This is a genomic window from Pantoea rwandensis (assembly GCF_000759475.1).
Lineage (GTDB): Bacteria > Pseudomonadota > Gammaproteobacteria > Enterobacterales > Enterobacteriaceae > Pantoea > Pantoea rwandensis_B.
Genome location: NZ_CP009454.1, coordinates 3,791,465 through 3,906,807 on the forward strand (window position 1 = coordinate 3,791,465; position 115,343 = coordinate 3,906,807).

103 protein-coding genes, 3 tRNA genes and 3 rRNA genes (2 of these 109 running past the window's edge) are annotated in these 115,343 nt (G+C 53.9%); 37 read left to right on the forward strand and 72 right to left on the reverse strand.

Annotated features, from left to right (window positions below; translation table 11 throughout):
• From lldR to LH22_RS17460, 3 genes are all read right to left on the reverse strand, one after another.
• A protein-coding gene (gene lldR / locus LH22_RS17450; RefSeq protein ID WP_038648717.1) for a transcriptional regulator LldR crosses the window boundary here: on the reverse strand, positions 1–663 show its 5' portion. Its footprint begins 123 nt before the window's first position; 663 of the gene's 786 nt are visible here — the first part of the coding sequence; its start codon is at positions 661–663; its stop codon lies beyond the left edge, outside the window.
• The gene (gene lldP, locus LH22_RS17455) at positions 660–2,309 is read right to left on the reverse strand and encodes an L-lactate permease (RefSeq protein WP_038648719.1); all 1,650 of its coding nucleotides are present in this window, start codon (positions 2,307–2,309) and stop codon (positions 660–662) included. Before lldP ends, lldR begins: the two co-directional genes overlap by 4 nt.
• Positions 2,310–2,537: 228 nt before the next feature.
• Positions 2,538–3,707 carry a cyanate transporter gene (locus tag LH22_RS17460; protein ID WP_038648720.1) on the reverse strand — a complete coding sequence of 390 codons (1,170 nt, stop codon included), beginning with the start codon at positions 3,705–3,707 and terminating at the stop codon, positions 2,538–2,540.
• A gap of 87 nt (positions 3,708–3,794) precedes the next feature.
• Here LH22_RS17460 and LH22_RS17465 point away from each other — a divergent pair, with 87 nt between their 5' ends.
• Together LH22_RS17465 and LH22_RS17470 are read left to right on the forward strand one after the other, a co-directional pair.
• On the forward strand, positions 3,795–4,655 hold the full coding sequence (locus LH22_RS17465; RefSeq protein ID WP_038648721.1) for a LysR substrate-binding domain-containing protein: 861 nt from the start codon (positions 3,795–3,797) through the stop codon (positions 4,653–4,655).
• Between the two features lie 89 nt (positions 4,656–4,744).
• Positions 4,745–6,112 (forward strand): amidohydrolase family protein, encoded by a 1,368-nt coding sequence (locus LH22_RS17470; RefSeq protein WP_038648722.1) that lies wholly within the window; start codon positions 4,745–4,747, stop codon positions 6,110–6,112.
• 78 nt (positions 6,113–6,190) lie between these two features.
• On the opposite strand, the gene LH22_RS17475 is transcribed toward LH22_RS17470, so the two are convergent.
• Positions 6,191–6,388 carry a hypothetical protein gene (locus LH22_RS17475; protein WP_038648725.1) on the reverse strand — a complete coding sequence of 66 codons (198 nt, stop codon included), beginning with the start codon at positions 6,386–6,388 and terminating at the stop codon, positions 6,191–6,193.
• Between the two features lie 388 nt (positions 6,389–6,776).
• On the opposite strand from LH22_RS17475, the gene dbpA reads away from it, so the two are divergent.
• From dbpA to LH22_RS17490, 3 genes are all read left to right on the forward strand, one after another.
• Complete coding sequence (gene dbpA, locus LH22_RS17480) at positions 6,777–8,156, forward strand: ATP-dependent RNA helicase DbpA (RefSeq protein ID WP_038648727.1); 1,380 nt, start codon at positions 6,777–6,779, stop codon at positions 8,154–8,156.
• Between the two features lie 125 nt (positions 8,157–8,281).
• On the forward strand, positions 8,282–9,244 hold the full coding sequence (locus LH22_RS17485; RefSeq protein ID WP_034825306.1) for a chemotaxis protein: 963 nt from the start codon (positions 8,282–8,284) through the stop codon (positions 9,242–9,244).
• Positions 9,245–9,545: 301 nt separating this feature from the next.
• Entirely contained in the window at positions 9,546–11,102 is a 1,557-nt protein-coding gene (locus LH22_RS17490; protein ID WP_038648729.1) for a methyl-accepting chemotaxis protein, read from the forward strand.
• A gap of 37 nt (positions 11,103–11,139) precedes the next feature.
• On the opposite strand, the gene LH22_RS17495 is transcribed toward LH22_RS17490, so the two are convergent.
• The 11 genes from LH22_RS17495 to proB form a co-directional block, all read right to left on the reverse strand.
• A complete protein-coding gene (locus LH22_RS17495; RefSeq protein ID WP_038648731.1) occupies positions 11,140–12,429 on the reverse strand; it encodes an HAAAP family serine/threonine permease in 1,290 nt (429 codons plus the stop codon).
• 500 nt (positions 12,430–12,929) lie between these two features.
• Positions 12,930–13,925: a glycosyltransferase family 2 protein gene (locus LH22_RS17500; protein ID WP_038648733.1), complete on the reverse strand. Its 996-nt coding sequence runs from the start codon at positions 13,923–13,925 to the stop codon at positions 12,930–12,932.
• Positions 13,922–15,229 carry an oligosaccharide flippase family protein gene (locus tag LH22_RS17505; RefSeq protein ID WP_038648735.1) on the reverse strand — a complete coding sequence of 436 codons (1,308 nt, stop codon included), beginning with the start codon at positions 15,227–15,229 and terminating at the stop codon, positions 13,922–13,924. Before LH22_RS17505 ends, LH22_RS17500 begins: the two co-directional genes overlap by 4 nt.
• Positions 15,230–16,403: 1,174 nt before the next feature.
• A complete protein-coding gene (locus LH22_RS17510; RefSeq protein WP_038648738.1) occupies positions 16,404–18,149 on the reverse strand; it encodes an amylovoran biosynthesis protein AmsF in 1,746 nt (581 codons plus the stop codon).
• Positions 18,150–18,350: 201 nt separating this feature from the next.
• Positions 18,351–18,644 carry a hypothetical protein gene (locus LH22_RS17515; protein ID WP_038648740.1) on the reverse strand — a complete coding sequence of 98 codons (294 nt, stop codon included), beginning with the start codon at positions 18,642–18,644 and terminating at the stop codon, positions 18,351–18,353.
• Positions 18,641–18,985 (reverse strand): hypothetical protein, encoded by a 345-nt coding sequence (locus LH22_RS17520; RefSeq protein WP_200538298.1) that lies wholly within the window; start codon positions 18,983–18,985, stop codon positions 18,641–18,643. Before LH22_RS17520 ends, LH22_RS17515 begins: the two co-directional genes overlap by 4 nt.
• Positions 18,986–18,987: 2 nt before the next feature.
• Positions 18,988–19,455: a glycoside hydrolase family protein gene (locus LH22_RS17525; RefSeq protein ID WP_038648745.1), complete on the reverse strand. Its 468-nt coding sequence runs from the start codon at positions 19,453–19,455 to the stop codon at positions 18,988–18,990.
• Between the two features lie 181 nt (positions 19,456–19,636).
• Entirely contained in the window at positions 19,637–19,915 is a 279-nt protein-coding gene (locus tag LH22_RS20365; RefSeq protein WP_071845630.1) for a hypothetical protein, read from the reverse strand.
• Between the two features lie 413 nt (positions 19,916–20,328).
• On the reverse strand, positions 20,329–21,060 hold the full coding sequence (locus LH22_RS17530; protein WP_038648747.1) for a S24 family peptidase: 732 nt from the start codon (positions 21,058–21,060) through the stop codon (positions 20,329–20,331).
• A 352-nt stretch (positions 21,061–21,412) separates the two neighbouring features.
• The gene (proA, locus tag LH22_RS17535; protein WP_038648750.1) at positions 21,413–22,666 is read right to left on the reverse strand and encodes a glutamate-5-semialdehyde dehydrogenase; all 1,254 of its coding nucleotides are present in this window, start codon (positions 22,664–22,666) and stop codon (positions 21,413–21,415) included.
• Between the two features lie 10 nt (positions 22,667–22,676).
• Complete coding sequence (gene proB, locus LH22_RS17540; protein ID WP_038648752.1) at positions 22,677–23,780, reverse strand: glutamate 5-kinase; 1,104 nt, start codon at positions 23,778–23,780, stop codon at positions 22,677–22,679.
• Positions 23,781–24,025: 245 nt separating this feature from the next.
• Between proB and ompC the strand changes: the two genes are divergently transcribed.
• On the forward strand, positions 24,026–25,144 hold the full coding sequence (gene ompC, locus LH22_RS17545) for a porin OmpC (protein WP_038648755.1): 1,119 nt from the start codon (positions 24,026–24,028) through the stop codon (positions 25,142–25,144).
• A 112-nt stretch (positions 25,145–25,256) separates the two neighbouring features.
• Here ompC and crl read toward each other — a convergent pair whose 3' ends face one another.
• From crl to gpt, 3 genes are all read right to left on the reverse strand, one after another.
• Positions 25,257–25,658 (reverse strand): sigma factor-binding protein Crl, encoded by a 402-nt coding sequence (gene crl, locus LH22_RS17550; protein ID WP_038648758.1) that lies wholly within the window; start codon positions 25,656–25,658, stop codon positions 25,257–25,259.
• 109 nt (positions 25,659–25,767) lie between these two features.
• Positions 25,768–27,015 carry an esterase FrsA gene (gene frsA / locus LH22_RS17555; RefSeq protein ID WP_038648760.1) on the reverse strand — a complete coding sequence of 416 codons (1,248 nt, stop codon included), beginning with the start codon at positions 27,013–27,015 and terminating at the stop codon, positions 25,768–25,770.
• Between the two features lie 121 nt (positions 27,016–27,136).
• On the reverse strand, positions 27,137–27,595 hold the full coding sequence (gene gpt / locus LH22_RS17560; protein WP_007887137.1) for a xanthine phosphoribosyltransferase: 459 nt from the start codon (positions 27,593–27,595) through the stop codon (positions 27,137–27,139).
• A gap of 254 nt (positions 27,596–27,849) precedes the next feature.
• Here gpt and pepD point away from each other — a divergent pair, with 254 nt between their 5' ends.
• The 4 genes from pepD (at position 27,850) to LH22_RS17580 (ending at position 33,239) form a co-directional block, all read left to right on the forward strand.
• Entirely contained in the window at positions 27,850–29,310 is a 1,461-nt protein-coding gene (pepD, locus tag LH22_RS17565) for a beta-Ala-His dipeptidase (protein WP_038648764.1), read from the forward strand.
• A gap of 330 nt (positions 29,311–29,640) precedes the next feature.
• On the forward strand, positions 29,641–31,146 hold the full coding sequence (locus LH22_RS17570) for a sugar ABC transporter ATP-binding protein (RefSeq protein ID WP_038648767.1): 1,506 nt from the start codon (positions 29,641–29,643) through the stop codon (positions 31,144–31,146).
• Complete coding sequence (locus LH22_RS17575) at positions 31,143–32,141, forward strand: ABC transporter permease (RefSeq protein WP_038648770.1); 999 nt, start codon at positions 31,143–31,145, stop codon at positions 32,139–32,141. The genes LH22_RS17570 and LH22_RS17575 overlap by 4 nt, the downstream gene beginning before the upstream one ends.
• Before the next feature lie 27 nt (positions 32,142–32,168).
• Complete coding sequence (locus LH22_RS17580) at positions 32,169–33,239, forward strand: sugar ABC transporter substrate-binding protein (RefSeq protein ID WP_038648773.1); 1,071 nt, start codon at positions 32,169–32,171, stop codon at positions 33,237–33,239.
• Positions 33,240–33,414: 175 nt separating this feature from the next.
• Here the strand turns inward: LH22_RS17580 and dinB are convergent, their stop codons facing one another.
• Positions 33,415–34,470: a DNA polymerase IV gene (dinB, locus tag LH22_RS17585; RefSeq protein ID WP_038648775.1), complete on the reverse strand. Its 1,056-nt coding sequence runs from the start codon at positions 34,468–34,470 to the stop codon at positions 33,415–33,417.
• A gap of 243 nt (positions 34,471–34,713) precedes the next feature.
• Here dinB and dpaA point away from each other — a divergent pair, with 243 nt between their 5' ends.
• A complete protein-coding gene (gene dpaA / locus LH22_RS17590; RefSeq protein WP_038648778.1) occupies positions 34,714–35,457 on the forward strand; it encodes a peptidoglycan meso-diaminopimelic acid protein amidase in 744 nt (247 codons plus the stop codon).
• Here dpaA and LH22_RS17595 read toward each other — a convergent pair.
• Entirely contained in the window at positions 35,428–36,195 is a 768-nt protein-coding gene (locus LH22_RS17595) for a class II glutamine amidotransferase (protein ID WP_038648781.1), read from the reverse strand. The two genes, dpaA and LH22_RS17595, sit on opposite strands and share 30 nt — an antisense overlap.
• A gap of 49 nt (positions 36,196–36,244) precedes the next feature.
• On the reverse strand, positions 36,245–36,823 hold the full coding sequence (gene lpcA / locus LH22_RS17600; RefSeq protein WP_034825351.1) for a D-sedoheptulose 7-phosphate isomerase: 579 nt from the start codon (positions 36,821–36,823) through the stop codon (positions 36,245–36,247).
• Positions 36,824–37,066: 243 nt separating this feature from the next.
• Here lpcA and fadE point away from each other — a divergent pair, with 243 nt between their 5' ends.
• The gene (fadE, locus tag LH22_RS17605; protein ID WP_038648783.1) at positions 37,067–39,511 is read left to right on the forward strand and encodes an acyl-CoA dehydrogenase FadE; all 2,445 of its coding nucleotides are present in this window, start codon (positions 37,067–37,069) and stop codon (positions 39,509–39,511) included.
• 124 nt (positions 39,512–39,635) lie between these two features.
• Here fadE and mtnK read toward each other — a convergent pair whose 3' ends face one another.
• On the reverse strand, positions 39,636–40,835 hold the full coding sequence (mtnK, locus tag LH22_RS17610) for an S-methyl-5-thioribose kinase (RefSeq protein WP_038648786.1): 1,200 nt from the start codon (positions 40,833–40,835) through the stop codon (positions 39,636–39,638).
• A 105-nt stretch (positions 40,836–40,940) separates the two neighbouring features.
• Between mtnK and mtnA the strand changes: the two genes are divergently transcribed.
• Positions 40,941–41,960, forward strand: a complete 1,020-nt coding sequence (gene mtnA / locus LH22_RS17615; RefSeq protein ID WP_038648788.1) for an S-methyl-5-thioribose-1-phosphate isomerase — start codon at positions 40,941–40,943, stop codon at positions 41,958–41,960.
• Positions 41,961–42,098: 138 nt separating this feature from the next.
• Here the strand turns inward: mtnA and LH22_RS17620 are convergent, their stop codons facing one another.
• The 3 genes from LH22_RS17620 to LH22_RS17630 are packed head-to-tail and all read right to left on the reverse strand — an operon-like array spanning position 42,099 to position 43,937.
• Complete coding sequence (locus tag LH22_RS17620) at positions 42,099–42,641, reverse strand: 1,2-dihydroxy-3-keto-5-methylthiopentene dioxygenase (RefSeq protein WP_038648791.1); 543 nt, start codon at positions 42,639–42,641, stop codon at positions 42,099–42,101.
• A gap of 1 nt (position 42,642) precedes the next feature.
• A complete protein-coding gene (gene mtnC, locus LH22_RS17625) occupies positions 42,643–43,326 on the reverse strand; it encodes an acireductone synthase (protein ID WP_038648794.1) in 684 nt (227 codons plus the stop codon).
• Positions 43,323–43,937, reverse strand: coding sequence for a methylthioribulose 1-phosphate dehydratase (locus LH22_RS17630; protein ID WP_038648797.1), 615 nt, complete (start codon positions 43,935–43,937; stop codon positions 43,323–43,325). Before LH22_RS17630 ends, mtnC begins: the two co-directional genes overlap by 4 nt.
• Positions 43,938–44,068: 131 nt before the next feature.
• Here LH22_RS17630 and LH22_RS17635 point away from each other — a divergent pair, with 131 nt between their 5' ends.
• The 4 genes from LH22_RS17635 (at position 44,069) to LH22_RS17650 (ending at position 46,828) form a co-directional block, all read left to right on the forward strand.
• Positions 44,069–45,229, forward strand: a complete 1,161-nt coding sequence (locus LH22_RS17635; protein ID WP_038648799.1) for a pyridoxal phosphate-dependent aminotransferase — start codon at positions 44,069–44,071, stop codon at positions 45,227–45,229.
• Positions 45,217–45,987 carry an amidohydrolase gene (locus LH22_RS17640; RefSeq protein ID WP_038648801.1) on the forward strand — a complete coding sequence of 257 codons (771 nt, stop codon included), beginning with the start codon at positions 45,217–45,219 and terminating at the stop codon, positions 45,985–45,987. The genes LH22_RS17635 and LH22_RS17640 overlap by 13 nt, the downstream gene beginning before the upstream one ends.
• Before the next feature lie 116 nt (positions 45,988–46,103).
• Positions 46,104–46,415 (forward strand): type II toxin-antitoxin system HigB family toxin, encoded by a 312-nt coding sequence (locus tag LH22_RS17645; RefSeq protein WP_038650259.1) that lies wholly within the window; start codon positions 46,104–46,106, stop codon positions 46,413–46,415.
• On the forward strand, positions 46,412–46,828 hold the full coding sequence (locus LH22_RS17650; protein WP_038648804.1) for a helix-turn-helix domain-containing protein: 417 nt from the start codon (positions 46,412–46,414) through the stop codon (positions 46,826–46,828). Before LH22_RS17645 ends, LH22_RS17650 begins: the two co-directional genes overlap by 4 nt.
• A 43-nt stretch (positions 46,829–46,871) precedes the next feature.
• Here the strand turns inward: LH22_RS17650 and katG are convergent, their stop codons facing one another.
• The 10 genes from katG to hpxU all read right to left on the reverse strand — a co-directional run bounded on the left by katG (position 46,872) and on the right by hpxU (position 56,671).
• Positions 46,872–49,070 (reverse strand): catalase/peroxidase HPI, encoded by a 2,199-nt coding sequence (gene katG, locus LH22_RS17655; protein WP_038648806.1) that lies wholly within the window; start codon positions 49,068–49,070, stop codon positions 46,872–46,874.
• 393 nt (positions 49,071–49,463) lie between these two features.
• Positions 49,464–49,799 (reverse strand): hydroxyisourate hydrolase, encoded by a 336-nt coding sequence (uraH, locus tag LH22_RS17660; RefSeq protein WP_038648808.1) that lies wholly within the window; start codon positions 49,797–49,799, stop codon positions 49,464–49,466.
• Complete coding sequence (uraD, locus tag LH22_RS17665; protein WP_038648810.1) at positions 49,796–50,290, reverse strand: 2-oxo-4-hydroxy-4-carboxy-5-ureidoimidazoline decarboxylase; 495 nt, start codon at positions 50,288–50,290, stop codon at positions 49,796–49,798. The genes uraH and uraD overlap by 4 nt, the downstream gene beginning before the upstream one ends.
• Before the next feature lie 11 nt (positions 50,291–50,301).
• Positions 50,302–51,561, reverse strand: coding sequence for an allantoate amidohydrolase (gene hpxK / locus LH22_RS17670; protein WP_038648815.1), 1,260 nt, complete (start codon positions 51,559–51,561; stop codon positions 50,302–50,304).
• Entirely contained in the window at positions 51,558–52,793 is a 1,236-nt protein-coding gene (locus LH22_RS17675) for a pyridoxal-phosphate-dependent aminotransferase family protein (protein ID WP_038648818.1), read from the reverse strand. Before LH22_RS17675 ends, hpxK begins: the two co-directional genes overlap by 4 nt.
• 20 nt (positions 52,794–52,813) lie before the next feature.
• A complete protein-coding gene (locus LH22_RS17680) occupies positions 52,814–53,545 on the reverse strand; it encodes an amino acid ABC transporter ATP-binding protein (RefSeq protein ID WP_038648820.1) in 732 nt (243 codons plus the stop codon).
• On the reverse strand, positions 53,526–54,182 hold the full coding sequence (locus LH22_RS17685) for an amino acid ABC transporter permease (RefSeq protein WP_038648823.1): 657 nt from the start codon (positions 54,180–54,182) through the stop codon (positions 53,526–53,528). The genes LH22_RS17680 and LH22_RS17685 overlap by 20 nt, the downstream gene beginning before the upstream one ends.
• Positions 54,179–54,847: an amino acid ABC transporter permease gene (locus LH22_RS17690; RefSeq protein WP_038648825.1), complete on the reverse strand. Its 669-nt coding sequence runs from the start codon at positions 54,845–54,847 to the stop codon at positions 54,179–54,181. Before LH22_RS17690 ends, LH22_RS17685 begins: the two co-directional genes overlap by 4 nt.
• Before the next feature lie 4 nt (positions 54,848–54,851).
• Positions 54,852–55,637 (reverse strand): transporter substrate-binding domain-containing protein, encoded by a 786-nt coding sequence (locus LH22_RS17695; RefSeq protein WP_038648830.1) that lies wholly within the window; start codon positions 55,635–55,637, stop codon positions 54,852–54,854.
• 194 nt (positions 55,638–55,831) lie between these two features.
• Positions 55,832–56,671 (reverse strand): MurR/RpiR family transcriptional regulator HpxU, encoded by an 840-nt coding sequence (gene hpxU, locus LH22_RS17700; protein ID WP_038648833.1) that lies wholly within the window; start codon positions 56,669–56,671, stop codon positions 55,832–55,834.
• Positions 56,672–56,847: 176 nt separating this feature from the next.
• Between hpxU and LH22_RS17705 the strand changes: the two genes are divergently transcribed.
• The 4 genes from LH22_RS17705 to hpxZ are packed head-to-tail and all read left to right on the forward strand — an operon-like array spanning position 56,848 to position 60,411.
• The gene (locus LH22_RS17705; protein ID WP_038648835.1) at positions 56,848–58,434 is read left to right on the forward strand and encodes a gamma-glutamyltransferase family protein; all 1,587 of its coding nucleotides are present in this window, start codon (positions 56,848–56,850) and stop codon (positions 58,432–58,434) included.
• A gap of 11 nt (positions 58,435–58,445) precedes the next feature.
• Entirely contained in the window at positions 58,446–58,631 is a 186-nt protein-coding gene (gene hpxX, locus LH22_RS17710) for an oxalurate catabolism protein HpxX (RefSeq protein ID WP_034825399.1), read from the forward strand.
• Complete coding sequence (locus tag LH22_RS17715) at positions 58,628–60,025, forward strand: AtzE family amidohydrolase (protein ID WP_038648837.1); 1,398 nt, start codon at positions 58,628–58,630, stop codon at positions 60,023–60,025. The genes hpxX and LH22_RS17715 overlap by 4 nt, the downstream gene beginning before the upstream one ends.
• Before the next feature lie 2 nt (positions 60,026–60,027).
• Positions 60,028–60,411: an oxalurate catabolism protein HpxZ gene (gene hpxZ / locus LH22_RS17720; protein ID WP_038648839.1), complete on the forward strand. Its 384-nt coding sequence runs from the start codon at positions 60,028–60,030 to the stop codon at positions 60,409–60,411.
• A 107-nt stretch (positions 60,412–60,518) separates the two neighbouring features.
• Here hpxZ and puuE read toward each other — a convergent pair whose 3' ends face one another.
• The 3 genes from puuE to LH22_RS17735 are packed head-to-tail and all read right to left on the reverse strand — an operon-like array spanning position 60,519 to position 62,963.
• Positions 60,519–61,478 (reverse strand): allantoinase PuuE, encoded by a 960-nt coding sequence (puuE, locus tag LH22_RS17725; protein WP_038648841.1) that lies wholly within the window; start codon positions 61,476–61,478, stop codon positions 60,519–60,521.
• A gap of 34 nt (positions 61,479–61,512) precedes the next feature.
• Complete coding sequence (gene hpxA / locus LH22_RS17730) at positions 61,513–62,244, reverse strand: allantoin racemase (RefSeq protein ID WP_038648844.1); 732 nt, start codon at positions 62,242–62,244, stop codon at positions 61,513–61,515.
• A complete protein-coding gene (locus LH22_RS17735; RefSeq protein ID WP_038648847.1) occupies positions 62,241–62,963 on the reverse strand; it encodes a GntR family transcriptional regulator in 723 nt (240 codons plus the stop codon). The genes hpxA and LH22_RS17735 overlap by 4 nt, the downstream gene beginning before the upstream one ends.
• 146 nt (positions 62,964–63,109) lie before the next feature.
• On the opposite strand from LH22_RS17735, the gene LH22_RS17740 reads away from it, so the two are divergent.
• A complete protein-coding gene (locus LH22_RS17740) occupies positions 63,110–64,603 on the forward strand; it encodes an NCS1 family nucleobase:cation symporter-1 (protein ID WP_034825407.1) in 1,494 nt (497 codons plus the stop codon).
• A 79-nt stretch (positions 64,604–64,682) separates the two neighbouring features.
• Here the strand turns inward: LH22_RS17740 and LH22_RS17745 are convergent.
• A tRNA-Asp gene (locus LH22_RS17745) sits at positions 64,683–64,759 on the reverse strand.
• Positions 64,760–64,893: 134 nt separating this feature from the next.
• The gene (gene dnaQ, locus LH22_RS17750; protein WP_038648850.1) at positions 64,894–65,625 is read right to left on the reverse strand and encodes a DNA polymerase III subunit epsilon; all 732 of its coding nucleotides are present in this window, start codon (positions 65,623–65,625) and stop codon (positions 64,894–64,896) included.
• Positions 65,626–65,678: 53 nt separating this feature from the next.
• Here dnaQ and rnhA point away from each other — a divergent pair, with 53 nt between their 5' ends.
• Positions 65,679–66,146, forward strand: coding sequence for a ribonuclease HI (gene rnhA, locus LH22_RS17755; protein WP_038648852.1), 468 nt, complete (start codon positions 65,679–65,681; stop codon positions 66,144–66,146).
• On the opposite strand, the gene LH22_RS17760 is transcribed toward rnhA, so the two are convergent.
• Positions 66,131–66,865 (reverse strand): class I SAM-dependent methyltransferase, encoded by a 735-nt coding sequence (locus LH22_RS17760; protein WP_038648855.1) that lies wholly within the window; start codon positions 66,863–66,865, stop codon positions 66,131–66,133. The genes rnhA and LH22_RS17760 overlap by 16 nt on opposite strands.
• A 40-nt stretch (positions 66,866–66,905) precedes the next feature.
• Between LH22_RS17760 and gloB the strand changes: the two genes are divergently transcribed.
• Positions 66,906–67,661 carry a hydroxyacylglutathione hydrolase gene (gloB, locus tag LH22_RS17765; protein ID WP_038648858.1) on the forward strand — a complete coding sequence of 252 codons (756 nt, stop codon included), beginning with the start codon at positions 66,906–66,908 and terminating at the stop codon, positions 67,659–67,661.
• Between the two features lie 71 nt (positions 67,662–67,732).
• Positions 67,733–69,103: a murein transglycosylase D gene (gene mltD, locus LH22_RS17770; protein WP_034825415.1), complete on the forward strand. Its 1,371-nt coding sequence runs from the start codon at positions 67,733–67,735 to the stop codon at positions 69,101–69,103.
• 113 nt (positions 69,104–69,216) lie between these two features.
• Here the strand turns inward: mltD and LH22_RS17775 are convergent, their stop codons facing one another.
• Together LH22_RS17775 and LH22_RS17780 are read right to left on the reverse strand one after the other, a co-directional pair.
• Entirely contained in the window at positions 69,217–70,020 is an 804-nt protein-coding gene (locus LH22_RS17775; protein ID WP_038648861.1) for an endonuclease/exonuclease/phosphatase family protein, read from the reverse strand.
• Positions 70,021–70,200: 180 nt separating this feature from the next.
• A complete protein-coding gene (locus LH22_RS17780; protein ID WP_038648863.1) occupies positions 70,201–71,379 on the reverse strand; it encodes an MFS transporter in 1,179 nt (392 codons plus the stop codon).
• Between the two features lie 100 nt (positions 71,380–71,479).
• On the opposite strand from LH22_RS17780, the gene yafC reads away from it, so the two are divergent.
• Positions 71,480–72,388 (forward strand): DNA-binding transcriptional regulator YafC, encoded by a 909-nt coding sequence (gene yafC / locus LH22_RS17785; protein ID WP_038648866.1) that lies wholly within the window; start codon positions 71,480–71,482, stop codon positions 72,386–72,388.
• A gap of 12 nt (positions 72,389–72,400) precedes the next feature.
• Here yafC and dkgB read toward each other — a convergent pair whose 3' ends face one another.
• The 7 genes from dkgB to gmhB all read right to left on the reverse strand — a co-directional run bounded on the left by dkgB (position 72,401) and on the right by gmhB (position 79,692).
• Positions 72,401–73,204: a 2,5-didehydrogluconate reductase DkgB gene (dkgB, locus tag LH22_RS17790; protein WP_038648869.1), complete on the reverse strand. Its 804-nt coding sequence runs from the start codon at positions 73,202–73,204 to the stop codon at positions 72,401–72,403.
• Positions 73,205–73,374: 170 nt separating this feature from the next.
• A tRNA-Asp gene (locus LH22_RS17795) sits at positions 73,375–73,451 on the reverse strand.
• Between the two features lie 102 nt (positions 73,452–73,553).
• Positions 73,554–73,669, reverse strand: a 5S ribosomal RNA gene (gene rrf, locus LH22_RS17800).
• Between the two features lie 229 nt (positions 73,670–73,898).
• Positions 73,899–76,805: ribosomal RNA gene (locus tag LH22_RS17805) — 23S ribosomal RNA — on the reverse strand.
• Between the two features lie 214 nt (positions 76,806–77,019).
• Positions 77,020–77,094 (reverse strand) — tRNA-Glu (locus tag LH22_RS17810).
• 89 nt (positions 77,095–77,183) lie between these two features.
• A 16S ribosomal RNA gene (locus LH22_RS17815) occupies positions 77,184–78,723 on the reverse strand.
• Together the 16S, 23S and 5S rRNA genes with 2 tRNA genes alongside form the textbook arrangement of a ribosomal RNA operon.
• A gap of 408 nt (positions 78,724–79,131) precedes the next feature.
• Positions 79,132–79,692 carry a D-glycero-beta-D-manno-heptose 1,7-bisphosphate 7-phosphatase gene (gene gmhB, locus LH22_RS17820; protein ID WP_038648872.1) on the reverse strand — a complete coding sequence of 187 codons (561 nt, stop codon included), beginning with the start codon at positions 79,690–79,692 and terminating at the stop codon, positions 79,132–79,134.
• A 188-nt stretch (positions 79,693–79,880) separates the two neighbouring features.
• Between gmhB and metN the strand changes: the two genes are divergently transcribed.
• The 6 genes from metN (at position 79,881) to proS (ending at position 85,438) form a co-directional block, all read left to right on the forward strand.
• Positions 79,881–80,912 carry a methionine ABC transporter ATP-binding protein MetN gene (gene metN, locus LH22_RS17825; RefSeq protein ID WP_038648875.1) on the forward strand — a complete coding sequence of 344 codons (1,032 nt, stop codon included), beginning with the start codon at positions 79,881–79,883 and terminating at the stop codon, positions 80,910–80,912.
• On the forward strand, positions 80,905–81,558 hold the full coding sequence (locus tag LH22_RS17830; RefSeq protein ID WP_034829428.1) for a methionine ABC transporter permease MetI: 654 nt from the start codon (positions 80,905–80,907) through the stop codon (positions 81,556–81,558). The genes metN and LH22_RS17830 overlap by 8 nt, the downstream gene beginning before the upstream one ends.
• Before the next feature lie 37 nt (positions 81,559–81,595).
• On the forward strand, positions 81,596–82,411 hold the full coding sequence (locus LH22_RS17835; protein ID WP_034829430.1) for a MetQ/NlpA family lipoprotein: 816 nt from the start codon (positions 81,596–81,598) through the stop codon (positions 82,409–82,411).
• A 115-nt stretch (positions 82,412–82,526) separates the two neighbouring features.
• Complete coding sequence (gene rcsF, locus LH22_RS17840) at positions 82,527–82,928, forward strand: Rcs stress response system protein RcsF (protein WP_038648878.1); 402 nt, start codon at positions 82,527–82,529, stop codon at positions 82,926–82,928.
• Positions 82,925–83,629: a tRNA (N6-threonylcarbamoyladenosine(37)-N6)-methyltransferase TrmO gene (gene tsaA, locus LH22_RS17845; protein ID WP_038648880.1), complete on the forward strand. Its 705-nt coding sequence runs from the start codon at positions 82,925–82,927 to the stop codon at positions 83,627–83,629. Before rcsF ends, tsaA begins: the two co-directional genes overlap by 4 nt.
• A gap of 90 nt (positions 83,630–83,719) precedes the next feature.
• A complete protein-coding gene (gene proS, locus LH22_RS17850; protein WP_038648883.1) occupies positions 83,720–85,438 on the forward strand; it encodes a proline--tRNA ligase in 1,719 nt (572 codons plus the stop codon).
• Between the two features lie 30 nt (positions 85,439–85,468).
• Here proS and arfB read toward each other — a convergent pair whose 3' ends face one another.
• Entirely contained in the window at positions 85,469–85,879 is a 411-nt protein-coding gene (arfB, locus tag LH22_RS17855; RefSeq protein WP_038648886.1) for an alternative ribosome rescue aminoacyl-tRNA hydrolase ArfB, read from the reverse strand.
• 216 nt (positions 85,880–86,095) lie between these two features.
• On the opposite strand from arfB, the gene LH22_RS20370 reads away from it, so the two are divergent.
• Both LH22_RS20370 and rof read left to right on the forward strand, forming a co-directional pair.
• Positions 86,096–86,296, forward strand: a complete 201-nt coding sequence (locus LH22_RS20370) for a YaeP family protein (protein WP_013507964.1) — start codon at positions 86,096–86,098, stop codon at positions 86,294–86,296.
• A complete protein-coding gene (gene rof, locus LH22_RS17860) occupies positions 86,283–86,546 on the forward strand; it encodes a Rho-binding antiterminator (RefSeq protein ID WP_038648888.1) in 264 nt (87 codons plus the stop codon). The genes LH22_RS20370 and rof overlap by 14 nt, the downstream gene beginning before the upstream one ends.
• Before the next feature lie 40 nt (positions 86,547–86,586).
• On the opposite strand, the gene LH22_RS17865 is transcribed toward rof, so the two are convergent.
• The 21 genes from LH22_RS17865 to rpsB form a co-directional block, all read right to left on the reverse strand.
• Positions 86,587–86,895 carry a c-type cytochrome gene (locus tag LH22_RS17865; protein WP_038648891.1) on the reverse strand — a complete coding sequence of 103 codons (309 nt, stop codon included), beginning with the start codon at positions 86,893–86,895 and terminating at the stop codon, positions 86,587–86,589.
• A 14-nt stretch (positions 86,896–86,909) separates the two neighbouring features.
• Complete coding sequence (gene tilS, locus LH22_RS17870; RefSeq protein ID WP_038648894.1) at positions 86,910–88,211, reverse strand: tRNA lysidine(34) synthetase TilS; 1,302 nt, start codon at positions 88,209–88,211, stop codon at positions 86,910–86,912.
• Between the two features lie 53 nt (positions 88,212–88,264).
• Positions 88,265–88,654: a VOC family protein gene (locus LH22_RS17875; RefSeq protein ID WP_038648896.1), complete on the reverse strand. Its 390-nt coding sequence runs from the start codon at positions 88,652–88,654 to the stop codon at positions 88,265–88,267.
• A gap of 72 nt (positions 88,655–88,726) precedes the next feature.
• Complete coding sequence (locus tag LH22_RS17880) at positions 88,727–90,877, reverse strand: lysine decarboxylase LdcC (RefSeq protein ID WP_038648899.1); 2,151 nt, start codon at positions 90,875–90,877, stop codon at positions 88,727–88,729.
• A 346-nt stretch (positions 90,878–91,223) separates the two neighbouring features.
• A complete protein-coding gene (gene accA / locus LH22_RS17885; protein ID WP_034829454.1) occupies positions 91,224–92,183 on the reverse strand; it encodes an acetyl-CoA carboxylase carboxyl transferase subunit alpha in 960 nt (319 codons plus the stop codon).
• A 12-nt stretch (positions 92,184–92,195) separates the two neighbouring features.
• Positions 92,196–95,678 carry a DNA polymerase III subunit alpha gene (gene dnaE / locus LH22_RS17890; protein ID WP_038648903.1) on the reverse strand — a complete coding sequence of 1,161 codons (3,483 nt, stop codon included), beginning with the start codon at positions 95,676–95,678 and terminating at the stop codon, positions 92,196–92,198.
• Between the two features lie 31 nt (positions 95,679–95,709).
• Complete coding sequence (rnhB, locus tag LH22_RS17895) at positions 95,710–96,336, reverse strand: ribonuclease HII (RefSeq protein WP_038648905.1); 627 nt, start codon at positions 96,334–96,336, stop codon at positions 95,710–95,712.
• Complete coding sequence (gene lpxB, locus LH22_RS17900; RefSeq protein ID WP_038648907.1) at positions 96,329–97,477, reverse strand: lipid-A-disaccharide synthase; 1,149 nt, start codon at positions 97,475–97,477, stop codon at positions 96,329–96,331. Before lpxB ends, rnhB begins: the two co-directional genes overlap by 8 nt.
• 3 nt (positions 97,478–97,480) lie before the next feature.
• Entirely contained in the window at positions 97,481–98,269 is a 789-nt protein-coding gene (gene lpxA, locus LH22_RS17905; RefSeq protein ID WP_038648910.1) for an acyl-ACP--UDP-N-acetylglucosamine O-acyltransferase, read from the reverse strand.
• 3 nt (positions 98,270–98,272) lie between these two features.
• Entirely contained in the window at positions 98,273–98,728 is a 456-nt protein-coding gene (gene fabZ / locus LH22_RS17910) for a 3-hydroxyacyl-ACP dehydratase FabZ (RefSeq protein ID WP_013507953.1), read from the reverse strand.
• A 194-nt stretch (positions 98,729–98,922) separates the two neighbouring features.
• Positions 98,923–99,948 (reverse strand): UDP-3-O-(3-hydroxymyristoyl)glucosamine N-acyltransferase, encoded by a 1,026-nt coding sequence (lpxD, locus tag LH22_RS17915; RefSeq protein WP_038648913.1) that lies wholly within the window; start codon positions 99,946–99,948, stop codon positions 98,923–98,925.
• A 3-nt stretch (positions 99,949–99,951) separates the two neighbouring features.
• Positions 99,952–100,452 (reverse strand): OmpH family outer membrane protein, encoded by a 501-nt coding sequence (locus tag LH22_RS17920; protein ID WP_038648916.1) that lies wholly within the window; start codon positions 100,450–100,452, stop codon positions 99,952–99,954.
• A gap of 95 nt (positions 100,453–100,547) precedes the next feature.
• Positions 100,548–102,959 (reverse strand): outer membrane protein assembly factor BamA, encoded by a 2,412-nt coding sequence (bamA, locus tag LH22_RS17925; RefSeq protein WP_038648919.1) that lies wholly within the window; start codon positions 102,957–102,959, stop codon positions 100,548–100,550.
• 51 nt (positions 102,960–103,010) lie between these two features.
• Positions 103,011–104,360, reverse strand: coding sequence for a sigma E protease regulator RseP (gene rseP / locus LH22_RS17930; RefSeq protein ID WP_038648921.1), 1,350 nt, complete (start codon positions 104,358–104,360; stop codon positions 103,011–103,013).
• Positions 104,361–104,372: 12 nt separating this feature from the next.
• Positions 104,373–105,230 carry a phosphatidate cytidylyltransferase gene (gene cdsA / locus LH22_RS17935; RefSeq protein ID WP_038648924.1) on the reverse strand — a complete coding sequence of 286 codons (858 nt, stop codon included), beginning with the start codon at positions 105,228–105,230 and terminating at the stop codon, positions 104,373–104,375.
• A gap of 18 nt (positions 105,231–105,248) precedes the next feature.
• The gene (gene ispU / locus LH22_RS17940) at positions 105,249–106,001 is read right to left on the reverse strand and encodes a (2E,6E)-farnesyl-diphosphate-specific ditrans,polycis-undecaprenyl-diphosphate synthase (protein WP_034829480.1); all 753 of its coding nucleotides are present in this window, start codon (positions 105,999–106,001) and stop codon (positions 105,249–105,251) included.
• A gap of 166 nt (positions 106,002–106,167) precedes the next feature.
• Positions 106,168–107,370: a 1-deoxy-D-xylulose-5-phosphate reductoisomerase gene (gene ispC / locus LH22_RS17945; protein ID WP_205625005.1), complete on the reverse strand. Its 1,203-nt coding sequence runs from the start codon at positions 107,368–107,370 to the stop codon at positions 106,168–106,170.
• 237 nt (positions 107,371–107,607) lie between these two features.
• Positions 107,608–108,165 (reverse strand): ribosome recycling factor, encoded by a 558-nt coding sequence (gene frr / locus LH22_RS17950; RefSeq protein ID WP_038648929.1) that lies wholly within the window; start codon positions 108,163–108,165, stop codon positions 107,608–107,610.
• A gap of 142 nt (positions 108,166–108,307) precedes the next feature.
• Positions 108,308–109,033 carry a UMP kinase gene (gene pyrH, locus LH22_RS17955; protein WP_034829488.1) on the reverse strand — a complete coding sequence of 242 codons (726 nt, stop codon included), beginning with the start codon at positions 109,031–109,033 and terminating at the stop codon, positions 108,308–108,310.
• 154 nt (positions 109,034–109,187) lie between these two features.
• Positions 109,188–110,039 carry a translation elongation factor Ts gene (gene tsf, locus LH22_RS17960; RefSeq protein ID WP_038648932.1) on the reverse strand — a complete coding sequence of 284 codons (852 nt, stop codon included), beginning with the start codon at positions 110,037–110,039 and terminating at the stop codon, positions 109,188–109,190.
• Between the two features lie 181 nt (positions 110,040–110,220).
• Positions 110,221–110,940 carry a 30S ribosomal protein S2 gene (rpsB, locus tag LH22_RS17965; protein ID WP_038648935.1) on the reverse strand — a complete coding sequence of 240 codons (720 nt, stop codon included), beginning with the start codon at positions 110,938–110,940 and terminating at the stop codon, positions 110,221–110,223.
• A 320-nt stretch (positions 110,941–111,260) separates the two neighbouring features.
• Between rpsB and map the strand changes: the two genes are divergently transcribed.
• The 3 genes from map to dapD form a co-directional block, all read left to right on the forward strand.
• A complete protein-coding gene (gene map / locus LH22_RS17970) occupies positions 111,261–112,055 on the forward strand; it encodes a type I methionyl aminopeptidase (RefSeq protein ID WP_038648936.1) in 795 nt (264 codons plus the stop codon).
• A 69-nt stretch (positions 112,056–112,124) separates the two neighbouring features.
• A complete protein-coding gene (glnD, locus tag LH22_RS17975; RefSeq protein ID WP_038648939.1) occupies positions 112,125–114,779 on the forward strand; it encodes a bifunctional uridylyltransferase/uridylyl-removing protein GlnD in 2,655 nt (884 codons plus the stop codon).
• 202 nt (positions 114,780–114,981) lie between these two features.
• Positions 114,982–115,343, forward strand: the start of a protein-coding gene (gene dapD, locus LH22_RS17980; protein ID WP_038648942.1) for a 2,3,4,5-tetrahydropyridine-2,6-dicarboxylate N-succinyltransferase. Its footprint extends 463 nt past the window's final position; only the first 362 of its 825 coding nucleotides appear in the window; its start codon is at positions 114,982–114,984; its stop codon lies beyond the right edge, outside the window.

Below are 115,343 nucleotides of genomic sequence, written 5' to 3' on the forward strand. Positions count from 1 at the left end.
CGCCTGGCGTGCCGACTCGGCATCACCGGACATCACCGCATCGAACATCGCCTGGTGCTGTTCATTCAGGCGATTAAAAATCACCGGCTGGGTGTACATGCGCTGGCGGCTGTGCAGTACCGAAGACTGCAGCAAATCGAAGAAACCGCGCATGGTTTGCAGTAGCACCACATTGTGCGAGGCCTCAGCAATGGCGAGATGGAAGCGCAGATCGGCCTGCGCCGCGATATCAGGATCGTCACAGTCGTGCATCTTCAGCAGAGCATCAAAGGCAAGACGCAACTTCTCTTTATCCGCTTCCGTGGCACGCAGGGCGGCGTGCCAGGCGGTACTGGCTTCGATGGCGTGGCGCGCTTCCAGGATATCCCAGCGATAATCCGGATCATCCGCCAGCAGTTGGCGAATCGGCTCGACAATCCGCTGTTCCGACCAAGGTTCCTGCGGCTCACATAGCCAGGTACCGCCGCCGCGTTTACTGATTAACACGCCGCTACTGATCAGCTGCTGAATCGCCTCACGCAATGATGAGCGTGACACACCGAACTCAGCGGCCAACTGACGCTCGGCCGGTAAGCGCATACCCGGCTCCAGCTGATGTTCCTCAATCCAGGCGAGCAATCGCGCCCGTAGCGTTTCCGCTAATCGCGGCGTGTTTTCTGTCATGGAATCATCCAGGTTAAGACATAAGCTTGCAGTGTCGTGATCACCCCCACCATACAGGTGAAGATCAGACTGTGTTTAACGGTAAAGCGGAACAGATCCGACTCTTTACCCACCAGCCCCACGGCGGCGCAGGCGATGGCGATCGACTGAGGTGAAATCATCTTACCCGTCACGCCCCCCGTGGTGTTGGCGGCCACCAGCAGCACATCCGACACACCAATCTGCTGCGCGGTGGTGGCCTGCAACGCCGCGAACAGCGCATTAGAAGAGGTATCGGATCCTGTCAGAAACACACCCAGCCAGCCAAGGAACGGCGAGAAGTAAGTAAAGGCATTGCCGGTGTGCGCCAGCGCTAAGGCCAGTGTGGCAGACAATCCGGAGTAGTTGGAGATAAAGGCGAAGGCCAGCACCATACCGATTGAGTAGATGGGCAATGCCAACTCTTTCAGCGTCTCACCGAAGGTCTGGATCGCCGCAGCGGGCTTCATACGCAGCCAAATAACTGACAGCACCGCCGCCACGATAATCGCTGTGCCGGTGGCTGACAGCACATCAAACTTGAAGATGGCCGCATAAGGCGTTGCCGCACTCACCACCGGCGGCATACGTGCCACCAGCTCATGCAGCAGCGGCACCGGAACGCTGAACACCCAGTCATACATCACGCCACCTTTAGCAAACAGCGCCTTGAACGGCGGAATACTCCACAGGGTGACGGTGGCAGTGAGGAACAGGAATGGCATCCACGCGCGCACAATCTGGCCCAACGTATAGCGCTGAGAGGTTTGCGTCGGGTCAACGGCGGTTTTCTCATCGAAACGGAAAATACGTACTGGCTTCCAGCGGCGCAGGAACAGCGTGAGGCAGATGAGAGAGGCCAGTGACGAGATAATGTCTGGCAGCTCGGGGCCAAGGAAGTTGGAGCTGAGGAACTGCGCAATGGCGAACGATCCGCCCGCCACGATCACCGCTGGCCATGTTTCCTTGATACCGCGCCAGCCATCCATAATCGCCATGATCCAGAACAGTACAATGATGGTCAGGAACGGCAATTGACGCCCGGCCATCTGCCCGATCTGGAAGCTGTCGAGTCCGGTGACTTGCCCGGCGACAATAATCGGAATCCCCATCGCACCAAAGGCCACTGGCGCGGTGTTGACGATCAAGCATAAGCCAGCCGCGTACAGCGGATTAAAGCCTAATCCCACCAGCAGGGCTGCGGTGATCGCCACCGGTGCGCCAAAACCCGCCGCCCCTTCGAGAAACGCGCCGAAGGAGAAACCGACGATCAGCATCTGTAAGCGCTGATCGGGAGTAATCGAGAGGATCGAAGCGCGGATAATGTCGAATTGCCCGGTTTTCACCGAGATTTTATACACAAATACCGCCGCGACGATGATCCAGGCGATTGGCCACAGGCCGTACAGGAAGCCATACACCACGGAAGCCAGCGCCTGGCCCAACGGCATACCATACAGGAACAGCGCCACCAGCAGTGCAATCACCACCGTGGCGGTGCCCGCCTGATAGCCTTTCAGCTTGAGCTTCAGCAGCGCGAAGAAGAAGAACACAATCGGAATCACCGCCACCAGGCTGGAGAGCCACAGATTGTTGAGAGGATCGTAGTTTTGTTGCCACACCGGCATGCCGTTATCTCCAGAGGTTACCAGATGAGTGCAGCGCAACGGCAATGCAGGTTTGCGCCGCAGGTCTTGCCCTTCTGCTCACTGAAATTGGTAGGACCAAAATGCAGTGCGGGGCTTTCTGGCTCCAGATAGTTAATGCATTGTTAATCTAAAGCAACGACGCTGGGGTGATTTTTCGTGTTATGTGACGATGTGGCAACATTTAAATCGTTTTGGTAGGACCAATACTCACTCTGTCTGACCAAAGGCCCGACGATAGCTGTGGGGATGGAAGCGAAGATTCAGTACGATCAATCCCACCGTCACGCCGCCCTGCATCATCCACACGCTGGTAAAACTGTGCGTCAGCGCCTGCAACTGACCGGCGATAAACGGCATACACCCGGCGATGATGAAACCTGCGCCCTGCATAAACGCCACCAGGCGTGCACCCGCCTGCGGATGTGGCAGGTGATCGAGCGCCAGCACCATCGCCAGCGGGAACGCAGCCCCTAAACCAAATCCGGCAATCGCCGCCCACAACCATGGCGCTAACAGGGGGGAAAACAGGAAACCGCACATACCGACCAGCTGGCAAACCAGACTGATGATCAGCTGTGGACGGCGATCCGCCTTGCGCGCCAGCAAGGGCATCAACAACGCGCCTGCCACCTGGCAAAGGATCATCACGCCCAGCAATGAGCCGCCCGCCTGTGCTGACCAGCCAAGATGGTGATAAGCATCCGGAAGCCAGGCGACGCAGGTCGCATAGCCGCCATTGACCAGGCCAAAACTGAGTGCCAGCGACCAGGCGCGCGGTTTGCGCCAAAGCGAGGGCATAGAGACCGACTCTGCGCTTTGCATCACCGGCACACTCACGATCCACCACAGCACAATCGCCAGCAATACGGGCAGTGCCCAACCGGTGAGCGCCAGTGACCAGCCGAAATGCGCGCTGAGCCACGGCGAGAGTGCTGCCCCCAATCCGCCGCCGCCCATTAACGCGCCCGCCCACAACCCGGTAACCGGGGCGCTGCGCTGAGCAAAGCGCTGACGAATCAACCCTGGCATCGCCATCTGCACCACGCCAACCCCCAGCCCGGCAAAAAGCGCGCTGACCACCAGCCATTGCCCGTCGTGAATCACACCGCGTGCGGCCAGCGCCAGCAGCAGCAGGATCAGCCCGGCGATCAACAAACGTTGCAGCGGAACACGTTGCATCAGGGAGGCACTGAGTAGCGCCACCGCGCCCATCATCACCATCGGCACGGCGGGTAACAACGAAGCGGCAATCGAAGAAAGGCTCATGGCCTGGCGAAGTTCGCCCAGCAAGGGGCTAACAGAGGTCAGTAACGGACGCATATTGAGCCCGGCCAGCACCAAAGCGGCGAGCGTCAATCCGTCGGAATGTCGGTTCATACACAATCCTGCAGTAGAAAGGTTGTCAGGGTCGCAGCAATGGTTACTATTTGGAAATGAAATAACGCCATAGCGATCAGTGGAAAAATGAATCGTCAGCCGATGTTTACGCCGCAGCAGTTACTCAGTTTTGTCGCGGTATGTGAAACCGCCAGCTTCACACGCGCCGCTGAGCGCGTGCACCTCTCGCAATCCACCGTCAGCCAGCAGGTTCGCCGCCTGGAAGAGATGATTGGTAAAGCGCTGCTGGAACGCACCTCGCATCAGGTGGTGTTAACTGAGGAGGGAGAGAAATTACTTGGCTATGCCCGCCGGATCATTGCGCTCAACGGCGAGGCTCACGATGTACTGAGCGACAAGTGGCGCGATGGCGTCCTGCGCCTTGGCGTGCCAGAGGATTTTGCAGCCCCCACCGCAGCACTGCTGGCACAGTTTAGTCGTGAACATCCTCAGCTGCGCCTCGACGTGATGAGCGGCATGAATGTCGACTTGCATCGTGCGTGGCAGCGAGAAGAGCTGGATATCATGCTGATCAAGCAACCCGGCGGTGAACGTCCGCTGGCAGCGCGACCGGAACCCCTGCTGTGGCTGGACAGCGCCGAACACCCCTGCTTTGAGCAGACGCCAGTGCCGCTGGTGGTATTTCCCCAGCAGGGATTGTATCGCGAGGAGATGTGTCAGACGCTGGATGCGCTGGGCCGCAGCTGGCGCATCAGTTATAGCAGTGCCAGTCTGGTGGCGCTCGCCAGTGCCAGCGCGGCGGGGTTAGGCCTGACCTTGCTGCCTGCCAGCTGTCGTTTGCCGGGGCATCGCGTGCTGGATGAAACTCAGGGTTTACCGCCGATCAGCCACTTTGAGCTGGCGCTGTTTTGCCGTTCCCCACAGGACGATTTGCAGCAGGCGCTGGCCGAGGCGTTAGTCGAATTTTGCCAGTTGAAGTGGCAGTGATTTTTCCACTGCTCAGCAGTGGGAAATATCGCAGCGCCGCGCCCCGGGTTTTGCCAGATTAACGTTTTCCTTGTTGACTGGAGCCTCTGATGCACCTCACTTCACCTAGCCGTCGCGATTTCATTAGCCAGGGCGTCCGCCTCACCGCCGCCGGAAGCCTGCTGGCCGCCGGTATGAGCGCCGCCGCTCCCTCGCCCTCTTCCGCCGTATCGCCAATCTCTGCGCCGCCACCGCGCGTGGACCATTACCAATTGCTCAACGTACGCCTCGAAGAAGGCTTTGAGCGTGACGGCAACGACATCATCGCGACGCGGACAGCGCTTTACGATATCACTGTCAAAGACGGCAAATTTGCCGCCATCGAAGCCGCCGGTACAGCGCGCAACGCCGACATTGCGCAGTGGGATGCCCAAGGCTCGCTGCTGTTGCCGCGCACCCGTGACATGCACATCCACCTGGACAAAACATTTTACAGCGGCCCCTGGCAAGCCCCGCGTCCGCGCCAGGGCAAAACCATCATGGATATGATTGCTCGTGAGCAGGTACTGATCCCGCAGTTGCTCCCAACATCGCAGGCGCGTGCTGAAGCGTTGATCGGCTTATTGCACAGTAAAGGCACCACAGAAGCACGCAGCCATTGCAACATCGATCCGGTGAGTGGCCTGAAAAGCCTGGAGCATCTGAAGCTGGCGCTGGCGAACCACCCCGAATTTCCCTGTGAAATTGTCGCCTTCCCGCAGCACGGTTTACTGCATTCAAAAGTGGATGGCCTGATGCGCGAAGCGATGCAGATGGGCGTACAGTACGTTGGTGGACTGGATCCCACCAATGTGGATAGCGCTATGCAGGCCTCGCTGGATGCCATGTTCCAGATTGCGCTGGATTTTGATCGTGGCGTCGATATCCATCTGCACGAAACCGCGCCATCTGGCGTGGCAGCCATTCAGTATATGGTGGACACCATCGCAAAGAACCCGCCGCTCAAAGGCAGAGTGACGCTGAGCCATGGCTTTGCGCTGGCCACGCTGGAAGGCAAAACGCTCGATAAGATGATTGCAGGCATGGCTGAACAACAGATGAGCGTGGCGTCTACTATCCCCATCGGCAAACTCACTATGCCGTTACCGCAATTGCAGGCCGCGGGCATCACGGTGATGACCGGCACCGACAGCGTGATCGATCACTGGTCACCGTTTGGCACCGGCAGCATGCTGGAGAAAGCCAACCTGTATGCGCAACTCTATCGCGGTTCGGATGAGTTTGGTTTGAGCCGGGCACTGCACATTGCCACCGGCGGCATCCTGCCGCTGTCGAATCAGGGCGAGCGCCAGTGGCCGAAAGTGCAGGATGATGCCAACATGATGCTGGTTGAGGCGAGCTGCTCCGCCGAAGCGGTGGCACGGATTGCCCCGGTGCGTGCCACCTTCCAGCGTGGTACCGCAGTGTTCAGTGCCTGAGATCAAAAAAGCCTCCGTGAGGAGGCTTGATGAACGGTAAATGCAGGGGCGGCATGCGCCCACTGCAGATGGCTGGATTTACGATAACATCTGAATCGCCAGCGCATACAAACGCTGGTTTTCATCGTCGCTAACTGGCTCTTCTTCCGCGTAACAGGCAATCATGGAGCTGACTTTATCCGAAGATAAGGTCTCTCCGTGCAGATGCAGGGTTAACACGGCGCGGCCGACGATTTTCAGAATGTCTTCGTTTTGTCCCTGGACGTAAAGACTCAAAGTGGACCTCTGAATATATTATTGTTTGCCAAATGGCGCGCCAAATATAAAGCAAAACGGCAGGTTATTTTAATCGGAATTTTACCCATCTTAAGTGACACGTAAGCGTAACATAGACAAAAACAGGTCTAAAAGACGCTATATAGTCCCTTTATCAACGCTAATTACACCTTTTCATTCAAGAAAGACGTTTCACACCATTTAAAGCAACCAGGCACGCAGACAAAAATGATTAGAATTTTACATCTATAAAAGGTGAATAATTAACCAAACGATCACCACGCTAATCGATTTCACTATGTTATCAATTACGCGATTTGCATTGCCGATAGCAGCCCTTTCTGCGAGACTGACCGCCGCAATCCTGACCGCTATTTGAGACATTCCCGTGACCGCTTTTTCTACCCTGACGCAACTTCCTGCCAGCCAACTCGACAACCTGCGCGAGATGGGCTTCGACGCCATGACACCTATTCAGGCGGCTTCATTGCCCGCTATTCTTGAAGGGCGCGATGTGCGTGCGCAGGCGAAAACCGGCAGCGGTAAAACGGCAGCCTTTGGTATTGGCTTGCTGCAACGCATCGATATCAGCCGCTTCCAGACCCAGGCTTTGGTGTTATGCCCTACCCGCGAATTGGCGGATCAGGTGAGTAACGTGCTGCGCCAACTCGCGCGCTTCACGCGCAACATTAAAATTTTGACGTTGTGTGGCGGCCAGCCGATGAGCGCGCAGCGCGATTCGCTGGTGCATGCCCCGCATATTGTGGTCGGCACGCCGGGCCGTATCCTTGATCATCTCAAGCGTGACAACCTCGACCTCAACGCACTGCAGACGCTGGTGCTAGATGAAGCCGATCGCATGCTGGAGATGGGGTTCCGCGACGACATGGAAGCCATCATCGGGTTCACGCCGGAAGCACGTCAGACACTGCTGTTTTCTGCCACCTGGCCAGACACTATTGCCAGCCTCAGCCAGCGCTTCCAGCGTGATGCATTGGCCGTGGCCACGGAAGACAAAGCCGAACTGCCTGCTATTGAGCAACAGTTTATTGAAGCCAGCGCCCATGAGCGCGGCAACCTGCTGAGTGCATTACTTAGCCAGCAGCAGCCGTCTTCCTGCGTGGTGTTCTGTAATACCAAACGTGAATGTGATGATATCGCCGCCGCGTTGAACGATCGTCAGATCAGCGCGTTGGCGCTGCATGGCGATCTGGAACAGCGCGACCGTGAGCGCGTCCTGATCCGATTCGCCAATGGCAGCATCCGCGTGTTGATTGCCACCGATGTGGCCGCGCGCGGGCTGGATATCAAATCGCTGGCGTTAGTGGTGAACTTCCAGTTGGCCTGGGATCCTGAGGTGCATATCCACCGCATCGGCCGCACCGGTCGCGCGGGTGAGAAAGGGTTAGCCGTGAGCTTTGTCGCGCCCGATGAAATGGTGCGTGCTAATGCACTGGAAGAGTATCTGAGCCAGAAACTCAACTGGGTTTCCTCCGCCACCTTGAAGGGCAAAGCGGCGCAAGCTCTGCCTGCCACTAAAATGACGCTGTGCATTGATGGTGGGCGCAAAGCCAAAATCCGCCCGGGCGATATTCTCGGTGCTCTCACCGGTGAAGCCGGATTTAGCGGCGATCAGATCGGCAAGATCGACCTGACGCAGACGCATGCTTATGTCGCGATCGATGCGGCACAGGCGAAGAAAGCGCTGATCAAGCTGAAAGAAGGCAAGATCAAAGGCAAAAGCGTCCGCGCCATCCTGCTGAAGTAATCCCCTTTTGCGCGAGGGCATCCGCTCTCGCGCTAAAATTTCTGCCCACCCCTTCATTTTTTTCCCGCGCTGCCGATAAGTTAATCATTGCCCCTTTACCTGCCCAGATTCCGCTTGAGGCCATGATGGATAATTTTCAGAAAGAGATCGATGAACGCGCTAACCTTGCGCTTTCCAATAAATTCGAACTGCTGCTGTTCCGCCTGGGTTCCGATCAGCTGAAAGGCAAATCTGAGCTCTACGGCATCAACGTATTCAAACTGCGTGAAATCGTGCCAATGCCGACCATTACCCGTGCGGCGGGTATGCAATCACCGCTGCTCGGTATGGCCAGTATTCGCGGTCAGTTTATCCCGGTCATCGACCTGCCCGCGGTGACCGGTTGCAAACCGGAAACCGGCCTCAATCTGCTGCTGGTCACCGAATATGCGCGCAGCACGCAGGCCTTTGCTGTGGAGTCGGTGGAAAATATTGTGCGCCTGGACTGGAATCAGGTGCACACCGCTGAAGCCGGCATTGGTAGCCGCAATATCACCAGTATCGCCTGCCTCGACACCGACGGTCAGAGTAACAACCTGGCGATGGTGCTGGACGTTGAGCAAATTCTGTATGACATCATCCCTTCCGTGCGCGGCGTTGAGCCGAGTGCTGAAACGGCGAAAGACTTCAACCTCAAGCCCGGCCAGGTGGCGATTGTCGCGGAGGACTCCAAAGTCGCGCGCCAGCTACTGGAGCAGGGCCTGAAAAGCATGGGCATTCCAGCCATCATGCATAACACCGGTCTGGAAGCCTGGATCAAAATTAACGAGATGCAGAAAGAAGCCGCAGCGGCAGGCGAGTCGATCCACGACAAGATCGCGCTGGTGTTGACCGATCTCGAAATGCCAGAGATGGATGGTTTTACGCTCACGCGCAATATCAAACGCGACGACGCATTACGCCAGATTCCGGTGGTGATCCACTCCTCGCTCTCCGGCAGTGCCAACGAAGACCACGTGCGTAAAGTCGGCGCCGATGGCTATGTGGCGAAATTTGAGATTAACGAACTGTCGAGCGTCATTCATCGCGTACTGGAGAAGAAACGCTAATCCTTTTTTTTCCTCCCCCTTTTTTAATCAGGCGCGATTTTCGCGCCTTTTTTACGCCCTGCCTGCGCTCACACACACCGATCCACTCATTAATCACGTTAACGATTTTGTGACGCACTTCTAAAAAATTAAAGTTAAAACATTAACAACCGATAACTGATAGCGCTTGAACCGGTGCTGCCATACCCGATTAATTACGGCCGGTAAGTATCTTTACCTTATAAAACATCAGCCTGATGCAGGCCAACTGCCTGCTTTTCCGTCTTGAAAACAACACTATTTAGCATTACGGGGAGAACCAATGTTGAGCTTAAAGAATATGAAAGTGGGCGCCCGTTTAGGGATAGCCTTCGCGCTTGTCGTGGCCCTACTGGGCGTAGTCGGTGTGACGTCGATTATGAAAATTAACAACATCAAAAATGGCATCACCTCAATTGTGGAAGACCGCTATGTCAAAGTCCGTTTGGGTTTTGACGTGCGCGATGGCGTGAACGATCAGATCAAATACCTGCGCGGCATGGTGATTGACACGCTGCGTCCGGAAAATAACGTGCAACGTTATAAGCAGTTGGATGAGGCAACCGAGCGCACCAACAGCGCCATGAAAAAGATTGAAGCCATTCAGGTTACCGAAATCGGTAAAAAGAAAATCGCCGGCCTGCTGGCCGCCAGCCAACTGTTTGAGCAGCAAAAGAATGAAGTGCTGGATCTGGTTCGTGCAGGCAAGCTCGAGGAAGCCAGCACTTATGTGCTGAAGAAAATCACCAGCACCCAGAACGCCTACCTTGATAGCGCGGTGGCTTTTGCCAACTCACAGTCAGATCAACTGCGCAAAGAGGGCTCTGGCATTATTGATGACGGCTCTACCGCCATCGAAATCACGCTGATCTTCTCGGCGATCGCGATTGCCGCCTCCGTGCTGCTTGGCTTTATGCTGACGCGCTCAATTGTGCGTCCGCTGAATGAAGCGGTGGGCATTGCCGAGAAAGTCGCGGCGGGCGACCTCAGTTCACACATTGAAGTTAGCGGTAAAGACGAAACCGCCGTGCTGATGCAGGCACTGCAGGCGATGAACGATAACCTGCTGACGATTGTGTCAAACGTACGCGCCGGTTCTGACACAATTGCCGTCGCGTCGAATCAGATCTCCAGCGGTAACATCGATCTCTCATCCCGTACCGAACAGCAGGCCAGCTCGCTGGAAGAGACCGCCTCTGCCATGGAGCAGATGACCGCGACCGTGAAGCACAATGCGGATAACGCGCGTGAAGCTAATCAGCTGGTGGCCACCACCTCAACCGTCGCCAAAGAGGGTGGCGTGGTGATGGAACAGGTCATCGAGAAGATGGAAGCGATCACCCTCTCTTCTAAGAAGATCGTCGATATCATCAGCGTGATCGATTCCATTGCCTTCCAGACCAACATTCTCTCACTCAACGCTGCGGTTGAAGCCGCTCGCGCGGGTGAACAAGGCCGTGGATTTGCCGTGGTGGCGACAGAAGTGCGCAATCTGGCACAGCGCTCCGCCTCTGCCGCGAAAGAGATCAAAGTCCTGATTGAAGATTCAGTCTCGAAAGTGGATGAAGGCAGCCGTCTGGTGACACATGCGGGAACCACCATTGGTGAAGTGGTGAACAGCGTGAAGAGCGTGGCGGATATCATGAGTGAAATCACCATTGCCAGCAGCGAACAAAGCAGCGGTATCAGTGAGATCAATCTGGCTATTACCCAGATGGAAGCGGTCACTCAGCAGAATGCCGCGTTGGTGCAGGAAGCCTCTGCCGCTTCACAAGCGTTGCAGGAGCAGGCCGATCGACTGGCGCAGTCAATGAGCGTCTTCAAGACAGCGGCAGTGTAAGACAGAGCGGCGCGAGGAATCGCGCCGCCCTTTTGCATTAATTCATCAGCGAATACGCAATCGACGAAATCGCTAACAGGCCAACAATGACCACAAACACATTGCTGATTTTGCCACTGTACTGACGCATCGCCGGGACTTTCTGAATCGCGTACATCGGCATCAGGAACAGAATCATCGCAATGATCGGTCCGCCCAGAGTTTCAATCATCCCGAGAATGCTCGGATTCCAGGTGGCAACCAGCCAGGTGGTCAGCAGCATAAAGCCGGTTGTCACGCGGTTCAGACGCTGAGGCGATACGTTTTTTCCCCGGCTGCGCAGCGATTTCACCACAATTCCATTGAAGCCTTCACGCGCGCCCAGATAGTGGCCGAGGAACGATTTGGTGATGGCGACCATCGCCACAATCGGTCCCATCCAGGCAATCATCGGCACATTAAAATGGTTCGCCAGATAGGAAAGAATGGTGATGTTTTGATCTTTCGCCGCCTGCAAATCCGCGGGTGACAGGCTCAGCACGCAGCTGAAGACGAAGAACATCACCGTCACCACCATCATCAGGTGTGCGCTGGCGAGAATGCGTGAGCATTTCTTTTCCGCGCCTGCGCCATATTCATTGCGCTTCGCCACCGCAAACGACGAGATAATCGGCGAGTGGTTGAAGGAGAACACCATCACCGGAATCGCCAGCCACAGCGTCATCCAGATGCTGCTATCGCCCGTTCCCTGGCTGAACGACAGCGTTTCCAGGGCTGCGCCGTGCCAGTGTGGTACCAGATAAGCCGCCAGCAACATCAGCACCGCGACAAACGGGAACACCAGCACGCTCATCGCTTTCACGATCATCTGCTCGCCAAAGCGCACCACGGTCATCATGCCAATGATCAGGACCAATGACAGCACCACGCGCGGCGGCGACACCATACCAAGTTGGTGCTCGATGAAGCTGTCGACGGTGTTGGTGATTGCCACGCTGTACATCAGCAGGATCGGGAAAATAGCGAAGAAATAAAGCAAGGTGATGATTTTGCCGGCGCCCACCCCGAAATGCTCTTCCACCACTTCAGTAATATCTTCACCGGGATTTCTACCCGACAGCACAAAGCGCGTCAGAGCACGGTGTGCATAGTAGGTCATGGGGAACGCGAGGATTGTCATAATAATCAGGGGGATTAGACCACCTGCACCTGCATTGATAGGCAGGAACAAAACGCCTGCGCCTATCGCTGTACCGTAGAGGCCCAGCATCCACACGGTATCACTTTTACGCCAGCCTGTTGAATGGGCCTCAACCGTGCCCTGCGCAACGGTTTGTGAGTTGTCCATCTGTCTCTCCAGAATTTAAAGCTCTTTAAACAATGCAGCCGAAATCACGGCGGCTAAACATGCCATTGGTGCGACGGGGCACATGCTACGCGTTTTTGACGGCTTAAGGTTGCCTGAACGCAAGACATGCATCACAAAGCCGTCATAAATGCGTGAATCGGTCATTAAACCAACAAAATTGCATGACTCGCGCACGCAAACGTTTGCATGGGGCGCTATTTGACCTGAGAGCATGCTGGAGTGCAAGGATTTGTCGGGCTCGAATGGCAGACTGCCCAGGGTATTAGCAGGAGAATCATGCGCGAGACAGCGAGGAGTGAAAGGCGGGTCGTGCTGGCAGGGAAAATGTGGCAACGGCGAACCGTTGCCACAGGGACTGCAGTAGAGAAAGGTGAAACTCCCCCGGCAACTGCTCTCTGGCGAAGCCATCGTTCCACTCGGTATTCTGAGGAATATCCGCAGCAGACAATGACAGAGAATAATCCCGGGGGAATTTCAAATCAGAATGCGCGCATTCTGTAGAGTGCATAAAGGAAATAGTACGCTGTGATAGTATTCAAATTCATAATCATGTACTTCAGTTTTTCATTTTTATTCAGCAGAATGAAAATCCCTTTCGAGTATTTCCCCCGCTTTATTTCATTAATTTCCTGCGCAATATCCGCAGGTGAAAACGACGAATGATACATCGCTGTGACAATTTGCATGTCTAACGCCAGCACGCGTTTTGAAATGCCTTTTAACAGGTAATCGAGATTGCTTCCCTGATATTTCTCAACGATAGAATCATACAGCGTGGTCAGAAACTGTTTCCTGACTTTAAGCTCGCTGTAATGAACCTTTTGCTTGGATAATGAACCGGCAACATCTTCATAATGGTAGGGCGTTCCCTGAGTGACCAGAAAATTGCTAATACAGCTGAAGAATTTGAGGTTAAATAACAGGTCCTCACTCATCGAGATCCCCTCGATAAAGCGCAGGTTCAGCTCACTCAGTATCTGACGGCGATAACACTTGTTATGCAAATAACCAATGTTGTCGCTCATCTCCAGCTCACCGAGCACATAAGGAATATCCTCATTGCTGAAGAAGCCAGCCCGAGAGACCTTGCCCACGCGACCGTCGTTGAGGTTGCCTACCATCAGATCTATCGACTCCGTTGGCCATGCCTCCAGATTCTGTTTGAAGATCATCAGGAAATCATCATCCACCCAATCATCTGCATCGAGGAACAGAACATATTCCCCACTGGCCTGCTGCAACCCGCTATTGCGAGCCGCGCTGACACCGGCGTTCCTTTGGTTGATCACCGTGACCTGAGAATAACGTGAAAACTCCTCCAGTACGTTTAGGGTTGAATCAGTGCTACCATCATTGACCACCACAATTTCATAATTACTGAATGTCTGATTAAGCACACTCAGCAATGTCCGCTTGATGGTTTTTTGTGAGTTATAGACGGGAATAATAATACTGAAAAGTGGTTTTTCATTCATGATAAACTCTCTTTACTGTCTGAGGTTTTGTAATTGACAAATAACTGCCATAGTTTCCTGGGGTTGAAAAAAATCTGATGAATACGCATCACCGGTTGCGCAGTGAAGAAATAATTAAGCAGCGAGAAAGAGAGGAATTCGGTTAATACCACGCTGAGGGCAGCGCCGGTTAAACCCAAAAGTGGCACCAATAAAATGGACGATGCCAGGCAGATAATTAATACCGCAAAGGTCTTTTTCACTAAAAAGCGATAACCGTTGTACTTAATAATAAAACGGTCCATTAAGCTGCTGAGCACACCACACATCGCACCCACACTGAGCAACAGCGTCGGCGCGATGGCATCGAGATACGCCTCGCCGTAAAAATCACGGATAAACCAGCCCGAGAGTTGCCATATCGCCATGATCACGATGGCGGATACTCCCAGCACCAGCAGATGCAGTTTTTGCGCTTTGATAATTGACTGCTCATCATCACGCTCGGCAAAGAACGCCGGAAAAAATGAGGCCAACAAGGCGTTGGGTAAAAACACCCATGAGGTTGCCAGCGTCATGGCGACAGCAAATATCCCCGCCTCTTTTACGCCAAGGAAATACGAAACGCTGAGTTGGTTGACGCGGGTATAAATCGCGATGGCGATTACCGAGAACACCAGCGAAATGCCGGAAGCCACCATGTAGCGCGAATACTTTTTGATGTGGCGCAGCGCGGGGATCGGCCCCTGGCGATGATAGCGCCAGAAGATCGCCAGCTTGATGCTGAACGGCAGCAATGTGGCCAGCACAATGGGGATCGCCAGAAACTGAGGATCCAGCTGCAGATATGAAATAATGAAGCGCACTGACAGACTGATTGCGAGGCCAATCACATTGGCGATCACATTGAGTCGGGCGTTGAGCATGGCCTCGTTGTAGATATTGACCAGATCAATCGACGAGAACAGACAGGCAATCGCCGCTGCGCAGATAAATACCAGCGCTTCACTGCTCCACGCCTCTCCCATGATCACCATGCCGCTGAGCGCTAAACCGCAGTAAATCAGCATCACCAGCAGAAAGGTCGCCATCATCAGGCGAATACCTGAATGACGATTTTGCGAAATACGCTTCAGCAAAATCACATCGCTGCCCATAACGGCGATCGACTGAATAAACTGAAACACCAGCATGGAGAGTGAGATAATGCCGAAGGTGGTCGGTCCAACATATTTCGCGACATAGGACGTCACAAAAATCAGACCAAACACCGCGATGAGTTTTTCAGCAATCATCCACATCGAATTTTTTAATTTATCTTTCACAGATCAACCTCAGTGAGATTCATGGCTAAGCCAAACTTCACGTCACTTTCGTCCGGCTTAACATTAACTTTGATTTATTTAGGAGTTTCCTCAGGCAGGAATTACCGGCCTTTAAACGCTCATAAAACGGTGGGCTAAATAAGATTATCGCTAATCAAATCGTGCAATTTTATTATTCATTCATTTAACGAAAAGCGCAGGCTACCGCCCCTGGCTTACAGCTACCAGTGTACTGACTACCTGATACGGGCTATTTTTGACGCAAAGAAACCACACTGCACTCAGACGAGTTCAGTGAAATATCAAGCAGTTACATTAAATCTTATTTTGAAGACAAGATGACGCTTAGTGCAATCACCGTGACATCAATAAGAAACGCCAATTATCAACATGCCATTCATATGATTAAAACGGGTGCAGCCTACTGAATTTTTTTGCACCACAAGAAATGCCGACCGGGATTGAAAAGGTGCATCTAAAGACGGCCTTCTCAACGAACGTGACGACATTAACGATTTTGCTGTATGCCCTGCCATTTTATTATCTCGATGCGTCTTTCGCCGTTCGATAATGGCAAGTGGCGTTAATTCAACATGACTCTCGCAGCCGTGTTGCAATGGGCTCAGGGCCCTAATTTTGCGATCTGATTCAAACTTTTAATCGCATTCTCACCAGACAAGGCGATGAGGTCAATGGCCTGTAGGCCAATACGGAATTTACTTAGCTGGAAATGAGATATCGTTGAAGGGGAAAGATTAGCGCGGATGAATCGGTTTTCAGAAAACTGATTAAGGCGGCAGTCAAATACTGTTAGGAATAATAAGATAGAAATGGACTGACAAGGCCATACTTCGCTAACACCTTGTTCTATAAGTTAACCTGCTAATTAACTGAGTAAATTAAACTGTAATGAATCTTGAGATAAGAACGGATCTGATAAATTGAGCCATCTTTTACCTTGTGCCGTACTAAAAACCACACACCTGTCAAATTCACGTTTTTTGTGCGCATTAACTAAAATAAAAAGAGAGTTAACACCTTCCATATGAGCAAATCGCTATCCTGTGCGGCTGACAGGCTCGTTTTTTTAAATAGACGACGCAACGGAACTGCACAGTGTGCATTTTGATCAAAAAAAAAGGCGAGGCCGCAGCCTCGCCAGATAGGTTGGATTTCAGTCGTAGTAGGGCAGTTTACGGTCAACACCGTTGATATTTACCAGCACAAAGCCGGTTGGCGTGGTTTTATTGGTTGGCGTTCCGGCAGCGGTGGCTACCGTCAGCACGCCCTTCTCATTAGCACCAATCCCCGCCAGCCCATTGTGCATGCCAAAGCGTGCGGCTGGCTTCAATGTGCCCATGGTGGTGGTATCGGTAACGACCGACAGATCAGACTGGAACAGCGAGCAGGAACCGCTATCGAATCGCGTCGGACCGGTATTTTTCAGGTTCAGCATCGTGTCGCCACTGTTGGCTTTCAGCTTCACCCACACCACGGCATAAGTGGTGCCGACACGGCCGTAACGCATATCCAGGATGGCGGGCTGCCCCATATGAAAGGCATCCGCCCACACCGTATCCAGCCGTTGCAAATTGATCCAGGTTTTGCCGCTACTGGCCACGTTAACCGGGGTGCCGGCGGTACCGGTGGGCTGGGTGGCATCGGCTTTACCAATAAACTCCATCACCCACTGCTGGTTCGCATTGGGGAAGAACAACTGCCCCAGGCGATACCAGTTGTCGGTTGAAGTGTTATTGGTGATTTTGTAGCCGCTATAATAGCCGGCACGTAACGATCCGGTCAGGAAACTGCCGTAACTCTCGTCACGGCGATAGCCATATTCGAAGGTGGAGAGCCATCTGCCGGCAACCAGATCGTTCGACACTTTCGCGCCGGATTGCAGGTTGATTTGACGCATCACCACGCGCGCATTATTGAGATTGAAAGGATTGCCGCAATCCTCGATATTGAGCGTGTCAATGGTCCAGCCACCATCCGACAAGTCCCCTGGATTACGCGTGTGCTCGATCCACACATTGCGCAAAATCCCCTGTGTACAGCGCGGCATATACAACGTGGCGTCACCATAACCCGTCTGGAAGTTACAGTTACAAATCTCAATCGCGGTAGAGTGATCCCATACACCGTTGGGTGAATTTGACCAGCCCACATCGAAGACGCGCGCATAGGTGTAGAGGGTATAAATCTGGTCAAATTTGCTGTCTAGCGTGTCCAGCACTTTAATCACCGTGCCGCCGTTATTCTGTGCGCGGAAACAGTAGATGTTTACCGTGGTGCCTTCGATACAGGTATTTTCGAAGAACGGCTGGACGTTGCTGCACATATCGGCAGTGATGGTGCCTTTGTTGGTGGTGATATCGGCCGAGGCCTGACCATTCCAGGCAATGCCGCGAATCGAGGTGCGGCGCGCCTTCACCTTGAATACCGGGTTGGCACTCTTATCCGAGATAATCGTGGTACGCGGCAGTGACCCCAGCTCAACATCATCACCCTGCAGGCCAAAGAAGGCGTTATCGGTGCCGCTGATATCAATTGGACTGATCAAAAACTTCCCGCCGGGAAAACGAATCGGCAGGTCCTTAACATTACCGCTGTAATTCTGCGTCCAGGTTAGCATGCGATTAACCGCGTCCGTGTCATTGGCATAACCGTCCCCTTTGGCACCAAAGTGATAGACGTTCACGTCAGAAGGATCGTTAATCACGCGTTTCCAGTAGAAGCCATTACCAATGGCTAAGGTACCACCATCGTCTGCCGCGGTGGTGGTGCCAATAAAACCGGTAAAGTCACCGCCTCCATGGAAGGTGGAGTCCACGTTGTAGCGGCGCAAAAACGCCAGATCGCCATTTTTAGTCGGCGTGGTGGTGCGCAGTTCTGCAAATGAATTAACTTCGATCATCATAGCCTCCTCGGCCTTTTCAGGTTTGCAATGCAAGTGTGGGAACGGCGTTACTGCGCCAATTGGCCGCAGTGCTGATCCCAGAGATCGTTGTGGTTGTTGATGGCGCGCACGGTGCGAACATCCATACGCTCGGCATCATTGCCGTGGGTGTAAATCGGGGAGAAAAGCGTGCAAGCAGAGTCGATAACGACGGGGGATTCAGGGCTGGTTGTATTTCGAGTGCTGCAGCTTGTCGCGAGCAGCAGCGTCATCAAGGTTAAGATTGCTGGCTTCCACACGTTTAGCCTCCTCGCGCAACTGTTGTTGCTGCTGGTTAACCGCGACAGCCTGCACGGCCGCTTTGTTCGCGGATTCCACCTCTGATTTGGCTTGTTGCTGCACCTTGCCAATCTTTCTGCCACCGAAGTAGCTGGCAATCAGTGCCGCAACAATGCCCGCCAGCGCAGCCAGCCAGTGCCAGCTGCCGCCAAGCAGTGAAGTGATAAGCGTCATGGTTTCTCCTCCAGCGTTTTGCGCTGTTCGATCAGGTTTTTCTGCCGAACAAACTGCGCCAGAACCCCCATCGCCACCATGAAGGCACCAATCAACCCGAGGTAGTTGTGAGGAAGAATGTCTTTGATGTCCTGAGGCAGTGCATTCCAGGCATCCAGCGCGGATGAAGGAAAGGATTGCGCCCAGGCGCTGAGCATCGAACCCAATGAAGCCAGCCACACTGACCAGGTTTTGAACAATAATCGTGCATGCTTGACGAACTCCAGCGTGGTAAAACGCTGGAGCAACAACAGCACAATCACTGCCGCCAGCACCGCGATGACAAACACCGTCCATCTCATGTTCATAACAGCCCCCGATAAATGTCGTAGCTGCCGCTGCGCATCACCTCTGCGTGGCGCCGTGCGCGCCCGGGCGTTTGCCGTGCCCACAAGCTGTCGAGCATGGCATTGGCAGCGCCGTTAAAGTCCCCCTGCGTGATGGCACTCAGCATGCCGCGAAACAGGGACAATCCATCGACGCCCAATTGGTATGCCATGCTGATCAGCACATCACAGCGCGCCTCACTGCACTTGCTTAGCGCTTGCTGCACCAGAGCACGCTGGTTCATCTCCTGCACTTTGTTTTCCACAATGCACTGCTTCCACACATCCCCCACTCGTCGCGGGACCTGGAAGATGTAGTTGCTGAGTGAGGCTCCTTTTGGTCCGATGCGGATACCGCCGGCCACGGTAGGAAACCCTTGCGTATCAAGGTAGGGCGCCTCACGGTAGCCCTCTTCAAAATTCAAAATGGCAATAATCTGGCTCATAGCGATTCCTCTTTGACGGGCGCAACGATGGAAAAATGACTGCGCAAAGACTCCAAAACATAAATCTCACTGATCTATTGCCCGTTGTGATACCGCGCGTTATCCGCGCTACGCTCAAGCGAGGCTAAACAGTGAGCAATAACGAAACGTTCCGCTTAAAGCTGGGAAATACGACAAGGATTTAGCGCACGGCGTACAAATGGACGTGGGGAAGACAGCAGTTATCGAAGCTGGCACTCTCTGCCTGACTTCGTGTAGGTGCCATTACCGCACAGTCGACTCGCGATTGCGTCTGGCGCTGGCAGATGCGTTCTGCGCTACGCAGGGTTGGGTTATCGGGCTCAAGGCCTAAGGCACAGTCGATACTGTGCTTCAGGCGGCTAAGTGACTGGCGGCGTCGGTGACGACGGGTGCGCGCGTTCCCGGTGAAGACTGACTTGCCATACTGGATAATCGCCATAACTCCTCCTGTGAATGAGTTTTTGGCGATGGGGTGGCAGGCGCGGCGTGTCGGCTGAAGCCGAAGCGTCCGCTATTCCACTGCAAACACTCGACATCGACCCGCCCGGCTGCGTTCGCGGCCAGGGAAAAGCAGAGGAGAGTGAAGTCAGAAGAGAGCTGACGACGCTGCATAATGCGCATCCACCCCATCCCAAAATTCACTGACTTTGGGTGGTGGGTATCGCGCTTGTGCAGCGCCTCAATTGTTTAAGAGCGGGCTCATCCGGGAGCAGTGATGTCGTCCTTCCATGGTCAAATTATTAACAGGTTCTAATGCATTGGCAAACACCAACAGTTAATTTTTTATTTACCGTCAGTTAAATTTATGATTTCAGCCAGATTATTTTTTTACCCACTCAATACGTTTTGTGATCAACCTAAAATCTGATAATCGCGGGCCTGGCTCATGATGACACGCGCTACCACCTGCAATGAGGCCGCCTCATCCAGCGTCAGGTACCAGGTCTCATAGCGCTTGTTGTCAGAGATCACCGCGACCTTTCTGTGCTGCAGCTGCAGACGTTTGAGATAAAGTTGATCGTCTAGCGTGAACAGGTAAATCCCGTCGCCGTCAAAGCGGTGCACGCTGATATCCACAAACAGCTGATCGCGCGGCGCAAAGGTACCAGCCATGGAATCATTGTTCAGCGCGATGAGTCGGATGTTCTCTGCCGGACGACCGCTAAACAGCACGCGCGCCTCATCCAGCCCATACTCGATCGCCTGAATGGTTTCGACCAGATCATCACGCGCAGCAATGCCCTGAGCGCTACGCTGCCCAATATCCAGACTTTCAACGCGGAACAGATGTTGTGGGTCCATCAACGTCTGCTGGCCGATCGTGGCAGCGGGTTTTTCCATGCCAAACTGCAGCCATTCTACGCGCACGTCCAGTAACTGGCTGAGCGCCAGTAAATTGCTGTCATCTGGAATCGATTGCGCGTTGAACCATTTCCAGACCCCCGGTGTTGAGATCCTGCATCCCCTTTCCTGCAGTGCCTGTGCAACCTGTTTGTTCCGTCCATGTCCGACAATTCCCGCGCTGTCACACGCGGCAATCAGCCTGGCAGTAAAAGCTTGTCTGTTACTCTCTTTTTTAACCATCAGTTAATAATCTGCCATCAGTTAAAGACTGAATGTTATTTTCATTTTTGCTACCAGTTCATTTTATATTACCGTCAGTTTACTACCCAACAGCTTTTATCAATGAAGCTGGATGATCATTATCCCCTTCGGCGAGGTGGAAACCAGTAATGAATGCCCGACAGCTTGTTCTGACAGGGGTTTTCAGGATTGTTCTGTGACGCTGATACCAGCCGTTAAAACCAAAAATGGGCGAAAAGGCGCGGCGGCGCCATAGATGACAGAAATAAATCAAAAAGCTCTGGGAATAATTGGATCTGAAGCAAAAAAAATGGGCACCCTTGCGGTGCCCATTGGGTTGCAGAAGTGAAAATTAGCCGCGCAGCGTATCGTCGCCCCAGCCAATCCACTTGTAAGTGGTGAGTGCTTCCAGCCCCATTGGACCACGCGCATGCAGCTTCTGCGTACTGACCGCCACTTCCGCGCCCAGACCGAACTGCCCCCCATCGGTGAAGCGCGTGCTGGCATTCACATAGACGGCGGAGGAATCAACCTGATTCACAAAGCGATTGGCATTGCCAATGCTGCGCGTCAGGATGCCATCCGAGTGTTGGGTACCGTGCTCGCGAATATGGGCAACCGCATCGTCGAGATCCGCCACCAGCTTGACGTTGAGATCGTTGGATAACCACTCATCATCATACTGTTCGGCTTGCACTGCCACTACGCTGGCCGGACCGTTTTGCAGCAGCGGCAGGACATTTGCATCGCCGTGCAGCGGGATATTTTCCTGCGCCATCCGCTGTAAAAATGCAGGAATAAAGCGTTCAGCCTGATCGCGGTGAATCAGCAAGGTTTCCAATGAATTACAGGCACTCGGACGCTGTTTTTTCGCATTAACAATCACCTCCAGCGCGGGCTCAATATCCATGGTTTCATCGAGATAGAGATGACACACGCCAATACCGCCAGTGATCACCGGAATGGTCGAGTTTTCACGACACAGCTTGTGCAACCCTGCGCCGCCACGTGGAATCAACATATCGACATAGCGATCGAGTTTCAGCAGTTGGTTAACCAACTCGCGATCCGGGTTTTCAATCGCCTGCACAGCCCCTTTGGGCAGGCCATGCTCGCTCAGCGCGTTTTGGATCACGCGAACGGTGGCCGCGTTGGTGCGATAGGTCTCTTTACCGCCGCGCAGAATCGCCGCATTGCCGGTTTTCAGGCACAGAGAAGCCACATCCACGGTGACGTTAGGACGCGCTTCATAAATCACCCCAATCACGCCCAATGGCACGCGGCGACGTTCAATACGTAAACCGCTGTCCAGCACGCCGCCATCGATCAACTGCCCGACCGGATCGGCCAAACGGCACACCTGACGCACATCGTCAGCGATACCTTTCAGACGCTGCGGATTGAGCGTCAGGCGATCCAGCAATGCCGCGCTCATGCCATTCTGCCGCGCATCGGCCAAATCCTGCTCGTTAGCCGCCAGAATGTCGGCGCTTTCCGCTTCCAGACGATCGGCAATCGTCAGTAGCACCTGATTTTTTTGTTCGGTGGAGAGTTCTGCCAGTTTGTACGAGGCTGCACGCGCCGCTTTACCCATTTCTTCTAACATCATCTGCTCCTTAACTGACGATCATATCGTCACGATGCACCGCAACCGGGCCATATTCGTAACCGAGGATATCGCCAATTTCCTGACTGTGATGACCGGCAATCATGCGCATGGCATCGCTGTTGTAACGCGTCACGCCATGGGCGATATCACGACCTTGCAGGTTGCGAATGCGGATCACTTCACCCCGAGAGAAGTTGCCCTGCACTTCACGTACGCCTTTCGGCAGCAGTGAACTGCCGCGCTCTAATACCGCAGCCAGTGCACCATCATCAATGGTGATTTCACCGGCAGGTGGGGCACCGAAGATCCAGCGCTTGCGGTTTTCCAGCGGTGATTGCTGTGCGTGGAAGCGGGTGCCGACCGGCTTGCCATACAGTACATCGCTAATCACATCCGGGCGGCTGCCTGCCGCGATGATCACGTCGATACCGGCACGGCAGGCCACATCAGCCGCCTGCAGTTTAGTCGCCATGCCGCCGGTGCCGAGGCCTGAAACACTGCCTCCGGCTAACGTGCGCAATGCGTCATCAATCTGGTGCACATCGCTGATCAGCTCGGCTTCAGGATTGGTGCGCGGATCGGCGGTGAACAGACCCTGTTGATCGGTCAGCAGCAGCAGTTTATCCGCACCGCCGAGCATCGCCGCCAGCGCAGACAGGTTATCGTTATCGCCCACTTTAATTTCTGCGGTAGCAACAGCATCGTTCTCGTTAATCACCGGCACGATATGGTTGTCGAGCAGCGCACGCAGCATGTCACGTGCGTAGAGGAAGCGTTCACGATCTTCCATATCCGCACGGGTCAGCAACATCTGCCCGATATGAATGCCGTAAATCGAGAACAGTTGCTCCCACAGCTGAATCAGACGGCTCTGCCCCACCGCAGCCAGCAGCTGCTTTGAGGCGATGGTAGGCGGCAGTTCGGGGTAACCCAGGTGTTCGCGTCCAGCGGCAATCGCGCCGGAAGTGACGATAACGATACGATGACCCGCCGCATGCAGTTGTGCACACTGACGAACCAACTCCACCATGTGCGCACGATTCAGCCGACGTGAACCGCCGGTGAGGACGCTGGTACCCAACTTGACCACAAGGGTCTGACTGCCACTCATGTTTTTCCTGCCATATAAGAAAAAATTCTGCGAAGGGACGTTTTATCAGGAGTGAGCGAGGAAGCCAATAACAGCAAGGGGAAAAGCACAAAAAACCCCTGACAATGCGGTAGACCAAAAGTTCGCGATTAACAAGAAATCAGAAAAACTGTCATAAAACTTTCATCACCAGTCGGTAAAAAGTTCCCTGTTTTACAAACCCTTTCAAGGGTACAACAAATTTTACTCATTGGGATTGATAGCAAATGAAGAAGAGCACACTGGCATTAGTCGTATCAGCGCTGGCACTGGCTTCCACCGCCCAAGCCGCAGAAGTTTATAACAAAGACGGCAACAAACTGGACTTCTACGGCCGCGTTAAAGCTGAGCATTACTTTAGTGATGCCGCTTCAAACGACGGTGACAAATCTTACGTCCGTATCGGCTTCAAAGGTCAGACTCAAATCAACGATCTGATGACCGGTTACGGCCAGTGGGAATATCAGTACAACGTCAACAACTCTGAAGGTTCTGACGCTAACTCAGGCAACAAAACCCGTCTGGGCTTTGCGGGTCTGAAATTCGGTCAGTACGGTTCATTCGACTACGGTCGTAACTACGGCGTACTGTACGACGTTGAGGCATGGACTGACGTATTCCCTGAATTCGGTGGTGACGGTACTGCGCGTACTGATAACTTCATGACCGCTCGTGCTACCGGTGTTGCGACTTACCGCAACAGCAACTTCTTCGGTCTGGTTGATGGCCTGCGCTTCGCGCTGCAATACCAGGGTAAAAACGACTCTACCAGCGCCAACGCACGTGGTAGCGCCACCGATACTTCTCGCCAGAATGGCGACGGTTACGGTGCATCATTGGGTTACACCATTGGCGATACCGGCATCAGCCTGATGTCTGCAATCACCTCTTCTGACCGTACTAACCAGCAGCAAGCTCGTGCTTACGGTTCTGGTGATAAAGCGGATTCATGGGGCGCAGGTATCAAGTATGACGCTAACAGCGTTTACCTGGCAGCGATCTACACCGAAACCCGTAACATGACACCAATCAGCGGCACCAACTCAGTGACAGGTGCTTCTGTATCGGGTGCGGCTAACAAAGCACAGAACATTGAATTGGTTGCACAGTACCAGTTCGACTTCGGCCTGCGTCCGTCCATTGGTTATGTACAGACTAAAGGGAAAGATATCGAAGGTATCGGCGATGCTGACCTGGTTAAATACATCGACGTTGGCGCGACTTACTACTTCAACAAAAACATGTCTACCTTTGTTGATTACAAAATCAACCAGCTGAACGACGACAACCGTCTGTCACTGAACAACGACGACATCGTTGCTGTTGGTCTGACTTACCAGTTCTAAGCAGTTAGCTTTACCCTCAATGTGTCTATAAAAAAAGAGCCGGCTCATCACCGGCTCTTTCTTCTTTATCTCTACCAGACTGGCTTAAAAGCCACGCTCTGGGAATGCAGGGCTAAGCACTGAGCTTCACCGGCTCCTCTTTAAATCCCGATGCTGGTTTGAGATCCAGCTTGAGGTCATGCAGCACGGCTTTCAAACGCTCGTGGAAATTACGCAAGGTACTCTCCACTTTCTCGTTGTTCTCTTTGCCTTTGATCGTCGCCACACCCCAGTCACCGTCTTTATCAAACAAACCAAAGTGGTATTCATAGGTGAAATGGTCTTCGTGCGCTTCCAGCGTCATCCACCAGCCCCAAAACTCACGGAGTTCGGGTGCGGGTTTAACGTTGACACACGCCGCCAGGCAATCAAAGAAGAAACGCTGCTCTTCACATTTTCCTTCACGGATGTACGGCCCCAATTCGGTGAAGCGCTTCAGCAGGCGACTACGGGGATGACCACTCGGTAACGTCATGCTAATTCTCCCTCAAATAACCGTAAAATTGTTTCTCGTTACGCGAATCACGCGCGCAACGCAAAATATCCCGGATATAAGTAGTAGCAGAGCGTCGAATTTTTGCCAGTCATACACCCAATTGTTTTGCTAACCAGTCACAGATTTGATTTAACGCTTTCTCAAAACTGGAGAACACCGGCGTGGCGGGTATCGCCAATACTTTGCCCTGTGCGGAAGAGTTGGCAATCAATTGTGCCTCCTCTTCTGGGCTGAACAAATCGCCCGGCCAGTAAGCCGCCAGCATCGGCGTCGGCGTGCGACGCCCCAGTAAGCCCTGCACCTTCAATGAATAGCGATTAAGCTCAATGCGCAGGTTGCTGTCAGACGCGGAAGGCATTCCCAGACGACTGGCCAGCATATCCATGTACATGTCTGGCAGTTGTTGCTGGCGTTGCTCATCGACAAACACGTTATGCACCATCGCGCCCAGTGTCGCGACCGCACGCAGGCGCGGCACTTCCAGATAAGCCAGTCGCGTGGCGACATTGGCGCCAAAGCGATAGCCAAACAGCGCAACGCGCGTGTGATCAATCCACGGCACATTACTCAGCTCACGCAAAACCTGCTGGTGAAGCTGGCTGGTGTCCTGATTCAACGTCCATTTGCTACTAAAGCCCACTGAAGGCATATCCAGCGTCAACATGGCGATACCACGCGGCGCCAGATAATCGTGGAACAGGCGATAATGATCGCTTTGCAGCGAATCCAGGCCACCGCACAGCAGCACGGTCGGGTATGGGGCTTTGGCCCCGGCAGGCATATGCAGGAAACCGGTGACCGGGCTGCCACCGCTGATTTGAAAAGTCAGCGCTTTCAGCTCACCGGGTAATCGCTGCGTCGCTTCTTCATACGCCCGATTCGCCAGTACCTGAGCCTGATCGGCCAAATCATCGCCTTTTATATACGGATAGGCAGCAATACTGTAGAGGTTCGATGCCCGCATCCATTGATGCCCGGCTTCTTCGTGATCTTCATTCTGCATCGCCCGCTGTTGCCACAAGGCGGCCTGCTTCGACCACTCATAGTTCCAGTTCCCCCCGCGATAGCCAATCACCGTATCGAGTTGAGTGTCATCAGTATGCTCGTATTCACTGATGGCGATGCGCGCCAGCACTTCGCTGATCTCCTGCGGAGACAGGCCGCGCCACGTCCACAGCAGTTTGTTGAGCATGCGATACCAGCAAGGTTGGGTATCCCCTTCCAGGGTGTTGTGCACCTGTACCGGATGGTGATGCTGGCGATGCACCAGAGAGGAGGTTTCCGGGTGTTTAAAGCGGGGCTTAAAAAGCTCTTCGCTGAGGTTTTTATCCGACATCTTAGACGTTCTCCCGCGATAGTCGCATAGATGCCTAAGAGTGTACTGCACCCACATGTTGGGTGCGAGGCGTAGAATGCACAACGCCCGGCATAACCGGACGTTGTTTGCGTTGCATCAATCAGCTTTTGACGATTGGCGGGATGTAAACCACGCCCATGTCCCACGGCTGTTCGATCCAGGTGTTCTGCGGAATATCGACAATGTAGTCGTCCACCAGCGCACGGCCAGCTGGCTTAGCGAAGATGGTGCAGAAACGCGCTTTTGGATACATATCGCGGATCGCTTGCGCGGTGCCACCGGTATCCACCAGGTCATCAATCACGATGAAACCTTCACCGTCGCCTTCCGCACGCTTCAGCACTTTCATTTCGCGCTGATGATCGTGGTCATAGCTTGAGATGCAGACGGTATCGACATAGCGAATACCCAATTCACGCGCCAGCAACGATGCCGGAACCAGACCACCGCGGCTTACCGCAATGATACCTTTCCACTGTTCCACAGGAAGCAGGCGCTGGGCCAGTTTGCGGGCATGGATCTGCAACATGTCCCAGGTGACGACGTATTTTTCGCTCATAAAAGAAATCCCGACCAACAATGTTGGTTTAAAAATAGGCAAGGGGGAAAAGGTTGCGCGAGATTATAAGGATCTGACGCGTTAAAAACCAGCATCTGTCGCATTGGATGCAGGATTTTAGCGCGCCTGAGTACGCACCCGGTGAAAAACAGTGATATTCTCAGCCACATCACGTCAGATGTGCTGACGGCGATCTTTCACTGGAACCCGGCGTGCGAGCGGTATGTCCGCCGCGCTGACACAGGAGATGCATTGTGTCTGAATTGTCGCAACTTTCCCCCCAACCGCTGTGGGATATTTTCGCTAAAATCTGCTCCATTCCGCACCCTTCTTACCATGAAGAAGCGCTGGCCGAACACGTGGTGAGCTGGGCCAAAGAGCAGGGCTTTTGGGTTGAGCGCGATCAGGTCGGCAATATCCTGATTCGTAAACCGGCCACTGCGGGCATGGAAAAACGTACCCCTGTCGCACTTCAGGCGCACCTCGATATGGTGCCGCAGAAGAACAACGATACGGTGCACGACTTCACTAAAGATCCGATTCAACCTTACGTTGATGGCGAGTGGGTCAAAGCACGTGGCACCACGTTGGGCGCTGACAACGGTATTGGCATGGCTTCTGCGCTGGCGGTGCTGGCTGATAGCAGCCTGACCCACGGCCCACTGGAAGTGCTGCTGACCATGACCGAAGAATCGGGCATGGATGGCGCATTTGGTCTCCAGCCAAACTGGCTGCAAGCCGATATCCTGATCAACACCGACTCCGAAGAAGAGGGTGAGATCTACATGGGTTGCGCAGGCGGTATTGATTTCATCACCACCCTGCCATTAAACCGTGAAGCCGTACCTGCGGGCTTTGAAACCCTGAAGCTCACGCTGAAAGGCCTGAAAGGCGGCCACTCCGGTGCCGATATTCATCATGGTCTGGGCAACGCCAACAAGCTGCTGGCGCGTTTCTTTGCGGTCTACGCGCAGGAACTGGATGTGCGTCTGATTGAGTTCACTGGCGGCACGCTGCGTAATGCGATTCCGCGCGAAGCTTTTGCCACGCTGGCGATCGACAGCCATAAAGTGGATGCACTGAAATCGGCTGCGGCCCATTTCCAGGCTACGCTGCTGAACGAGCTGGGCATTAAAGAGAAGAACATTGCGTTAACCACCGAGCCGCTGGCACATCAAGGCCAGGCGCTGACCACCGACAGCCGCGATCGCTTCATCAACCTGCTGAACAGCACCCCGAACGGCGTGATCCGCAACTCTGACGTGGCCAAAGGCGTGGTGGAAACCTCGCTGAACGTCGGCGTGGTGACCATGGATCAGGACAATGCCGAAATCATCTGCCTGATTCGTTCACTGATCGACACCGGCAAAGATTGGGTGGTTGAAACCCTGACTTCACTGGGCCAGTTGGCTGGCGCGAAAACGGCACCGAAAGGCGGTTATCCTGGCTGGCAGCCTGATGCCGATTCGCCAGTGATGGCGCTGACGCGGAAAACCTACGAAGCGCTGTTTGGCAAAACGCCAAACATTCAGGTGATTCACGCGGGTCTGGAGTGTGGTCTGTTCAAGAAGCCGTATCCGAACATGGATATGGTGTCGATTGGGCCAACCATTACCGGTCCACACTCACCGGATGAGCAGGTGCACATTGAGAGCGTCGGTCTGTACTGGAAACTGCTGACTGCGCTGCTGAACGTGGTGCCAGAGAAAGCGTAAGTCTTTGCGATGCTCAAGGAACCAGGCTAAGGCCTGGTTTTTTTATGCCTGCCATTCTGAAGTTAAGGATCCTCTAGCTATTAAAGTCGCAATATTTGCCGGATCCCCTTTTCAGACCGACTGCAAAGTGCAGCATATTTCACTATAAATCCTGCTTATCACCCCAGCATTCTACCACTCCACACTGCCTCACCAGTTTTAGACGCCGTTACGCCCAGATGTCTGGATGGCTAATAAGATTTCGTGCTAGCTTATGCGCTTTCATTTGTTGCCCAGCGTTATGGGTTCAGAAAAAATGCCACCCACTCTTTTAATGAAAGGCCTGACCCCATGAGTGCGATTAACCGCCTGGAGATGCGTAATATCTCCATCGCTTTTGGCGGTTTTGCCGCGCTGACCCAGGTCGACTTCCTTACCGAAGGCGGGTCGGTGCATGCGTTGACCGGGGCCAATGGCGCGGGAAAGTCCACATTGATGGCGGTGCTATCAGGCGCGCACCGTGATTACAGTGGCGAGATCCTGCTGGACGATGTGCCGGTCTCCATTCGTTCACCGCGCGATGCCAAAAAACTCGGTATTCATCTGGTGCAGCAGGAAGTGGATGTGGCGCTGGTGCCGCAGCTCAGCGTGGCGGAAAACATTCTGCTCGATCAGCTGGCAGAACCCGGCCATGCCTATAGCTGGCGTGAAATCCGTCGCCAGGCGCGTGCCCTGCTCAATCAGCTGGAAGTGAACATCGATGTTAATCGTCTGGTGGAACGCTGCTCGCTGGCGGAGAAGCAGCAAATATTGCTAGCGCGCGCCCTCTCCCACCATTGCCGTTTTCTGATTCTGGATGAACCGACGGCGCCGCTGGATCAGCATGAAAGCGAGCGTCTGTTTACCGTCGTGCGCCGTTTACAGCTCAACGGCATTGGCGTGGTGTTTATCTCCCACCGCATTCACGAACTCAAAGCAATTTGCGATCGCTTAACCGTGTTGCGTGATGGCCGCTTGATTGAGAGCTGCCCAATGGCCGCACTGAGCGGGGAGCAGATCGTTGAGAAGATGCTGGGACACCAGTTGACCGATGTCTATCCACCACGACGCGAACGTAGCGAACAACCGCTGCTGCTGTCGGTGGAGGGTTTGCACGATGACCAGCTGCTGGCAGATATTTCACTGCATCTGCGCAAAGGTGAAATTCTCGGCATCGCTGGCCTGGCGGGCGCGGGGAAAACCGAGCTGTGTAAGGCGCTGTTTGGCGCCAGCAAAAGCCGCGTCGAAAAAGGCGAGCTGCACGGCAAACCGTGGCGGCCGCGTTCTCCTCATGATTCGGTGGAAAACCGCATGGCTCTGGTGCCGGAAGAGCGTCGCAAGGAAGGTATTTTTATCGATGAGCCGGTGAGCATGAACCTGAGCGTCAGCGCCGACAACAGTTTTTCCCGCTGGAGTCTGTTCGGCCATCGTCAGGCCTGGCGCTGGGCTGAAGAGGTGATTCAGCGCCTCAACGTGCGCACCACTGGCCCGGCGCAGATTCTGCGTCGTCTATCGGGCGGTAATCAGCAAAAAGTGGCAATTGGGAAATGGCTACGCAACAACGCCGATGTATTGATTTTTGATGAGCCGACCAAAGGCGTTGATATCAAAGCTAAGACCGATCTGTTCAGCCTGATTGATGGCCTGGCGCGCGAAGGCAAAGGCATCATTTACGCTTCGGGCGAGTTTTCCGAACTTGTCGGCTTATGTGATCGTATTTGTGTGCTCTGGGATGGGCGCATTGTGGCAGAGATGGAAGGTCGTGAGGCCACTGAAGAGATGCTATTGCTTTATTCCACCGGAGGAACCCCTGCGTGAGCAGCAAAGAACTATCCCTGAATCCGCAGCCTTCTCTGCGTCATAAATTATTCGATTTTCTCTATAAATGGGGCATGTTGCTGACCGTGGTGATCCTGATCGCCGGGTTTGGTCTGGCATCGGACAGCTTCCTCGAGCCCACCAACATCATCAACATTCTGCGTTCGATTGCGATCGTCACGGTGATTGCGATTGGCGTGTCGATTTCGCTGACCATCGGCGGCTTCGATTTGTCGGTGGGCTCAACGGCCTCACTGGCCAATGCGCTGGTGATTTCGCTGTTTGTCTGGCACGGCTTTGGCACTACCGAAGCGATCATCATTACGCTCCTGCTGTGCACCCTGGTGGGGCTGCTCAACAGCTTCCTGATCGTGATTCTGCGCATTCCCGACATGCTGGCCACGCTGGCAACCCTGTTTGTGATTCAGGGCGTGGCGATGACTTACAGCTTCGGCGGTTCGATTACCGAGAATATGGTGATGCCCAGCGGCGATATGGCGGAAGGCACCATCCCCGCAGCGTTCGGTCTGTTGGGTCAGGTGCCGACCATTGTGATCATCATGCTGGTGGTGACGATTGTGGCGCAATTGGCACTGTCGTTAACCAAACATGGCCGTCGCATGTACGCGCTGGGGGGCAATCCAGAAGCCGCACGCCTTTCCGGCATTCGCACCACGCGCTATCGCGTTTTGGCCTATGTACTCGCATCCCTGCTGGCCGGGCTGGGCGGTATTTTGCTGGCATCACGTATTGGTTCTTCCCAGGTGAATGCCGGCAGCGGTTATTTGATGGATGCCGTTGCCGCGGCATGGATCGGCTTCTCGCTGGCCGGTTCCGGCAAACCTAACGCGCTCGGTACGCTGGTGGGCGCGGTGATTCTTGGTGTGTTGCAGAACGGGCTGGTGATGTTGTCCGTGCCTTATTACGCCATGGACATTATCAAAGGCCTGGTGCTGGCTCTGGCCCTGGCGATTACCTATATTCAGCGCCGCTAAGGCGCGTTTACTGAGAAAGAGATCCTAATGAAAAAAATGACCCTTTCGCTGCTGGCATTAAGCCTGCTGAATGCCAGCGCTGCCTTTGCCGATACGGTTACCCCGGTCCCTGCTGCGATTGCGAATCACGAAGGCCCGGTGCGCATCGCCATCATCCGTAACCTGGGCTCAGACGATAACACCACGCAGTTTATTGCCGGTGCCATTCAGCAAGGTCGTCAACTGGGCTTTAAAGTCAGTACTTTCCTGAGTAATGGCGATGATGCGCGTTTCCAGGACTTCGTTAATCAGGCGATCAGCCAGAAATACGATGGCATCATTCTCTCTCACGGCAAAGAACCCTACTCCACCGCGCTGGTGCAACACATTGTCGATGCAGGTATCAAACTGTCCGTCTTTGATACCCCGGTGAATACGCCGATCAATGGCGTGACCGTCACTGCGCAAGATGATGCCTCACTGGCGCAGGCGTCACTGGGTCAGCTGATCAGTGATTTCCATGGTAAAGCCAACATCATCAAACTGTGGGTCGCAGGCTTCCCGCCGCAGGAACGTCGCCAGGTGGTGTATGAGAAATTGCTGAAAGAGAATCCAGGCATTCATCAGCTGGAATCCATTGGCGCAGTTTCTACCGATGTACAGGGCGACACCGCCAACAAAGTGGGTGCGATCCTGGCAAAATATCCAAAAGGCAAAATAGATGCGATTTGGGCATCGTGGGACGCATTCAGTCAGGGTGCTTACAAAGCGCTGCAGGAGAATGGTCGTACTGAAATCAAAATCTACAGTATTGACGTATCCAACCAGGACTTGCAGTTGATGCATGAGAAGAACAGTCCATGGGTGCAGACGGTCGCGGTCGATCCAAAAACCATCGGTGCGGTCAATATGCGCTTAGTAGCCAATAAAATCGCGGGTGAAGCCACTCCGGCAAGCTACGAGTTTAAAGCGTCTTCCATTTCGCAGCAGTTGCTGAACAGCCAACAAGGGGCGATTAACGTGGCAACCCTGAACAAGATCATTCCGGGCTGGGGTGTGAACAACGATTTTGTTGCGCCGTGGTTTGCCACACTGGAAGCGAAGTACGCTAAGAAGTGATTTAGTGGCTGAATATGGCGGCGCTTAAGCCGGCATGCTGGTTAACTAAGACCATACTCAAGGAGAGCTGCCGTTTTAAATGGCAGCTTTTTTTATGCGTATCAGAAATGGCCTGTGCGGCGGTCGGGCTGACCTATCGCTGCTAACCAGCATCACGCTGATGAGATCGCCGTTTTTACCAACCCAACACCAACTGCCGCTCCAATTGCGGATCCACCAGCGTCACATGCAATCCCACCAAGCGCACGCCGCGTCCGGCACGCCGTTCATCCCATGCCTGCCGCGCCACCGCGATCATGTCATCCTTGTTCAGCACCGGCCAGACATGCTCCTGCGTGGTCTGCTGGAAATCATTAAATTTGAGCTTCACGCCCTGACGCGCAATTTGCTTGTCGGGCCGGATATTTGTCAGGCGTCGATCCAGCTCAGCATAGAGATAGTCAATGATGGCCAGACATTGCTCCCAGTTGTGGATGTCTTCCATCAGCGTGCGTTCGACACCGAGCGATTTGCGTTCGCGCTCCACCACCACATCGCGCTCATCAATGCCGTTGCTGCGCTCCCAGAGCACGCGGCCGAATTTACCAAATCTCTTCAGCAGCAAGGCGAGATCGGCTCTCTGCACATCGGCGCAGGTTCGCAGTCCCATCTCTTCCAGTTTTTTGGTCGCCACTTTTCCTACGCCTGGAATTTTGCTCAACGGCAGCGTCAGTAAAAAATCCGGCATCACTTGCGGTGTAATGACGTATTGCCCGTTGGGCTTATTCAAATCGGAGGCGATCTTGGCGAGGAATTTGATCGGCGCAATGCCCGCCGAGGCGGTTAAACCGGTTTCGCGCAGGATATCGGCACGTATCGCCTGCGCCATTAGCGTCGCTGAGCCCTGACAATGCTCGCTATCGGTGACATCAAGATACGCTTCATCCAGTGATAAGGGCTCAATCAATGGGGTGTAGCGTGCGAAAATATCGCGGATCTGGCGTGACGCCTCTTTGTAGGCATCGAAGCGTCCAGGCAGTAATTTCAGATGCGGGCAGAGCTTGAGCGCCATTGCCGTCGGCATTGCGCTGCGCACGCCATATTTGCGCGCGGGATAGTTGGCGGTACTGATAACGCCACGCTGCACCCGGCTGCCGCCAATGGCGATTGGGATATCCGTTAATGAAGGATCGTCGCGCATTTCAACGGCCGCGAAAAAGCAGTCCATATCGACATGAATGATTTTGCGCATACGCCCTCCGAATACTGGATAAGTATACAGCAGGAAAAAACTTCGGCAATATTTGTTGAGCGACGAATTAAAGTTTACAAAATTCTGGTCGTAATCCCCTTAGGATTGCACCATTTTCTCGGAGACTGTCTTGATTAAACCTCAGACAATGTTAATGTTGCGCTGCGGTAGCGGATATTTCCGATAATGCAATACCAAGACGCTCAGCGTCATCGTCTCTCTTCACTTCAAGGTACACACAGAATGGGCAGAATCGCATTGTGGCTTGCGATGATTCTTATGCCAGTCCTTAGCTGGGCCATTTCGCCAGAGCCAACGCAACTGTCGGCACCGGTGAGCAAAGAGTTAAAGAAACAATTACTTGGCACCCCTGTTTTTATTCAGATCTTCAAGGAAGAGCGTACGCTGGAACTGTACGGCAAAATCGGTAATGAATATCGTCTGCTGGACAGCTATCGCATTTGTAATTTCTCTGGCGGTTTAGGGCCTAAGCGTCGTCAGGGCGATTTTAAAAGTCCGGAAGGGTTTTATAACGTTAAGCTGAACCAGTTAAAACCGGACAGCCGTTTCTACCGCGCGATTAATACCGGCTTCCCGAATCAATACGATCGTGATAAAGGCTATGACGGTAACTATTTGATGATTCACGGTGATTGCGTCTCAATTGGCTGTTACGCCATGACCAACGCATCAATGGATGAGATCTTTACCTACGTCAACGCTGCGCTGCGCAACGGTCAGCAGGATGTACAGATCAATATCTATCCGTTCCATATGACCGATAGCAACATGCAGCGTCATCGCTACTCAACGTACATCAACTTCTGGCGTGAACTGCAGCCAGGTTATGCGTACTTTGAGAAGTACCACATACCGCCAACGGTTAACGTGACGACGACGGGTCAATATGCGGTGAACAGCACGCCGGTGATTGCTACACCGGATGCTGCCTCGAAGTCATTCCTGGCGCTCACCCAGGCAAAATAATGCCCACTCGCCTGGCACTATCCGGTGCCAGGTTTCATTTCCTGTCAGCGGCTGTGTCGCAATCACCGTCACAACGTCCTTCGGCGTTGTTTGCTGCATAAAATCAATTTCTACATCCTGATCGAGCAACTTGGCTTTGCCAAATGGCGCACGCCGAGTGATCCAATACAGATTGGTCGAGCAGAACGCCATCAGATAACGACCGTCCGACAGCAGCATGTTAAACACGCCCTTCTCACGCATGTCAGCCGCCAGCTCAGCAATGTAGCGAAATACCGCCGGCCAGTTGCCCGGAGTGCGCGGATAACGCTCAGACAGCTTATGCAGGATCCAGCAAAACGCTTTCTCACTGTCCGTTTCGCCAACGGGTCGGAAAGTCCCGGTCTCCAGCTGTTTGTAGCCTTTCAGCTGCCCGTTGTGCGCGTAGGTCCAGTTACGTCCCCACAGCTCGCGGGTAAACGGATGGGTGTTTTCCAGCGACACTTCACCACGATTCGCCTGGCGGATATGAGCGACCACGGAATGTGATTTGATCGGGTATTCCTGCACCAGGCGGGCGATCGGTGAGTTAAAGCTGGGCTGAGGATCTTTAAATGTGCGGCACCCTTTTCCTTCATAGAAAGTGATGCCCCAGCCATCTTTATGTGGCCCGGTTCCGCCGCCACGCTGCACCAGACCGGTAAAACTGAAACAGATGTCCGTGGGGACATTGGCGCTCATCCCGAGCAATTCGCACATAGCAACCGCCTTAAGTCAGCACTCCCGCGTGAGCAGGAGTGACGCGTCATTACTTAACCATCTCTTTTTCGATCAGCAGCATCAGGATATGAATCACTTTAATGTGAATCTCCTGAATGCGGTCAGCGTAGCCAAAATGCGGTACGCGAATTTCGATATCCGCTGTGCCTGCCATTTTGCCGCCATCTTTACCGGTCAGGGTAATCACTTTCATCCCTTTCGCGCGTGCCGCTTCGACCGCTTTGATGATGTTCGCCGAGTTGCCTGAAGTGGACAGGCCCAGCAGCACATCACCTTCACGGCCTACGGCTTCGATATAGCGCGAGAACACATGGTCATAACCAAAATCGTTGCTGACGCAGGAAAGGTGGCTTACATCAGAGATGGCAATCGCCGGGTAGCCAGGACGATTTTCACGGTAGCGCCCCGTCAGCTCTTCAGCAAAGTGCATCGCATCACAGTGAGAACCACCGTTGCCACAGGAAAGCACTTTGCCCCCGGCTTTGAAGCTGTCTGCCAGCAAGACTGCCGCGCGCTGAATCGCGTGAATGTTCGCTTCGTCACTCAGGAACTTATTAAGCGTATCGGCTGCTTCATTAAGTTCTGAGCGAATAATGTCCTGATACATAGGGATGTCCTTTAGAGGAAAGATTTACCCTGCAAGTTTAACGGAATGGGACAAAGCCGCAAAGCGCCTGCATCGGGGAAAAATGCTCAGGCTTTGCCGTTCCTGCTCTGTTGGTCTCCAGAGAGTGCGATTTTGTGAGTTCCGTTGTAATTGCGATGTAAACAGATTGCTAAAAAGCAGCCACTGCTCTAAACCTTACCTTATAACAGGTCAGACCTCTTACAACTTACGGAGCGGTTCATTATGTTGCTTGCCTCGATTGTCGCGACGCTGATTGTCATTAGCGCCCTCTTCTACCATCAAGTTTCGCTGCGGCTCAGCAGCGTAGTCCTGTTGCTATGGACTGCCGGGCTGGCTGCTGCAGGCCTGTGGACGCCGTGGCTGCTGCTGCCACTGGCGATTATCCTGCTGCCCTTCAACCTGCCTGCCATGCGTCGCAGTATGTTCTCCAAACCTGCGCTGCACAGCTTCCAGAAAGTGATGCCGCCGATGTCGCGTACGGAAAAGGAAGCGATTGATGCCGGTACGACCTGGTGGGAAGGCGATCTGTTTCGTGGCAAGCCAGACTGGCAGAAACTGCACAACTATCCGCAGCCACGTCTGACGGAAGAGGAACAAGCCTTCCTCGAGGGGCCGGTCGAAGAAGCCTGTCGTATGGCGAATGATTTCCAGATCACTCACGAACTGGCCGATCTTCCGCCGGAACTGTGGGCGTATCTCAAGCAGCATCGCTTCTTCGCCATGATCATTAAGAAAGAGTATGGCGGCCTCGAATTCTCTGCCTATGCTCAGGCGCGCGTCTTGCAAAAACTGGCGGGCGTTTCCGGTATCCTGGCGATCACCGTGGGTGTACCTAATTCACTCGGCCCAGGCGAGCTGTTGCAGCATTACGGCACCGATGAGCAGAAAGATCACTATTTACCGCGTCTGGCACGCGGCGATGAAATTCCGTGTTTCGCGCTGACCAGCCCGGAAGCGGGTTCTGACGCGGGTGCCATTCCGGATACTGGCGTGGTGTGCATGGGCGAATGGCAAGGTCAGCAGGTGCTGGGCATGCGCCTGACATGGAACAAGCGTTACATTACGCTGGCACCGATTGCTACCGTGCTCGGTCTGGCCTTTAAACTCTCCGATCCCGATCATCTGCTGGGTGAGACTGAAGAGCTGGGCATTACCTGTGCCCTGATCCCGACGCAAACGCCGGGCGTAGAGATTGGCCATCGCCACTTCCCGCTTAACGTGCCGTTCCAGAACGGTCCAACACGCGGTAAAGATATTTTCGTGCCGATCGATTTCATCATCGGTGGCCCGTCGATGGCCGGTCAGGGCTGGCGTATGCTGGTTGAATGCCTGTCAGTCGGTCGCGGCATCACCCTGCCTTCCAACTCAACAGGCAGCCTGAAGAGCATTGCGCTGGCAACCGGTGCTTATGCGCATATCCGTCGTCAGTTCAAAGTCTCTATCGGTAAAATGGAAGGGATCGAAGAACCGCTGGCACGCATTGCCGGTAACGCCTACGTGATGGATGCGGCGGCTACGCTTATCACCAGCGGCATTATGCTGGGTGAAAAACCGGCGGTGCTGTCCGCTATCGTGAAGTATCACTGCACCCACCGCGGCCAGCGCGCCATTATCGATGCGATGGATATCGCCGGCGGTAAAGGCATTATGTTGGGCGACAACAACTTCCTGGCGCGAGCTTATCAGGGCGCACCGATTGCGATTACCGTGGAAGGCGCCAATATCCTGACGCGCAGCATGATCATCTTTGGCCAGGGCGCGATTCGCTGCCATCCATGGGTGCTGGAAGAGATGAACGCGGCGGCTAAAAACGATCTGGTGGCCTTTGACCGTGCCTTGTTCAGCCATATTGGCCATGTCGGTAGCAACAAAGTGCGCAGCCTGTGGCTCGGTTTAACCGGCGGCCGCACCAGCGCGTCGCCAACTCGCGACGTTACCCGCCGCTACTATCAGCAGCTCAACCGTCTGAGCGCCAACCTGGCGCTGCTGTCAGATGTGTCGATGGCGGTGTTAGGCGGCAGCCTGAAACGTCGTGAACGTATCTCAGCACGTCTGGGGGATGTGCTGAGCCAGATGTACCTCGCCTCTGCTACCCTGAAACGCTTTGACGATGAAGGCCGCAATGAAGCCGATCTGCCGCTGGTGCACTGGGGCGTGCAGGATGCGCTGCATCAGGCTGAGGTGGCGATGGATGACCTGCTGCGTAACTTCCCTAATCGTCTGGTGGCAGGCGCGCTGCGCATGGTGATCTTCGCCGGTGGCAAGCACTGTCCGGCACCGTCTGACAAACTGGATCATAAACTGGCGAAGCTGTTGCAACTGCCATCAGCCACCCGTACACGTCTGGGCCGTGGCATGTACCTGACGCCAAGCGAACACAATCCAGCAGGCCAACTGGAGCAGGCACTGCAGGATGTGATGGCAGCAGAAGTGATTCATGAACGTCTTTGCCAGCAGCAGAAAAAACATCTGTCGTTTACCCGTCTGGATGCGCTGGCACAGCGTGCGTTGAAAGAGGGCTGGATTGATGAGAGCGAAGCCAAAGTACTGACGCGCGCTGAAGCCAGCCGTCTCAAAGCCATCAACGTCGATGAGTTTGTGCCGGAGGCACTGGCCTCACCGAAGCCGCAGGATAAAGGCGCCACGCGCGCCAGTGAAGCCGCGTAACACGAAAAAGCCTCCTGACGGAGGCTTTTTTGATGGGGCCAGGCATAACTTATCCCGCATACACATAGCGGTTTCACGGCCAAAGCGCGCAGTGAATGGCACGGTTATAAGATTGAAGCCTGACTTACCCCGCCTGACGAATGCGCGCAATCAGCGCGTCGACATCCGCAATATGATCTGCCGCGAGAATCAACGTACGGCCCAGCGTGATGCAACTGCGAATGCATTCTGTCCGCATGGTCTCATCGGCGATCTGTTTGAAGTCGGCCACATGAGACATGCCCACGGTGCGACGAATCAGTTCCGTGCCGCAATAACCAATGGCGTCGCTCCATACTTTGCGCAGGAAGGCTTCCGCATAGCCCGGATACGCCAGCGCCACATCAGAAGTGTTGGCGTGTGCCAGTTCAAGGAAGCGAGTGGAGAACTGCGTCCAGACGTCATGCACATCGCTCAGACGACGCTCGCGCCCTTCTGCCGCTTCACGCGGGGCCAGCAAGCCAGGCAGGCAGCAGTAGTTAATCAGCAAATTGCCAATCGCGCTGCCGACATCAAAGCCAATCGGACCGAAATAGCCAAACTCCGCATCGATCACCTTCAGGCTACCATCGGCCACAAAGATTGAGCCGCTGTGCACATCGCCGTGCAGCAGCGCTTCGGCATCCGCAAAGAAGCGGTGCTTCAGCCCGGCCACCGCGATTTTCAGCGCATCGTCAGTGCGCAGGCTGACCACCAGCGGCTCCAGTGCCGCCGGGTATTTATTACGCTCGTGATCGATAAAGGGATCGTTGAAGAACAGGTCTTCGGTGATTTCGCACATTTCCGGGTTGATGAAACGCGCAACTTCGGCCTTTTTCTTGTGCGGATGCAGGAAAAAATCAGAAGTATGGAACAGCGTCTGCGCCAGATATTCGCCCAGCTGACGCCCCGCTTCAGGGTAGTAAGCCCCTTTCACCAGCTCGCCGCGCCAGATGCGATGGCTGGAGAGATCTTCCATCACCATCACCGCCAGTTCGGCATCGTAATGGGTGACATTAACCGTGTGCTCAGGGCAATGTTTATAGTGCTCAACCAGCGTCTGCGCTTCGAGGCGCGCGCGATCCAGAGTTAACGGCCAGGACTCACCCACGCAACGCACATAGGGCAGTGCCTGTTTCACCACCACGCGGCTCTGTCCTTGGTTATCGAAAATCTTGAACACCAGGTTGAGATTGCCATCGCCGATCTCTTCTGCGCTGACCAGCGCTGACGGATCGTCCACACCGCCAAATTTTTTAGCATATTCCACCGCATCAGCAGCGGTGAAGGTACGGTATTGCGACATTGCCTGTTCCTCGACATTCGATAGTAATAAGCCGTTTGGACGTCTATACATCCGTCACGCATGTTGGCACAATAGCCGCTATTAACGCAACAGGGATTTCACACCATGCAAACACTTCGTACCACCAGTCTTGAGGTCCGCGATAATCAACTGTGGATCCTCGACCAGCAAGCGCTGCCACAACAACAAAACTGGCTGCCTGCGCACACTGTGACGCAGTTGGTTGATCACATCCATGCGCTGCGCGTGCGCGGTGCCCCGCTGATTGGCCTTTCAGCCAGCTTGCTGCTGGCGCTGCTGGGCGAGCAAGGTGTCACCCGCGCGGCATTGGCGGAAGCGCTGGAGGTGTTGCGTGCATCGCGCCCGACTGCCGTCAACCTGATGAACAATCTGGATCGTATGAAGATTGCGCTGGCGGAGAGCGATCACGTCAACGCCCTGAGCGCCGAAGCGCTGCGCCTGGTGGCAGAAGATAAGCAGCTGTGTGACAACATTGCCCGCGCCGGCAGCGCTCTGGTCAAGCCGGGCAGCCAGCTGCTGACGCACTGTAATACCGGCGGTCTCGCCACCGCAGGCGTGGGTACAGCACTGGGCGTGATTGCGCATGCCCATCAGCAAGGATTAGTGAAAAGCGTCTGGGTGGATGAGACGCGACCACTGCTGCAGGGCGGTCGTTTAACCGCGTGGGAACTGGGCGAGCTGCACATTCCCTACCAGCTGATCACCGATTCGATGGCTGCAAGTTTAATGGCGCGCGGCGTGGTCGATGCGATTTGGGTCGGCGCGGACCGCATTGCCGCTAACGGCGACGTGGCGAACAAAATCGGCACCTACAGCCTGGCGGTACTGGCGCACTATCACGGCATTCCGTTCTATGTGGCGGCGCCGCACACCACGCTGGATCGTCAATGCCCGAACGGCGATGCCATCCCGATTGAGCAGCGTGCCGCCAGCGAAGTCACCGGCGTATCCGGCAGTTTTGGTAGTGTGCAGTGGGCACCGGATAACGCGGTGGTCTTCAATCCGGCATTTGATGTCACCCCAGCTGCACTGATCAGCGGTTGGGTGTTGGATACCGGCGTCGTGACGCCAGAGCAGGTTCAGGAAGGGATTTTTCAGCCTTAAGGGTGCGCCAGAAATGAAAAGGTCGCCATCAATGGCGACCTTATGAGGACGAGCCCTGGGTTGTCAGATGCACCCTGAAGCGTGACCTTTCAATGGCTTAATCCATTTTGTCGTGTGCGGGTTTACGCGCACAGCGCGTTATGCCAGACGGGGATAAGCATCCGCAATCTTGTCGCCGGTAAAGTTGGCGATCCAGCCTTCCTGATTATCGAAAATACGAATCGCAGTAAAGTGCGGTTCAGAGCCCATATCAAACCAGTGTGCCGTGCCTTCAGGTACTGAAATCAGATCATTCTTCTCGCACAGAATCTGGTAAACCTCATTGCCAATATGCAGGCAAAACAGACCAGACCCTTCGACGAAGAAACGCACTTCATCTTCGCTGTGCGTGTGTTCATTCAGGAACTTCTCGCGCAACACCTGCTTGTTAGGATTGTCAGCACGCATGCTCAGCACATCCCAACTCTGATAGCCTTTCTCTGCCACCAGACGATCGATCGCGTGCTGATAGGCTTTGATCACCGTTTCAGCATCAGGGTCGTTACCCAGATCGCGATCCGCTTCCCAACGCTCAAAGCGGACGTTTTTGGCGTTCAGGCGCTCGCGAATCGCCTCGGCATCGGTACTGTGCCACAGTGGCTGGCTGGATTCGGTATCGCTAAAAATTGTCAGTGCACTCATGTTAAATCGACTCCGGATTAATCTGCGAAAAATCGTTTACCTGGTGATGGCGACTGGCGTTATCGGCCTCGCCACGAATTAACTGCAATGTGTGCCAGCCTGCTTGTGCCGCGGCATCCAGTTCCTGATGGATATCTGACAGGAACAGCAACGAAGAGGGTGCCAGGCCAATGTGTTCGGCGATGTTGTGATACGACTGGGTTTCACGCTTGGCGCCCACCGCTGTGTCAAAATAGCCGCTAAACAGCGAGGTTAAATCACCTTCATCGCTGTAGCCAAATAACAGTTTCTGCGCAGGCACCGATCCCGAGGAATAAACATACAGGGCAATCCCCTGTTGCTTCCAGCGTTCAAAAGCAGGCAGCACATCGGGATAAAGATGGCCGGTGAACTGACCTTCAACGTAACCCGCACGCCAGATCATCCCCTGCAGCGCTTTTAAACCGGGCGATTTGCGATCTTCATCGATAAAACCGATCAGCGTGGCGATGAGGTCATCCAACGATGCTTGTGGCGCCGCTGACTCTTCACGCACTGCGTTTAGCGCCGCAACCACCTTCTCATCCGTTTGGTTATCCCGCACGAAGGCTGCCAGATGCTGACGTGCATAAGGAAACAGGACATTGTGCACAAACTGAATATCACTGGTGGTGCCTTCAATATCAGTAACTATCGCGCGAATCATTGGGTCTCCAGCAGTCGACGTTGCAGTTCACATTCAAACAGGAATTCCAGCCCTTCCAGGTGGCGGCGCGCTTCGTTGACGTCTTTGCCCCAGCAGGTTAAGCCATGACCACGTAGCAGGAAGCCATACTGCAACGGAGTCTCGGCAGCAAACGCTTCAATGCGCTGCGCCAGTGCATCAATATCCTGGTCGTTATCAAACAGGGGAATCGCAACGGTATTGAGATGCGTCTCCTGACCCGCGAGGGTTTTCTGCATCTCATAACCGCTCAGCAGTAATGCGCTTCCACGCTCCACGCGCGACAGCACAGTGGAGTTCACCGTATGAGTATGCAGCACGGCACCCGCTTGCGGAAACAGACGATAAATTAAGGTATGCAGCCCGGTTTCCGCCGACGGTTTGCGCCCGGAAGGCACGCTGTTGGTGGCGATCTCAACCTGAATGAAGTCATCACGTGTCAGGCTACCTTTATCTTTACCCGATGCGCTCAGCAGGCAGTATTCCGCGTTCTGACGCACCGACATGTTTCCGCCGGTAGCGGGTGCCCAGCCTTTTTCGCCAATCCAGTGGCAGGCGGCCACTAAATGTTCCAGTGGGAGAAAATCCGTCATAGTGAAGGTGAGGCTCCGCTGATAGGTTTAGACGTCTAAGCGTCTCGATTGCCAAATATTAGCATCCTGTGTAGAGTGGCAGCAACACAGGGTTTCTCCGCATCGACATTCGCGCTTAAGGCCACTAAATAATGACGCAGCTCAACCTGACTCCCGAGAGCAAATTACCGGCACTCGGCACCACGATTTTCACGCAAATGAGCGCCCTTGCCGCGCAGTTCAACGCCATCAATTTATCACAGGGTTTTCCGGATTTTGACGGCCCGCAATATTTACAGGATCGTCTGGCCTATCATGTGAGCCAGGGCGCAAACCAATATGCGCCGATGATCGGTGTGTTACCCCTGCGTGAAGCGATTGCCGATAAAACCGCTGAGCTTTACGGTCACACGCCCGATGTTAACAACGATATTACCGTGACCGCGGGCGCGACCGAAGCGCTGTATGCCGCCATTACGGCGCTGGTGCGTCCGGGCGATGAAGTGATCTGCTTCGATCCCAGCTACGACAGTTACGCGCCTGCTGTTCAACTGGCCGGCGGCGTGCTGAAACGCATTGCATTGCAGCCACCGGGATTCCGCGTGGACTGGAGCGAATTCCGCAGCCTGCTGAGCGCGAAAACCCGTTTAGTGATTCTGAATACGCCGCACAACCCTTCTGCGACCGTGTGGCGTAAAAGCGATTATGCCGAGTTATGGCAGGCGATCGCTGAGCAGGAAATCTATGTGCTAAGCGATGAAGTCTACGAGCACATCTGTTTTGATGCAGAGGGCCACGCCAGCGTGTTAGCGCATGCCGAGTTACGCCAGCGTGCCATTGCCGTCTCTTCGTTTGGCAAAACCTTCCATATGACCGGATGGAAAGTGGGCTACTGTGTTGCACCAGCAGCGATCAGCGCCGAAATCCGTAAAGTACATCAGTATCTGACGTTTTCGGTCAATACCCCGGCGCAGCTGGCAATTGCCGATATGCTGCGTCAGGAGCCAGAACATTATCGTGACCTGCCCGCCTTCTATCGCGCACGCCGCGATTGCCTGGTTGATGCATTGTCGGGTAGCCGCTTCAGGGTGTTGCCGTGTGAAGGCACTTACTTTGTGCTGCTGGATTACAGCGCCATTTCCGATCTGGATGACGTCAGTTTCTGCCAGTGGCTGACCAAAGAAATTGGCGTGGCAGCCATTCCGCTGTCGGTATTCTGCGCCGATCCGTTCCCGCACAAGCTGATTCGCCTGTGTTTTGCCAAACAACCCGCGACACTTATCGCCGCTGCGGAGCGCTTATGTCAGCTTTAAAAATTACCGTTCTGCAGGAAACCCTGAGTTGGATGGATGGCGAAGCCAACCTGCATCACTTCGATGGCGTATTGAAAGGCATTGAAGGTCGCGATCTGATTCTGCTGCCTGAAATGTTCACCACGGGTTTTGCCATGGAAGCAGCGGAGAGTTCGCTGCCGCAGCAACAGGTCATTGAATGGCTGCACGGCCATGCGAAAACCAGTAATGCGCTGGTCGGTGGCAGCGCAGCCATCCAGACCGAAAAAGGTGCCGTGAACCGTTTTCTGCTGGTTGAGCCGAATGGCACTGTTCATCAGTATGACAAACGCCATCTGTTCCGCATGGCGAATGAGCATGAACACTATGTTGCAGGCGATACGCGAGAAGTGTTTACCTGGCGCGGCTGGCGTATTCTGCCGCAGATTTGTTACGACCTGCGTTTCCCGGTGTTCTCACGCAATCACAATGATTACGATCTGGCGCTCTATGTTGCCAACTGGCCAGCACCACGTGCACTGCACTGGCAGTCTTTGCTGATGGCCCGTGCGATTGAAAATCAGGCGTATGTCGCCGGTTGTAACCGTGTCGGCAGCGACGGCAATAGCCATCAATACAGCGGAGACAGCCGGATTATTTCGCCGCTCGGTGAGATACTCGCCGCTGGCGAACCTTTTGCCCGCGCCCGGCTGGATGCGGAGCTGTCACTGGACGATCTGCAAGCCTACCGCGATCGCTTCCCGGCATGGCGCGATGCCGATGGGTATACGTTGAAGTAAATGTCTTGCCGCGTCTCTCTGACGCGGCTTTATCACTCTATTTATTTTGTTTCCACATTGGAAACACGACAATCTTCGGCTACAATGTTTCCATGTTGGAACATGGCGAGGGAATGATGCACGTTATTTCAAGGAAGATGTTTGCTGAAGCGGCATTACGCTTTCCCAATGATGCAGCAGCACTGGATGCCACTTATCGGACTCTACATGGCAGAGATTTTGCCGACCCTGAAGCACTTAAACACTTTTTTCCAAGCCTGGATCGAATGAAGTATCGGGTGAAATGGTGGGTGATCAATATTGGTGGCAACAATCTTAGGTTGATGTTTTTTGCCGACTTCATCGCTGGATGTATTTTCATTAAGCACATCAGTACTCATGCTGAATACGATAAATGGGTTAAGTTCTATCGGGAGAACAAAGAATGATCGCCGAAGCTATTCAGGCCTCAGATAACCTCATCAAAGCCGTCCCCCTGCTTGGCGGTAGTCAATCGAAAGCAGATTATGAGCAAGCGTTAGAGCTGGTTGAGTATTTGGTTGAGCATCAGCCCTCTCATCCATTGATTGATATGCTGGCTGATAAAGTCGCGAAATATGAAGAGCATGCGCCGGAGTTTGCAGCCTTCAATGCACGCGTTAACACCCTGCCGGGCGGAATCGCGCTGCTGCGTGTATTGATGGATCAACACGATTTAAACCAATCATCATTCATTCAGGAAATTGGTCAGCGTTCTTATGTTAGCCGTATTTTGAGAGGTGAACGTAAGCTAACGGATAAGCATAAAGCGGCGCTGGCAAAACGTTTTAAACTACCCTTCGAAGCCTTTCGCGAAGATTAAACAGAAAAAGCCGCAACGTGTGAACGCTGCGGCTTGAGTTTGATTACAGCTCGAAGCGATCCAAATTCATCACCTTGGTCCAGGCTGCCACGAAGTCATTGACGAACTTCTGTTTGGCATCGCTGCTGGCATAGACTTCGGCCAGTGCACGCAGGATGGCGTTGGAACCAAACACCAGGTCGGCGCGCGTGGCGCTGTATTTCACTTCACCACTGGCACGATCGCGGCCTTCGAACAGTTCGGCGCTCTCATCGGTAGCGCGCCATGCGGTGCGCATATCCAGCAGATTGACGAAGAAGTCATTGCTCAGTACGCCGACACGATCGGTGAACACACCGTGCTGACTACCATCGAAGTTGGTGCCCAGCACGCGCAGACCACCCAGCAGCACGGTTAATTCCGGCGCGCTTAGCGTCAGTTGCTGTGCTTTATCCAGCAACAAGGTTTCGGTGGATGAGCCACCTGCGATACGACGATAGTTACGGAAACCATCCGCCAGCGGTTGCAGCACATCGAACGACTCAACCTCAGTCTGGTCCTGACGTGCATCGACGCGGCCCGGAATAAACGGCACTTGTACCGCCACACCTGCCGCTGCGGCAGCCAGTTCGATGCCGACGCTGCCGGCCAGCACAATCACATCCGCCAGCGACGCTTTACCAGACTCCTGCTGAATTTTCTGCAGGGTTGGCAACACATCGTGAATCACGCTGGCATTCACTGCCCAACCGTTTTGCGGTGCCAGTGCCAGACGTGCACCGTTGGCGCCGCCACGTTTGTCACCGCCACGGAAAGTGGAAGCAGATGCCCAGGCAGCAGAGACCAGTTGGCTAGCACTTAAGCCTGAAGCAGCAATTTTTGCTTTCAGATCAGTGATGTCATCAGCGCCTGGCTGATGTGTTGCCGCTGGCAACGGATCCTGCCAAATCAAATCTTCCTTCGGCACTTCAGGGCCGATGTAACGCGCTTTTGGCCCCATATCACGATGGGTCAGTTTGAACCAGGCGCGGGCAAAGGCTTCATTGAACGCCTGCGGATCGTTGAGGAAACGGCGGGAGATCTTGCCAAACTCTTCGTCAAACCGCAGCGTCAGATCGGTCACCAGCATGGTGGGCTTGCGCTTTTTCTCGGGATCGAACGGGTCTGGAATGATCGCTTCCGCATCCACCGCTTCGAACTGGATCGCGCCTGCTGGGCTGTGTGTCTGTACCCATTCGTATTTGAACAGGTTCTCGAAGAAGTAGTTGCTCCACTGGGTAGGTGTCTGTGTCCATACCACTTCCAGGCCGGAAGTAATGGCATCCGCACCTGCGCCACTGCCATAGCTACTGTTCCAGCCGAGGCCCTGCGCTTCCAGAGGCGAGGCTTCTGGATCAACACCTACATGGCTGGCGGCAGCCGCACCGTGCGTTTTACCCAATGTATGACCACCGGCAATCAGCGCGACGATCTCTTCATCGTTCATGCCCATATTGCCAAAGGTGGCACGAATGGCTGGCGCAGCTGATTTTGGATCGCCGCTGGCTTCCGGGCCTTCCGGGTTGACGTAAATCAGACCCATTTCGGTGGCACCCACCGGCGCATTGGCAAGACTTTCTGGGTGGCGATGCGCCAGCCATTCAGTTTCGTTACCCCAATCCACATCCATATCCGGTTCCCACACATCTTCACGTCCGGCACCAAAGCCGAAGGTGCGGAAACCGGCGTTCTCCAGCGATACGTTGCCCGCCAGAATGTAGAGATCGGCCCAGGAAATTTTCTGCCCGTACTTCTGCTTCACCGGCCACAGCAGGCGACGCGCTTTATCGAGGCTGACGTTATCCGGCCAGGAGTTCAGCGGTGCGAAACGCTGCTGACCACGGCCGGAACCGCCACGACCATCCACGGTGCGGTAAGTACCGGCACTGTGCCACGCCATGCGAATGAACAGCCCAATATAGCTGCCCCAGTCGGCTGGCCACCAGGATTGAGAGTCGATCAGAATAGCGCGGATATCCGCTTTTAACGCCGGGTAATCCAGCTTGCTGAACTCGTCGCGGTAGTTGAAGTTTTCACTGAGGGGATTGGAACGGCTGGAGTGCTGGTTTAACAGGTCGACACGTAACATATTTGGCCACCAGTCGCGGTTGGTTGTTCCGCTCCCCGCTCCACGTGCCAGTACGCTTTTTTCTTCAGACGCCCCGTGATGAAAGGGGCACTTACCTGACGCTGCTGCATTATCGTTATTGTCGTGCGTGCTCATTTTTCGGCTCCGTTTGCTTCACATTGTCCGGTAAAGATAACCGCACATCGTGAAAGAATATATTTGGATGAACCGAAGGTTTTGATAGTTACTGTCTTTCAAGCGCAGCGTGTGACATGGCGCACAGAAAGTAGGGGCTTATCGCCAATTGCGCATAATTTCGTCACTAAGACAGTGTCATTCGCGGCCAGCTACGCATAAATGCGTCATCTAAACGGGTGTCGTTTACAGCCGGGTGTGCATGAATGCGTCATTAAAACAGGTGTCGTTTACAGCCGGGTGAGCATAAATGCGTCATTAAACAGGTATCGTTTACAGCCAGGTGTACCGAAATGCGCGCCCTGCAGTCATTGGAGTGTTGCAGAGCCGCCGTTTCGGGTGGCCGTGACAAAATTAGCTGCCGCGATAGGTTGACCACGACCACGGTGAGATCAGGAACGGCAGATGATAATGGCTGCCCGCTGAACTAATCACAAAATCAATCTGTGCACTGACGTACAGCGCATCGCGTCCGTCAGCAGCGAAATAGTCACCGATCTCTGCGGTCAATCGATAATGGCCTGGCGCTAACGGCTCAGGCGTTAAATCCTTGATACGGCCGTCGCTATCGGTTTCACCCTCCGCGATCGGCAACCAGCCTTCCGGGCTGTTCTGCTCCAGGGATATGGCCACGCCGATGGCGGGTTTACCCAGCGCGGTATCCAGAATGTGAGTAGTAATGGTGCTCATACAATGCTCTCCTTAAGCCGTAACAGGGTGATTTCACGCAGTTGCGTCAGCGCTTCCTGCTGCTCTGTCTCTGCATCATTGTTGAGCCTGCGCTGCAATTCCGCCAGCATCTCCTCGCCACTGCGTCCTTTGGCGCGAATCAAAAACACCCGGCTGAAGCGCTGTTCATAGGATTGATTGCCCGCCAGCATGGCAAATTGCAGCGCGCCATCGGCCTGCTGCATCGCCGACTGCTCATTGCGTGACAATACTGCCTCTTTGCCCGCGCCCGCGGCTTTTTCACCAATACGTGGGTGCGCGCGTAATGCCTGTTCCAGTTCGGCACCTTGCCAGCGCTTTGCCAGCGTTTCAGCGGTCTTATAGAGCGCTGAAACATCGGCGAAAGGCCGTGCGGCCACCAGCGCCTGCTGCCAGTCAGGAATCGCCACGCAGTGGGCTATCGCTGTGTGTGCCTCATTGGGCGTGGCATCGTTAAACACCGCTAACTCCATGCAACGGCTCCTTAAGCCTGTGCCAGATCGTTGACCGCTTGCAGATAAGCCTGCACGCCCAGCGCCACATCCGCTACCTGCACGGACTCGGCTGGATGATGGCTAATACCGCGATGGTTGCGCACGAACAGCATACCCACAGGCCAGCGATCGGCGATCGCAATCGCGTCGTGCCCTGCGCCGCTTGGCAAAGAAACGCTGCGGCCCTGCACTGTTTCCACCGCGTGGCTTAGCGCCTGTTGCAAACGTGCATCGCAGGCGGTTGCCGCAATACGGTAATACTCGCTGGCGGTAAAAGTCAGTCCACGCCGCAAGGCAATCGCTTCGGCTTGTGTCAGCAGCGCGGACAACAGGCGCTCCAGCGGCTCATCCTGCGGCCCACGCACATCCAGTGAAAACTGCACTTCACCGGGGATAACATTCACTGCGCCCGGCAAACAGCTCAGGGTGCCGACCGTGGCCACCAGTTGGGGATCTTGCTCGGCGGTGGTGTGCTCAACAAACACCATCCACTCGGCGGCGGCGGCCAGTGCGTCTTTACGATGGGTCATCGGCACCGTGCCAGCGTGGCCCGCTTCACCGATAAAGCTGCAATTCAAACGGCGCGCGCCGTTAATCGCGGTCACCACGCCAAGCGCCAGATCTTCCTGTTCCAGACACGGCCCTTGTTCAATGTGCAGCTCGAGGTAAGCCGCAATGTCGTTGACGTCGCGTGCCGCCTGCAAAATGTTGGCAGCGTCCAGACCGAGATCCTGCATCGCTTCCGCCACAGTTATACCGTTGCCATCCGGATGCGTTACCCAACTCTCGGGCCATGTGCCGGTAATGCCCCGGCTGCCCAACAGCGTGATGCCAAAGCGCGTGCCCTCTTCATCGCCGAATCCGACAATCTCAATCGCCAGCGGTAAGCGCTGCTGCCGATCGTGCAGCCACTGCACGGTTTCAATGGCACTCAGCACACCCAGCATGCCGTCATAACGTCCGGCATTGCGCACCGTATCCAGATGAGAGCCCAGCAGCAGCGCCTGCGCGCCGGGTTCAGCAGACTCATAACGACCGCAGATATTGCCCACCGCATCTTGCCAGGTGGTCATGCCGGCCGCCTGCATCCATTCTGCCACGCGGGCGTTGGCGCGGACCTGTTCAGGCGAGAGATAGACACGCGTCAGGCCATCCTCACTTTCACTGATTTCAGCCAGGGCATCGCAGCGTGCCATGACGCGGGCAGCGGCGGACTGCGCCTCGCTGGCGGTCATCAGGCTGTTGCTCATGCGTGGCTCCCGTAATGATCCCACGCCGCCTGCATGGCCGCGCCTTGTGTCGAACGGTAACCCACATGGTTCAATACCGCTTCCAGCGCGCTCAGGGTTTGCATCACGCAATCTTTGCGCGCGTTGTAGCCCATGGTGCCGATGCGCCACACTTTGCCGTGCAGCGGGCCAAACGAGGTGCCGATCTCAATACCAAAATCTTCCAGCACCAATTTGCGCACCTGATCGCCATTCACGCCCTGCGGGATCACCACGCCGAGGACGTTGTTCATCTTGTGTTTCAGGTCACCAAAGGTTTCGAGGCCCATGCCCTGAATACCTTTCAGCATCGCCTCGCCATGCAACTTATGACGTGCAATGCCTTTATCCAGCCCTTCCTGCATCATCAAACGCGCGCACTCACGTGCACCAAACAGCGCGGTGGTGGCTTCGGTATGGTGGTTCAGACGCTCCGGCCCCCAGTAATCCATGATCATGCCGAGATCGAAATAGTTGGAGTAGATCATCTCCTCATCGCCATCCTGATGATCCGCGGTACGGATGCCCTCTTCCACACACTTACGTTTGCGGATCACCGCTTCCATCTGCGGGCTGAGGGTAATCGGCGAAGTGCCCGACGGACCGCCAAGGCACTTCTGCATACCGGCAGAGACCGCATCCAGCCCCCAGGCATCGGTTTCCAGCACGTTACCGCCGAGTGAAGCGGTGGCATCGGTATAGAACAGCACGCCATATTTCTGGCAGATGGCACCGAGTTGTTCCAGCGGTTGCAGCATGGTGGTGGAGGTATCGCCCTGCACCGTCAGCAGCAGGCGTGGCTGCACTTTTTTGATCGCGTCTTCAATTTGATCGGGGGTGAACACTTCGCCCCACGGCACTTCAATAGTGTGCACTTCGGCGCGGCAGCGGCGGGCAATCTCACACAGCAGATGACCAAAGCGGCCAAACACCGGTACCAGCACTTTGTCGCCCGGACGGATAGCCGAGAGCAGAATCGCTTCGATACCGGCGCGCGAGGTGCCGTCAATCAATATGGTCCAGCGGTTTTCGGTACGAAATACACCACGATACAGCGCCATCACTTCATTCATGTAGTGCGTCATCGCCGGATCGTACTGACCCAGCAACTGGCTCGACATGGCGCGCAGGACACGCGGATCGGCGTTGATAGGACCAGGCCCCATCAGCAGGCGTTGTGGTGGATTAATTTGCGAAAACTGACTGATATCCATGTGCTATTCCTTTTGAAGACTTAAAGACGGACGGTGGAGATAAACTGTTTAAGCTCGGCGGTCTGCGGATTGGCAAACAGCGTTTTGCTGTCGCCCTGCTCCCAGACGCGGCCCTGATGCATAAACACCACGCGATCGCCCACATCACGGGCGAAGTTCATTTCATGGGTAACGAGGATCAAGGTCATGCCTTCGGCAGCTAGCTGTTCCAGCACCTTCAGCACTTCGCCCACCAGTTCAGGATCGAGCGCTGAGGTGATCTCGTCACAGAGTAATACTTTCGGCTGCATCGCCAGCGCACGGGCAATCGCCACGCGCTGTTGTTGTCCACCGGATAAATTGGCCGGGTAGTAGTTAATGCGTTCGCCAAGGCCGACTTTCTCCAGCATCTGCGTCGCCAGCTCGCGGCATTCAGTTTCGCTTTTCTTCAGTACCCGGCGCGGCGCCAGCATCACGTTTTCCAGCGCGGTCATGTGCGGGAACAGGTTGAAGTTCTGGAACACCATGCCCACCGAGCGGCTGATTTCACGCGCCTGTGATTCACGGTCGGTGATCGTCATACCGCCGAGTTTGATGCTGCCTTCCTGGTAGCCTTCCAGTCCGTTCATGCAGCGCAGCAAGGTACTTTTTCCCGAGCCGCTGCGGCCGATGATCGAAATCACCTCGCCGTTGTCGATATCCAGATCGACACCTTTCAGAACGTGGTTGTCGCCGTAGTACTTCTGGACCTGATTAATGGTGATGAGCGGCATTGAATTTTTTCTCCAGGTACTGGCTGTAACGCGACAGCGGATAACACATCAGGAAGTAACCCAGCGCCACCAGGCCAAATACCTTAAAGGGCTGATACGTCACATTGTTCAAAATAGTGCCGGCTTTAGTCAGCTCGACGAAACCGATAATCGATGCCAGCGCGGTGCCTTTGATCACCTGAACGGCAAAGCCCACGGTCGGCGCGATGGCGATGCGAATCGCCTGTGGTGCCACCACGCGAAACAGCGTTTGACCAAAAGTCAGGCCGAGGCAGCGCGATGCTTCCCACTGGCCTTTCGGCAGCGCACGAATACTGCCGTGCCAGATATCCACCAAAAATGCGCTGGTGTAGAAGGTCAATGCCAGCGAAGCGGCGGTCCAGGGTGCCACATCAATGCCAAACAGCCCGACGCCAAAGAAGGCGAGGAACAGCTGCATCAACAACGGCGTACCTTGAAACAGTTCGGTGTAGCAGCGAATCAGGCGCGTCAGCCATGGGCGATTCAGCAGGCGCAAAAACAGCAGCGGTAAGGTCACCAGCGTGCCGCCGAAAAAAGCCACCAGCGACAGTAAAATCGTCCAGCGCGCCGCCAGCAGCAGGTTGCGCAGGATGTCCCAGTCAGTAAAGGTTGTCATGCGGGCTGCGCTCCAAACCATTTACGCCCCAGCGCCAGCAGCAGCTGTCGCATGGCAATCGACAACGCCAGATAGATCAGCGTGGTCACCAGATAGACTTCAAAACTCAAGAATGTACGCGACTGAATCAGGTTGGCGGCGAAGGTCAGCTCTTCGTACGACACCTGCGACACCACCGATGAACCCAGCATCACAATGATGCACTGGCTGACCAGCGCCGGATAAATTCGTTGCAGCGACGGCGGCAGTACCACGCGGATAAAGGTCTGCGTGCGGGTCAACCCCAGCACACGGCCCGCTTCCCACTGCCCTTTCGGCGTCACCTGAATCCCGGCACGGATAATTTCAGTGCTATACGCGCCAAGGTTAATCAACATCGCCAGCAGCGCTGCTTCGCCCGCCGTCAGTTTCAGACCAAGATTGGGCAAACCAAAGACGATAAAAAACAGCTGTACCACGAATGGCGTGTTACGGATCAGCTCGACATAAACGCCCCAGATGCGACTCGCCCAGCTCGGTTTGCCACTGCGCAGCGCCGCGCCGAGAATCCCCAGACTCACCCCGCCCACCGTGGCGAGAACCGTTATCTGAATCGTGACCCACAGCCCTGCCAGTAACTCTGGCCAGTGCGGCCAGAGATCTGCAAAATTGAGTTGCCCAATCATTGCGTTATGCGCCGAGGTTGGCTGGCAGTGGGGCTTTCAGCCACTCTTCTGACAGCTTGTTCAGCGTACCGTCTTTGATGCCCTGCTCAATCAACGCATTCACTTTGTCTTTCAGCGCCGGTTCATCTTTCTTCAGACCGATAAAGCACGGTGAATCTTTCAGCATGAACTGCGGCACCGGTGCTTTTTCTGCGTTCTGGCGCGCAATGGCCGCTACCACGAGGTTACCGGTCGCGACGTACTGCACTTGACCAGAAAGATAGGCTGACAGCGTGGTGTTGTTATCTTCATAACGCTTTACCTGAGCATCTTTTGGCGCCACATCGCTCAACACCATGTCTTCCACTGCACCGCGCGTCACACCAATTGATTTGCCGCTCAATGCCGCCGCATCTTTCAGTGGCTCGCCTTTTGGACCAAATACGCCGAGGAAGAACGGCGCATAGGCACGGCTGAAATCGATCACTTTCTCGCGTTCGGCGTTTTTGCCCATGCTGGAGATCACCAGATCCACTTTATCGGTTTGCAGATACGGCACGCGGTTGGCGCTGGAAACAGGGACCAGCTGCAACTTCAGTTTCATCTCCTTTGCCAGGTACTTGGCCATGTCGATGTCATAGCCCTGCGGCTGCAAATCCGTGCCAACTGAACCAAACGGCGGGAAGTCCTGCGGCACCGCAATGCGGATGACGCCACGCTTCTGAATGTCTTGTAGCTGATCGGCCATCGCACTGCCGACCTGAGCCATCAGCAATGCTGCGCCTGCGACTGCCAGTAAAACTTTTTTCATTATGCACCCCGGTGAGTTTATCGTGAAACAAAAGATTCTTGATAAAACGATTTGCAACTAATGTGCCAACCACAGGGTGCGAGGAGTAAAGGGAAGAAAAACGAATAAACACGGAGTTTGGGGCGATAAAAACGGGCTTTAAGCCCGCATAAAAACCCGATCCAAAAAGGTGCAAAGCACCAAAGTGGTGCCCACTATCGGTGTTCCAGTTCATCCAGATGCTGATAAAGATCGGCAATTTGATGAATACGCTGACGACCTTGCGACAGCATTTCATGCAGCAGTGCATTCGCCAGCAGGTTGATCAGACTCATCGCCGAGGCATAGCTATCAAAGGCGGAGACGCTGTCGAGCGGCGCACACAGCTGCCAGTGTGCCAGGGTGATAATGCCTTGCGCCTGCGGCTCGCACAGCGCCAGCACCGGGATGTTGCTCTGCTGTAGCTGCTGCATCAGGGGGCGGATGATGCGTGGACGGCGACGGAAGGCCATCACCACCACGATATCTTCGGATGTGATATCCACCAACTCCTCGCCCAGCGTCTGGCCGGGTTGCGGGAGCACATGTACCTGCGGACGCGCCTGCATTAACTGCTGGCGCAGGTGCAATGCCACCGGATAGGCGTTACGCATGCCGATAATAAACACCCGCTTTGCGTCACCCATCGCCTGAATCACTTCGCCAAACTGCTGCGGGTCGATGCTGTTCACCCACTGCGTCAGGTTCGCCATCTCCTGCTTGTAATGACGCGACAGTAAGGTATTGCCCTGCACCGCATCGCGGTTGTCGGTGAGGGGCATGCCGCTCTGACGCAGCGTACGCAGCTCATCACGCATGTCCTTGTATTTCTCATAGCCCAGACGTTTAAACAGGCGGCTGACTGTCGCCTTCGATACCCCGCTCAGCCGCGCCAGCTCTGCGCTGTTGTAGCTGATCAGGTCATCAAAATGGTCAAACACAAAATCAGCAATACGCTGCTCCTGCGGCGACAGCTGCGGATAGTGACTGCGAAGGCGTTCATCAAGCTGTTTCATCATGGGTCCTGTAACTTTCGTTTCATCACAAGCTAGCACAAATCGATCCACATTGATGTCCAACCAAAACTGGAACAGCTCTTGCTTAGATCTCCTCACGGATTTGTAGGGGCTCCCATTATGGCGACCACTAACCTAATCCCCCCTACAAAAGAATCAATGATGAAGAGTTCACTATGATACAGAGCAACATGGCTCCGCTCGGCATGGCCGTCACCCCACATCATCTCGCCAGTGAAAGCGCACTGGCGGTTTTACGCGAAGGCGGCAACGCGATTGAAGCGATGGTGGCGGCCGCGGCCACTATCGCGGTTGTCTATCCGCACATGAACGGCTTGGGCGGCGATGGCTTTTGGTTGGTCGTGCCGCCCAATGGCGATCCTATCGCTATCGATGCCAGTGGCGCAGCAGGCTCGCTGGCGCACCTCGACTTCTATCACGGCGAAAGCCACATTCCGCATCGCGGTCCTAAAGCCGCGCTAACCGTAGCGGGCACGGTGAGTGGCTGGCAGGAGGCGTTAACGCTGGCTGAAGAGCTAGGTTCTGCGCCGTTGCCGTTAGCCCGTTTACTGCGTGACGCCATTCGCTATGCTGCCGATGGCATTCCTGTTACTGCATCGCAGGCTGCGGCCACTGCCGCAAAGCAACATGAATTACTTGATCAGCCTGGCTTCGCTGCGACCTTCTTGCCTGACGGCACCGTGCCTGGCGCCGGTAGCCGTTTTACCCAGCCCGCGCTTGCCAATACGCTTAGCGTGTTGAGTGAACAGGGTCTGGAGAGTTTCTATCGCGGCGAGCTGGCCCACCATCTGGCACGTGAAATGACCGCGCTGGGTATGCCGATCACCCTGGAAGATCTTCAGAAACAGCACGCGCGCCGCTGCACGCCGTTACATCTGGCACACAGCGAGGGCGACATCTGGAATATGACGCCACCGACGCAAGGTTTGGTATCGCTGGCAATTCTGGGCATCACCGACCGGTTGAACATGGCAGAGGCGGATGAGGCACAAACCGTGCACCGCATTGTTGAGGCCACCAAAAAAGCCTTTGCCTTGCGCGACAAACACATCACCGATCCACGTCACATCGACTTCAATGTGCAAGAGCTGCTCGATGCCGATCACCTTGCCACACTGGCGGCGCAAATTAACCACCAGCAAGCCGCACCGTGGGGAACCGGACGAGGTCCTGGCGATACCGTGTGGATGGGCGTGATGGACAGCAGCGGCTTAGCCGTCTCCTTTATCCAAAGTATCTATCACGAATTTGGCAGCGGCGTCGTACTGCCGGGCACAGGCATTACCTGGCAAAACCGTGGTGCCGCCTTTAGCCTGCAACCGGGCCATCTGCTGGCGCTGGAACCTGGTAAACAACCGTTCCATACCTTAAATCCAGCGGCTGCGCGCCTGAAAGATGGTCGCACGATGGTTTACGGATCAATGGGGGGCGATGGCCAACCACAAACGCAGGCGGCGATTTTTACCCGCCACGTCATTCAGGGACAGCCACTGCAACAGGCGGTCAGTGCACCGCGCTGGTTGCTGGGGCGAACCTGGGGACAATCCTCTGACTCTCTCAAACTCGAAGCGCGCATGTCAGCAGAAACGGTGCAGCAGTTGCGCGAACTCGGCCATGACGTTGAGCTGTTGCCTGATTTCAGCGAAGTAGTCGGCCACGCTGGCGCCATCGTCAGACACAATAACGGCATGCTGGAAGGTGCCTTCGATCCACGTAGCAACGGCAGCGCAGCCGGCTTTTAAAGGAAACCATCATGCATTCGCAACCGGACTGGGCGGCTTATATCGCTCAAATGGAACAGATTCTGGCTCTGGAGCTGGACGAAGCACGTCGCGCTGAATTGCTGGTGCAGTTCAATCGCATCGCCGCCATGGCTGAACCGCTCATGGCTTTCCCGCTGGATGACCGGCTGGAAGTGGCAGGAGTGTTCCATCCATGAAACTGGCATCGTTATCCATCAAAGCGCTCAATCATGCGCTGAATCAAGGTGATATTAGCGCCCGTGAAGTGGCGCAACAGACGTTGAACGCCATTGAACAGCACAATCCAGCGCTCAATGCGTGGACCGGAATCACCGGTCAGCGCATGTTGCGCGAGGCGGATCAGGTCGATTTGCAACGCCAGCGCGGTGAAGTATTGCCTGTGCTGGCGGGTATTCCTTATGCGGTTAAAAACCTGTTTGATGTTGCCGGTCACAGCACCCTTGCTGGTGCCAGCTTGTTCAGTGAACGTGCAGCGGCCTGCGAAGATGCGTGGGCGGTGAGTCAACTGCGTCAGTCCGGTGCACTGCTCTCCGGCATGCTGAATATGGATGCCTATGCTTACGGCTTTACCACCGAAAACACCCATTATGGCCCGACCCATAACCCGCGCGATTTGAGCCGCGTGGCCGGTGGTTCCTCGGGCGGCTCGGCGGCGGCCGTCGCGTCGGGCTTGGTGCACTTCTCACTGGGTACCGATACCAATGGCTCGATCCGCGTGCCGGCCTCGTTGTGCGGTATCTATGGACTCAAACCGACCTTTGGTCGCTTATCGCGCAGTGGCAGTCATCCTTTTGTTGCCAGCCTCGATCATATCGGTCCGTTTGCTCGCTCGGTGGAAGATTTGAGTCTGGTGTACGATGCGCTGCAAGGTCACGATGCCAGCGATGCTTTCCAGGCAGCGCAGGCGAAGGAACCGGCCAGTGACGGATTAGTCAAAGGCGCAGAAGGCATACGTAGCGCAGTGCTGGGCGGTTTCTTTTCGACCTGGTGCAGCGAGGAAGCACGCGCTGCCTTGCAAGTGGTGGCACAAGCGCTGGATGCCAGCGAAGAAGTCACGTTAGCCAACGCGGAAATTGCCCGCTCAGCAGCCTTTATCCTCACCGCCTCAGAAGGCGGCAATCACTATCTGCCCGCTTTGCGCAATATGCCCGAGCAATTCGAACCGAACTCTCGCGAGCGTCTGCTGGCCGGTGCGATGCTGCCTTCCGCGTGGTATGTGCAGGCGCAGCGCTTCCGCCGTCATTTCCAACAGCAGGTGTTACCCCTGTTTGAACAATTCGATGTCCTGATTGCACCGGCGACCCCTTGCACCGCGACCACCATTGGGCAAGAGACGATTCACATTAACGGCCTGGATTTGCCGACGCGCGCCAGTATGGGCATGCTGACACAGCCGATTTCCTTCCTCGGCTTGCCGGTCTGTACCGTGCCTTTGCAAACTGCCAGCGGATTACCGATTGGCTTACAGTTAATCGCTGCACCGTTTAAAGAACATCTTGCACTGCGCGCCGCCTGGGCACTGCAGCAGCAAGGGTTGACCCTGCCACAAACCACCCTGATGGATGCGTAACCATGACACCTGAACATATTGATCGTCCTGCTGTGCTGGCTGAGGTAACCGCTGCGTTTTATCGCTATGAAGAAGCGCTGGTTAGCAACAATGTTGATGTGCTGGATGAGTTGTTCTGGCACGACGATCGCACCGTGCGTTTGGGCGCCGGGGAAAATCTGTATGGCATTGATGAGATCCGTGCATTTCGCGCTGCCCGTCCATCGAAGGGATTGGATCGCACGCTACGTAATACGGTGATCACCACCTTTGGAGATGACTACGCGGTGTGCAGCACTGAGTTCACGCGTGAAGGCGTGGAGAAGATGGGTCGCCAGCAACAAACATGGGTGCGCATGCCTTACGGCTGGCGGATTGTCGCGGCGCAGGTGAGTTTAATGAGCTAGCGTGATAAACCGATGCTCGTCAGTATGACTAAACTGGCGTGGTCAGGCCCGGTACGACAGTTCATGTCGTACCGGCCCAATGTGTCGGCGCGGAGTATCGCAGGTCGCTAAACAGCAGGAGCCGGGTGCGTCTCCATCCAGTGTTCAGCGATTTGCTGGCGCGTACAAATCCACACATTCTCATGCTGCTGGATATGGTCGAGGAAACGCTGCAAGGCGCGGAATTTGCCCGGGCGGCCCAGCAGTCGACAGTGCATGCCAATCGACATCATCTTCGGCGCGGTGTCGCCCTCTTCATACAACACATCAAAGGTGTCACGCAGATAGACAAAGAACTGCTCGGCGGTATTAAAACCCTGCGGCGAGGCGAAGCGCATATCGTTACATTCCAGCGTGTAAGGAATGATCAGATGGGGTTTCACCGTGCCATCCTGGCACGTTACCTGCGTCCAGAACGGAAGATCGTCGCCGTAGTAATCGCTGTCATAACTGAAGCCACCGTTCTCCACCACTAAGCGGCGGGTGTTGGGGCTGTCGCGACCGGTATACCAACCGGTGGGCGCTTTACCAAACAGATCGCGCAGTACATCCACCGCCTGCTGCATGTGCTGACGTTCGGTTTTGGCATCCATCGACTGATAATGGATCCAGCGCCAGCCATGACTGACTACGTCGTAATCCGCAGCTTTGATTGCGTCCACAATCTCCGGATGACGCGCCAGCGCCATCGCCACGCCGAAAACCGTTAATGGCAATCCGCGCTTCTGAAACTCGTTGTGAATGCGCCAAAAGCCTGCACGCGAACCGTATTCATAGAGAGAATCCATCGACATATGGCGGTCGGCGTAGCTGGCGGCGCCAATGATATCGGACAGGAATTGCTCAGAACCTGCATCGCCGTGCAGCACGTTGTTTTCTGCCCCCTCTTCATAGTTGAGGACAAACTGCACCGCCACTTTCGCGTTGCCCGGCCACTGTGCGTGCGGCGGATGGTTAGCATAGCCAATCAGGTCACGCGGGTAGTTTTTGTTGAAGCTGTACTCTTTCTTTTCAGATACATCACTCATTCTGTAAATTCCTTAGTCAGTCCCCAACCAGCCCTTAGTTTAGGTGCTGAAATGCCCCGCTGAGCGCTTTTTCAATCGGGTAATCTAAATCCCCGTGTTTGCTGGTGCCAAAGCCGAGCGCCACCAGCGATTCCACCATTTTTACTGAAGCGCTGACACCATCTATTACCGGCAAGCCCAACTCTTTCGTCAACTCTTGCGCCAGTGAGGCCATACCGCCACAGCCCAGCACTATCGCGCCACTGCCATCTTCTCGCTTCGCCTGAATGCAACGCTGGCGCACTTTTTCCTGCGCCACACCGCTGCCATCTTCCAGCGCCAGCACCGGAAGATCGATAGCGTGCAACGCCGCACAATGATGGGTAAAGCCATATTGCTGCAGCAGATGGCGGGCAATCACCAGGGTGCGCGGTAGCGTTGTGACGATTGAAAAACGTGTCGCCACCAGCGTTGCCGTGTGCATCGCGGCTTCCGCAATACCGATCACCGGACCGCTGGCCAGTTCACGCGCGGCCAGCAACCCCGGATCGCCGAAGCAGGCAATAATGTGGCCACTCACGCCCTGTGCTTTGCCTAGCTTGACCTGTTCCAGTACGCCGATTGCCGCAATGGCTTCATCGAAATGCCCTTCAATTGAAGGCACCCCCTCGCTCGGGCACACGGCCAGGATTTCAGTACCTGGTGCCGCTACCGCTCGCGCGGCTGCACCGATTGTTTCTGTCATCGCCAGGCTGGTGTTGGGGTTGATCACTTGAATCAGGCTCATGATGCAGCTCCATTGTGACCGGAAAATAACCGGGTGAAATCGGGTAACGTTTCGCCGCTGCGCTCAAAATGCAGGCTCGCCACGATATGTTCGAAATGATGCTGTAAGGCTGCGGTAAGCGCGGGAAGATCTTTCTGTCGCAGTAGATCCACCAGCCGATCATGATGATCGCAACGACATCCGCGCTGCCAGGGCGCACCATAGGCGGCAATCACTAATGATGAGCGCTGTGTCAGGCGCGTCACCATATCCGTCAGCACCTGATTACCGGAAATCGCCTGTAGCTGAATATGAAAAGCCGCAGAGAGCCGAATTGCCGCTGCGCCATCGTGCTGTCCGTGTGCCTGCTGCTCTTCCTCAATGAGTGTGCTCAGGGCAGCAAGGTGCGGTGGCTGCACGTGAGCCAGCACCGCGGGCAAATTGGCGCACTCGAGTAAGCTGCGTGTGGCAAAGATATCGCGCGCCTCATCAACGCCCGGCGTGGCCACTTGTGCACCACGCCTGGGCGACAGGGTGATCATTTGCACCGCGGCGAGGCGCTGCAGCACCTTGCGAATGCCGGTTCGGCTCACACCAAACACTTCTGATAGTGCCTCTTCTGGCAATTTACTGCCCGGTGGCAGCTGATGTTCCACAATAGCGGTGAGTAACGCCTGATAGATGGGTTCGTCGCGATCATTCAGATCGGCCGCCGTTTTCTGGCCTGTTTCGCTCTTCATTACCTGCTCCGGTCAGTGACTGTGCACAGTCATATCGTATACGTGAAATTAATTTTTTGTATACAAGAAATCAATTCTGGCCTGGATCCTGCAATACCGTTTCACGTTGTGATTAATTTTCCCATGTTGTGAGAGGAGCAGGTTTCATGCCAAATCATTCTGAAGTGACCTCCGGGGTGGCCTCTGGAGCCAACGCCCACTACAGTCCACGCCTGTGTAACGAGGATCTGGCGCCGACGCGCGACCAGAATTGGTCGTGGTATAACATTTTCTCTTTCTGGATGTCGGATGTGCACAGCATGGGCGGCTATGTGGTCGCCGCCAGCTTCTTTACCCTGGGACTGGCGAGCTGGCAGGTACTGCTTTGTCTGTTAGTGGGTATCTGCATCGTGCAGCTGTGTGCCAATCTCGTCGCCAAACCGAGTCAGATGGCAGGCGTACCTTACGCGGTGATTTCACGGCAGGCATTCGGCGTGTTTGGTGCCAATATCCCCGCGGTGATTCGCGGCCTGATCGCCTTCGCCTGGTATGGCATTCAAACCTACTTAGCTGCCAACGCACTAATGCTGGTGCTGCTGAAGTTCTTCCCTTCACTGAGTGGCATGACGCAAAGCAGCTGGCTGGGATTATCTCAACTGGGCTGGTGCTGTTTCGGTGTGATGTGGTTCCTGCAGGCCATGGTGTTCTGGCACGGCATGAGCGCGATTAAACGCTTTATCGATGTGGCGGGTCCGGCTGTCTACGTGGTGATGGTGGCGCTAGCGGGCTGGATTGTATACAAAACCGGCTTTGACGGTATCTCCTTTACGCTGGCCAGCAAGCAGTTGAGCACTGGTGAGCAAACCTGGCAGATGATCACCGCCACCGCATTAGTGGTCTCCTATTTCTCCGGTCCACTGCTCAACTTTGGTGACTTCTCTCGCTACGGCAAAAGCATGGGGGAAATCCGCCGGGGTAACCGCTGGGGCCTGCCGTTTAACTTTCTGCTGTTCTCGATTGTCACCGTGGTGATCGTGTCGGGTACGCAGTCGCTGTTCGGCCGCATGATTACCGATCCGATTGAGACCGTGAGCATGGTTGGCAATGATGTCGCCGTCGCGATTGGTTTACTCACCATGATTATCGCCACTATCGGCATCAACATCGTGGCAAACTTTGTTTCCCCGGCGTTCGACTTCTCAAACTGCTCACCGCAGAAAATCAGTTTCCGTACCGGCGGAATGATTGCCGCAGTGGGTTCTGTACTGCTGACGCCATGGAATCTGTTCCAGTCACCGGAGTTGATTCATTACACGCTGGATGTGCTGGGCTCCTTTATCGGACCGCTGTTTGGCATTTTGGTGGCCGATTTCTATCTGATTAAGCGCAGCAAGGTTTACGTGGACGACCTGTTTGATGACACGCCAAAGGGACGCTACTGGTATCGCGGTGGCTTTAACCCGAAAGCGATTGCTGCACTGCTGCCGTCGGTAGGTATTTGCCTGGTGATCAGCTTTATTCCGTCACTGCATGCTGTTGCAAACTTCAGCTGGTTTATTGGTGTGGCATTAGGTGCGGGTTGCTATCGCTGGCTGGCACGCGCCGATCGTGAAGTCTCTGTGGGTACTTACCGTCAGGAAGTGGCGGTGCAGAAGGATTGATCTAATGATCAGGTTGGCGCCGATGCCAGCCTGAAAAAGCAAAAAGCCGATGCATTTCTGCATCGGCTTCTTTAATGATTGGCGGAACGGACGGGGCTCGAACCCGCGACCCCCTGCGTGACAGGCAGGTATTCTAACCAACTGAACTACCGCTCCGCGCTTTGTTCCCCGTCGAGAACGAGGCGAATATTAATGGCAGCCTTATGAACCGTCAATGCTTTTTCTGAGGGAATGAATCGTTTGCCGATTTTTTCGACTTAACGTTGCTTTTCCACGCAAATTCAGCCCATTCAGGCACGCCACAGGCAGCTTCCGCCCTTCTTCAGCACCAAATCCAGACGACTTTCATGTGCGATGATCTCATCATCGCTGGCGTTGACCACGCGTAATCCTGAACTCGGACGCACAATGCGCTGGATGTTATCGCCGGTATTTTGGCTGTTCTGATCGACATCCGCGGAGAAGGCCAGCGAAGTTTGGCCGCCCGTCATCATCAGGAACACTTCCGCCAGGATTTCGGCATCGAGCAATGCGCCGTGCAGCGTTCGTTTGCTGTTGTCGATTTCGTAACGATTACAGAGCGCATCAAGGCTGTTGCGCTTGCCTGGATACATTTTACGCGCCATCGCCAGGCTATCCGTCACCTGACAGAAGGTGTCGGTTTTGCCGATGTCGCGCTTCAGCATGCCAAACTCATAGTCCATAAAGCCGATATCGAACGAGGCGTTGTGGATCACCAACTCCGCACCACGGATGTATTCCAGGAATTCATCAGCGATGTCTGCAAACATGGGCTTATCGGCAAGAAACTCATCGGCAATACCGTGTACACCAAAGGCTTCCGGATCCACCAGCCGATCGGGCTTGAGATACATATGGAAGTTGTTGCCGGTCAGGCGACGGTTAATGACCTCAACCGCACCGATTTCAATGATGCGATGTCCTTCATAGTGCACACCGATCATGTTCATGCCGGTGGTTTCGGTATCGAGGACGATCTGGCGGTTATTTGCAGTGCTCATAGGACTCGTTTTATGTCAGACTTGGCGTTTTGTCAGAAGGAAGTCTACCAGAGATGCGCAAACAGGTAGAGATATTCACCGATGGATCCTGCCTGGGCAATCCCGGCCCCGGCGGTTACGGCGTCATTTTACGCTATGGCGCGCATGAAAAAGAGTTTAGCACCGGCTATCGACTCACCACCAACAACCGCATGGAAATGATGGCGGCGATTGTGGCGTTAGAAGCGTTAACGCAGCCCTGCGAAGTGGTGCTCAGCACCGACAGTCAATATGTGCGTCAGGGCATCACCAGCTGGATCCATAACTGGAAAAAGCGCGGCTGGAAAACGGCCGATAAAAAGCCGGTGAAAAATGTCGATCTCTGGAAGCGACTCGATCTTGCGCTCAGCCACCATGAAATCAAGTGGGAATGGGTAAAAGGCCACGCCGGTCACCCGGAAAATGAACGCTGCGATGAACTGGCGCGCAGCGCGGCCGGTCATCCCACGCAGGATGATGTTGGCTATCAGGTCGAATCCTGATCCTTCACTTCACGAAACTGGCGCGTGGCATTTACCGTTTGCCTGACCTGCGCTTTGTTTAAGCTCTTCTTCGCTTTGGTGGGCGTTAATGGGAATGTTCGTTTGCGTGCCACCACAATGTTCAGACATCCCAGCGCGGGCAGGTGCGCACTGATCACTTTGCCGCCCTGCCGATGCCACGGCACCACTTGAAAACGGGTGCGATAAACCACTTCATAGTTGAGCAGGCTGAGCCAGTCGAGCAAGCGTACCTGGCTGAACATGCGTCCGCTCCATGGCGCGCGGGCGTGCAAACCCGGGATACCTTTGCTGATACCGAGCAGGCTGAACGGGTTGAACCCGCTGATAATCATCCAACCATCGTCAATCAGGACGCGATCCACTTCTCGTAGCACGCGATGGGGATCCTGACTCCACGCCAGGGTATGCGCCATCAGGCAGGCATCAATCGATTTCGCTTCAAAAGGTAATTGCGTGGTATTGGCGATCACCTGCAAGTCATCGCCCTCAATGCCCACATTTACCTGATGCGATATGGCACACTGGCTGGTATTGATTTCTGCGCTAAGGCTGCCAAGTTTAAGCATATGAAAGCCATACAGCTTTCCAAGGTAAGGCTGCAACTGCTGCGTGAGTGCATCGCGAAAATAATCGCCCCATGGCATATCGCGCCAGGAGCGCGGCGCAGTCAGAATTTGGCGTGTTTTCGCTGGCTTCATGCTCTACCATCATCCTTTTTCTACGACCTGAGAGGTGTTTATGAATCTTACCAGTATTCCCGCGTTGCAGGATAACTACATCTGGACACTGACGGACGATGATAAAAACTGCCTGATAGTCGATCCCGGCGAGGCTCAACCGGTGCTGGATAAAATCAGAGTCAACAAGTGGCAACCGGTGGCCATTTTGCTCACGCATCATCATCACGACCACGTCGACGGTGTCGCCGAGTTACTGCAACACTATCCCGATATGGCGGTTTACGGGCCAGAGGAAACGGCGGATAAGGGGGCAAAACATATCGTCGCCGAGAATGATGAATTTACCCTGCTTGGGCTAAATTTCCGTGTCATCGCAACACCCGGACACACTTTAGGACATATCTCATATTTCAGTTCACCTTATCTTTTCTGTGGTGACACGATGTTTTCTGGCGGTTGTGGAAGATTATTTGAAGGCACAGCAGAACAAATGTTTGATTCATTTCAAAAGCTTAATAAACTTCCTGCAGACACCCTGATTTGTTGCGCTCATGAGTACACTTTATCCAATATGAAGTTTGCTGCGGCTATTCTGCCTCATGACCCCAAAATTTTGGCAAGGTATCAGCAAATTAAGGACTTACGCGCAGAAAACCGCATCACTTTGCCAACAAAATTGGCCTTAGAGCGAGAAATAAATTTATTTCTCCGAACGCAAGATGCTGATTTACAAAAGGCTTTAGGGACTAATGTTACTTCCTCTCCGTTATGGCAAACTTTCGCTGATCTACGCGGGAAGAAAGACCGTTTTTGATATTTAAGGTTGTGTTGTGTGTACCCCTAACGTATAGTTGCTCGTCTTTTAAGCGAACTATTGACACACACATGAAGGCTAAAGCGATATTACTCGCCTCGGTCTTGCTGGTAGGATGTCAGGCATCAAGGAATGACGCCAATATCCCCGTACAGCATGCACAGAGCCTGTCTTCAGCTGGTCAAGGTGAAAATGGAAAGTACGGAGATCAATTATTATCGCAGCGCTGGCAGGATGATGGAACAAGCCTCGCAGAAGATACCGATCTCTGGAATCACATTAGTGACGAGTTGAAGATGGGGATTCCGGAAAACCCCCGGATCCGCGAACAAAAAACAAAGTTTTTAAAAAATAAGAGCTATCTCCACGATGTAACATTACGGGCAGAGCCGTACATGTACTGGATTGTCGAGCAGATACAGAAACGTAAAATGCCGATGGAACTGGTACTGCTACCCATAGTGGAGAGCGCTTTTGACCCACATGCAACATCTTCTGCGAATGCCGCTGGCATCTGGCAGATTGTTGCACAAACGGGCAAAAACTATGGTTTGAAACAGAACCAATGGTATGACGGACGCCGCGATGTGGTGGCCTCGACCAAAGTTGCGCTGGATATGATGCAGCGTCTGAACGGTATGTTTGACGGTGACTGGTTGTTAACAGTGGCCGCCTATAACAGCGGTGAAGGACGAGTGCTGAAAGCGATAAAACAGAATAAGGCGCGCGGCAAGCCGACTGATTTCTGGCACTTATCGTTACCACGCGAAACTACGGTCTATGTACCTAAGATGTTGGCCTTGAGTGAAATCCTCAAGAACAACAAGCAGTACGGTATCAAGTTGCCGACTCCAAACGAAAGCCGTGCTTTAGCACGTGTTGAAGTGGGGCAGCAAATTGAACTGACGCAGGCCGCAGATATGGCCGGTATGTCGCTCAACAAGTTGAAGAGCTTCAACGCCGGTTATAAAAATGGCACCACTGCGCCAAACGGACCGCACTATATTATGGTGCCTAAGTCCAACGTTGCTAAGCTGCGCAATTCACTGGCATCCGGTGACATTGCATCCGTGCAGCCTGTTGAAATGGCGAAAGTCAGTGCAGCAGGAAACAACTATACGGTACGCAAAGGCGACACCTTGTCGGCAATTGCTAACAAGCTTGGCGTTAGCGTCAGTGCACTGAAACAGCAGAACAACCTGCGCAGCGCTTCAGTTCGCATCGGTCAGAAGTTGACTGTTGGCGGCAAAGCAACGCAGTTGGCTGATAACGGCAACAGCATCACCTACCGTGTACGTAAGGGTGATTCTTTTGCCAGTATTGCAAAACGTCATGGTGTGAACACCCAGGATGTTATGCGCTGGAACAGTGACGCTAAAGACATTCAGCCGGGCGACAAGCTCACGCTGTTTGTGAAGAATAGCGCAACACCTGATACCTAATACGTCGAAAAGGCTGACTTTTGTCAGCCTTTTTCATTTTCTGCCGTCCACAACCCTTCTCGCCGACACCCTTCAGCTCATTCTTTAGTCAGTTGTCAGACAGTATGCGTATGTTAACGCCCGATGGGATACGTTGAATTGAACTCAACCAGCAGTGGATTGTGATCTGAAGCGCGCGTGACCAGCACAGAAGCCTCGCTGACTTTCATATCCCGGTAGAAGACAAAATCTAAAGGACGACCAAACGCTTTACGGCGATGGTCATCCGTGAAATTCACTTCCTGCAATGTCATCTCTTCAGCAAAGCGATACAGCGCGTTCATGCGCTGGCGGCTCCAGGCGTTGAAATCGCCGGCCATGATCACCGGTCCGCGGTGGTGTTGAATCTGTTCGCCAATCGGCCCGAGTTGCTTGCTGTAGACATCCACGCCAAGGCTGAAATTCACCGCGTGGATGTTGACCACCATCAGCATCTCGCCAGTCGGCAGTGGATAGGCCGTCACCAGCGCCGACTTAGCCAGGCGTAACAAAGGTTCGCGTTCACGCAATGGACAGCAATACACAGGATGCGCAGAAGCCAGCGTCATCACGCCCGAAGGGTGCTGAGGTAAGACGAAGGCAGGTACCTGATCGGCCGCCAGATAGTTACTGGTGGCGAATTTGACCAGTTCAGGGGTGGTTTGTGCTTCCTGGAGTAAAACCAGGTGAGCATCTTTGCCGAAACCTTGCAGCACGGACATCCAGTCTGCCCGCTGCTGCTTGAAGATATTCCACACTAAAACCCGCAAGGCAGGATCCGCAGGTAACGGTGCACCAGGCGGCAGCGCCTGCCCCAGATGCAACATCGCCCCAGGCGGGAATATCCGCTCCGCAGGCTGACCCGCTGTATAACGCATTGCATAAGTTTTCTTTCGCACTTTCCCGCCTGGCTGATTTACGACTACAACTTCACCTGACAGTTATAGGGATTTTAGGGCAGGGTTTCAATTGGCGTTGTTGATTGTCGGAATTAGCTTCACAGCAAAGTGAAGCTAATTCCCCTACTTGCTGGATATCCCACTTTCGGGGTTCACTTCATCTGGCGATTTTTAGTGGCCCTACTCCGCCGCTAATTCTGCACGCGACTTGTCAAGTTGACCGCTCAAACGTACCAGTAATAGCGCGAAAAACACGATTACTGCACCGACCCAAGGCGTTTGAGCCAACCCGTAGTGCTCAACGATATGCCCTCCTACTAATGAGCCCAGCGCGATACCAATGTTAAACGCCGCAATATTCAGACCTGAAGCCACGTCCACTGCACCAGGCGCGTAGGATTCTGCTTTTTGCACCACATAAACCTGTAACCCCGGCACGTTAGCAAAAGCAAAGATTCCCATCACCAACACTGTCACCAACGCCATATAGTGCGAACTGGCGGTAAACTGAAACAGCAGCAACAATACGGCCAACGCAGCAAATATCAGCGTTAATGCAGACACTGCGCCATGACTGTCGGCCAGTTTGCCGCCCCAAATATTACCGATAGCCACGGAAATACCGTATCCCAGCAAAATGACACTCACTGCGGAAGGTGAGAACCCAGCCAGCGACTGCATCATCGGCGCCAGAAAAGTGAATGCCGTGAATACGCCGCCATAGCCCAGCGCCGTGATGGTATAAATGAGCAGCAGGCGAGGATTGACCATCACACGAGCTTGTTGTGCCAGCGTGGTAACAGGGGGTTGCGCAATATTACGCGGCACCAGAATCATACTGCTGACCAATGCAATGGCACCCAACAGCGAAACCGCAAGGAAACTTTCACGCCAGCCAAAGTGCTGACCAATCAAGGTGCCCAGAGGTACGCCCGTGACCAGTGCTACGGTTAAACCACCGAACATAATGGCGATGGCACTCGCCGCTTTTTCTTTGCTGACCAGGCTCGTAGCAATCGTCGACCCAACAGAAAAGAAGACGCCATGTGCCAGCCCCGTTAACAAACGCGCAATCACCAGCGTCTCATAGTTGGGAGCTAACCATGCCACCAGGTTACCTGCTGTGAAGAGCACCATGAGACCCATGAGCAACTGCTTACGCGGCAGCTTTCCAGTTAACGCGGTCAGTACAGGTGCGCCGATCGCGACACCCAGCGCATAGATAGAAACCAGCATACCTGCTGAAGGCAGTGTGATGCTGAGCTGTTCTGCAATGGTAGGGATCAGACCCACGATAACAAATTCGGTGGTTCCGATAGCGAAGGCGCTGATGGTCAGCGCCCAGAGTGCAAGTGGCATGATTAACTCCCAGGAATGTTTTGATGGGCGTGATTATCGACTCATGCTTTAATGACAAAAAGGTGCAAAGTAACAATAGACTTTTGCTGTGGAGAGCATAATGAAAGCGTCATCCGAGGAGTTAAAAGTCTTTATTGCCGTGGTCGAAAGCGGCAGTTTTAGCCGAGCCGCCGAGCAATTACAGATGGCCAATTCAGCCGTTAGCCGCACAGTAAAAAAGCTTGAGAATAAATTGGGTGTGGCATTGCTGACGCGCACAACGCGCCAACTCGCACTGACACACGAAGGTGAACACTACTTCCGACGCGTGCAAAAACTGATGCAGGAGATGTCTACTGCCGAGAATGAGTTGACGGAGCGTCAGCAAGCACCAAAAGGGGTCCTGCGCATCGATGCCGCTACACCGGTCATCCTGCATTTGATTCTTCCCATGATTAAGCCCTTTCGTGAGCGCTATCCTGACGTTAGCCTGTCGCTGATTTCATCTGAGAGTTTTATCAATCTGATTGAACGTAAGGTCGACGTGGCCATTCGCGCAGGCAACCTGACAGACTCAACTTTGCGGGCGCGCTTACTGTTTATTAGTTATCGTAAACTGGTAGCGACCCCGGCATATTTAGCGAAATATGGCGTACCTACTTCCACAACCGATCTTGCTCACCATGAATGCCTTGGCTTTGTTGAACCATTGCGTTTAAACCGCTGGCCAATTTCTGATAATGGCCGCGATCTCTATGACATTGAGCCGGGAATGTCCTCGAATAGTGGTGAAACTATCAAACAACTGTGCCTTGATGATCAGGGCATCGCTTGCCTGTCCGATTACATGGTCGATAGCGAAATTGCGGATGGAACCTTTATTGAGATATTGGCAGAACAGCGCGTGCCCGTTGAAATGCCTTTTAATGCGGTTTATTACAGCGATCTGGGAGTGAGTCAGCGCGTACGCGTCTTTATCGACTTTCTCAGTGAATGGGTTAATCATCAGCCCTGGCGAATGCAGGGCTGATAAAAATCTGACTTAATCCCAGTCTGGTGCAAGGCCTTCAGGACTCACCAGTCTCTGCTGGCGATCCAGGGCCGCGATTTGCGCCATATCTTCCGCATCAAGCTCAACGCGAGCAGCCTCAATGTTACTGGCAAGGTTTTCACGCTTGGTTGATGAAGGAATAACGGCATAGCCTGATTGCATCGCCCAACTCAGCACAACTTGTGCAGGCGTTGCCTGATGCTTTTGTGCAATATCCTGAATCGTGCCATCCTTCAATGCTTCACCGTAAGCCAGCGTCATATAAGACGTAATATGTATCCCCTGCTGTTTTGCAAACTCGACGACCTCTCGGTTCTGCAGGAAAGGATGCAGCTCAATTTGGTTGGTTGCGATATTTTCGATACCCACCGCTTCAATTGCCTCTTTCATTAGCGCAATTGGGAAGTTTGAGATTCCAATTTGTCGTGTCAGGCCCATCTCTTTAGCGGTCATTAATGCCTGCATGCTCTCCTTCACTGAGACCGCAGCACCGGAAGATGGCCAGTGAATCAGAGTAAGATCGACATAGTCAGAACGTAGTTTTGACAGGCTCTGCTGCAAACTCGGTATCAGTTTTTCTGCTGAGAGGTTTTCGATCCAAATCTTGGTGGTAATAAACAGTTGATCACGCGCTATGCCACTTTCAGCGATGGCCTGGCCAACAGCAGCCTCATTTTCATAGATTTGCGCGGTGTCGATGGCACGATAACCCAGTTCCAGTGCGGTCTTTACGGAATGAATTACAACATCGTCTTGCAGGCGGAAGGTACCTAAACCAAAGGCAGGGATTGTCATGTTTTCCTCATCGTTTTGTGAATGATTTCGATGAGGAGCATTGTGGCAGCATTATTATTGCTGAAAAATCCGCTTATAAGCAGAAGAATATTGCAATTAAATCAACAATTGAGCTTGAATTTTAGACATGAAAAAGCCCTGACTTATTAAGTCAGGGCTTATCAATTAAGTGGCGGAACGGACGGGGCTCGAACCCGCGACCCCCTGCGTGACAGGCAGGTATTCTAACCAACTGAACTACCGCTCCACCGATTCTGTACCAAAATCAGAAAATCGTTCTGAATCTGGGTGTTTCACCCTTTCAGCGTCACTTGAAAGGTCACGACTCACGAATGAGTCTTAAATTGATGCCTGGCAGTTCCCTACTCTCGCATGGGGAGACCCCACACTACCATCGGCGCTACGGCGTTTCACTTCTGAGTTCGGCATGGGGTCAGGTGGGACCACCGCGCTACAGCCGCCAGGCAAATCTTGGTGCCATGTCCTGTGTCTTTTGTGCTGATGCTGCGTTGCTCTCCCTCGCGTAACTCAGTCACATACTTCAGTATGCTCCTTCGTTCCGTCTCGGTCGGCGCCTTGCCTCAGCGCAAAATCCTTCGGACTTAAGTCCGCAGGACATCGCTAATTCTTTTATCCGGATGAATCAAGCTGAAAATCTACTTCTGCGTCTCTTCAAAAACGCCTCTGGCGTTGTAAGGTTAAGCCTCACGGGTCATTAGTACCGGTTAGCTCAATGCATCGCTGCACTTACACATCCGGCCTATCAACGTCGTCGTCTTCAACGTCCCTTCAGGACTCTCTGGGAGTCAGGGAGAACTCATCTCGGGGCAAGTTTCGTGCTTAGATGCTTTCAGCACTTATCTTTTCCGCACTTAGCTACCGGGCAATGCCATTGGCATGACAACCCGAACACCAGTGGTGCGTTCACTCCGGTCCTCTCGTACTAGGAGCAACCCCCCTCAATTCTCCAGCGCCCACGGCAGATAGGGACCGAACTGTCTCACGACGTTCTAAACCCAGCTCGCGTACCACTTTAAACGGCGAACAGCCGTACCCTTGGGACCTACTTCAGCCCCAGGATGTGATGAGCCGACATCGAGGTGCCAAACACCGCCGTCGATATGAACTCTTGGGCGGTATCAGCCTGTTATCCCCGGAGTACCTTTTATCCGTTGAGCGATGGCCCTTCCATTCAGAACCACCGGATCACTATGACCTGCTTTCGCACCTGCTCGAGCCGTCACTCTCGCAGTCAAGCTGGCTTATGCCATTGCACTAACCTCCTGATGTCCGACCAGGATTAGCCAACCTTCGTGCTCCTCCGTTACTCTTTGGGAGGAGACCGCCCCAGTCAAACTACCCACCAGACACTGTCCGCAGCCCGGATCACGGGCCTACGTTAGAACATCAAACATTAAAGGGTGGTATTTCAAGGTTGGCTCCACGCAGACTGGCGTCCACGCTTCAAAGCCTCCCACCTATCCTACACATCAAGGCTCAATGTTCAGTGTCAAGCTATAGTAAAGGTTCACGGGGTCTTTCCGTCTTGCCGCGGGTACACTGCATCTTCACAGCGATTTCAATTTCACTGAGTCTCGGGTGGAGACAGCCTGGCCATCATTACGCCATTCGTGCAGGTCGGAACTTACCCGACAAGGAATTTCGCTACCTTAGGACCGTTATAGTTACGGCCGCCGTTTACCGGGGCTTCGATCAAGAGCTTCTCCTTGCGGATAACCCCATCAATTAACCTTCCGGCACCGGGCAGGCGTCACACCGTATACGTCCACTTTCGTGTTTGCACAGTGCTGTGTTTTTAATAAACAGTTGCAGCCAGCTGGTATCTTCGACTGGCTTCAGCTCGGGGAGCAAGTCCCTTCACCTACGCGCCAGCGTGCCTTCTCCCGAAGTTACGGCACCATTTTGCCTAGTTCCTTCACCCGAGTTCTCTCAAGCGCCTTGGTATTCTCTACCTGACCACCTGTGTCGGTTTGGGGTACGATTTCGTGTTACCTGGAGCTTAGAGGCTTTTCCTGGAAGCAGGGCATCAGTTACTTCACCACCGTAGTGACTCGTCATCACACCTCAGCGTTAAAAAGAGTCCGGATTTACCTAAACTCTCCGCCTACATGCTTAAACCGGGACAACCGTCGCCCGGATAACCTAGCCTTCTCCGTCCCCCCTTCGCAGTAACACCAAGTGCAGGAATATTAACCTGCTTCCCATCGACTACGCTTTTCAGCCTCGCCTTAGGGGTCGACTCACCCTGCTCCGATTAACGTTGAACAGGAACCCTTGGTCTTCCGGCGAGCGGGCTTTTCACCCGCTTTATCGTTACTTATGTCAGCATTCGCACTTCTGATACCTCCAGCAAACCTCACAGTTCACCTTCAACGGCTTACAGAACGCTCCCCTACCCAACAACACATAGTGTCGCTGCCGCAGCTTCGGTGCATGGTTTAGCCCCGTTACATCTTCCGCGCAGGCCGACTCGACCAGTGAGCTATTACGCTTTCTTTAAATGATGGCTGCTTCTAAGCCAACATCCTGGCTGTCTGTGCCTTCCCACATCGTTTCCCACTTAACCATGGCTTTGGGACCTTAGCTGGCGGTCTGGGTTGTTTCCCTCTTCACGACGGACGTTAGCACCCGCCGTGTGTCTCCCGTGATAACATTCTCCGGTATTCGCAGTTTGCATCGGGTTGGTAAGCCGGGATGGCCCCCTAGCCGAAACAGTGCTCTACCCCCGGAGATGAGTTCACGAGGCGCTACCTAAATAGCTTTCGGGGAGAACCAGCTATCTCCCGGTTTGATTGGCCTTTCACCCCCAGCCACAAGTCATCCGCTAATTTTTCAACATTAGTCGGTTCGGTCCTCCAGTTAGTGTTACCCAACCTTCAACCTGCCCATGGCTAGATCACCGGGTTTCGGGTCTATACCCTGCAACTTAACGCCCAGTTAAGACTCGGTTTCCCTGCGGCTCCCCTATACGGTTAACCTTGCTACAGAATATAAGTCGCTGACCCATTATACAAAAGGTACGCAGTCACCTGACAAATCAGGCTCCCACTGCTTGTACGTACACGGTTTCAGGTTCTGTTTCACTCCCCTCGCCGGGGTTCTTTTCGCCTTTCCCTCACGGTACTGGTTCACTATCGGTCAGTCAGGAGTATTTAGCCTTGGAGGATGGTCCCCCCATATTCAGACAGGATACCACGTGTCCCGCCCTACTCTTCGAACTCACAGTATGTGCATTTTTGTGTACGGGAGTATCACCCTGTACCCTGCGACTTTCCAGACGCTTCCACTAATGCACAAACTGATTCAGGTTCTGGGCTGTTCCCCGTTCGCTCGCCGCTACTGGGGGAATCTCGGTTGATTTCTTTTCCTCTGGGTACTTAGATGTTTCAGTTCCCCAGGTTCGCCTCGCAACACTATGTATTCATGTTGCGATGATGCACAGAGTGCACCGGGTTTCCCCATTCGGACATCGTCGGCTGTAGCGGTTCATATCACCTTACCGACGCTTTACGCAGATTAGCACGTCCTTCATCGCCTCTGACTGCCAGGGCATCCACCGTGTACGCTTAGTCGCTTAACCTCACAACCCACAGGCGTTTTGCAACGCATGCAGACTGCAAGCATTTGAGAGACTCGAACACATCGTTTATTCATTCTTATTACGGAGAATGAACGCGACGTGTCGTTTCAATTTTCAGCTTGTTCCGGATTGTTAAAGAGCAAATATCTCAAACGCAGCTCGTAAGCTGGTTTTGAGATACTGTGGAGACACCTTTCACCTGTCACCAAGCAAGTGGCGTCCCCTAGGGGATTCGAACCCCTGTTGCCGCCGTGAAAGGGCGGAGTCCTAACCGCTAGACGAAGGGGACACGATAGTGTCACGACTTCGCAGCCGTCTTGCTCATTACTTTTCTATCAGACAATCTGTGTGAGCACTGCGCGGGAAGGTATCTTCAGGTAAGGAGGTGATCCAACCGCAGGTTCCCCTACGGTTACCTTGTTACGACTTCACCCCAGTCATGAATCACAAAGTGGTAAGCGCCCTCCCGAAGGTTAAGCTACCTACTTCTTTTGCAACCCACTCCCATGGTGTGACGGGCGGTGTGTACAAGGCCCGGGAACGTATTCACCGTAGCATTCTGATCTACGATTACTAGCGATTCCGACTTCATGGAGTCGAGTTGCAGACTCCAATCCGGACTACGACGCACTTTATGAGGTCCGCTTGCTCTCGCGAGGTCGCTTCTCTTTGTATGCGCCATTGTAGCACGTGTGTAGCCCTACTCGTAAGGGCCATGATGACTTGACGTCATCCCCACCTTCCTCCAGTTTATCACTGGCAGTCTCCTTTGAGTTCCCGGCCGGACCGCTGGCAACAAAGGATAAGGGTTGCGCTCGTTGCGGGACTTAACCCAACATTTCACAACACGAGCTGACGACAGCCATGCAGCACCTGTCTCAGCGTTCCCGAAGGCACTAAGGTATCTCTACCGAATTCGCTGGATGTCAAGAGTAGGTAAGGTTCTTCGCGTTGCATCGAATTAAACCACATGCTCCACCGCTTGTGCGGGCCCCCGTCAATTCATTTGAGTTTTAACCTTGCGGCCGTACTCCCCAGGCGGTCGACTTAACGCGTTAGCTCCGGAAGCCACGCCTCAAGGGCACAACCTCCAAGTCGACATCGTTTACGGCGTGGACTACCAGGGTATCTAATCCTGTTTGCTCCCCACGCTTTCGCACCTGAGCGTCAGTCTTTGTCCAGGGGGCCGCCTTCGCCACCGGTATTCCTCCAGATCTCTACGCATTTCACCGCTACACCTGGAATTCTACCCCCCTCTACAAGACTCTAGCCTGCCAGTTTCGAATGCAGTTCCCAGGTTAAGCCCGGGGATTTCACATCCGACTTGACAGACCGCCTGCGTGCGCTTTACGCCCAGTAATTCCGATTAACGCTTGCACCCTCCGTATTACCGCGGCTGCTGGCACGGAGTTAGCCGGTGCTTCTTCTGCGGGTAACGTCAATCGCCAAGGTTATTAACCTTAACGCCTTCCTCCCCGCTGAAAGTACTTTACAACCCGAAGGCCTTCTTCATACACGCGGCATGGCTGCATCAGGCTTGCGCCCATTGTGCAATATTCCCCACTGCTGCCTCCCGTAGGAGTCTGGACCGTGTCTCAGTTCCAGTGTGGCTGGTCATCCTCTCAGACCAGCTAGGGATCGTCGCCTAGGTGAGCCATTACCCCACCTACTAGCTAATCCCATCTGGGCACATCCGATGGTGTGAGGCCCGAAGGTCCCCCACTTTGGTCCGAAGACGTTATGCGGTATTAGCTACCGTTTCCAGTAGTTATCCCCCTCCATCGGGCAGTTTCCCAGACATTACTCACCCGTCCGCCACTCGTCACCCAAGAGCAAGCTCTCTGTGCTACCGTTCGACTTGCATGTGTTAGGCCTGCCGCCAGCGTTCAATCTGAGCCATGATCAAACTCTTCAATTTAAGTTTGATTTGCTGCAACAAGTGCAGCGATGCTCATCTGTAAAACGTCATAATGAATTTCATTATGTGTTCACTCGTGAGACTTGATATTTATTACGTCCGGAGACGTTGATATCAATCCTGCGAGTGCCCACACAGATTGTCTGATAAATTGTTAAAGAGCGGTGCAATCAGCGCCTTAAGCTGCTGTTGCGAGGTGGCGTATATTACGCTTTCCTCCTTCAGAGTCAAACACTTTTTTTAGCGTTTTTTCTCCGGCGGGATGAATCACTTCACTCCCTGCTGAGCCGTCTGCGTTGCCGCTTTGCCGTCTCAGTGGTGGCGCATTATAGGCAGGTTCTGAGGAAGCGCAAGGGCAATTTTCAAGTTTTTATTCGTTCGCTTGAAAATTGCACAAAACCGCCTGAATCAGCCCTTTTTAATGCGTCCAGGCAGCTCTGACAGGCTATTAAGCACCCAATCTGCTGCATTTTCCCCTTCAGCGGTGACCGGCTTACCCGTACGCACCAGCACTTTCGTGCCCACACCTGCTGCTGCTGCTGCCTGCATATCTTCTATTTTGTCACCGACCATATAAGAAGCAGCCATATCGATATTCAGATGCTTCTGCGCAGAGAGCAGCATACCCGGCTGCGGCTTACGGCAATCACATACCTGGCGATACTCTTCAACTGTTGCATCTGGCAGATGAGGACAGAAATAGATGCCATCAAGATCGACATCACGATCCGCCAGAGACCAATCCATCCATTCGGTGAGCTGCATAAACTGGTCTTCGGTAAACATGCCACGCGCAATACCGGACTGGTTGGTCACCAGGACCAGCGCGAAGCCCATCTTCTTTAGCGCCTGCAACGCTTCAATGGTGCCATCGATGAATTCAAAATTATCGATTTCGTGAACATAACCATGATCGACATTCAGGGTGCCATCACGATCTAGAAAAATAGCGGGGACTTTGTTCGACACGTAGAAACTCCTGCTGCAAATAATGCCGCACAGTATCGCATGATTGCATATATAGAGAGAATGGCAGATTGAATGACTTCGATTGATTTAGCCGTCTGGATGCCTTAACATCCATCCAAATTTCACGCAGCGCGATCGCGTGAAACCCGATACACCACGGACAATGCAACACGATAACTATTAAACTAATGATTAAACTCGAAAACATAACCAAAGTGTTCCAGCAAGGTTCACGCACCATTCAGGCGCTTTCCAACGTCAGCCTGCACGTGCCTGCTGGACAGATTTATGGCGTCATCGGTGCTTCCGGAGCCGGTAAAAGTACGCTTATACGCTGCGTTAACTTGCTTGAGCGTCCAACATCAGGACGCGTGCTGGTTGATGGTCAGGATTTGACTGCCCTCTCCTCCTCAAAACTGACGCTGGCACGCCGTCAGATTGGCATGATTTTCCAGCACTTCAATCTTATGAACTCACGTACCGTCGCCGGTAACGTTGCGCTGCCGCTCGAATTAGGCAACTTATCACGTGAGCAGATCAAAAACCGCGTGACTGAACTGCTGGAGTTAGTTGGGCTGGCAGATAAGCACGACAGCTGGCCTGCGAATCTTTCCGGTGGGCAAAAACAGCGTGTGGCGATTGCGCGTGCGCTGGCCACTAATCCAAAAGTTTTGTTGTGTGATGAAGCCACCAGCGCCCTTGACCCAGCAACCACACGTTCCATCTTAGAATTATTAAAAGACATCAACCGCCGTCTGGGGATCACTATTCTGCTGATCACTCATGAGATGGATGTGGTGAAACGCATCTGCGACCAGGTTGCTGTAATCAGTAATGGCGAACTGATTGAAAAAGACAGCGTCAGTGAAGTGTTCTCACATCCTAAAACGCCACTGGCCCAGCAATTCATTCAATCGACGCTGCATCTGGATATCCCAGACGATTACCAGCAACGTATGACACCGCAAGCCACAGCTGAAAGCGTCCCGCTGTTGCGTCTGGAGTTCACCGGCAAATCAGTAGATGCGCCGCTGCTTTCAGAAGCTGCTCGTCGCTTCAATGTGAATAACAACATCATCAGTGCCCAGATGGATTATGCCGGCGGCGTTAAGTTCGGCATCATGCTGGCCGAGATGGATGGCAGTGAAACAGATACACAGGCAGCGATTGCCTGGCTGAAAGAAAATCATGTGAAAGTAGAGGTACTGGGTTATGTCTGAAGCGATGCTGTGGTTACTGACGCGTGGCGTCTGGGAAACGCTGATGATGACCTTCGTCTCTGGTTTCTTTGGTTTTGTACTCGGCCTGCCCGTCGGCGTGCTGCTGTATGTCACTCGCCCAGGGCAAATTCTGGCCAATGGCACACTCTATCGCGTGCTCTCAGCGGTGGTGAATATCTTCCGTTCAATCCCCTTCATTATATTGCTGGTGTGGATGATTCCTTTCACGCGCATGATTGTCGGCACCTCCATTGGTTTGCAGGCCGCTATCGTGCCATTGACAGTGGGTGCCGCTCCCTTTATTGCGCGTATGGTTGAGAATGCGCTGTTAGAGCTGCCAACCGGTTTGATTGAAGCCTCACGCGCGATGGGCGCTACTCCCCTGCAGATCGTACGTAAAGTGCTACTACCTGAAGCCCTGCCGGGTCTGGTAAATGCCGCTACAATTACTCTGATTACGCTGGTCGGCTACTCCGCGATGGGCGGCGCGGTCGGCGCAGGTGGCTTGGGTCAGATTGGCTATCAGTATGGGTACATTGGCTATAACGCCACTGTGATGAATACCGTGCTGATTTTGCTGGTTGTTCTGGTGTATCTCATTCAATTCTGTGGCGACCGCATTGTCCGTGCTGTGTCACATAAATAAGTAAACAACATCAATAGTCCTCTATTAAGGAAGGGATATGTCTTTCACATTTAAAAAGATTGCCGCTGTGGGTGCTCTGATTGGCGCAATTGCGCTGGCAGGATGCGATCAGAAAGCTAAAGATCCAAACCACATTAAAGTGGGTGTGATTGTCGGTGCTGAGCAGCAGGTTGCTGAAACCGCAGTGAAGGTCGCTAAAGAGAAATACGGTCTGGACGTTGAGCTGGTTACCTTTAACGATTACGTGCTGCCGAACGAAGCATTAAGCAAAGGCGATATCGATGTTAACGCCTTCCAGCATAAGCCTTATCTGGATCAGCAGATCAAAGACCGTGGCTACAAGCTTGTACCAGTGGGTAACACCTTCGTTTATCCGATTGCCGGCTATTCAAAGAAAATCAAATCACTGGATGAACTGCAAAACGGTGCACAGGTTGCGATTCCTAACGATCCAACCAACCTCGGTCGTTCACTGCTGCTGCTGCAGAAAGTTGGCCTGATCAAACTGAAAGATGGCGTGGGCCTGCTGCCAACCTCTCTGGATATCGTTGAGAACCCTAAAAACCTGAAGATTGTTGAGCTGGAAGCACCACAGCTTCCACGTTCACTGGACGATCAGCAGATTGCGCTGGCGGTGATCAACACCACTTACGCCAGCCAGATTGGTCTGACGCCAGCAAAAGATGGCATCTTTGTTGAAGATAAAGATTCTCCTTACGTAAACCTGATCGTCAGCCGTGAAGATAATAAAGATGCGGAAAACGTGAAGAAATTTGTTCAGGCATATCAGTCTGATGAAGTTTCTGAAGCCGCGAACAAAATCTTCAACGGTGGTGCAGTAAAAGGCTGGTAATTTTCGCCTTTGATGCCATCCAGGGCGGCTTCGGCCGCCCTTTCTTTTTGCTGACTTGTTATTTAATCCCGTCCTTGTTTCAATAACGCCACTTTTTACTACTGAGGATGTTGCCATGCGTTTTTTACCGCTCTGCTTGTTAGCATTGATGCTAACCGGGTGTGTCCGTGAATATCACCCAATAAGCAGTGCTCCTGCCCGCCCGCAACAATCATCCAGCCAACCAGAACGTAAGCCAGCTCCACGTCCTGCACCGGTAAAAATTTATACCGATGCCACCGATCTGGTCAGTAATCCGTTCCGCGATCTGGGCGAAGTCTCTGCCGATGATTGCCAAAGCAGCAGCCAGGATTCGCCACCGAATATCAATACCGCACGTAAGCGTCTGCAGATTAAAGCTGCCGGGATGAAAGCGAACGCGATATTGCTGCATAAATGCGAAATCGTCTCCAGCACGCCAGGCTGCTATCGCCAGGCCATTTGCCAGGGCTCAGCACTGAAAGTTTCCAATCAATGAGTGATTTTGCCTTTGCGCAAATCGGCGTTATTCGTTCGCCGTGGAAAGAAAAATTTGCCGTACCGCGCCAGCCTGGCTTAGTTCAGGATGGCGGAGGCGAGTTGCATCTCTTGCCGCCTTATAATCAGCCAGAAGCGGTGCGAGGGCTTGAAGCCTTCAGCCATCTTTGGGTGCTGTTTGTTTTCCATCAGACCATGGAAGGCGGTTGGCGCCCAACCGTGCGCCCTCCTCGCTTAGGCGGCAACGCGCGCATGGGGGTTTTCGCCACCCGATCCACCTTTCGCCCTAACCCCATTGGCATGTCGCTGGTCGAGTTGAAAGGCATTCGATGTGATAAGCAGCAGGTGATTTTGCAACTCGGCAGTCTGGATTTAGTCGATGGCACACCGGTAGTCGATATCAAACCGTATCTGCCGTTTGCTGAAGCCCTGCCCGATGCCCGTGCCGGCTTTGCGCAGAGCGCCCCCGATGCCACCATGCCCGTGCGTTTCTCTGCTCTGGCGCAGCACCAAATCCAGCAGCAGAAAAACTATCCCCATCTGGCACGTTTTATCGCTGACGTTTTAGCGCAGGATCCCCGCCCAGCTTACCGTAAAGGTGAAGCGGGAGATCGTGAGTATGCTGCCTGGCTACTCGACTTTAACGTGCGCTGGCGTATCGATGATATCGGCACAGAAGTGATCGCTCTCGATCCACGCTAAAACAAGCTTTTGAGTGAATGATCTCGCTGGTACACTAGCCGCCAGAAAAATTTTTGTCCGTGTCCTTCCGTACAACTGGAATCGTAATCAATGCGTACTACTCAATATCTGCTCTCTACTCTGAAAGAGACGCCATCCGATGCGGAAGTGATCAGCCACCAGCTGATGCTGCGCGCCGGTATGATCCGTAAACTGGCTTCTGGTCTTTATACCTGGCTGCCGACCGGTGTTCGCGTGCTGCGAAAAGTTGAAAACATCGTACGCGAAGAGATGAACAACGCGGGTGCGATTGAGATCTCCATGCCGGTGGTTCAGCCTGCCGATTTATGGGAAGAGAGCGGCCGTTGGGAGCAGTACGGCCCAGAACTGCTGCGCATTAAAGATCGCCACGAGCGTCCGTTCGTGTTGGGGCCAACTCACGAAGAAGTGGTCACCGATTTGATCCGCAACGAGCTGAGCTCGTACAAACAGCTGCCGCTGAATCTGTATCAAATCCAGACCAAATTCCGTGACGAAGTGCGCCCTCGTTTTGGTGTGATGCGCTCACGTGAGTTCATCATGAAAGATGCCTACTCCTTCCACATCTCACAGGAATCTTTGCAGGAAACCTATGATGCGATGTATCGCGCTTACAGCCAGAGCTTCAGCCGTATGGGGCTGGATTTCCGTGCGGTGCAAGCGGATACCGGTTCGATTGGCGGCAGCGGCTCTCACGAATTCCAGGTGCTGGCGCAGAGCGGTGAAGATGATGTGATCTTCTCCAGCGAATCCGATTACGCCGCCAACATCGAAAAAGCGGAAGCCGTGGCGCCAGCGGGCGAACGTCCTGCGGCAACCCAAGCCATGACGCAATTTGCTACGCCAAACGCTAAAACCATTGCGGAGCTGGTCGAGCAACATCAGATCCCGGTTGAGAAAACCGTGAAGACGCTGATTGTGAAAGGTACTGAAGAGAGCGGCCACGCGCTGGTTGCCTTGCTGGTTCGCGGCGATCACGAACTGAACGAAATTAAAGCCGAGCATCTGGATATCGTCGCCTCTCCACTGGAGATGGGCAGTGAAGAAGCGATTCGCGCAGCCGTTGGCGCAGGCTTTGGTTCAATCGGCCCGGTGGGTTTGAACATGCCAGTGATTGCCGACCGCACCGTGGCAAAGATGAGCGATTTCTCCGCAGGCGCCAACATTGATGGTCAGCACTTCTCCGGTATCAACTGGGTGCGCGATTTGCCAGAAGCCCGTGTGGAAGATATCCGTAACGTCGTCGAAGGTGATCCGAGCCCGGATGGCAAAGGCACACTGCAGATCAAACGTGGTATCGAAGTGGGTCACATCTTCCAGCTGGGTACCAAATATTCTGACGCAATGAAAGCTGCCGTTCAGGGTGAAGAGGGTCGTAACCAGATTATGACCATGGGTTGCTACGGCATTGGTATCACCCGTGTTGTCGCCGCGGCCATTGAGCAGAACCATGACGAACGCGGCATCATCTGGCCGGCTGCGCTGGCACCGTTCGAAGTGGCGATTTTGCCAATGAACATGCAGAAATCGTTCCGCGTGAAGGAGCTGGCAGAAGAGCTGTACAGCCAACTCCGTGCCAAAGGCATTGATGTGATTCTGGATGACCGCAAAGAGCGTCCAGGCGTGATGTTTGCTGATATGGAACTGATTGGCGTGCCACACACCATCGTCATCGGTGACCGTAACCTCGATAACGAAGAGATCGAGTACAAGGCACGTTCATCCAGCGAGAAGCAGATGATCAAACAGCACGATATTGTCGAGTTCCTGGCAAAAGCGCTGAACAAGTAATACTGAAACGCCTCCAGCTGGAGGCGTTTTTCATTGCACTTTTCCCCGCATCGCTTTCACATTACTGCGCCGTGATTTCCCCTCCAGCCTCCGCTCTTTAGAGGCACGCGTGGGTCGTGTCGCTCGCCGAGTTTTTTCCACCGTGGTTAACTCACGAATCAGATTGATCAGCCGCTGCAGGGCCGCCTCGCGATTCATTTCCTGGCTGCGATACTCCTGAGATTTGATGATCACCACGCCTTCTGCCGTTATCAAGTGGTGGCTCGCAGCCAATAGACGTTCCTTGTAGAACGGTGGCAGCGAAGAGGCATGGATATCAAAACGCAGATGGATAGCGGTGGACGTTTTATTCACATGCTGCCCGCCGGCACCTTGTGCACGAATGGCACTGAGCTCGACCTCGTTGTCTGCAAGTGAGACTGAACGCGACAGCACGATCATCTGTCACCTGCCTTTAAGAACGATGTTGTGTCGCGGAATAACCTGTTCATCAACTTAACCTTTTGTGCGCCGCCTTCCTGCTTAAGGCCAGCGCTGTGTGTCACTTTTACACTTTTCTTTGCACAGATCGCGGCTTCCCCGGGCTGATTTCCATGAAAATCCTGTGATATAGTCGCTTATCAACCAGAGTATTTAAGCTCTGCTGAGGGGGTGTATGTGCAAAAGTATTGTGAGTTAGTTCGCCAGAAGTATGCCGAAATCGGCAGTGGCGACCTGGGGTATGTGCCAGACGCGATAGGTTGCGCGCTAAACGCACTCAACGATATTGCCGCTAATTCTGCGCTAAACTCTTCTGTCAGGGAACAAGCAGCTTATGCTGCTGCTAACTTATTGGTGAGCGACTATGTTGACGAATGAAGCCTACAAACCCATCAACTGCGATGACTACGATAGCCTCGAGCTCGCCTGCACCAAACACTGGACGCTGTCTTTGGAGTTAAAAAACGGCGATCAGCTTAAGGCGAAAGCCGTTGACATGGTCTCACGTAAAAACGTGGAGTACCTGACGGTTGATCTCTCCGGTGAAACCCGCGAACTGCGTCTAGACCATATCGCCAGCTTCAGTCATCCCGAGCTGGGCACCGTCATCGTTAGCGAAGACGAATAACTACCACATCCGGGCGGGAATGCTATCCCGCCCTCCTCGCTTACGGCTTCAGCGAACTATAATACGCCGATAAATCTTCCATATCCTGATCGCTCAATCCTGCCACAAACGCTTTCATCACTTCGGCCTGACCACCGCTGCGCTCCCCTTTTTTATATGCCTGCAAGGAGTGCAGCAGGTAAGGCGCATGTTGCCCGGCAAGATTGGGATAAAGCGGCACAGCACTTTTTCCTTCCGCACCATGACACGCCAGGCAGGTTGCTGCTTTTTGCGCGCCTGCATTCACATCGCCGTCGGCAAAAGCCGGCAACGCAGCGGCCAGTAATGTTGCCGCTATCCAATGTTTCATCATTGCTCTCCATCTTATTGTTGTTGTAACCAGATCGCTTGCCAGCCTTGCTCATCACTGGCCGCACCCTCTCGGGTAACAAAAAGTCCCGGTGCGCAGATCAGCGTCTGGTTGTAGTAAATCAAAGGAATACGTTCACGCTGCCAGGGTGGCACACCTAACTCCTGCCACAGTTTTTTTATCTCGCGCCCCCCGGCGCGGCCCAGCAGATGATAATAGCCGCTGGCCTGAAAACGAACGTTGATCGATTCGTCCTCGGTGGGCTGACGCAAGGTGGCGATCGCCGGGTTTGCCTGTAATACGCCTAAATTCTCGGGCAACCGCAGCAGTTGTTCACGATCATGCCAGGTTAGCGAGTGCTGACTCAGCGATGCATGCGCGTTAAGCCAATACAGCCGCTGGCGATAACGGCGGAGTGTAAAGGCAGCAAAACTCAGGCTGGGATTGGCATCTTCACGGCTACACATCACTTCATCGGTGATACGTTTTAAGGCATCACGTGAAGGCATCGCGCCGCCCTGCTGTGCAATCCAGCGACGCAAAAGCGCATGCCGTCGCGCTTCGCTCATCGCCAGCAATGGCGGAAAATGCAGTGTGCCCTGTTCATCAGTGAGCTGGGCCAACTGTTCTGCCAGCAATTCATCCAGCAATTGCTCCTGCTCACCACACAGCGCGGCACTGCGGGCGCTGGCGGCGCTAAAATGTGGCCAGCGCGTCTGCAGCAACGGCAGAATGTCCTGACGAAGAAAATTACGGTCATAGCGGCTGTCGGCGTTACTCTCATCGTCAATCCAGCCTAAGCCGTGTTCCGTCGCATAGGCTTCGAGTTGCTGACGACTGATATCCAGCAACGGACGCAGGTGCGAATGTTTCCCCACCTGACGCTGGATGGGCATCCCCGCCAATCCTGCTGGACCACTGCCCCTTTTTAACGCCAACAACAGCGTTTCACACTGATCGTCAAGGTGCTGAGCCGTAAGTAAGTGCTCACCGGGTTGCAGCTGACGAAATAACGCCTGGTAGCGTGCTTCCCGGGCCGCCGCCTCAATGCCCTTTACACGACCATCCACCTGAACACGCAATACTTCGCAGGGAATCTGCCACTGCTGGCAGATATGCAGGCAATGTGACGCCCAGCGCTCCGCATTTGGGCTTAATCCATGATGGACGTGCAACGCGCGCACCTGCAACTCGGGCACCTGGCTTTGCCAGCTCACCAGCTGATGCAGCAATACGGTGGAATCCAACCCGCCACTGAACGCCAGCACACAGCGGGCGTCGGGTGTCAGTAACGAAGCAAGATGGGAAAAGGACATAGCGTAATCCGTCAACGCGAACCGCCTGATTGCGGCCCGCAGCGGTGGCTAGTTTACGCTTGATACAGCTCCAGCGGCAAACCGTCTGGATCCGGAAAGAAAGTGCACGCTTTGCCGGTCAGGGCGTCAATGCGGATGGGTTCGCACACCACGCCTTTCGCAGCCAACGCCACAATCGACTGTTCAACATCATCAACACAAAACGCCAGATGACGCAGACCGCAGGCTTCCGGCCCACTGACGCGTGGCGGCGGCGAGGGGAACGAGAACAGTTCGATGGTATAAACCCCGTTTAGTCCCAGATCCCCTTTCCACGAATCACGCTCGGCGCGGTAATACTCACCCAGCAAATCAAAACCTAACACGTCACAGTAAAACGCCTTACTGCGCTGATAATCGGTGGCAATAATGGCAATGTGGTGGATCTGTTTTATCTGCAGCATAGCGGCTCCTAAAGAATCAGCCGCTAAGCCTACGTGCTCGGTAGCGCGCTGAAAAGAGGCAATTGTCCGAAGTTAACGGCTGTTTTCCTCACGTAGTACACGCACCAGATAGCGCCCATCGTCGGTGAGCGTTGCACCATGGATATCGGTTTCAAATCCAGGATAGTGCCGTCCAATAGTGCAGAGCATCAGCAGAAAATCGAGCACTGCACGGCTCTCCTCCGTGATCATCTCGCCAGGCATCACCAACGGCACGCCCGGCGGATAAGGCAGAATCATATTGGCAGAGACCCGGCCCACTAACTCACGGATATCGACGGTTTCGACTTGCCCCTGCACCTGGCGCTGGAAGGCCTGATGTGGCGTCATTTTTGATTCAGGTAATACGTCGAAAGCCTTCAGCATCAGGCGTGGCAGATCGTGTTGTCGGATCAGATTATGGATGCCCTGCGCCAACGTCTGAATGCGCATATTGCGATAGAAATCGGGATCTTCGGCATATAGATCCGGCAGCATGTTTTTCACCCGCAGATTAAGATCGTAGGCGCGTTTGAATTCTGTCAGACCACGCAGCACGCTCATGGCTTTGGTTTTATCGATACCGATGCTGAACAGGAACAGCAAATTGTACGGCCCGGTCTTCTCTACCACCACGCCGCGCTGATCGAGGAACTTCGCCACCAGCGCCGCAGGAATGCCCTCCTCCGCCATCTGTCCTAATTCACTCATGCCTGGCGTCAGAATCGTGACCTTGATCGGATCGAGGTACATGTGATCGCGATCGGCGTGGGTGAATCCATGCCAGTCCTCTTCGCCTGGCTGGATCGGCCAGCACTCGGCTTCATCAATCTGCTCAGGCTGCCAGATGTCGAAGAACCAGCCATCGCACTCTTCACGCAGTCGCTGAATCTCACGACGGAAATGCAGAGCGCGCTCAACTGAGCGATTGATTAATCGCTTACCCGGATTACCGCGCAGCATCGCCGCCGCCGTTTCAATTGATGAGACAATCGCGTAACTCGGCGATGTGGTGGTGTGCATCATGTAAGCTTCATTGAAGGTGTCGTGGTCGTAATCACCTTTGATGTGAATCAGCGAGGCCTGCGAAAACGCCGCCAGCAGTTTGTGCGTCGACTGCGTTTCATAAATCACTTTGCCGGGAATACGCTCGCCGCTCATACCACTTTTGCCGCTGTAGATCGGGTGGAAGTTAGTGTACGGCACCCAAGCTGAATCGAAATGAATCGACGGCACATCCAGCGTCTCTTTGATGTACTGGGTGTTATACAACAGGCCGTCGTAAGTGGAGTTGGTGATGACGGCATGCATCGGCCAACTGGCGCGTGGTGTCTGATTAACTTTCTGCTGAATGCTATCACGCGTGAACTCCCGCTGCGGGATACCGCCCAAAATACCGAGTGCGTTGCGTGTCGGCTTGAGCCAGATCGGGATGATGTCGCTCATCATCAACAGATGGGTGAGTGATTTGTGGCAGTTACGGTCAATCAGCACCGTACTGCCTGCGGGTGCAGCGTACATCCCAACAATTTTGTTCGAGGTTGAGGTGCCATTGGTCACCATATAGCTTTGTTCAGCACCAAATGTACGCGCCACATACTCTTCTGCTTCGAGGTGCGGGCCGGTGTGATCGAGCAGAGACCCCAGTTCGGTGACGGAGATGGAGACATCCGCCTTGAGCGTGTTTGCACCGTAGAAGTCATAGAACAGGCTGCCCACCGGGCTTTTCTGGAAGGCGGTACCGCCCATGTGGCCCGGCGTACAGAAGGTGTATTTGCCCTCTTTCACGTAGGTGAACAGCGCTTTAGTCAGCGGCGGCATGATTTTATCGATGTATTCATCGGTGTACTGGCGGATGTGCAAGGCGATGTCGTCAGCGGCATTGAGCGCGTACTCAAAGAATTGCAGCGCCATGCGCATTTCGTTAATGCTGACATCCATCTGCGAATGAGTGTTGATAAAGGCATACAGCGGCAGATATTCGTTGAGTTGGTTGATGTCGCTGCACAGCGCCATACTGTAATCGTCCCAGTCAAAAACCACGCCGCAGATACGCGGGTTGTGTTCAATCAGTTTCAGCAGGTCACTGGCATTGTTGGGATAGACGGTCTGGAACCCTTGCAGCTTGAGGGCTGCGTCCAGTTCACGAATCGGTTCATCTTTGTAGAACGCGCCGTGCGGTCCCATGATCGCGATAATATTCAATGCTCACCTCCTGTGGTGTTATGGCACTGAATAAGGATAGCGAAAAGTGAGAGGTGAATGTTCTGGAATGCGGTGTTGTTGACGTGAAGTATTGCTGTTTAGGGGAATCGCTGTGAATTGGGTGCTAAGGCCAGAAAAGGCCAGCCCGATCGCAAAGGAACAACGCATCCATGCAGATCGGCTGGGCCGTCCATGGCCCAGACGCTTTGCTATTCGGGCTGGCCTTCTCTGTCCGGTTAGACTGTCATTGCTGCCCGACTCATAGCGGTCCGTATGATCGCGCTCAGTAATCAACGGACATAAAAAAAGCGGACCGGAGTCCGCTTTTCTTTATGAGCAAGCAGGCTTACGCGTAGCCGTAGCTCATCAGGCGCTGATAACGACGGTTAAGCAGCTCTTCCGTGCTCAGCACGTCGAGATCCGCCAGATCCGCCAGCAGTTGCTTTTTCAAGCTTGCCGCCATATCCACTGGTTGACGATGCGCGCCACCCAGAGGTTCAGGGATGATCGAGTCGATCAGCTTCAGCTCTTTCAGACGATCGGCAGTGATGCCCATCGCTTCAGCAGCCAAAGGCGCTTTATCAGCGCTTTTCCACAGAATAGAAGCACAGCCTTCCGGTGAAATCACCGAGTAGGTGCTGTACTGCAGCATGTTCACTTTGTCGCCCACGCCAATCGCCAGCGCACCACCGGAACCGCCTTCGCCAATCACAGTACAGATGACCGGAATTTTCAGACCTGACATCTCACGCAGGTTGCGTGCGATGGCTTCTGATTGTCCACGCTCTTCGGCGCCCACGCCAGGGTATGCGCCCGGGGTGTCGATGAAGGTGATCAGTGGCATTTTAAAGCGTTCAGCCATTTCCATCAGTCGCAGCGCTTTACGGTAGCCTTCTGGTGCTGGCATACCGAAGTTACGACGGATTTTCTCTTTGGTTTCACGGCCTTTCTGATGGCCAATGACCATCACCGGACGACCATCAAGACGGGCAATCCCGCCGACAATCGCTTTGTCATCGGCATAAGCGCGGTCGCCAGCCAGCTCATCGAAATCATCAAACGCGTTGCGGACATAGTCCAGCGTATAAGGGCGCAGCGGGTGACGCGCGAGCTGCGCAACCTGCCATGCACCTAAATCGGAGAAGATTTTACGGGTCAGCTCAACGCTTTTTTCGCGCAGACGCTGCACTTCTTCATCCAGATTAATATCGTGTTTCTCATCCGAACGGCCAATTGACTTCAGCGAGTCGATTTTCGCTTCCAGTTCTGCGATTGGCTGTTCAAAATCCAGGTAATTAAGACTCATAATGTTCCTGTTTTAGTCAAACTCCAGTTCCACCTGCTCCGATCCTACTAACGACCGCAAATCGTTGAGTAAACGATCGCTGGGCGAAATACGCCACGCTGCACCAAAGCGCAGCTTCGCCCGCGCATCTGCTCTCTGATAATAGAGATGCACCGGAATGGTCCCGGAGCGATGAGGCTCCAGAGACTGGCGGAGACGGTTTAAAAGCTGGTCATCAATTTGCCTGTCCGTCAGCGAGATAGCAAGTCCGCGCGCGTATTTTTCCCGCGCTTCGTCGATGTCCATCACTTCTCGAGCGGTCATTTTAAGGCCACCGCTAAAGTCATCAAAGCTGACCTGTCCACTGACGATCAGGATACGGTCTTTCTCCAGCAACTGCTGGTATTTATCTAACGCATCGGTAAATAACATCACTTCCAGACGACCAGAGCGATCGTCGAGAGTACAAATACCAATTCGGTTGCCGCGTTTCGTGACCATCACGCGAGCGGCAATCACCAGCCCCGCCGCGATGGTTACTTTACCACGATCCGTCGGATGCATGTCCTTCAGGCGCATGCCGCCAACGTAGCGATCAATTTCTTTAAGATACTGATTAATTGGGTGGCCGGTGAGATACAAACCCAGCGTCTCACGCTCACCGTCCAGTTGAATCTGTTCCGGCCATGGCGTGATATTGGTGTATGACTTCTCCACCTGCTCAGGCTCTTCGGCCAGCACGCCAAACATGTCGGCTTGTCCGGTGGCTTCTGCTTTTGCGTGCTGATCCGCAGCTTTTAAAGCATCGCTGAGCGCGCTCATCAAGGCTGCGCGATGCGGACCGAGGCGATCAAATGCGCCGGACATGATCAGCTTTTCCATCACACGGCGGTTGATCTTTTTGGTGTCGGTACGCGCGCAGAGATCGAACAGCTCTTTGAAGTAGCCGCCTTCATTACGCGCTTCAATGATCGCTTCGATCGGCCCTTCACCCACGCCTTTAATGGCGCCAATGCCGTAAACGATTTCACCTTCATCGTTCACGTGGAAAGGATACAGACCGGAGTTGATATCGGGCGGCAGCACTTTCAGGCCCATGCGCCAGCACTCATCCACCAGGCCAACGACCTTCTCGGTGTTGTCCATATCGGCGGTCATTACCGCGGCCATAAATTCTGCTGGGTAGTGCGCTTTCAGCCACAGCGTCTGATAAGAAACCAAAGCATAGGCTGCCGAGTGCGACTTGTTAAAGCCATAACCCGCAAACTTCTCTACCAGATCGAAGATCTTCATCGAGAGTTCACCGTCCACGCCCATGCTTTCTGCACCGTCCTGGAACACCGAACGTTGCTTAGCCATCTCTTCGGGTTTCTTTTTACCCATTGCACGGCGCAGCATATCCGCACCACCCAGGGTATAACCCGACAGCACCTGAGCAATCTGCATCACCTGTTCCTGATACAGGATGATGCCGTAGGTCGGTTCCAGTACCGGCTTCAGGGTTTCGTGCTGCCACTGAATATCCGGGTACGAAATTTCTTCACGGCCGTGCTTACGGTCAATGAAGTTATCAACCATGCCCGATTGCAGCGGTCCCGGACGGAACAGTGCCACCAGTGCGATCATATCTTCAAAGCAGTCTGGCTTCAGACGCTTAATCAGATCTTTCATGCCGCGTGATTCAAGCTGGAAAACCGCTGTGGTTTCCGAGCGTTGCAGCATATCGAAGCTTTTCTTGTCATCCAGCGGGATGGCGGCGATATCAATCGGCTCCAACCCTTCTTTGGCGCGGCGCGGGTTAATCATCTTAAGCGCCCAGTCGATGATGGTCAGCGTACGCAAGCCGAGGAAGTCAAACTTCACCAGGCCGGCATATTCCACATCATTCTTATCAAACTGGGTTACCGGGAATTGGCCATTCTCGTCACAGTAAAGCGGCGCAAAATCAGTGATTTTGGTCGGTGCGATAACCACCCCACCGGCGTGTTTACCGGCGTTACGCGTGACACCTTCCAGCTTGCGCGCCATATCGATCAGCGCTTTGACCTCTTCATCTGCCTCGTAGATTTCCGGCAGCTGCGGTTCCGCTTCAAAGGCTTTTTCCAGCGTCATCCCGGGATCTGGCGGGATCAACTTGGAGATACGATCCACAAAGCCATACGGATGACCGAGCACGCGTCCTACGTCGCGGATAACCGCTTTCGCTGCCATCGTACCGAAGGTGATGATCTGCGAAACCGCTTCGCGCCCATACATCTCGGCAACGTGATCGATCACCTGATCGCGCTTCTCCATGCAGAAATCGACGTCGAAGTCAGGCATTGAAACACGTTCCGGGTTAAGGAAGCGTTCGAACAGCAGGTCAAATTCCAGTGGATCGAGATCGGTGATCTTAAGCGCATACGCCACTAATGAACCCGCACCCGAACCACGGCCGGGTCCAACCGGGATACCGTTATCCTTCGACCACTGGATAAACTCCATCACGATCAGGAAGTAGCCAGGGAATCCCATCTGGTTGATAACGTTAAGTTCAATCTCAAGACGTTCGTCATATTCTGGCCGCTTTTCCGCACGCAGCTTGTCATCCGGGAACAGGAATTCAAGACGCTCTTCCAACCCTTCACGAGATTTCATAACGAGGAAATCTTCGGTCGTCATTTCACCGGTGGGGAACTGCGGCAGGAAGTACTCACCCAGGCGTACCGTGACGTTACAACGCTTAGCAATCTCTACGCTGTTTTCCAGCGCTTCCGGGATGTCCGAGAACAGCTCGCACATCTCCTCTTCGCTGCGCATATATTGCTGAGGACTGTAATGACGTGGGCGTTTTGGATCGTCCAGCGTGAAGCCATCATGAATCGCCACGCGAATTTCATGGGCGTCAAAATCTTCTTCGTTGAGGAAACAGACTTCGTTGGTGGCCACCACCGGCACACCTTCGGCAATCGCTAACTCAACGGCGGCATGCAGATAAGCCTCTTCATCAGCGCGTCCGGTCCGCGTCAGTTCGAGGTAATAACGATTAGGGAAGTGTTCCTGATAGAAACTGAGGCACTGCGATACCAGCGCACTGTTGCCGCGCAGTAGACTGCGGCCAACATCACCCTTGCGCCCACCGGAGAGCAGAATGATGCCTTCACCCAGCTCGACCAGCCAGTCACGGTCAATAATTGGCCCGGCAATACCATACCCACGCTGATACGCTCGCGAAATCAACAACGTCAGGTTCTGATAGCCCGTGTTGTTGGCGGCAAGTACCGTGAGCTGTGTCAGCTCATCGCCCATCAATTCGCTGGCGACATGGAAATCCGCACCAATAATCGGTTTGATGCCTGCATCGTGCGCACTGCCGTAAAAACGCACCAACCCGCAAAGATTGATGTAATCGGTAATCGCAATCGCCGGCATACCAAGCGCAGCCGCCTTCTTGACCAATGGCTTAGTTTTCGCCAGGCCATCGACCATCGAATAGTCGCTGTGTACGCGCAGATGTATAAAACGAGGTTCAGCCATATCAGTTTCCGATTAAAACAGCGTCAGGCTATTAAAGCGTAGTCGGCTGGCGCGCGGCCAGCACATCAGCATCAATCAGGGCATTACGCACCGGCGCAAAGCTGCGGCGATGATGTGGCGTGGCACCAAACTGGGTCAATTTTTCCATATGCAACGCAGTTGGGTAGCCTTTGTGCTGGGCAAATCCATATTCCGGGAACAACAGATCCAGCTCGGCCATTTCACGATCGCGTGTCACTTTGGCAATGATCGAGGCTGCACTGATCTCTTGTACCAGGCTATCGCCCTTCACAACCGCTTGCGATGGCATCGTTAACGCAGGGCAACGGTTGCCATCGATCAACACAAAATCAGGCGTAACAGGCAGACCCGCTACCGCACGCTGCATCGCCAGCATAGTGGCGTGCAGAATGTTGAGCTGGTCGATCTCTTCAGGCTCCGCACGGCCCAGACTCCAGGCCAGCGCTTTCTCTTTGATCTCGTCATACAGCGCCAGCCGACGCTTTTCTGAGAGCTTCTTTGAGTCGGCCAGCCCTATAATCGGATTCGCGGGATCGAGGATGACTGCTGCCGTAACAACGGCACCTACCAGCGGACCTCGCCCCACTTCATCCACGCCAGCAATGCGCTGTGCGTTTGGGTAGATAAAATCAGCCATTGGCAATCTCCAGTACGGCGTCCGCGGCTTGCTCATCAGCATTCCAGCGAATCTGTTGATGCAACTCGTTGAAGGTATTCAGCAGGTCATCGCGCTCTGGTCCGGCATGCAACAGAGGTTCCAGCGCAGCCGCCAGTGCCTCTGGCTGGCACTCTTCCTGCAACAGCTCTTTGACCAACTCCCGACCCGCCAGCAGATTGGGCAATGAAACGTACGGTGTTTTCACCAAACGCTTCGCCAGCCAGAAGGTAAAGGGTTTCATGCGGTAACCGACCACCATCGGACATTTCGCCAGCATGCACTCCAGCGCAGCAGTGCCGGATGCGAGAATCGCCGCATCGCTGGCGATCATCGCCTGACGGCCTTTGCCATCCAGCAAATGCATCGGCAGCTCGGGTGCCACTTCAGCTTTAATCTGTTCAAACTGTTCGCGGCGTTTGGCATTGACCAGCGGCACCACGATTTCCAGCGCGGGATAACGCTGACGCAACAACTGCGCCGCACGCAAGAAATCCGCACTCAGCATTTCCACTTCTGCACCACGGCTACCCGGCAGCAAGCCCAGGCAGATCGCATCCTCCGCGATGCCTAGCTCACGTCGCGCCGCCGATTTATCTGGCTGCAGCGGCATGGCATCCGCCATGGTGTGGCCGATAAAGCGGCAAGGTACGTTGAATCGATCGTAAAACGCTTTTTCAAACGGCAGAAACGCCAATACAAGATTGGTGTTGCGGCCAATTTTGAACACGCGTTTTTGTCGCCACGCCCATACAGAAGGACTGACGTAATGAATGGTGCGAATGCCTGCGCGCTTCAGGCTCCCTTCCAAGGTGATATTGAAATCTGGCGCATCAATACCGACGAAGACATCAGGCTTGAGTTCGGTGAAGCGCTGCGTCAAATCCTTGCGAATTTTCAGCAATCGGCGCAAGCGGCCGAGCACTTCAACAATGCCCATCACCGCCAGCTCTTCCATCTCATACCAGACTTCACAGCCTTCGGCCTGCATCAGCGGACCGGCAACGCCGACAAAGCGAGCATCGGGATGACGCGCTTTGAGCGCACGGATAAGACCAGCACCAAGAATATCGCCGGAGGTTTCTCCGGCGACCAGGGCAATCGTTAAGGGACGCACTGACATGGATTAACGAATCAATCCACGCGTCGAACGGGCAAAGAAGTCACAGAAAGGCTGCACTTCGCTGTGTTGTTTTGCCAGCTCTTCAATCTCTGGTTTCACTTCATCCAGCGTTTTGCCACTGCGATACAGCAGTTTGTACGCATTGCGAATCGCGTGCAGTGCTTCTTTGCTAAAGCCACGGCGTTTGAGGCCTTCGATGTTGATACCGAACGGTGTTGCGTGGTTGCCCTGCGCAATCACGTACGGTGGGACATCCTGCGCTACGCCTGAACAACCGCCAACCATCACGTGTGCACCAATGGTGCACCACTGGTGTACTGCCGTCATCCCGCCGATAATCGCGAAATCATCCACGGTGACATGACCGCCCAGCGTGGCGTTGTTGGCAAAGATGCAACGGTTACCGATCACGCAGTCATGCGCGATATGCGCATTAACCATCAGCAGGTTATCACTGCCGATTTTGGTGAGGTTGCCACCCTGCGTAGTGCCACGGTGAATGGTGACGCTCTCGCGGATGCGGTTGCGATCGCCGATTTCAACACGGGTCGGCTCACCGGCATATTTCAGGTCCTGGTTCACTTCACCAATCGAAGCAAACTGATAGATCTGATTATCTTTACCGATACGCGTGTGGCCATTCACCACCACGTGCGATTTGAGCACCGTACCTTCACCAATTTCCACGTTAGCGCCGACAAAGCAGAACGGGCCGATGTGAACATTGGCACCGATGACGGCACCTTCTTCAATGACGGAACTGGGATGAATATTGGCGGTTGAATCAATCACTAATTATGCCTCCCGGCTACGGGCACACATCATGGTCGCTTCACAGACAATCTTGCCGTCTACCGTTGCCACGCCTTTGAAGCGCGTCAGACCACGACGAGTTTTCTCGAAGGTGACTTCCATAATCATCTGATCGCCCGGTACCACTGGACGTTTGAAGCGGGCTTCGTCGATACCGGCGAAGTAATACAGCTCGCCGGGTTCCAGTTTTCCAACGCTTTTGAACGCCAGAATACCGGTTGCCTGCGCCATTGCTTCCAGAATCAGAACGCCTGGGAAAATCGGCTTACCAGGGAAGTGTCCCTGGAAAAACGGTTCATTAACAGAAACGTTCTTCACCGCACGCAGATATTTATGCTCTTCAAATTCCAGCACGCGGTCAACCAGCAAGAACGGATAGCGGTGCGGCAGCAGTTCTAAAATCTCTTCGATTTTCAGAGTATGCGTTTCAGTTGTCAAAATACTCTTCCTGTCCTAAAAAATCTGATGGCAATAATAACACGGCCTGCACAGATCAAAATGATCCTCCGCAGGCCGCAAATCAGTTCGGTGGCGTAACGCTTTCCTGAGAGACCTTCTTACGCTTTCGGGTTAAGCCGAAGTTGTGAAAAGGCACGCTGCTTTATTATGAAAGCGGGTAGCGAGCGATGCGTTTAGTCGTCTTTGCCGACCTTACGTTCGATGGCTTTTAAGCGTTTGCTTATTTCATCGATATTCATCACCAGCGCTGCCGTTTTACGCCAGGTTTTGTTGGGTTGCAGTGGGATACCCGATGAGTATACCCCCGGCTCTGTGATGGGGCGCATTACCATGCCCATGCCCGTTACGGTCACTTTGTCACAGATTTCCATATGGCCGTTAATGACGCTGGCGCCGCCAATCATACAATAACGTCCAATCTTCAGACTACCCGCCATGATCACACCGCCCGCAACGGCCGTGTTATCTCCAATCACAACGTTGTGCGCAATCTGACACTGATTGTCTATGATAACACCATTGCCGATCAGAGTGTTATCCAGTGCACCGCGATCGATAGTGGTACAGGCACCAATTTCTACCCGATCCCCAATCACGACAGTACCCAGCTGAGGGATTTTCACCCAATTGCCACGGTCGTTAGCATACCCGAAACCATCGGCACCGATCACGGTACCCGACTGAATCAGACAATCCTGACCAATCTCGATCTCATGGTAAATCGTAACGTTAGCCCACAAACGTGAGCCGCGACCGATACGCGTCTGCTTACCCACAAAACATCCTGCGCCAATCACGACGTCGTCGCCCAGCTCAACGCCAGACTCGATCACCGCATTCGCGCCCACCGAAACGTTCTTGCCCAGCGTCGCTGTCGGATCGATCACCGCACTGGGCGCGATATTCTGCGCGGGCTGCGGCGTTGTGTCCAGCAGTTGTGCCATGCGAGCGTACGTTAGGTAAGGATTTTTCACCACCAGGGCTGCGGTTTTACACCACTCCAGATCCGCTTCCGTCAGCACCACGGCTGAAGCCTGGATATGAGCGAGCTGCTCGCGGTAGCGGCTGTTTGCAAGAAAAGTGATTTGACCAGTGGTGGCGGATTGCATAGAAGCAATGCCGGAGATGACGATATCGCCATCTCCGTGCAATTCTGCATCCAACTGCTGGGCTAAATCAGCCAGTCGAATTGATGACATCGATTATTTAACCTGTTTTACAACGTCAGCAGTGATGTCTTTAGCATCAGCAGAAGAGTACAGAACGGCCTGAGAATCCAGCACCAGATCGTAACCCTCGCTTTTCGCTACAGACTGAACAGCGGTCTGGATTTTAGCCAGCAGCTTGTTACGCTCCTGCATCTGACGAGTCTGGTTGTCTTTGTCGAAAGCCTGCGCTTTCTGTTCAAAAGCAGCACGCTCAGAAGCAATCTGCTTCTCTTTCTTGGTGCGATCGCTGGCCTTCATGGTTGACGCATTGCGCTGCAGATCCTGGATTTCACCCTGGATTTTCTGCTGCTGCGCCTGGAGGTCAGAAGCACGGCTTGAGAACTCGCCCTCAAGCTGTTTAGCAACAGCGGCACGCTGCGGAGACTGCTGGAATACCTGGCTCAGGTTCACGACGGCGATTTTATCGGCCGCCTGGGCACCCGCAGAAGCAGCTAATGCAACACCCAGAGCAGCAGCACAGAACAACTTTTTCACTATAAACTCCTTACCTCAACGTGTGTGTTTGCAGCGTGTCACGCCAGAGCGCGACACGGATGCAAGACGGTATTTTCACTTCCTTGTTCAGAGCCTTACCAGGTTTTACCAATGTTAAACTGGAACTGCTCTGACTTGTCTCCTTCGACTTTCTTCATCGGCTGAGCATATGAGAATACCAGCGGACCTAATGGCGACATCCATTGCAGTGCAACACCGGCAGAGACACGAATGTTATTCGGATCGCTGTAGTCCGGAATGCCCGCCGCACGTGTTTCTGCGGTGTTCTGCCATTTGGTATCCCAGACAGTACCGGCGTCCATGAACACCGATGTACGGACTGAGTTAGCGTATTTCTCGCTCAGGAACGGCGTTGGCGTGATCAGCTCAAGGCTGGCAATTGCCATCGCGTTACCACCCACCGCATCATCTGACTTACAGACGCCATTGGCATCCGTCAGGTTACAGGTGGAGGAGTGATCGTTCAGATACGCCGCTTTCGGACCAATGGTATTGGACTGGAAGCCACGAACTGTACTTGAACCACCGCCGTAGAAGTTCTCATAGAACGGCATCTCTTTTCCACCGAGCCCGTCACCATATCCGACACGGCCACGTCCCAGCACCACCCAGGTGCCATCACGGTTCAGTGGCACGTACTGCTGAGAATCCAACGTCGCTTTGTAGAAGGCGTTATCGGAACCTGGAATGGTCACTTTGCCGTTCAGGTTGGTACGGTTACCCCTGGTCGGGAAGAAACCGCGGTCCAGCGTGTTGTATGTCCAACCGTAGTTGAAGGTGAAGTCATCTGCAGAGAAATCACCTTTATCATTCAACTCCTGATGACGGCCAACCGAGTCAAGATAACGCCACATCGCAATCTGTGGTTGCATGTTGGACAGGTCGTTATGTACGTAACCCAGGCCGACACGCAGCGTGTTATTCTCGTTAATTGGGAAGCCTAACGTGCCATCAACACCATAACTTTTGTTGGTGTAATCGGACAGGTCAGCATCATTCGCTTTAAAGTCGTTGTAGAACAAACGACCACCCAGGCTGACACCGTCGACCGTGAAGTACGGATCGGTCAGTGAGAATTCAGCATAGGTCTGATAATCGTTTTTAGTCCCGCTGATGCCAACGGTATTACCGGTACCGAGCCAGTTATCCTGGGTTACACCCACCTGGAAGCTGACGCCACTTTCGGTGCCGTAACCCACACCAAAGTTGAAGGTACCGGTGTTACGCTCTTTCACTTTGTAAACCACATCGACCTGGTCCGGAGAACCTGGCACGCGCTGCGTGTCTACATCAACCGTTTCAAAGTAACCGGTGCGGTTCAGGCGTTCTTTACCCTGATCAACCAGGTCGCTGCCCAACCATGCGCCTTCCATCTGACGCATCTCACGGCGCAGTACGGAATCTTTCGACGTATCGTTACCTTCGAAGCGCACTTTACGCACGTAATAACGGTTACCGGCATCCACATTGATATGCAGTTTAACGGTTTTGTCTGCATCGTTAATTTCCGGCTGTGTCACCACACGCGGATAGGCATAGCCATAACGACCCAGCAGTTTTTTGATGTCGTCTTCCATCTGGGTGACTTTGGTGCCGTTGTACAGCTCACCCGATGGAATACGCGTCATCTTTTCGATTTCCGCAGAGTGGCCCGCCATGCTGCCGTTCACGATAACGCCGGCAATCTTATACTGATCGCCTTCGTTGATGTTCACGGTGATGTAGATGCCTTTTTTATCTGGCGTCAGGCTCACCTGAGTGGAATCGATGTTGAAGCGCGCATAACCGCGATCCAGATAGAAGCTACGCAGAGTCTCAAGATCCCCGGCCAGCTTTTGTTTCTGGTATTTACGATCGCCAACCACGTTCCACCACGGCACTTCATCACGCAGTGAGAAGCGCGAGATCAATTCGTCAGAGCTAAAGGCTTTGTTACCAACGATGTTGATCTGCTGAATCTGAGCAGACACGCCTTCCTGGAAGACGAATTTCAGGTCCACACGGTTACGGGGCAACGGTGTCGCAATCGCTTTCACGCTGGCGGTGTATTTACCGACGCTGTAGTAGAAGTCTTCCAGGCCCTTCTCAATCGAAGAAAGCGTGGTGCGGTCGAGTGCTTCACCGACGCGCACACCAGAAGCTTCAAGGTTCTGCTTCAGCTGATCTTCTTTCACCGCTTTGTTGCCGGAGAAAGTGATGCTGGCAATGGTCGGACGCTCTTTCACCTGAACAATCAGGGTTGTTCCATCACGCAGAACCTGAACATCTTCAAAGTTGCCGGTGGCGAACAGAGAGCGAATGGTGTTTCTGACGTCATCGTCAGAAATGGTATCACCGACACGTACGGGCATGCTGAGCAGAGCCGCGCCGACGGCGACTCGCTGGAGACCTTCGAAATGAATGTCCTTCACTACGAAATCGTCTGCACCGTAAACGGTGGCGCTGCTAAACAGCAGCGACGCTATGAGCAACTTTTTCATCGCCATCGTTGTTATGCGTTTTCCTAACACATCCCGCGCCTGTCCGCAGTCCAGCTATTACAGACGTGAGAAATCATTGAAAAGTGCAAGCCCCATTAATAACACCAGCAGAATTGAGCCAATGCGATAACTGAAGTCCTGAACTCGCTCGGACACCGGTCCACCTTTGATCTTTTCGATCGCCAGAAAGAGCAGATGTCCACCATCTAATACCGGCAGAGGGAACAGGTTGATGATCCCCAGATTGACGCTGATCAGCGCCAGGAACATCAGATAGTAAATCACCCCGTATTCCGCTGATAACCCTGCACCTTGCGCAATCGAAATTGGCCCGCTCAGATTATTCAGCTTCACATCCCCGGTAATCAACTTGCCCAGCATTGAGACCGTTAACTTCATCAGTTGCCAGGTTTTGACACTGGCTTCACCGATAGCGGCAAAGGGCCCATACTGCCTAACCGTTTTATACTCGTCCGGCAGCGGAATGACGCGTGGAATCACTCCCGCAAAGCCTTCCGCTTCATTGCCCGGTTTCGCTTCTGGCGTTAACGTCAACGCCACGAGTTCGCCGTTACGTTCCACATCCAGCGCCATGTTTTTGCGCGGATTATCGCGTACCTGCGCCGCAAAAGCCTGCCATTGTGTTAACGGCTGACCATCGACTTTAACGATCCTGTCGCCTGCTTGCAAACCGGCAGCGCTGGCCGGCGAATTTGCCTGCACTTCAGCTAAGGTCGTTTCGATTTGTGGCCCACGAGGACGAATCCCTAATGCCACAACCGGGTCCTGTTTATCCGGTTCGAACTGCCATTCGCGCAAATCGACCTGCTTCTGCTGCGTGGCATCTTCACCGAATTGCGAGACGGTAAGCGTGGTACTGCTGTCGCCGATTTTTCCGATCAGCGCCATGCGCACTGCATCCCAATCAGGCGTTTCGATACCATCTACCGCTTTAAGTTCCATGCCGGAGGTAATTTGCGCTTCAGCCGCGACGGAACCGTTCAGAATTTCGCCAACAACCGGACGCACACCGGGTACGCCGTGGATAAAGACGACCCAATAAGCGAAGACGGCAAAGATGAAGTTAGCAATGGGACCGGCCGCAATGATCGAAGCACGCTGCAGCACAGTTTTATTGTTGAAGGCCTGATGGCGAAGTTCAGCGGGAACGCTCTCTACGCGCTCGTCGAGCATTTTGACGTAGCCGCCAAGCGGGATCAGGGCAATGACGTATTCAGTGCCCTGACGGTCGCTACGACGCCACAACGCTTTGCCAAAGCCAATCGAGAAACGTTCGACTTTGACACCGCAGCGGCGGGCGACCCAAAAGTGGCCGAATTCGTGCACGGTGATGAGTACGCCAAGTGCCACGATAAAGGCGACAAAACTCCAGAGTATGCTCAACATTGTCGCTAATCCTCAGAGGGTGCGGAACACCAGCAGCAGCAGGCAGGCAAAAACCGGCACCGCAGCGGTCAGGCTGTCGATACGATCGAGGATACCACCGTGACCCGGAATCAAGTTACCGCTGTCTTTGATGCCCGCTTCACGTTTGAACATGCTCTCGGTCAAATCACCCAGTACCGAAGCCAGCGTAGCAATAACGGCACAGATAATCAGCGTACCCGGCGCCACGGAAAGCGGAGCCAGCAGCGCAAACAGCCAGGCGATAATCGCGGATGACAGCAGGCCGCCAAAGAAGCCTTCCCAGGTTTTACCCGGTGACACTTTTGGCGCCAGCTTATGTTTACCAAACAAACGGCCAAACATGTAAGCGCCAGAATCTGCGCCCCAGACCAGCAGCATCACAAACAGCAGCCACCATGCTCCCGCAAAGTGATCGGTATCGTAATGATACTGGCGCAGCGCCATCATTCCCCAGAAGAAGGGAATCACGGTCAGGATGCCGAATAGCACGCGGAGTGGGCGCGAAGTGCGCCACAACGCCGCAGAGGCAGGATAAAACAGCACGAGAAACAGGGCGACAATCCACCATCCCAGCGCGGCCCAAAGTGAGCCTTCCATCTGGAACTGGTGCAAATTGCGTTGATAGGGTTGCAGAGTGAACAGCATCACTGAGAGCAATAGGCCGCATAGCACGGCGAGCCAGATACGCTGCTGACGTGTCTTCATACCCGCCAGCTGCCCCCATTCCCAGGCGGCAAGCATACAGATGATGATGGTGGTAATCGCAAATCCGGACAGCGGCAACCAAAACAGAGCAGCGATCACCAGCGGAATCAAAATAAGCGCGGTGATCAGACGAGACTTCAGCAAAGGTTACCCCCAGATTGCTCAGGCGCCGCCTGGTGCCGCGCCGCCAAAGCGTCGCTCCCGCGAAGAGAATGCATTCAGTGCACCTTCAAAAACGTGTTCATCAAAATCAGGCCAAAGAACATCGGTAAACCAAAACTCAGCATAGGCGATCTGCCACAGCAGGAAGTTGCTAATCCGATGCTCTCCCCCGGTCCTTATCACTAAATCCACCGGCGCCAGCTCCTGCATACACAGATAGGGAGCCAGACTTTCTTCGGTTATCTGGTCAGGACGTAATAAACCTTCCTGAACCTGTTCAGCCAGTTTTCTGGCACCCTGGATAATATCCCAACGGCCGCCATAGTTGGCAGCAATGTTGAGGGTGAGTCCATTATTTTGCTGAGTCAGTTCCTCGGCGCGACGAATGCGTTCCTGAATACGATTATTGAAACGACTGATATCGCCAATCACGCGCAGACGCACGTTGTGTTTGTGCAGGCTTTTGACTTCGCTGTCGAGCGCCCAGACAAACAATTCCATTAAGGCCGTCACTTCCTGTACCGGTCGGCTCCAGTTTTCACTGCTGAACGCATAGAGCGTGAGCGCTTCCAGTTTATGGCTGACCGCAAAGCTGACGGCCCGGCGTACTGATTTTACCCCGGCTTTGTGGCCTGAAATACGCAGTTTGCCCTGATTTTTTGCCCAGCGACCATTACCATCCATAATGATGGCCACGTGACGTGGCGTGCAGTACGACTCGTCATCGATTGTGTTGTGATTGTTGGACGACATAACGCGTAATAATTCCTTTCATCAGAAATGCTGTGGTTTCTGAATACATTGCGCCTGCGGCAAACCCCGGCATCGCTACCAGATGACATCGAAACAATGTCGGGCCGAAAAACGCGAGCGAGCGACTATACCATTTTCACCCTGAGCGAACAAATAGCGGGAAGTATCAACCTGCTAAACGAAAGCGTGGTAGCAATTCTGTGGCACAGATACGCGCTAACCGATCGATCTCCATCACATCCTCAATGCTGCCCGGTTCCTGGCACATCAGGGACGCCAGCACTTCGCTGTTGATGGCGGCGATGTCGGTAAAGCGAATCTGATGCTGCAGAAATGCCGCGACGGCCACTTCGTTTGCCGCATTCAGCGTGGTGGTGGCGGCCTGCCCTGTTGAGCAAGCATCGATTGCCAACTTCAGGCAGGGATAGCGCTCATAGTCCGGCTCTGCAAACGTCAGTGACTTCATTCGCGTGAAATCGAGTGGCGTTACGCCGGCCGAAATACGTGCTGGCCATGCCATGCTGTGCGCGATGGGGGTTCGCATATCAGGCGACCCCAGCTGCGCCAGCACACTGCCATCGCAGTAACGCACCATGGAGTGAATCACCGACTGCGGATGCAGGATGACTTCCATCTGTGCGTCAGTGGCATTAAATAGCCAGCGGGCTTCAATGTATTCAAGACCTTTATTCATCATGGTGGCCGAATCAACGGAGATTTTACGTCCCATTGACCAGTTCGGATGTGCACACGCTTGATCTGGCGACATAGCGGCCAAATCCGCTAATGGCGTGTCACGAAAAGGGCCACCCGATCCCGTAAGGAGAATAGAATCAATGCCATTCCCTCGCAGATCAGCGTACCCCAACTGATGCTGTATGGAAGCGGGTAAACTCTGAAAAATGGCGTTGTGCTCGCTGTCGACTGGCAACAGCTGCGCCTTGTGATGACGCACGGCCTCCATAAACAGGCGGCCGCACGTGACAAGTGACTCTTTATTCGCGAGTAAAACGGTTTTGCCAGCACGAATCGCGGCAAGCGTGGGTTGCAGCCCGGAGGCGCCAACAATAGCCGCCATCACCTGATCCACTTCATCGAGTGCAGCCAGCTCGCAAGCCGCCTGAACGCCGGAGAGCACTTCGGTAGGAAGATTCAATGCTCTCAGTCGCTCACGCAGCGCTTGTGCGGAGGCTTCATCAGACATCGCCGCATAGCGTGGGGTAAATTGCTGACACTGTTCAGCCATCAGCGCTACGTTTTGACCCGCCACCAGCGCGGTGACCTGGTACAGATCTGGATTGGCTGCGATGACTGCCAGCGTGCTGGTACCAATCGAGCCGGTGGAACCCAGCAGAGTTAATCGCTTCATCATGCTATCCCTGTGACGTCGTGGATCGTGCCTGCAACAGCGCCAGGCACAATGTAAAACGCCGCCAGAGTCGCACAACGTCTCTGAACGGCGTTTTATACCCGTCATACTTCAAGCTGCAGGTGCGTTGGCTAAGCTCATTCACCTAGTCACTTACCGGAGTAAGCTCCTGAGGATTCATTCCCTTGCCGCCTTCCTGCACCCTGAATTATTTTGGGTATAGGTAATCTGATGGAATTAGAAATCCATCAGTTCCTTTTCTTTTTCGGCCAATGCGACATCAACATTTTTGATGTAGCCATCGGTCATTTTCTGGATCTCATCCTGCGAGCGACGTTCGTCGTCTTCGCTGATCTCTTTGTCTTTCAGCAGTGCTTTGATCTTGTCGTTAGCATCACGGCGCACGTTACGAACAGAAACACGCCCCTGCTCCGCTTCACCACGCACGACCTTGATCAGATCTTTACGGCGCTCTTCGGTCAGCGCTGGCAGTGGCACACGAATATCGGTACCTGCTGAGCTTGGGTTCAGACCCAGGTCAGATGCCATAATCGCTTTTTCAACGGCCGGGCTCAGTGAGCGGTCAAACACGTTGATTTTCAGCGTACGAGAATCTTCTACCGTGACGCTAGCCAGCTGACGCAATGGCGTAGGTGTACCGTAGTAAGGCACCATAATGCCGTCGAGCAGTGAAGGCGAAGCACGACCGGTGCGCACTTTGCTGATTTGGTTTTTGAATGCATCCACGCATTTTTCCATGCGCGTGTCGGCATCTTTTTTAATGTCGTTAATCACGTTAAAACCCTTGGATTCGGTTTGACCTGGCCATTTCCGGGCAACCCGGAAGTGGTATCGATAAACATCGATCATCCTGAAAGCTGCGCGATGCCACGCATCGCGCCAACAGAATATACCTTATTTTATCTTGCGTCGGGTATTAATGCGTAATCAGAGTGCCTTCTTTTTCACCCATCACTACGCGACGCAGTGCGCCAGGTTTGTTCATGTTGAAGACGCGGATCGGCAATTGATGATCGCGAGCTAATGTAAAGGCCGCCAGATCCATCACTTTCAGCTCTTTATCCAGGACTTCGCCATAGGTCAGCTGCTCATACAGCGTCGCGTCCGGGTTTTTCACCGGATCATCTGAATAAACACCGTCAACTTTGGTGGCTTTCAATACCACATCGGCTTCGATTTCGATGCCACGCAGACAAGCGGCGGAATCAGTGGTAAAGAACGGGTTGCCAGTACCGGCGGCGAAAATCACCACGCGGTTATTGCGCAGCAGGCTGATTGCTTCTGCCCAGCTGTAGTTATCACACACGCCATTCAGCGGAATCGCGGACATCAGACGCGCGTTAACATACGCACGGTGCAATGCGTCTCGCATTGCCAGACCGTTCATCACGGTTGCCAGCATACCCATATGATCGCCGACCACACGGTTCATGCCTGCCTGTGCCAGGCCAGCGCCACGGAACAGGTTACCGCCACCAATAACCACACCCACCTGGATGCCCAGCTCAACCAGCTCTTTCACCTCTTGCGCCATACGGTCAAGCACGCTCGCGTCAATACCAAAACCTTCGGCACCTTGCAGTGCTTCGCCACTCAGTTTTAGCAGGATACGTTGATATACAGGTTTTGCGTTGGTCGCCATGGTCAATTCTTCCTGGAAGATATGATGAATGAGAAGTTAAATCTGATCGATCATCCGCTTAGCGAACGAAAAAAGCTATTGGGATGAGACTGAAAAGTGGTCCACGCAAAACGCAGACAAAAAAGAACCGCCTTCCGGCGGTTCTTTCGGAGCATTAAGACTGTTTGGACATTGCAGCAACTTCTGCTGCGAAGTCAGCTTCAACTTTCTCGATGCCTTCGCCCACTTCGAAGCGGATGAAGTTAATCACGTCTGCGCCTTTCTCTTTCAGAGCCTGGCCAACAGTTTTGCTTGGATCGATAACGAAAGCCTGACCGGTCAGAGAAACTTCGCCGGTGAATTTCTTCATGCGGCCTTCAACCATTTTCTCTGCGATTTCTTTAGGCTTGCCAGACTGCATGGCGATGTCCAGCTGAACCTGGTACTCTTTCTCGACCACATCAGCAGACACGTCTTCTGGCTTAACAAATTCTGGCTTGCTTGCAGCTACGTGCATAGCAACTTGCTTGCTCAGCTCTTCATCAGCACCGGTGGTTGAAACCAGAACGCCGATACGTGCGCCGTGCTGGTAGCTGTTCAGCTGTGCACCTTCCAGGATAGCAACACGACGGATGTTGATGTTCTCACCGATTTTAGCAACCAGCGCTACGCGTTCTTCTTCGAACTGCGCTTTCAGAGCTTCAACATCAGTCACTTTACCTGCAGTGGCTGCATCCAGCACTTTGTCAGCGAAAGCCTGGAAACCAGCATCTTTAGCTACGAAGTCGGTCTGGCAGTTAACTTCCAGAATCACTGCGTAACCGTCAGCAATTTTGGTTTTGATCACGCCGTCAGCAGCAACGTTGCCTGCTTTCTTAGCGGCTTTGATCGCGCCAGATTTACGCATGTTCTCAATCGCCAGCTCGATGTCGCCGTTCGCTTCGGTCAGCGCTTTTTTGCAATCCATCATGCCTGCGCCAGTACGCTCACGCAGTTCTTTTACCAATGCAGCGGTAATTTCAGCCATTCCAGAATCCTCGATTCGTCTCTGTGTGCGTTAACACTGTCAGAAACTTGTTGCGGAAAATTTACTCTGCCCCGCTTACCCGAAAGAAGCGTGACAAACTTAGATAAATAAAAGGGGCCTGTGCGGCCCCCTTAACAGATAACATCTGATGTCTAAGGGCTCTTAGAAAGAGCGAACCTTATTAAGCTTCAGCAGCTTCTTCAGCCTGCTCAGCCAGATCCTGTGAACGGCCTTCGCGCACGGTAGTCGCAACAGCAGTCAGGTACAGGCTTACAGCACGGATCGCATCGTCGTTACCAGGGATAACGAAATCAACGCCATCTGGATCAGAGTTGGTATCAACGATAGCAAATACTGGGATACCCAGGTTGTTTGCTTCTTTGATTGCGATGTGTTCGTGGTCAGCGTCAACAACGAACAGTGCATCCGGCAGACCGCCCATATCTTTGATACCGCCCAGGCTGTTTTCCAGCTTGGCCAGTTCACGAGCACGCATCAGTGCTTCTTTTTTGGTCAGTTTGTCGAAAGTACCGTCCTGAGACTGAGTTTCCAGATCTTTCAGACGCTTGATTGACTGGCGAACAGTTTTCCAGTTGGTCAGCATACCACCCAACCAGCGGTGGTTAACGAAGAACTGGTCGCAGCTCAGAGCTGACTCTTTTACAGATTCGGCAGCAGCGCGCTTAGTACCAACGAAAAGGATTTTGCCTTTACGTGAAGAGATCTTCTGCAACTCAGCCAGAGCTTCGTTGAACATTGGTACAGTTTTCTCAAGGTTGATGATGTGAACCTTGTTACGAGCACCGAAGATGAATGGCTTCATTTTCGGGTTCCAGTAACGGGTCTGGTGACCAAAGTGAACACCAGCCTTGAGCATGTCGCGCATTGAAACAGTTGCCATGATTACCTCTAAAGTATGATTGGGGTTGGGCCTCCATGTATCCCATACAACCGACCTCTTTCAAGGCACCCCGGCGTATGTGTCGATACATGTGTGTTTTAGTACACATAATGAGTTTTATGCGTTTCCTGCCAGCCAACGAAACGAAGGTGACAGAGAATCGTCGGCGCGCTTTATACCATAATGCGCAGGAATACGCCAACAGTTGTTAGCAGCTTGAGCGAGGAGTCATCCCGATTTGGCAGCCTAATGACTGACTGCTAACATGACTGCCACAGAACTCATTATTGTCGAAAATGTCGGCAATTGCGGATTATTTAATGGCCATTTCAATCAAAACCCCTGAAGAAATCGAAAAAATGCGCGTGGCGGGCCGTCTGGCTGCTGAAGTGCTGGAAATGATCGCCCCGCACGTGGTGCCGGGTGTGACCACAGGTGAACTCGATCGTCTCTGCCACGATCACATCACGAATAAGCAGCAGGCTATCTCAGCCTGCCTTGGCTATCACGGCTTCCCGAAATCAGTGTGTATTTCGGTTAACGAAGTGGTGTGCCACGGCATCCCGAGCGATGATCGCGTATTAAAAGATGGCGATGTGGTCAACGTCGACGTCACGGTGATCAAAGACGAGTATCACGGCGATACCTCGAAGATGTTCATCGTCGGCAAACCGACTATTCAAGGCGAGCGCTTGTGCCGTGTCACTCAGGAAAGCCTCTACATTGCGCTGCGTCTGGTTAAACCGGGTATCCGCCTGCGTGAGTTGGGCCGTGCGATTCAGCAATATGTTGAAGCACAGGATTTCTCTGTGGTACGTGAATACTGCGGTCACGGCATCGGCAAAGGTTTCCACGAAGAGCCACAGGTGTTGCACTATGATGCCGATGACGGCGGCGTGGTGTTGCAGGCGGGGATGACTTTCACCGTTGAGCCGATGGTCAATGCCGGTGATTATCGTATCCGCACCATGAAGGATGGCTGGACCGTAAAAACCAAAGATCGCAGCTTGTCCGCGCAGTATGAGCATACTATTGTGGTGACAGAAAACGGCTGTGAGATTCTTACGCTGCGTGAAGATGACACCATTACTGCGGTGCTTGAAAACAACGCGTAACGTTCTTCAGGACAGTACCAGGCCGGCATAATGCCGGCCTTTTTTTTATGGCGCTTACGAGGCATGTCGATGAGTGGTAGCGTGACCGAAGCAGTACACAAAGGCCTGACTGATTCCCCCGCCAGCTGGCCCGATGAAGCCCTGACGCGTGACAAATTAAAACTCTATCTGGAGCAATTCCAGCAGCATCTCGGTATGGCCTTTGATGCCGGTACTGACGTTGAATCACTGATTGATGCCCGCACGCTATTTATCGATCGTCTGTTGCGCCGACTGTGGCGCTTCTACGGCTTCGATAAAATGAAAGAGATTGCGTTGGTTGCGGTGGGCGGTTATGGCCGTGGTGAACTGCATCCGCTCTCCGATATCGATGTCTTGATACTCAGCCGCCAGCCACTGGATGACGCGGCCGCGCAACGCACCAGCGAACTCCTGACGCTGATGTGGGATTTAAAACTCGAAGTTGGCCACAGTGTGCGCACGTTGGAAGAGTGCTTGCTGGAGGGCTTGTCCGATCTTACTGTCGCCACCAACCTGATTGAATCCCGCATGCTGACAGGCGATGTCGCCCTGTTCCTTGAGTTGCAGAAGAACATTTTCAGCGATGGCTTCTGGCCGTCCTCTCGCTTTTTTGCGGCAAAGATTGAAGAGCAACAGGAACGTCATCAGCGCTACCACGGCACCAGCTACAATCTCGAACCCGATATCAAAAGCAGTCCCGGCGGCCTGCGCGACATCCACACCTTACAGTGGGTGGCGCGCCGCCACTTCGGCGCCACCACCATGGATGAGATGGTGGGGTTTGGCTTTATCACGGAGGCCGAGCGCAATGAAATTAATGAATGCCAGGAGTTCCTCTGGCGGATTCGCTTTGCGCTGCACTTAACGTTACCACGCTACGACAACCGCTTATTGTTTGATCGCCAGCTCACTGTGGCACAGCGGCTCAACTATCTCGGCGAAGGCAATGAGCCGGTTGAGCGCATGATGAAAGATTTTTACCGGGTGACGCGCCGCATCGGTGAGCTCAATCAGATGCTGCTACAGCTGTTTGATGAAGCGATCCTCGCACTCTCCACCACCGAGAAACCGCGCAGCATTGATGATGATTTCCAGCTGCGCGGCAATTTAATCGATCTGCGTGACCCCACGCTGTTCGAACGTGAACCGCAGGCCATTCTGCGCATGTTCTATGTGATGGTCCGTAATGAGAACATCACCGGCATTTACTCCACCACGCTACGTCACTTGCGCCATGCGCGTCGTCATCTGAAGCAGCCGCTGTGCCAGATTGCCGAAGCGCGTGACACCTTTATGGCGATTCTGCGCCATCCGGGCGCGGTAAAGCGAGCGCTGGTGCCGATGCATCGCCACAGTGTCCTTTGGGCGTATACGCCGCTGTGGGGCAATATTGTCGGCCAGATGCAGTTTGACCTGTTCCATGCTTACACGGTGGATGAGCACACCATTCGCGTCCTGCAAAAGCTGGAAAGCTTCGCCAACGAAGCCACGCGTCCGATGCACCCATTGTGTGTAGAACTCTGGCCGCGTTTGCCACAGATCGAACTGCTGCTGATGGCTGCCTTGCTGCACGATATCGCCAAAGGGCGCGGCGGTGACCACTCGATTCTGGGGGCGCAGGACGCGCTTGATTTTGCCGAATTGCATGGGCTCAACTCGCGGGAAACGCAGTTGGTGGCCTGGCTGGTGCGCCATCATCTGTTGATGTCGGTCACCGCCCAGCGTCGCGATATTCAGGACCCAACGGTGATTCAGCAGTTCGCTGAAGTCATGCAGAATGAAAACCGCCTGCGTTATCTGGTGTGTCTCACCGTGGCCGACATCTGCGCCACCAACGAAAGCCTGTGGAACAGCTGGAAGCAGAGCCTGCTGCGTGAACTGTTCTTCGCGACCGAAAAACAGCTGCGTCGCGGCATGGAAAACAGCCCGGACTTGCGCGAACGCGTACGTCATCATCGCTTACAGGCCCTCGCGCTGTTGCGGATGGAAAACCTCAACGAAGAGCGCCTGCACCATATCTGGAGCCGCTGCCGTGCTGACTATTTCCTGCGTCACACGCCGAATCAGCTGGCATGGCACGCGCGTCATCTGATCGACCACGATCTCACCAAACCCCTGGTGCTGGTCAGCCCGCAGGCCACACGCGGTGGGACTGAAATCTTTATCTGGAGCCCGGACCGCCCTCACCTGTTTGCCGCAGTAGCCGGTGAACTGGACCGCCGAAACCTGAGCGTGCACGATGCCCAGATCTTTACCAGCCGCGACGGCATGGCGATGGATACCTTCATTGTGCTGGAGCCGGATGGCAGTCCGCTGGCCGCCGATCGTCATCCGATGATTATGCAGGCACTGGAGCAAGCGATTACCCAAACCGAGTGGGTGCCGCCGCGCACTCGTCGCCAGTCTGCACGACTTAAGCACTTCAGTGTCGATACCGAAGTGAATTTCCTGCCGACGCACACTGACCGTCGCAGTTATCTGGAATTGGTGGCGCTGGATCAGCCAGGCTTACTGGCGCGTGTAGGGGAAGTGTTTGCCGACCTCGGCGTTTCTCTGCACGGCGCGCGCATCAGTACGATTGGCGAACGAGTTGAGGATCTTTTCATCCTGGCGGACAGCGAACGGCGCGCACTTGATGTAGAAATGCGCAATGTGCTGCAACAACGGTTGACAGAGGCCCTCAATCCAAACGATAAACTGTGACCTGGCTTCCATCCTTAACGCTGCAGGTGCGTTGGCTTTATTGCCCGGCCCTTCCATGGGCCTCACCCCTGCGGGGCCAGCGCGAGCGCTGTTCAAAACACACCTCGTGTTTTGTCCTGCAACGTGAATGATGTTTGCCAGGCAATTTTACTATGTACGCTTTTTTGCGTGCATTCCGTTATGACAGAATCAGGAAAAAAATATGCAACAGTTACAGAGCGTTATCGAATCTGCCTTTGAGCGCCGCGCCGATATCACGCCAGCCAGCGTGGACAGCGTGACCCGTGAAGCCATTGAACAGGTTATCGGCCTGCTGGATAGCGGCGAACTGCGCGTGTCTGAAAAGATCAACGGAGAGTGGGTAACGCATCAGTGGCTGAAGAAAGCAGTGCTGCTGTCGTTCCGCATCAATGACAACCAGGTGATGGAAGGCGCAGAAACCCGTTTTTACGACAAAGTCCCAATGAAGTTCGCGAACTGGGATGAAGCACGCTTCAAAAATGCGGGCTTCCGCGTTGTCCCACCTGCTGCCGTGCGTCAGGGCGCGTTCATTGCACGTAACAC

Excerpts from the sequence above, each read along its gene's own strand:
- lldP (WP_038648719.1), bottom strand. The coding sequence starts at position 2,309 with ATGCCGGTGTGGCAACAAAACTACGATCCTCTCAACAATCTGTGGCTC.
- LH22_RS17460 (WP_038648720.1), bottom strand. The coding sequence starts at position 3,707 with ATGAACCGACATTCCGACGGATTGACGCTCGCCGCTTTGGTGCTGGCC.
- LH22_RS17465 (WP_038648721.1), top strand. The coding sequence starts at position 3,795 with ATGAATCGTCAGCCGATGTTTACGCCGCAGCAGTTACTCAGTTTTGTC.
- LH22_RS17470 (WP_038648722.1), top strand. The coding sequence starts at position 4,745 with ATGCACCTCACTTCACCTAGCCGTCGCGATTTCATTAGCCAGGGCGTC.
- LH22_RS17485 (WP_034825306.1), top strand. The coding sequence starts at position 8,282 with ATGGATAATTTTCAGAAAGAGATCGATGAACGCGCTAACCTTGCGCTT.
- LH22_RS17490 (WP_038648729.1), top strand. The coding sequence starts at position 9,546 with ATGTTGAGCTTAAAGAATATGAAAGTGGGCGCCCGTTTAGGGATAGCC.
- LH22_RS17495 (WP_038648731.1), bottom strand. The coding sequence starts at position 12,429 with ATGGACAACTCACAAACCGTTGCGCAGGGCACGGTTGAGGCCCATTCA.
- LH22_RS17500 (WP_038648733.1), bottom strand. The coding sequence starts at position 13,925 with ATGAATGAAAAACCACTTTTCAGTATTATTATTCCCGTCTATAACTCA.
- LH22_RS17510 (WP_038648738.1), bottom strand. The coding sequence starts at position 18,149 with ATGATCGAAGTTAATTCATTTGCAGAACTGCGCACCACCACGCCGACT.
- LH22_RS17515 (WP_038648740.1), bottom strand. The coding sequence starts at position 18,644 with ATGACGCTTATCACTTCACTGCTTGGCGGCAGCTGGCACTGGCTGGCT.
- LH22_RS17520 (WP_200538298.1), bottom strand. The coding sequence starts at position 18,985 with ATGAGATGGACGGTGTTTGTCATCGCGGTGCTGGCGGCAGTGATTGTG.
- LH22_RS17525 (WP_038648745.1), bottom strand. The coding sequence starts at position 19,455 with ATGAGCCAGATTATTGCCATTTTGAATTTTGAAGAGGGCTACCGTGAG.
- LH22_RS20365 (WP_071845630.1), bottom strand. The coding sequence starts at position 19,915 with ATGGCGATTATCCAGTATGGCAAGTCAGTCTTCACCGGGAACGCGCGC.
- LH22_RS17530 (WP_038648747.1), bottom strand. The coding sequence starts at position 21,060 with ATGGTTAAAAAAGAGAGTAACAGACAAGCTTTTACTGCCAGGCTGATT.
- proA (WP_038648750.1), bottom strand. The coding sequence starts at position 22,666 with ATGTTAGAAGAAATGGGTAAAGCGGCGCGTGCAGCCTCGTACAAACTG.
- proB (WP_038648752.1), bottom strand. The coding sequence starts at position 23,780 with ATGAGTGGCAGTCAGACCCTTGTGGTCAAGTTGGGTACCAGCGTCCTC.
- ompC (WP_038648755.1), top strand. The coding sequence starts at position 24,026 with ATGAAGAAGAGCACACTGGCATTAGTCGTATCAGCGCTGGCACTGGCT.
- crl (WP_038648758.1), bottom strand. The coding sequence starts at position 25,658 with ATGACGTTACCGAGTGGTCATCCCCGTAGTCGCCTGCTGAAGCGCTTC.
- frsA (WP_038648760.1), bottom strand. The coding sequence starts at position 27,015 with ATGTCGGATAAAAACCTCAGCGAAGAGCTTTTTAAGCCCCGCTTTAAA.
- gpt (WP_007887137.1), bottom strand. The coding sequence starts at position 27,595 with ATGAGCGAAAAATACGTCGTCACCTGGGACATGTTGCAGATCCATGCC.
- LH22_RS17570 (WP_038648767.1), top strand. The coding sequence starts at position 29,641 with ATGAGTGCGATTAACCGCCTGGAGATGCGTAATATCTCCATCGCTTTT.
- LH22_RS17580 (WP_038648773.1), top strand. The coding sequence starts at position 32,169 with ATGAAAAAAATGACCCTTTCGCTGCTGGCATTAAGCCTGCTGAATGCC.
- dinB (WP_038648775.1), bottom strand. The coding sequence starts at position 34,470 with ATGCGCAAAATCATTCATGTCGATATGGACTGCTTTTTCGCGGCCGTT.
- dpaA (WP_038648778.1), top strand. The coding sequence starts at position 34,714 with ATGGGCAGAATCGCATTGTGGCTTGCGATGATTCTTATGCCAGTCCTT.
- LH22_RS17595 (WP_038648781.1), bottom strand. The coding sequence starts at position 36,195 with ATGTGCGAATTGCTCGGGATGAGCGCCAATGTCCCCACGGACATCTGT.
- lpcA (WP_034825351.1), bottom strand. The coding sequence starts at position 36,823 with ATGTATCAGGACATTATTCGCTCAGAACTTAATGAAGCAGCCGATACG.
- fadE (WP_038648783.1), top strand. The coding sequence starts at position 37,067 with ATGTTGCTTGCCTCGATTGTCGCGACGCTGATTGTCATTAGCGCCCTC.
- mtnK (WP_038648786.1), bottom strand. The coding sequence starts at position 40,835 with ATGTCGCAATACCGTACCTTCACCGCTGCTGATGCGGTGGAATATGCT.
- mtnA (WP_038648788.1), top strand. The coding sequence starts at position 40,941 with ATGCAAACACTTCGTACCACCAGTCTTGAGGTCCGCGATAATCAACTG.
- LH22_RS17620 (WP_038648791.1), bottom strand. The coding sequence starts at position 42,641 with ATGAGTGCACTGACAATTTTTAGCGATACCGAATCCAGCCAGCCACTG.
- mtnC (WP_038648794.1), bottom strand. The coding sequence starts at position 43,326 with ATGATTCGCGCGATAGTTACTGATATTGAAGGCACCACCAGTGATATT.
- LH22_RS17630 (WP_038648797.1), bottom strand. The coding sequence starts at position 43,937 with ATGACGGATTTTCTCCCACTGGAACATTTAGTGGCCGCCTGCCACTGG.
- LH22_RS17635 (WP_038648799.1), top strand. The coding sequence starts at position 44,069 with ATGACGCAGCTCAACCTGACTCCCGAGAGCAAATTACCGGCACTCGGC.
- LH22_RS17640 (WP_038648801.1), top strand. The coding sequence starts at position 45,217 with ATGTCAGCTTTAAAAATTACCGTTCTGCAGGAAACCCTGAGTTGGATG.
- LH22_RS17645 (WP_038650259.1), top strand. The coding sequence starts at position 46,104 with ATGCACGTTATTTCAAGGAAGATGTTTGCTGAAGCGGCATTACGCTTT.
- LH22_RS17650 (WP_038648804.1), top strand. The coding sequence starts at position 46,412 with ATGATCGCCGAAGCTATTCAGGCCTCAGATAACCTCATCAAAGCCGTC.
- katG (WP_038648806.1), bottom strand. The coding sequence starts at position 49,070 with ATGAGCACGCACGACAATAACGATAATGCAGCAGCGTCAGGTAAGTGC.
- uraH (WP_038648808.1), bottom strand. The coding sequence starts at position 49,799 with ATGAGCACCATTACTACTCACATTCTGGATACCGCGCTGGGTAAACCC.
- uraD (WP_038648810.1), bottom strand. The coding sequence starts at position 50,290 with ATGGAGTTAGCGGTGTTTAACGATGCCACGCCCAATGAGGCACACACA.
- hpxK (WP_038648815.1), bottom strand. The coding sequence starts at position 51,561 with ATGAGCAACAGCCTGATGACCGCCAGCGAGGCGCAGTCCGCCGCTGCC.
- LH22_RS17675 (WP_038648818.1), bottom strand. The coding sequence starts at position 52,793 with ATGGATATCAGTCAGTTTTCGCAAATTAATCCACCACAACGCCTGCTG.
- LH22_RS17680 (WP_038648820.1), bottom strand. The coding sequence starts at position 53,545 with ATGCCGCTCATCACCATTAATCAGGTCCAGAAGTACTACGGCGACAAC.
- LH22_RS17685 (WP_038648823.1), bottom strand. The coding sequence starts at position 54,182 with ATGACAACCTTTACTGACTGGGACATCCTGCGCAACCTGCTGCTGGCG.
- LH22_RS17690 (WP_038648825.1), bottom strand. The coding sequence starts at position 54,847 with ATGATTGGGCAACTCAATTTTGCAGATCTCTGGCCGCACTGGCCAGAG.
- LH22_RS17695 (WP_038648830.1), bottom strand. The coding sequence starts at position 55,637 with ATGAAAAAAGTTTTACTGGCAGTCGCAGGCGCAGCATTGCTGATGGCT.
- hpxU (WP_038648833.1), bottom strand. The coding sequence starts at position 56,671 with ATGAAACAGCTTGATGAACGCCTTCGCAGTCACTATCCGCAGCTGTCG.
- LH22_RS17705 (WP_038648835.1), top strand. The coding sequence starts at position 56,848 with ATGATACAGAGCAACATGGCTCCGCTCGGCATGGCCGTCACCCCACAT.
- hpxX (WP_034825399.1), top strand. The coding sequence starts at position 58,446 with ATGCATTCGCAACCGGACTGGGCGGCTTATATCGCTCAAATGGAACAG.
- LH22_RS17715 (WP_038648837.1), top strand. The coding sequence starts at position 58,628 with ATGAAACTGGCATCGTTATCCATCAAAGCGCTCAATCATGCGCTGAAT.
- hpxZ (WP_038648839.1), top strand. The coding sequence starts at position 60,028 with ATGACACCTGAACATATTGATCGTCCTGCTGTGCTGGCTGAGGTAACC.
- puuE (WP_038648841.1), bottom strand. The coding sequence starts at position 61,478 with ATGAGTGATGTATCTGAAAAGAAAGAGTACAGCTTCAACAAAAACTAC.
- hpxA (WP_038648844.1), bottom strand. The coding sequence starts at position 62,244 with ATGAGCCTGATTCAAGTGATCAACCCCAACACCAGCCTGGCGATGACA.
- LH22_RS17735 (WP_038648847.1), bottom strand. The coding sequence starts at position 62,963 with ATGAAGAGCGAAACAGGCCAGAAAACGGCGGCCGATCTGAATGATCGC.
- LH22_RS17740 (WP_034825407.1), top strand. The coding sequence starts at position 63,110 with ATGCCAAATCATTCTGAAGTGACCTCCGGGGTGGCCTCTGGAGCCAAC.
- dnaQ (WP_038648850.1), bottom strand. The coding sequence starts at position 65,625 with ATGAGCACTGCAAATAACCGCCAGATCGTCCTCGATACCGAAACCACC.
- rnhA (WP_038648852.1), top strand. The coding sequence starts at position 65,679 with ATGCGCAAACAGGTAGAGATATTCACCGATGGATCCTGCCTGGGCAAT.
- LH22_RS17760 (WP_038648855.1), bottom strand. The coding sequence starts at position 66,865 with ATGAAGCCAGCGAAAACACGCCAAATTCTGACTGCGCCGCGCTCCTGG.
- gloB (WP_038648858.1), top strand. The coding sequence starts at position 66,906 with ATGAATCTTACCAGTATTCCCGCGTTGCAGGATAACTACATCTGGACA.
- mltD (WP_034825415.1), top strand. The coding sequence starts at position 67,733 with ATGAAGGCTAAAGCGATATTACTCGCCTCGGTCTTGCTGGTAGGATGT.
- LH22_RS17780 (WP_038648863.1), bottom strand. The coding sequence starts at position 71,379 with ATGCCACTTGCACTCTGGGCGCTGACCATCAGCGCCTTCGCTATCGGA.
- yafC (WP_038648866.1), top strand. The coding sequence starts at position 71,480 with ATGAAAGCGTCATCCGAGGAGTTAAAAGTCTTTATTGCCGTGGTCGAA.
- dkgB (WP_038648869.1), bottom strand. The coding sequence starts at position 73,204 with ATGACAATCCCTGCCTTTGGTTTAGGTACCTTCCGCCTGCAAGACGAT.
- metN (WP_038648875.1), top strand. The coding sequence starts at position 79,881 with ATGATTAAACTCGAAAACATAACCAAAGTGTTCCAGCAAGGTTCACGC.
- LH22_RS17830 (WP_034829428.1), top strand. The coding sequence starts at position 80,905 with ATGTCTGAAGCGATGCTGTGGTTACTGACGCGTGGCGTCTGGGAAACG.
- LH22_RS17835 (WP_034829430.1), top strand. The coding sequence starts at position 81,596 with ATGTCTTTCACATTTAAAAAGATTGCCGCTGTGGGTGCTCTGATTGGC.
- rcsF (WP_038648878.1), top strand. The coding sequence starts at position 82,527 with ATGCGTTTTTTACCGCTCTGCTTGTTAGCATTGATGCTAACCGGGTGT.
- tsaA (WP_038648880.1), top strand. The coding sequence starts at position 82,925 with ATGAGTGATTTTGCCTTTGCGCAAATCGGCGTTATTCGTTCGCCGTGG.
- proS (WP_038648883.1), top strand. The coding sequence starts at position 83,720 with ATGCGTACTACTCAATATCTGCTCTCTACTCTGAAAGAGACGCCATCC.
- arfB (WP_038648886.1), bottom strand. The coding sequence starts at position 85,879 with ATGATCGTGCTGTCGCGTTCAGTCTCACTTGCAGACAACGAGGTCGAG.
- rof (WP_038648888.1), top strand. The coding sequence starts at position 86,283 with ATGTTGACGAATGAAGCCTACAAACCCATCAACTGCGATGACTACGAT.
- LH22_RS17865 (WP_038648891.1), bottom strand. The coding sequence starts at position 86,895 with ATGAAACATTGGATAGCGGCAACATTACTGGCCGCTGCGTTGCCGGCT.
- tilS (WP_038648894.1), bottom strand. The coding sequence starts at position 88,211 with ATGTCCTTTTCCCATCTTGCTTCGTTACTGACACCCGACGCCCGCTGT.
- LH22_RS17875 (WP_038648896.1), bottom strand. The coding sequence starts at position 88,654 with ATGCTGCAGATAAAACAGATCCACCACATTGCCATTATTGCCACCGAT.
- accA (WP_034829454.1), bottom strand. The coding sequence starts at position 92,183 with ATGAGTCTTAATTACCTGGATTTTGAACAGCCAATCGCAGAACTGGAA.
- dnaE (WP_038648903.1), bottom strand. The coding sequence starts at position 95,678 with ATGGCTGAACCTCGTTTTATACATCTGCGCGTACACAGCGACTATTCG.
- rnhB (WP_038648905.1), bottom strand. The coding sequence starts at position 96,336 with ATGGCTGATTTTATCTACCCAAACGCACAGCGCATTGCTGGCGTGGAT.
- lpxB (WP_038648907.1), bottom strand. The coding sequence starts at position 97,477 with ATGTCAGTGCGTCCCTTAACGATTGCCCTGGTCGCCGGAGAAACCTCC.
- lpxD (WP_038648913.1), bottom strand. The coding sequence starts at position 99,948 with ATGTCATCAATTCGACTGGCTGATTTAGCCCAGCAGTTGGATGCAGAA.
- bamA (WP_038648919.1), bottom strand. The coding sequence starts at position 102,959 with ATGGCGATGAAAAAGTTGCTCATAGCGTCGCTGCTGTTTAGCAGCGCC.
- rseP (WP_038648921.1), bottom strand. The coding sequence starts at position 104,360 with ATGTTGAGCATACTCTGGAGTTTTGTCGCCTTTATCGTGGCACTTGGC.
- ispU (WP_034829480.1), bottom strand. The coding sequence starts at position 106,001 with ATGTCGTCCAACAATCACAACACAATCGATGACGAGTCGTACTGCACG.
- ispC (WP_205625005.1), bottom strand. The coding sequence starts at position 107,370 with ATGAAGCGATTAACTCTGCTGGGTTCCACCGGCTCGATTGGTACCAGC.
- pyrH (WP_034829488.1), bottom strand. The coding sequence starts at position 109,033 with ATGGCGACCAACGCAAAACCTGTATATCAACGTATCCTGCTAAAACTG.
- tsf (WP_038648932.1), bottom strand. The coding sequence starts at position 110,039 with ATGGCTGAAATTACCGCTGCATTGGTAAAAGAACTGCGTGAGCGTACT.
- rpsB (WP_038648935.1), bottom strand. The coding sequence starts at position 110,940 with ATGGCAACTGTTTCAATGCGCGACATGCTCAAGGCTGGTGTTCACTTT.
- map (WP_038648936.1), top strand. The coding sequence starts at position 111,261 with ATGGCCATTTCAATCAAAACCCCTGAAGAAATCGAAAAAATGCGCGTG.
- glnD (WP_038648939.1), top strand. The coding sequence starts at position 112,125 with ATGAGTGGTAGCGTGACCGAAGCAGTACACAAAGGCCTGACTGATTCC.